At 61.0% G+C, this 115,343-nt stretch carries 104 protein-coding genes and 6 tRNA genes (2 of these 110 cut by a window edge); 34 read left to right on the top strand and 76 right to left on the bottom strand.

The window, feature by feature from the left end:
* Window positions 1-490: the beginning of a cytochrome ubiquinol oxidase subunit I gene (locus R5R73_RS09300; RefSeq protein WP_322529488.1), read on the bottom strand. It extends 923 nt beyond the left edge of the window; only the first 490 of its 1,413 coding nucleotides appear in the window; it begins with the start codon at window positions 488-490; its stop codon lies off the left edge, out of view.
* Window positions 491-1,062: 572 nt separating this feature from the next.
* On the opposite strand from R5R73_RS09300, the gene R5R73_RS09295 reads away from it, so the two are divergent.
* The 4 genes from R5R73_RS09295 to R5R73_RS09280 all read left to right on the top strand — a co-directional run bounded on the left by R5R73_RS09295 (window position 1,063) and on the right by R5R73_RS09280 (window position 5,500).
* Window positions 1,063-2,292 carry a multidrug effflux MFS transporter gene (locus R5R73_RS09295; protein ID WP_322529487.1) on the top strand — a complete coding sequence of 410 codons (1,230 nt, stop codon included), beginning with the start codon at window positions 1,063-1,065 and terminating at the stop codon, window positions 2,290-2,292.
* A 168-nt stretch (window positions 2,293-2,460) separates the two neighbouring features.
* Window positions 2,461-4,218, top strand: coding sequence for a carbon starvation protein A (locus tag R5R73_RS09290; RefSeq protein ID WP_322529486.1), 1,758 nt, complete (start codon window positions 2,461-2,463; stop codon window positions 4,216-4,218).
* Window positions 4,205-4,501, top strand: coding sequence for a cory-CC-star protein (locus R5R73_RS09285; protein WP_071230213.1), 297 nt, complete (start codon window positions 4,205-4,207; stop codon window positions 4,499-4,501). The genes R5R73_RS09290 and R5R73_RS09285 overlap by 14 nt, the downstream gene beginning before the upstream one ends.
* A gap of 57 nt (window positions 4,502-4,558) precedes the next feature.
* Window positions 4,559-5,500 carry an ArsA family ATPase gene (locus R5R73_RS09280; protein ID WP_322529485.1) on the top strand — a complete coding sequence of 314 codons (942 nt, stop codon included), beginning with the start codon at window positions 4,559-4,561 and terminating at the stop codon, window positions 5,498-5,500.
* A 26-nt stretch (window positions 5,501-5,526) separates the two neighbouring features.
* Here R5R73_RS09280 and R5R73_RS09275 read toward each other — a convergent pair whose 3' ends face one another.
* The gene (locus R5R73_RS09275; RefSeq protein WP_322529576.1) at window positions 5,527-6,495 is read right to left on the bottom strand and encodes a calcium/sodium antiporter; all 969 of its coding nucleotides are present in this window, start codon (window positions 6,493-6,495) and stop codon (window positions 5,527-5,529) included.
* A gap of 396 nt (window positions 6,496-6,891) precedes the next feature.
* On the opposite strand from R5R73_RS09275, the gene R5R73_RS09270 reads away from it, so the two are divergent.
* Genes R5R73_RS09270 through R5R73_RS09260 form a run of 3 tightly spaced genes read left to right on the top strand, consistent with a single transcriptional unit; the run spans window position 6,892 to window position 10,530 of the window.
* Window positions 6,892-8,259 (top strand): PqiA/YebS family transporter subunit, encoded by a 1,368-nt coding sequence (locus R5R73_RS09270; protein ID WP_416221226.1) that lies wholly within the window; start codon window positions 6,892-6,894, stop codon window positions 8,257-8,259.
* Window positions 8,252-9,904, top strand: coding sequence for an intermembrane transport protein PqiB (gene pqiB / locus R5R73_RS09265; protein WP_322529484.1), 1,653 nt, complete (start codon window positions 8,252-8,254; stop codon window positions 9,902-9,904). Before R5R73_RS09270 ends, pqiB begins: the two co-directional genes overlap by 8 nt.
* Window positions 9,901-10,530 (top strand): PqiC family protein, encoded by a 630-nt coding sequence (locus R5R73_RS09260; protein ID WP_322529483.1) that lies wholly within the window; start codon window positions 9,901-9,903, stop codon window positions 10,528-10,530. Before pqiB ends, R5R73_RS09260 begins: the two co-directional genes overlap by 4 nt.
* A 174-nt stretch (window positions 10,531-10,704) precedes the next feature.
* On the opposite strand, the gene R5R73_RS09255 is transcribed toward R5R73_RS09260, so the two are convergent.
* From R5R73_RS09255 to fliD, 22 genes are all read right to left on the bottom strand, one after another.
* Window positions 10,705-11,403, bottom strand: a complete 699-nt coding sequence (locus tag R5R73_RS09255) for an RNA polymerase sigma factor FliA (RefSeq protein WP_110632983.1) — start codon at window positions 11,401-11,403, stop codon at window positions 10,705-10,707.
* A gap of 129 nt (window positions 11,404-11,532) precedes the next feature.
* A complete protein-coding gene (locus tag R5R73_RS09250; RefSeq protein WP_322529482.1) occupies window positions 11,533-11,943 on the bottom strand; it encodes a flagellar protein FlhE in 411 nt (136 codons plus the stop codon).
* 110 nt (window positions 11,944-12,053) lie between these two features.
* On the bottom strand, window positions 12,054-14,138 hold the full coding sequence (flhA, locus tag R5R73_RS09245; protein WP_322529481.1) for a flagellar biosynthesis protein FlhA: 2,085 nt from the start codon (window positions 14,136-14,138) through the stop codon (window positions 12,054-12,056).
* The gene (gene flhB / locus R5R73_RS09240; RefSeq protein WP_110632991.1) at window positions 14,135-15,298 is read right to left on the bottom strand and encodes a flagellar biosynthesis protein FlhB; all 1,164 of its coding nucleotides are present in this window, start codon (window positions 15,296-15,298) and stop codon (window positions 14,135-14,137) included. The genes flhA and flhB overlap by 4 nt, the downstream gene beginning before the upstream one ends.
* A 152-nt stretch (window positions 15,299-15,450) precedes the next feature.
* Window positions 15,451-16,119, bottom strand: coding sequence for a protein phosphatase CheZ (cheZ, locus tag R5R73_RS09235; protein ID WP_322529480.1), 669 nt, complete (start codon window positions 16,117-16,119; stop codon window positions 15,451-15,453).
* 19 nt (window positions 16,120-16,138) lie between these two features.
* On the bottom strand, window positions 16,139-16,528 hold the full coding sequence (gene cheY, locus R5R73_RS09230; protein WP_071230202.1) for a chemotaxis response regulator CheY: 390 nt from the start codon (window positions 16,526-16,528) through the stop codon (window positions 16,139-16,141).
* Window positions 16,529-16,615: 87 nt separating this feature from the next.
* Window positions 16,616-18,328, bottom strand: a complete 1,713-nt coding sequence (locus R5R73_RS09225) for a methyl-accepting chemotaxis protein (RefSeq protein WP_322529479.1) — start codon at window positions 18,326-18,328, stop codon at window positions 16,616-16,618.
* A gap of 89 nt (window positions 18,329-18,417) precedes the next feature.
* Window positions 18,418-19,482, bottom strand: coding sequence for a chemotaxis response regulator protein-glutamate methylesterase (locus R5R73_RS09220; RefSeq protein WP_322529478.1), 1,065 nt, complete (start codon window positions 19,480-19,482; stop codon window positions 18,418-18,420).
* An 11-nt stretch (window positions 19,483-19,493) separates the two neighbouring features.
* The gene (locus tag R5R73_RS09215) at window positions 19,494-20,390 is read right to left on the bottom strand and encodes a CheR family methyltransferase (RefSeq protein ID WP_071230201.1); all 897 of its coding nucleotides are present in this window, start codon (window positions 20,388-20,390) and stop codon (window positions 19,494-19,496) included.
* A 14-nt stretch (window positions 20,391-20,404) separates the two neighbouring features.
* Window positions 20,405-22,579, bottom strand: a complete 2,175-nt coding sequence (locus R5R73_RS09210) for a methyl-accepting chemotaxis protein (RefSeq protein ID WP_322529477.1) — start codon at window positions 22,577-22,579, stop codon at window positions 20,405-20,407.
* A gap of 127 nt (window positions 22,580-22,706) precedes the next feature.
* The gene (locus tag R5R73_RS09205; protein ID WP_322529476.1) at window positions 22,707-24,317 is read right to left on the bottom strand and encodes a methyl-accepting chemotaxis protein; all 1,611 of its coding nucleotides are present in this window, start codon (window positions 24,315-24,317) and stop codon (window positions 22,707-22,709) included.
* 232 nt (window positions 24,318-24,549) lie between these two features.
* A complete protein-coding gene (locus R5R73_RS09200; RefSeq protein WP_276231354.1) occupies window positions 24,550-25,050 on the bottom strand; it encodes a chemotaxis protein CheW in 501 nt (166 codons plus the stop codon).
* The gene (gene cheA / locus R5R73_RS09195; RefSeq protein WP_322529475.1) at window positions 25,047-27,200 is read right to left on the bottom strand and encodes a chemotaxis protein CheA; all 2,154 of its coding nucleotides are present in this window, start codon (window positions 27,198-27,200) and stop codon (window positions 25,047-25,049) included. The genes R5R73_RS09200 and cheA overlap by 4 nt, the downstream gene beginning before the upstream one ends.
* 48 nt (window positions 27,201-27,248) lie before the next feature.
* Entirely contained in the window at window positions 27,249-28,163 is a 915-nt protein-coding gene (gene motB, locus R5R73_RS09190) for a flagellar motor protein MotB (RefSeq protein WP_322529474.1), read from the bottom strand.
* The gene (gene motA, locus R5R73_RS09185; RefSeq protein ID WP_322529473.1) at window positions 28,160-29,047 is read right to left on the bottom strand and encodes a flagellar motor stator protein MotA; all 888 of its coding nucleotides are present in this window, start codon (window positions 29,045-29,047) and stop codon (window positions 28,160-28,162) included. The genes motB and motA overlap by 4 nt, the downstream gene beginning before the upstream one ends.
* 207 nt (window positions 29,048-29,254) lie before the next feature.
* Window positions 29,255-29,845 carry a flagellar transcriptional regulator FlhC gene (gene flhC, locus R5R73_RS09180; RefSeq protein ID WP_322529472.1) on the bottom strand — a complete coding sequence of 197 codons (591 nt, stop codon included), beginning with the start codon at window positions 29,843-29,845 and terminating at the stop codon, window positions 29,255-29,257.
* Window positions 29,846-29,848: 3 nt separating this feature from the next.
* Window positions 29,849-30,181 carry a flagellar transcriptional regulator FlhD gene (gene flhD, locus R5R73_RS09175; protein ID WP_322529471.1) on the bottom strand — a complete coding sequence of 111 codons (333 nt, stop codon included), beginning with the start codon at window positions 30,179-30,181 and terminating at the stop codon, window positions 29,849-29,851.
* Between the two features lie 314 nt (window positions 30,182-30,495).
* Window positions 30,496-30,801 (bottom strand): EscU/YscU/HrcU family type III secretion system export apparatus switch protein, encoded by a 306-nt coding sequence (locus R5R73_RS09170; protein WP_071230192.1) that lies wholly within the window; start codon window positions 30,799-30,801, stop codon window positions 30,496-30,498.
* Window positions 30,794-32,023, bottom strand: a complete 1,230-nt coding sequence (locus R5R73_RS09165) for a hypothetical protein (RefSeq protein ID WP_276231350.1) — start codon at window positions 32,021-32,023, stop codon at window positions 30,794-30,796. Before R5R73_RS09165 ends, R5R73_RS09170 begins: the two co-directional genes overlap by 8 nt.
* Window positions 32,020-32,400 (bottom strand): flagellar protein FliT, encoded by a 381-nt coding sequence (gene fliT / locus R5R73_RS09160; RefSeq protein ID WP_071230189.1) that lies wholly within the window; start codon window positions 32,398-32,400, stop codon window positions 32,020-32,022. The genes R5R73_RS09165 and fliT overlap by 4 nt, the downstream gene beginning before the upstream one ends.
* A 4-nt stretch (window positions 32,401-32,404) precedes the next feature.
* Entirely contained in the window at window positions 32,405-32,815 is a 411-nt protein-coding gene (gene fliS, locus R5R73_RS09155) for a flagellar export chaperone FliS (protein ID WP_322529470.1), read from the bottom strand.
* A gap of 15 nt (window positions 32,816-32,830) precedes the next feature.
* Window positions 32,831-34,246, bottom strand: a complete 1,416-nt coding sequence (gene fliD, locus R5R73_RS09150) for a flagellar filament capping protein FliD (RefSeq protein ID WP_322529469.1) — start codon at window positions 34,244-34,246, stop codon at window positions 32,831-32,833.
* Between the two features lie 236 nt (window positions 34,247-34,482).
* Here fliD and R5R73_RS09145 point away from each other — a divergent pair, with 236 nt between their 5' ends.
* From R5R73_RS09145 to R5R73_RS09115, 7 genes are all read left to right on the top strand, one after another.
* Window positions 34,483-34,983 (top strand): hypothetical protein, encoded by a 501-nt coding sequence (locus R5R73_RS09145; protein ID WP_071230186.1) that lies wholly within the window; start codon window positions 34,483-34,485, stop codon window positions 34,981-34,983.
* Between the two features lie 71 nt (window positions 34,984-35,054).
* Window positions 35,055-35,678, top strand: coding sequence for a CBS domain-containing protein (locus tag R5R73_RS09140; RefSeq protein WP_071230185.1), 624 nt, complete (start codon window positions 35,055-35,057; stop codon window positions 35,676-35,678).
* A 6-nt stretch (window positions 35,679-35,684) separates the two neighbouring features.
* The gene (locus R5R73_RS09135) at window positions 35,685-36,743 is read left to right on the top strand and encodes an asparaginase (RefSeq protein ID WP_087718839.1); all 1,059 of its coding nucleotides are present in this window, start codon (window positions 35,685-35,687) and stop codon (window positions 36,741-36,743) included.
* Window positions 36,744-36,813: 70 nt separating this feature from the next.
* The gene (queC, locus tag R5R73_RS09130) at window positions 36,814-37,503 is read left to right on the top strand and encodes a 7-cyano-7-deazaguanine synthase QueC (protein WP_071230183.1); all 690 of its coding nucleotides are present in this window, start codon (window positions 36,814-36,816) and stop codon (window positions 37,501-37,503) included.
* Between the two features lie 126 nt (window positions 37,504-37,629).
* Entirely contained in the window at window positions 37,630-38,283 is a 654-nt protein-coding gene (gene queE, locus R5R73_RS09125; RefSeq protein ID WP_322529468.1) for a 7-carboxy-7-deazaguanine synthase, read from the top strand.
* Window positions 38,283-39,137: a 6-carboxytetrahydropterin synthase gene (locus R5R73_RS09120; protein ID WP_322529467.1), complete on the top strand. Its 855-nt coding sequence runs from the start codon at window positions 38,283-38,285 to the stop codon at window positions 39,135-39,137. Before queE ends, R5R73_RS09120 begins: the two co-directional genes overlap by 1 nt.
* A gap of 9 nt (window positions 39,138-39,146) precedes the next feature.
* A complete protein-coding gene (locus R5R73_RS09115; protein ID WP_322529466.1) occupies window positions 39,147-39,398 on the top strand; it encodes a YkgJ family cysteine cluster protein in 252 nt (83 codons plus the stop codon).
* Window positions 39,399-39,428: 30 nt separating this feature from the next.
* On the opposite strand, the gene R5R73_RS09110 is transcribed toward R5R73_RS09115, so the two are convergent.
* From R5R73_RS09110 to R5R73_RS09060, 11 genes are all read right to left on the bottom strand, one after another.
* Window positions 39,429-40,433, bottom strand: coding sequence for an NADP-dependent oxidoreductase (locus tag R5R73_RS09110; RefSeq protein ID WP_322529465.1), 1,005 nt, complete (start codon window positions 40,431-40,433; stop codon window positions 39,429-39,431).
* Between the two features lie 120 nt (window positions 40,434-40,553).
* A complete protein-coding gene (locus R5R73_RS09105) occupies window positions 40,554-42,377 on the bottom strand; it encodes a SurA N-terminal domain-containing protein (RefSeq protein ID WP_322529464.1) in 1,824 nt (607 codons plus the stop codon).
* 238 nt (window positions 42,378-42,615) lie between these two features.
* Window positions 42,616-42,888: a nucleoid-associated protein HU-beta gene (gene hupB, locus R5R73_RS09100; protein WP_071230177.1), complete on the bottom strand. Its 273-nt coding sequence runs from the start codon at window positions 42,886-42,888 to the stop codon at window positions 42,616-42,618.
* Between the two features lie 177 nt (window positions 42,889-43,065).
* A complete protein-coding gene (gene lon / locus R5R73_RS09095; RefSeq protein ID WP_110633059.1) occupies window positions 43,066-45,468 on the bottom strand; it encodes an endopeptidase La in 2,403 nt (800 codons plus the stop codon).
* A 197-nt stretch (window positions 45,469-45,665) separates the two neighbouring features.
* The gene (gene clpX / locus R5R73_RS09090) at window positions 45,666-46,946 is read right to left on the bottom strand and encodes an ATP-dependent Clp protease ATP-binding subunit ClpX (RefSeq protein ID WP_110633061.1); all 1,281 of its coding nucleotides are present in this window, start codon (window positions 46,944-46,946) and stop codon (window positions 45,666-45,668) included.
* A gap of 63 nt (window positions 46,947-47,009) precedes the next feature.
* Complete coding sequence (gene clpP, locus R5R73_RS09085) at window positions 47,010-47,630, bottom strand: ATP-dependent Clp endopeptidase proteolytic subunit ClpP (RefSeq protein WP_071230174.1); 621 nt, start codon at window positions 47,628-47,630, stop codon at window positions 47,010-47,012.
* Window positions 47,631-47,714: 84 nt separating this feature from the next.
* A complete protein-coding gene (gene tig / locus R5R73_RS09080; RefSeq protein ID WP_322529463.1) occupies window positions 47,715-49,079 on the bottom strand; it encodes a trigger factor in 1,365 nt (454 codons plus the stop codon).
* 306 nt (window positions 49,080-49,385) lie between these two features.
* A tRNA-His gene (locus R5R73_RS09075) sits at window positions 49,386-49,460 on the bottom strand.
* 22 nt (window positions 49,461-49,482) lie between these two features.
* Window positions 49,483-49,557 (bottom strand) — tRNA-His (locus tag R5R73_RS09070).
* Between the two features lie 46 nt (window positions 49,558-49,603).
* Window positions 49,604-49,680 (bottom strand) — tRNA-Arg (locus R5R73_RS09065).
* 45 nt (window positions 49,681-49,725) lie between these two features.
* Window positions 49,726-49,802 (bottom strand) — tRNA-Pro (locus R5R73_RS09060).
* Between the two features lie 247 nt (window positions 49,803-50,049).
* Between R5R73_RS09060 and folD the strand changes: the two genes are divergently transcribed.
* Window positions 50,050-50,907: a bifunctional methylenetetrahydrofolate dehydrogenase/methenyltetrahydrofolate cyclohydrolase FolD gene (gene folD, locus R5R73_RS09055; protein ID WP_322529462.1), complete on the top strand. Its 858-nt coding sequence runs from the start codon at window positions 50,050-50,052 to the stop codon at window positions 50,905-50,907.
* 57 nt (window positions 50,908-50,964) lie between these two features.
* Window positions 50,965-51,669, top strand: coding sequence for a 5'-methylthioadenosine/S-adenosylhomocysteine nucleosidase (gene mtnN / locus R5R73_RS09050; protein ID WP_276231338.1), 705 nt, complete (start codon window positions 50,965-50,967; stop codon window positions 51,667-51,669).
* A gap of 82 nt (window positions 51,670-51,751) precedes the next feature.
* Here the strand turns inward: mtnN and cysS are convergent, their stop codons facing one another.
* Together cysS and R5R73_RS09040 are read right to left on the bottom strand one after the other, a co-directional pair.
* The gene (gene cysS / locus R5R73_RS09045) at window positions 51,752-53,143 is read right to left on the bottom strand and encodes a cysteine--tRNA ligase (RefSeq protein ID WP_170835837.1); all 1,392 of its coding nucleotides are present in this window, start codon (window positions 53,141-53,143) and stop codon (window positions 51,752-51,754) included.
* Window positions 53,144-53,164: 21 nt separating this feature from the next.
* Complete coding sequence (locus R5R73_RS09040; RefSeq protein WP_322529461.1) at window positions 53,165-54,904, bottom strand: glutamine--tRNA ligase/YqeY domain fusion protein; 1,740 nt, start codon at window positions 54,902-54,904, stop codon at window positions 53,165-53,167.
* Window positions 54,905-55,088: 184 nt separating this feature from the next.
* Between R5R73_RS09040 and R5R73_RS09035 the strand changes: the two genes are divergently transcribed.
* Both R5R73_RS09035 and R5R73_RS09030 read left to right on the top strand, forming a co-directional pair.
* On the top strand, window positions 55,089-55,583 hold the full coding sequence (locus R5R73_RS09035; RefSeq protein ID WP_071230169.1) for a peptidylprolyl isomerase: 495 nt from the start codon (window positions 55,089-55,091) through the stop codon (window positions 55,581-55,583).
* Between the two features lie 46 nt (window positions 55,584-55,629).
* Complete coding sequence (locus R5R73_RS09030) at window positions 55,630-56,352, top strand: UDP-2,3-diacylglucosamine diphosphatase (RefSeq protein WP_071230168.1); 723 nt, start codon at window positions 55,630-55,632, stop codon at window positions 56,350-56,352.
* Between the two features lie 111 nt (window positions 56,353-56,463).
* On the opposite strand, the gene R5R73_RS09025 is transcribed toward R5R73_RS09030, so the two are convergent.
* Window positions 56,464-60,363 (bottom strand): AAA family ATPase, encoded by a 3,900-nt coding sequence (locus R5R73_RS09025; RefSeq protein ID WP_322529460.1) that lies wholly within the window; start codon window positions 60,361-60,363, stop codon window positions 56,464-56,466.
* A 101-nt stretch (window positions 60,364-60,464) separates the two neighbouring features.
* Entirely contained in the window at window positions 60,465-61,127 is a 663-nt protein-coding gene (locus R5R73_RS09020) for a tRNA-(ms[2]io[6]A)-hydroxylase (RefSeq protein ID WP_322529459.1), read from the bottom strand.
* 480 nt (window positions 61,128-61,607) lie between these two features.
* Here R5R73_RS09020 and acnB point away from each other — a divergent pair, with 480 nt between their 5' ends.
* Window positions 61,608-64,211 carry a bifunctional aconitate hydratase 2/2-methylisocitrate dehydratase gene (gene acnB / locus R5R73_RS09015; protein ID WP_322529458.1) on the top strand — a complete coding sequence of 868 codons (2,604 nt, stop codon included), beginning with the start codon at window positions 61,608-61,610 and terminating at the stop codon, window positions 64,209-64,211.
* Window positions 64,212-64,370: 159 nt separating this feature from the next.
* Here acnB and R5R73_RS09010 read toward each other — a convergent pair whose 3' ends face one another.
* A complete protein-coding gene (locus R5R73_RS09010; protein WP_322529457.1) occupies window positions 64,371-64,643 on the bottom strand; it encodes a hypothetical protein in 273 nt (90 codons plus the stop codon).
* Window positions 64,644-65,059: 416 nt separating this feature from the next.
* Here R5R73_RS09010 and R5R73_RS09005 point away from each other — a divergent pair, with 416 nt between their 5' ends.
* Both R5R73_RS09005 and R5R73_RS09000 read left to right on the top strand, forming a co-directional pair.
* Window positions 65,060-65,659, top strand: a complete 600-nt coding sequence (locus tag R5R73_RS09005; RefSeq protein WP_322529456.1) for a porin family protein — start codon at window positions 65,060-65,062, stop codon at window positions 65,657-65,659.
* A gap of 177 nt (window positions 65,660-65,836) precedes the next feature.
* Window positions 65,837-67,651: a glycerophosphodiester phosphodiesterase gene (locus tag R5R73_RS09000; protein WP_322529455.1), complete on the top strand. Its 1,815-nt coding sequence runs from the start codon at window positions 65,837-65,839 to the stop codon at window positions 67,649-67,651.
* A gap of 112 nt (window positions 67,652-67,763) precedes the next feature.
* On the opposite strand, the gene ppsA is transcribed toward R5R73_RS09000, so the two are convergent.
* On the bottom strand, window positions 67,764-70,136 hold the full coding sequence (gene ppsA / locus R5R73_RS08995) for a phosphoenolpyruvate synthase (RefSeq protein WP_322529454.1): 2,373 nt from the start codon (window positions 70,134-70,136) through the stop codon (window positions 67,764-67,766).
* 277 nt (window positions 70,137-70,413) lie between these two features.
* Here ppsA and R5R73_RS08990 point away from each other — a divergent pair, with 277 nt between their 5' ends.
* Complete coding sequence (locus R5R73_RS08990) at window positions 70,414-71,247, top strand: pyruvate, water dikinase regulatory protein (RefSeq protein ID WP_071230228.1); 834 nt, start codon at window positions 70,414-70,416, stop codon at window positions 71,245-71,247.
* Between the two features lie 88 nt (window positions 71,248-71,335).
* Here the strand turns inward: R5R73_RS08990 and R5R73_RS08985 are convergent, their stop codons facing one another.
* The 3 genes from R5R73_RS08985 to R5R73_RS08975 all read right to left on the bottom strand — a co-directional run bounded on the left by R5R73_RS08985 (window position 71,336) and on the right by R5R73_RS08975 (window position 73,756).
* Window positions 71,336-71,908 (bottom strand): hypoxanthine-guanine phosphoribosyltransferase, encoded by a 573-nt coding sequence (locus tag R5R73_RS08985; RefSeq protein ID WP_071230163.1) that lies wholly within the window; start codon window positions 71,906-71,908, stop codon window positions 71,336-71,338.
* A 75-nt stretch (window positions 71,909-71,983) separates the two neighbouring features.
* Complete coding sequence (gene nagZ / locus R5R73_RS08980; RefSeq protein WP_322529453.1) at window positions 71,984-73,000, bottom strand: beta-N-acetylhexosaminidase; 1,017 nt, start codon at window positions 72,998-73,000, stop codon at window positions 71,984-71,986.
* An 87-nt stretch (window positions 73,001-73,087) separates the two neighbouring features.
* Window positions 73,088-73,756: a TetR/AcrR family transcriptional regulator gene (locus tag R5R73_RS08975; protein ID WP_071230161.1), complete on the bottom strand. Its 669-nt coding sequence runs from the start codon at window positions 73,754-73,756 to the stop codon at window positions 73,088-73,090.
* 237 nt (window positions 73,757-73,993) lie between these two features.
* Between R5R73_RS08975 and lexA the strand changes: the two genes are divergently transcribed.
* Window positions 73,994-74,647, top strand: coding sequence for a transcriptional repressor LexA (lexA, locus tag R5R73_RS08970; RefSeq protein ID WP_322529452.1), 654 nt, complete (start codon window positions 73,994-73,996; stop codon window positions 74,645-74,647).
* Window positions 74,648-74,666: 19 nt separating this feature from the next.
* A complete protein-coding gene (dinB, locus tag R5R73_RS08965) occupies window positions 74,667-75,740 on the top strand; it encodes a DNA polymerase IV (RefSeq protein WP_322529451.1) in 1,074 nt (357 codons plus the stop codon).
* 17 nt (window positions 75,741-75,757) lie between these two features.
* Here the strand turns inward: dinB and purU are convergent, their stop codons facing one another.
* Window positions 75,758-76,606, bottom strand: coding sequence for a formyltetrahydrofolate deformylase (gene purU / locus R5R73_RS08960; RefSeq protein ID WP_322529450.1), 849 nt, complete (start codon window positions 76,604-76,606; stop codon window positions 75,758-75,760).
* A 273-nt stretch (window positions 76,607-76,879) separates the two neighbouring features.
* On the opposite strand from purU, the gene R5R73_RS08955 reads away from it, so the two are divergent.
* Window positions 76,880-78,568: a ribonuclease J gene (locus tag R5R73_RS08955; RefSeq protein ID WP_322529449.1), complete on the top strand. Its 1,689-nt coding sequence runs from the start codon at window positions 76,880-76,882 to the stop codon at window positions 78,566-78,568.
* 368 nt (window positions 78,569-78,936) lie between these two features.
* Here R5R73_RS08955 and R5R73_RS08950 read toward each other — a convergent pair whose 3' ends face one another.
* The 17 genes from R5R73_RS08950 to rutA form a co-directional block, all read right to left on the bottom strand.
* On the bottom strand, window positions 78,937-79,227 hold the full coding sequence (locus R5R73_RS08950; protein ID WP_276231323.1) for an H-NS family nucleoid-associated regulatory protein: 291 nt from the start codon (window positions 79,225-79,227) through the stop codon (window positions 78,937-78,939).
* Between the two features lie 160 nt (window positions 79,228-79,387).
* Window positions 79,388-80,377, bottom strand: a complete 990-nt coding sequence (moaA, locus tag R5R73_RS08945; RefSeq protein ID WP_110633099.1) for a GTP 3',8-cyclase MoaA — start codon at window positions 80,375-80,377, stop codon at window positions 79,388-79,390.
* Window positions 80,374-80,835, bottom strand: a complete 462-nt coding sequence (gene moaE / locus R5R73_RS08940) for a molybdopterin synthase catalytic subunit MoaE (protein ID WP_071230155.1) — start codon at window positions 80,833-80,835, stop codon at window positions 80,374-80,376. Before moaE ends, moaA begins: the two co-directional genes overlap by 4 nt.
* A 16-nt stretch (window positions 80,836-80,851) precedes the next feature.
* The gene (moaC, locus tag R5R73_RS08935; RefSeq protein ID WP_110633105.1) at window positions 80,852-81,673 is read right to left on the bottom strand and encodes a cyclic pyranopterin monophosphate synthase MoaC; all 822 of its coding nucleotides are present in this window, start codon (window positions 81,671-81,673) and stop codon (window positions 80,852-80,854) included.
* Window positions 81,674-81,804: 131 nt separating this feature from the next.
* Window positions 81,805-82,383 carry a molybdopterin-guanine dinucleotide biosynthesis protein B gene (gene mobB / locus R5R73_RS08930; protein WP_110633108.1) on the bottom strand — a complete coding sequence of 193 codons (579 nt, stop codon included), beginning with the start codon at window positions 82,381-82,383 and terminating at the stop codon, window positions 81,805-81,807.
* Window positions 82,373-82,993 carry a molybdenum cofactor guanylyltransferase MobA gene (gene mobA / locus R5R73_RS08925; protein ID WP_244179856.1) on the bottom strand — a complete coding sequence of 207 codons (621 nt, stop codon included), beginning with the start codon at window positions 82,991-82,993 and terminating at the stop codon, window positions 82,373-82,375. Before mobA ends, mobB begins: the two co-directional genes overlap by 11 nt.
* A complete protein-coding gene (upp, locus tag R5R73_RS08920) occupies window positions 82,990-83,619 on the bottom strand; it encodes a uracil phosphoribosyltransferase (protein ID WP_071230152.1) in 630 nt (209 codons plus the stop codon). The genes mobA and upp overlap by 4 nt, the downstream gene beginning before the upstream one ends.
* Window positions 83,620-83,676: 57 nt before the next feature.
* Entirely contained in the window at window positions 83,677-84,366 is a 690-nt protein-coding gene (gene ung, locus R5R73_RS08915) for a uracil-DNA glycosylase (protein ID WP_110633111.1), read from the bottom strand.
* Window positions 84,367-84,384: 18 nt separating this feature from the next.
* Window positions 84,385-84,873: a xanthine phosphoribosyltransferase gene (gpt, locus tag R5R73_RS08910; RefSeq protein ID WP_110633114.1), complete on the bottom strand. Its 489-nt coding sequence runs from the start codon at window positions 84,871-84,873 to the stop codon at window positions 84,385-84,387.
* 67 nt (window positions 84,874-84,940) lie between these two features.
* Window positions 84,941-85,492, bottom strand: a complete 552-nt coding sequence (locus tag R5R73_RS08905) for an adenine phosphoribosyltransferase (RefSeq protein WP_071230149.1) — start codon at window positions 85,490-85,492, stop codon at window positions 84,941-84,943.
* A gap of 133 nt (window positions 85,493-85,625) precedes the next feature.
* Window positions 85,626-86,252: a riboflavin synthase subunit alpha gene (locus R5R73_RS08900; protein ID WP_110633117.1), complete on the bottom strand. Its 627-nt coding sequence runs from the start codon at window positions 86,250-86,252 to the stop codon at window positions 85,626-85,628.
* 554 nt (window positions 86,253-86,806) lie between these two features.
* Window positions 86,807-88,321 carry an NCS1 family nucleobase:cation symporter-1 gene (locus R5R73_RS08895; RefSeq protein WP_110633120.1) on the bottom strand — a complete coding sequence of 505 codons (1,515 nt, stop codon included), beginning with the start codon at window positions 88,319-88,321 and terminating at the stop codon, window positions 86,807-86,809.
* Between the two features lie 69 nt (window positions 88,322-88,390).
* Window positions 88,391-88,900, bottom strand: coding sequence for a flavin reductase (locus R5R73_RS08890; protein ID WP_208625339.1), 510 nt, complete (start codon window positions 88,898-88,900; stop codon window positions 88,391-88,393).
* 70 nt (window positions 88,901-88,970) lie between these two features.
* Window positions 88,971-89,759 carry a pyrimidine utilization protein D gene (gene rutD, locus R5R73_RS08885; protein ID WP_071230145.1) on the bottom strand — a complete coding sequence of 263 codons (789 nt, stop codon included), beginning with the start codon at window positions 89,757-89,759 and terminating at the stop codon, window positions 88,971-88,973.
* 36 nt (window positions 89,760-89,795) lie between these two features.
* The gene (rutC, locus tag R5R73_RS08880; RefSeq protein WP_071230144.1) at window positions 89,796-90,182 is read right to left on the bottom strand and encodes a pyrimidine utilization protein C; all 387 of its coding nucleotides are present in this window, start codon (window positions 90,180-90,182) and stop codon (window positions 89,796-89,798) included.
* Window positions 90,183-90,184: 2 nt separating this feature from the next.
* Window positions 90,185-90,970: a pyrimidine utilization protein B gene (gene rutB / locus R5R73_RS08875; RefSeq protein WP_110633123.1), complete on the bottom strand. Its 786-nt coding sequence runs from the start codon at window positions 90,968-90,970 to the stop codon at window positions 90,185-90,187.
* Window positions 90,967-92,070, bottom strand: coding sequence for a pyrimidine utilization protein A (gene rutA / locus R5R73_RS08870; RefSeq protein WP_110633126.1), 1,104 nt, complete (start codon window positions 92,068-92,070; stop codon window positions 90,967-90,969). Before rutA ends, rutB begins: the two co-directional genes overlap by 4 nt.
* A gap of 405 nt (window positions 92,071-92,475) precedes the next feature.
* Here rutA and rutR point away from each other — a divergent pair, with 405 nt between their 5' ends.
* Entirely contained in the window at window positions 92,476-93,132 is a 657-nt protein-coding gene (gene rutR, locus R5R73_RS08865; RefSeq protein WP_110633129.1) for an HTH-type transcriptional regulator RutR, read from the top strand.
* A 102-nt stretch (window positions 93,133-93,234) separates the two neighbouring features.
* Here the strand turns inward: rutR and R5R73_RS08860 are convergent, their stop codons facing one another.
* Entirely contained in the window at window positions 93,235-93,825 is a 591-nt protein-coding gene (locus R5R73_RS08860) for a malonic semialdehyde reductase (RefSeq protein WP_071230140.1), read from the bottom strand.
* 277 nt (window positions 93,826-94,102) lie between these two features.
* On the opposite strand from R5R73_RS08860, the gene R5R73_RS08855 reads away from it, so the two are divergent.
* The 4 genes from R5R73_RS08855 (at window position 94,103) to R5R73_RS08840 (ending at window position 97,337) form a co-directional block, all read left to right on the top strand.
* The gene (locus R5R73_RS08855) at window positions 94,103-95,146 is read left to right on the top strand and encodes a methionine ABC transporter ATP-binding protein (RefSeq protein WP_071230139.1); all 1,044 of its coding nucleotides are present in this window, start codon (window positions 94,103-94,105) and stop codon (window positions 95,144-95,146) included.
* Entirely contained in the window at window positions 95,127-95,780 is a 654-nt protein-coding gene (locus R5R73_RS08850; RefSeq protein WP_071230138.1) for a methionine ABC transporter permease, read from the top strand. Before R5R73_RS08855 ends, R5R73_RS08850 begins: the two co-directional genes overlap by 20 nt.
* Before the next feature lie 150 nt (window positions 95,781-95,930).
* Entirely contained in the window at window positions 95,931-96,731 is an 801-nt protein-coding gene (locus tag R5R73_RS08845) for a MetQ/NlpA family ABC transporter substrate-binding protein (protein ID WP_110633132.1), read from the top strand.
* A gap of 132 nt (window positions 96,732-96,863) precedes the next feature.
* Complete coding sequence (locus R5R73_RS08840; protein ID WP_071230136.1) at window positions 96,864-97,337, top strand: GAF domain-containing protein; 474 nt, start codon at window positions 96,864-96,866, stop codon at window positions 97,335-97,337.
* A 36-nt stretch (window positions 97,338-97,373) separates the two neighbouring features.
* On the opposite strand, the gene R5R73_RS08835 is transcribed toward R5R73_RS08840, so the two are convergent.
* The 9 genes from R5R73_RS08835 to R5R73_RS08795 form a co-directional block, all read right to left on the bottom strand.
* The gene (locus tag R5R73_RS08835) at window positions 97,374-98,207 is read right to left on the bottom strand and encodes an HDOD domain-containing protein (RefSeq protein WP_071230135.1); all 834 of its coding nucleotides are present in this window, start codon (window positions 98,205-98,207) and stop codon (window positions 97,374-97,376) included.
* A gap of 181 nt (window positions 98,208-98,388) precedes the next feature.
* Window positions 98,389-100,065: an ABC transporter substrate-binding protein gene (locus tag R5R73_RS08830; protein ID WP_208625347.1), complete on the bottom strand. Its 1,677-nt coding sequence runs from the start codon at window positions 100,063-100,065 to the stop codon at window positions 98,389-98,391.
* Window positions 100,066-100,222: 157 nt separating this feature from the next.
* Complete coding sequence (locus R5R73_RS08825; RefSeq protein WP_110633135.1) at window positions 100,223-100,495, bottom strand: DUF2160 domain-containing protein; 273 nt, start codon at window positions 100,493-100,495, stop codon at window positions 100,223-100,225.
* Window positions 100,496-100,524: 29 nt separating this feature from the next.
* Window positions 100,525-101,325, bottom strand: a complete 801-nt coding sequence (locus tag R5R73_RS08820) for a carbohydrate ABC transporter permease (RefSeq protein ID WP_110633138.1) — start codon at window positions 101,323-101,325, stop codon at window positions 100,525-100,527.
* Between the two features lie 7 nt (window positions 101,326-101,332).
* Window positions 101,333-102,196, bottom strand: a complete 864-nt coding sequence (locus R5R73_RS08815) for a carbohydrate ABC transporter permease (RefSeq protein WP_110633141.1) — start codon at window positions 102,194-102,196, stop codon at window positions 101,333-101,335.
* Window positions 102,193-103,296, bottom strand: a complete 1,104-nt coding sequence (locus tag R5R73_RS08810) for an ABC transporter ATP-binding protein (RefSeq protein WP_110633144.1) — start codon at window positions 103,294-103,296, stop codon at window positions 102,193-102,195. Before R5R73_RS08810 ends, R5R73_RS08815 begins: the two co-directional genes overlap by 4 nt.
* A 12-nt stretch (window positions 103,297-103,308) precedes the next feature.
* Window positions 103,309-104,406, bottom strand: coding sequence for an ABC transporter ATP-binding protein (locus R5R73_RS08805; protein ID WP_110633147.1), 1,098 nt, complete (start codon window positions 104,404-104,406; stop codon window positions 103,309-103,311).
* 390 nt (window positions 104,407-104,796) lie between these two features.
* Window positions 104,797-104,873, bottom strand: a tRNA-Val gene (locus R5R73_RS08800).
* Window positions 104,874-104,903: 30 nt separating this feature from the next.
* A tRNA-Val gene (locus R5R73_RS08795) sits at window positions 104,904-104,980 on the bottom strand.
* A gap of 377 nt (window positions 104,981-105,357) precedes the next feature.
* Here R5R73_RS08795 and R5R73_RS08790 point away from each other — a divergent pair.
* The 3 genes from R5R73_RS08790 (at window position 105,358) to R5R73_RS08780 (ending at window position 109,068) form a co-directional block, all read left to right on the top strand.
* On the top strand, window positions 105,358-106,164 hold the full coding sequence (locus R5R73_RS08790) for a DeoR/GlpR family transcriptional regulator (RefSeq protein WP_110633149.1): 807 nt from the start codon (window positions 105,358-105,360) through the stop codon (window positions 106,162-106,164).
* A 190-nt stretch (window positions 106,165-106,354) separates the two neighbouring features.
* Complete coding sequence (gene glpD / locus R5R73_RS08785; protein WP_322529448.1) at window positions 106,355-107,881, top strand: glycerol-3-phosphate dehydrogenase; 1,527 nt, start codon at window positions 106,355-106,357, stop codon at window positions 107,879-107,881.
* 110 nt (window positions 107,882-107,991) lie between these two features.
* Window positions 107,992-109,068, top strand: a complete 1,077-nt coding sequence (locus R5R73_RS08780) for an endonuclease/exonuclease/phosphatase family protein (RefSeq protein WP_110633155.1) — start codon at window positions 107,992-107,994, stop codon at window positions 109,066-109,068.
* 136 nt (window positions 109,069-109,204) lie between these two features.
* Here the strand turns inward: R5R73_RS08780 and R5R73_RS08775 are convergent, their stop codons facing one another.
* Window positions 109,205-110,584 carry a class II fumarate hydratase gene (locus tag R5R73_RS08775; protein WP_110633158.1) on the bottom strand — a complete coding sequence of 460 codons (1,380 nt, stop codon included), beginning with the start codon at window positions 110,582-110,584 and terminating at the stop codon, window positions 109,205-109,207.
* Window positions 110,585-110,696: 112 nt separating this feature from the next.
* Window positions 110,697-111,824, bottom strand: a complete 1,128-nt coding sequence (locus R5R73_RS08770) for a zinc-dependent alcohol dehydrogenase family protein (RefSeq protein WP_110633162.1) — start codon at window positions 111,822-111,824, stop codon at window positions 110,697-110,699.
* Window positions 111,825-112,027: 203 nt separating this feature from the next.
* Between R5R73_RS08770 and R5R73_RS08765 the strand changes: the two genes are divergently transcribed.
* Window positions 112,028-112,447, top strand: coding sequence for a secondary thiamine-phosphate synthase enzyme YjbQ (locus R5R73_RS08765; protein ID WP_322529447.1), 420 nt, complete (start codon window positions 112,028-112,030; stop codon window positions 112,445-112,447).
* A 56-nt stretch (window positions 112,448-112,503) separates the two neighbouring features.
* Here the strand turns inward: R5R73_RS08765 and R5R73_RS08760 are convergent, their stop codons facing one another.
* Both R5R73_RS08760 and R5R73_RS08755 read right to left on the bottom strand, forming a co-directional pair.
* On the bottom strand, window positions 112,504-114,288 hold the full coding sequence (locus R5R73_RS08760; protein WP_110633167.1) for an IlvD/Edd family dehydratase: 1,785 nt from the start codon (window positions 114,286-114,288) through the stop codon (window positions 112,504-112,506).
* Window positions 114,289-114,382: 94 nt separating this feature from the next.
* On the bottom strand, window positions 114,383-115,343 hold the 3' portion of the coding sequence (locus R5R73_RS08755; RefSeq protein ID WP_071230422.1) for a GntP family permease. 440 nt of this gene lie beyond the right edge of the window; 961 of the gene's 1,401 nt are visible here — the last part of the coding sequence; the start codon falls outside the window, past its right edge; its stop codon occupies window positions 114,383-114,385.

Below are 115,343 nucleotides of genomic sequence, written 5' to 3'. Positions count from 1 at the left end.
TGCCCTCGCGAATCTCGTAGCCCTGCGGCGTCTGCATCCAACTGTTGGTCGCCAGAATCCAGAATGCCGAGATGAAGGTACCGACCGCGACCATCAAGGCGGCGAAGAAATGCACCGATGGCGAGACGCGGTGACGCCCGAACAGCAGCACCCCGAGGAACCCCGCTTCCAGGAAGAACGCAGTGATGACCTCGTAGCTCAGCATCGGGCCGATGAAATTCGAAGCGAACTGGGAAAAGTTGCTCCAGTTGGTACCGAACTGAAACGCCATAACGATGCCGGAAACCACGCCCATGCCGAAGACGACGGCAAAGATCTTGGTCCAGAACAAACCCAGACGATCCCAGACCGTGTTGCCTGTCGCGACGAAGAGACCTTGCAACACCGCCACGTAGGAAGCGAGACCGATCGTGAAGACCGGAAAGATCGCGTGAAAAGAAACCACGAAAGCGAACTGCAATCGTGAAAGCAAGATAGGATCTAACGCCATGGCTGACTCCTCACGAGCGTTCAGGGCAGCGGTTCCCTCATGCCCCGACGGAAGGTGTTTCTTCGTTCTGTTTGCCCGTCGAACGGCCATTGCAGCCGTCGATGCTTAACATCGCTTTACATCATAAGGAAAGTGCTCCAGTCGGCCGCCGTGTCCCGATGTCGCATGCCAGCGTCGACCTTTCCCTTTTGCTCGCTAGACAACCTAGGCAATAGTGCCGGAAGGCGCCAGTGGCGAGGGCTTGCGGCCGGCCTTGAGGCTTGTCGAGTGCGACGTTCTGACCCTGGTGGAATTCATCTCTGCGACAATCTGTCAGCCTGACAGGACTGAATCGGCTTATCCGACCCGGTCCTCGCCCGCCTCGCTGGCCCACGCGGACTCCCTTATTCGTCGCGGCGTTCGCGAACCGGGCTCTTTCCGACGATAAGCAAACGTTTCGACGATGTGCGGGCGCTCCAGTCAGACGCAAAGGCTTTGGTCAAATAGTCATACAAAGCCGAATCGAGTAAGGTCCTAATGGCTACTGCGCTATTCGATTGCTCGCCAACCACCGTCACTTCACGAGGCGCTTCGTGACCGACCCCGCCACATCGACATCTTCCTCCGCTACGCAAGCCACGCCGGCACGCGCGGTGCCAGCACTATGGATGCTGGTCCTCATCACGCTGGCGGGTACGCTGGCCATGCATATCTTCGTGCCGGCACTGCCCATTGCCGGCGAGGCGCTGAGCGCCGACAACGCTCAGATGCAATTGACCATCAGTCTCTACATTCTGGGGCTGGCGATCGGCCAACTCTTCTACGGACCGCTGTCCGACGCCCTGGGTCGAAGACCGGCCCTGATGCTGGGCATGCTGATCTACAGCGTGGCGGGGATCGTTGCCTGGCAGGCGCAAAGCGTCGAGACGCTGATTACGGCGCGGTTCTTTCAGGCCTTCGGCGGCTGCGCCGGGCTGGCGCTGGGGCGCGCCATGATCCGCGATACCGCTGCGCCGGACCGTGCGGTACAGCGGCTGGCAGTGCTCAATCTGGTCGTGGCCATCGGACCGGCCATGGCGCCGCTCATCGGCAGCCTGCTGACTACCACACTGGGTTGGCGTACCGTGCTGCTGGCGCTCTGCCTGATGGGCGTGGGCAATCTGCTGTTCGTCTGGCGGCTGATGCCGGAGACGGCGAAGCCCAGCGGCCGGGTCGACCTGCCCAACCTGGCGCATGAGTACCGAACGCTGATCCGCTCGCCGGCTTTCATCGGTTACGCCATCGGCGGCGGCTGTGTCACCACCGCGATGTTTGCCTTCGTTGCCTCGGCGCCGTTCATCTTCGTCGAACAACTGGGCAAGCCGGCAAGCCACGTGGCGTACTATCTTTCGCTGCTGATCCTGAGCATTTCGCTGGGCAATTTCATCACCAACCGCACCATCCAGCGTGTCGGGCTGGTTCGACTGATGCTGTCGGCCAGCTTTCTGAGCCTGGCCGGCGGACTATCGATGCTGACCGTCGTGCTCGCCGGCTGGACTTCGGTCGTCACCCTCGAAGCCTCGATGCTGCTGTTCACCTTCGGCGTAGGCATGACCGGGCCGACGGCGTTGACGCTGGCCGTCGGCGTCAATCCTCGGGTCGTGGGCTCGGCGGCCGGTCTCTACGGATTCGCGCAGATGGGTATCGGCGCGCTCTGCACCGGGCTTGCCGGGCTGGGAGACAACCCGGCGCAGGCGGCAGCCGTGGTGCTCGCCACCGCTGCCATCATCGGCCAGATCGCGCTGAGGAGCGCCTTGCGGTTCGATCGCCAGCCGCATCATTGATCGCTTGCCTACCGCGCCGGCGGGACGCCTCGAATACCACCACACCCTTCGCGCCTGATGCGTTCGTCTAACGGAGCGCGCCACTCTTCTTCGGTAGGGTAGACGTACCACAACAACGCACGTGGGCGTGGTCCGTTCCACGCTCGCCATAACAATCAAGGAACGCGCATGAACGCTATCTGGATCGCCCTGTTTGGCGCCGTGTGTTTCGCGATGGGCTACCGTTTCTATTCGAAGTTCATCGCCGAACGCATCTACCGACTCGACGCCGATTTCCAAACCCCGGCGCACACCTATCGTGACGGCGTCGACTACGTCCCCACCAACAAGTGGATTCTCTGGGGCCACCATTTCACCTCGGTAGCTGGTGCAGCGCCCATCGTGGGGCCGGCCATCGCGATCTATTGGGGCTGGTTGCCGGCCATCCTGTGGGTCGTGCTGGGCACCGTATTCGCCGCCGGGGTGCATGACTTCGGGGCGGTAGTGCTTTCCAACCGCCACAAGGGCCACTCGATCGGCACGCTGGCCAACCGGCTGATCGGACAGCGTGCCAAGCTGCTGTTTTTGTTCATCATCTTGATCCTGGTGTTGATGGTCAACGCGGTCTTCGCCTGGGTCATCGCCAAGCTGTTCATTACCTTTCCGGCCAGCGTGCTGTCGGTCTTCATCCAGATTCCGCTCGCCGTGTGGATCGGCTATCGCGTCTATCGTCATTCGGGCTCGATGCTGCTGCCGTCGGTGATCGCTCTGGCCGTGATGTACGGTGCGGTGCTGCTGGCCAGCGAAGTGCCCTGGCTGCAGTTCGACCTCGTGAGCTGGTTCGGTGGCCCTGACGCGCCGGTCGTCGGTGGCTTCAACGGCACCTCGATGGCCTTTCTGGTGTGGATCGTGGTGTTGATGGTCTACGTCTACATCGCCTCGACGCTCCCCGTCTGGAAGCTGCTGCAACCGCGCGATTACATCAATTCGCACCAGCTGGTGGTCGGCCTGGCGCTGCTGTATCTGGGGCTGCTCTTCGGCGCGCCGGAAATGACCGCACCCAGCGTCAACAGCGAAGCGGACATCAGTTGGTACCCGCTGCTGTTCATCACCATCGCCTGCGGGGCGATCTCCGGCTTCCATGGCCTGGTCGCCTCGGGCACCACGTCCAAGCAGCTCGACAAGGAGACCGACGCCCGCATGATCGGCTATGGCGGCGCCCTGGGCGAAGGCATGCTGGCAATGATCGCGATCATTGCAGTGGGCACTCTGTTCGCCTCCGGCGCCGACTTCACCGCGACCTACTCGAGCTTTTCCGCGGCCGGCTCCAACGGCCTGGGCTCGTTCGTGCGGGGCGCCGGGCAGCTCGCCGGCAATCTCGGTATCCCCGAGCACATGGGGTCGACCCTGATCGCGGTGATCGTGGTGAGCTTCGCCGCTACCACGCTGGATACCGCCGTACGCCTGATGCGCTACATCATCGCCGAGCTGGGCAACGAGTACGGCATGCCGGTGATCGCTCGCAAGCACGTCGCGACCAGCATCGCCGTCGTCACCAGCGCCGCGCTGGTCATCCTGCCGGAAGGCCCCAACGGCTTCGGCTCGGGTGGCTACCTGCTATGGCCGTTGTTCGGCACCAGCAACCAGTTGCTGGCCGGCATTACGCTGATGCTGGTCTCGGTATGGCTCAAGCGCCAGGGCCGCCCGGTGGTATTCACCCTGGCCCCCATGCTGTTCCTGCTGGTCATGACCTTATGGGCCATGGGACAACAGGTGATTTTCACCTGGTCGGGCTTCGGCGATGCCGACCGCAACCTGCTGCTGTTCACCTTCGGCAGCCTGATCATGGTATTCACGCTGTGGATTCTGCTCGAAGCGTCGCGCAGCTTCCGCCAGGGTGACGTGGCTGCGCAGCAGCAACCGCTGAGTTCCGATGAGTCACGCTGACGACAAAGGTTCCGTGATCGCCCTGTGGCGATCACGGTTACACCGCGCGATCCAGGGTTACGATGCGGTCCTGAGCTTGCCGCATCGCCGCGAAATCGCCCGGGAGCTGCAGGATGAGGAGGATCTCTTCATGCTGCTGTGCTTCTGCGACATGATGGGCATCCCCAATCCCGCCAGCGACATGACCCTGGAGCTCTACCCGCACATGCTCGACCGCTTCCACGAGTGGCACACACGCCAGGGCATGCCGCGTTCGCCCCTGGCGGGCTTCCGCTGCTGTTAGCTGTTAGCCGTTAGCCGTTAGCCGTTAGCTAGAAGCATGTCCAACGAGGAGTTTTCCATGGCCAAGAGCCTCTTCTTCGGCGGCAAGGGCGGTGTCGGCAAGACCAGCTGTGCCACCGCCTATGCGCTGAGCTGCGCGGCGGCTGGCTGGCGGACCTTATTGGTCTCCACCGACCCGGCGCACAACCTGGCCGATCTGTTCGGACGCGCGCCGGGGCCGACGCCAACGCGCATGCAGGCCGATCTCGATGTCGTCGAACTCGACCCCGACCATGAAACGCAGCGCTACCTGGAACAGGTCAAGGCCACGCTGCGACCTCTGGTCAGCGGCGAGCGTAGCGCGGCGGTGTTTCGCCAGCTCGACCTGGCACGACACGCTCCCGGCACCGAGGAAGCCGCCCTGTTCGACGCCCTGGTCGGCCTGTTGCTGGATACCGGCGATAAGTACGATCGGCTGATCTTCGACACCGCGCCCGGCGGGCACACGGTACGCTTGCTGGCGCTCCCCGAGATCATGGGCGCCTGGGTGGAAGGGTTGATGCAACGCCGGCGCAAGGTGCGCAGCGACTACAAGGCGTGGCTCGGCGACGGCGAGGTCGTCGACGATCCTATTCAGGAAACGCTGATGCGACGCCGCGGGCGCCTCGCCGCTGCCCGCGAGCACCTGACCTGCCCAGCGCATTCGGCGGTGATCCTGGTCGCCAATCCGGAACGCTTGCCGGCGCTGGAAACCGCACGCACCCGCGAGCTGCTGGAAAGCCATGGCCTGCACGTCGGTGCCGTGGTGATCAACAAGTGCCTGCCCGCCGAGGTCGACAGTCAATGGCTCGCCAACTGGCGCGAGGAACAACGCCCCTGGATCGAACATCTCGAGACGTCGTTCCCCGACCGCGAGCGCATACGCATCGACCACCAGCCTCATGCGCCCGCTTCCTGCGGCGACCTGGCGCCTCTCCAGGAGGCGCTGGGCGGGCTGGCCCCCTGGCATGCTCACGCCTGAAAGACAGGCCGCTAGTGCCGATCCATCTACCGTGCGCCGACCACGCTGTAGACCAGCCATGCGGTGTAGGCGACGAAACTGGCAAGCAGCAGAGCACCCTCCAGTCGATTGATCCGCCCCTGCCCCTTGATCCCGATGCCGAATACCAGCAGAGCCAGGGTCAGCGCGGCCATCACGGGCCAGTCCCGAACCAGCACTTCCGGATCGACGCCGATGGGTTGGATCACGCCGGCCAGCCCGACCACCGCCAGCGTATTGAACAGGTTGGATCCGACCACGTTGCCGATCACCAGATCGTGCTCGTTCTTGCGCACCGCGCTGATGGAAGAGGCAAGCTCCGGCAACGACGTGCCGATGGCGACCACAGTCAGGCCGATGACCAGATCGCTGACGCCGAACGCCTCGGCGATCGATACCGCGCCCCACACCAGAAAACGCGAACTGATGATCAGCAGTACCAGCCCGACCAGCGTCCAGGTCACGCTGCGCTTGAGCGACATGTTCTGCCCTGCGGCATCGGCCTCGACGTCGGTCTGCAAGGCATCCGTCCCCGGGCGGCGCGAGCGCCAGATGCTGTAGCCCAGGAAGCCACCCAGCAGCAACAGCAGGATGACGGCATCGATGCGTGAGATCACGCCATCGAAGAGACACCAAAGCGAAATCAACGTCATCACGCCGAGCACCGGCAGCTCCTGGCGAATGACCTGGGAATGCACGGTCAATGGGCTGATCAACGCCACCAGCCCCGCGATCAGGGCGATGTTGGTGATGTTGGAACCATAGGCATTACCCAAGGCCAGGCCGGGGTTCCCCTGGACAGCCGCCAGCGCCGAGACCATCAGTTCGGGCGCGGAGGTGCCGAAGCCGATCACCACCATGCCAATCAACAGCGGCGGCAGCCCGAGATGGCGAGCGGTGGCAGCCGCCCCATCCACGAAGCGATCCGCGCTCCATACCAGTACGACAAGACCGGCCACAATGGCCCCAAGCGCCATCCACACGTCGAGCTCCCCCTTTGACTATCAGTCGTCTTTATCAGTCGTCTCTATCAGACCCGGTCGACCTGACGGCCGAGCCTGTTCGTTTTGGTGCGTTCATCGCTTGGCGTCACCCCCGCCGATTCGCGGACGAACGAGCCAACGTTCGATTTTCTCGCCTCCTATTCTGCCGGACAAACACGGCAGAGAAACGAAATGGTGATTGTACTTCTTCGGCAAAGCCCTCATCACCTACTATAGTGTCCAAACGACTGAACTATCGGGTATTTTTTGGCGACGGCATTGCCGTCGAAACGGCCGCCGATAAACATGCATGCGCGTATGTATTCGAGTAAGATGGCCGTTTACGCAGCGCGACGCTTCCTCAATTCTGCTTCCGTGTTAGGTACTGCTTTGGCATCAGGCATCAACGACAACGGCACCGAAAAGGCGACTTTCCTGACGCCCCGGCGTACACGACGCCGTCTTCGCGCTTGTCACGAATGTGACTTGCTGGTCGCGTTGCCGCCGTTGCAACCCGGCCAGCGAGCCAGTTGCCCGCGCTGTGACCATACCTTGAGCCATCGCCATTTTCGTCCGGCCGAACGCAGCCTCGCGTTTGCCATCAGCGCCTTGATCGCGCTCGTGGCCGCGCTCTGCTTTCCATTCATCAGTTTCGAGGCACGCGGCGTCAGCAACGCCATCCAGCTCACCGACACCTCGGCAAGCCTGGTATCGTTGCACGAACCGTTCGTCGGCATTCTCGTACTGCTGACCATCGTCGTGCTGCCTGCCTTCTATCTGCTCGCCGTCATCTGGCTGCATCTCGGCTTGCTGCAACGTCGGCCGCTCCCGCGTAGCCACCGCATCGCGCGCGCGCTTTCGCACCTGGGGCCGTGGATGATGGCCGATGTCTTCGTGATCGGCACGCTGGTCAGCCTGATCAAGATCGCCGGCATGGCGTCGATCGATCTAGGACTGTCGTTCTGGTCATTCTGTGTCTACGCCCTGCTGCTGCTGCTGACCGCTCGCTCGATCGACACCGATTGGATGTGGTTTTCGCTGGCTGGAGAGCCGCTGGCGCCGGAGGGCTGTCGCCCCGGCCAGTCGGCGGCCGAGCAGGATCTCACCGGCTGCCCGACCTGCGGGCTGGTCACCCGGCTCAGCCACTTCGGCCGTGGCCGCTGTGCACGTTGTGGCGAGCCGTTGCGGTTTCGGAGCCCGCACAGCCTGCAGAAGACCTGGGCCCTGCTGATTGCGGCAACGCTGTGTTATATCCCGGCCAATCTCTATCCGATCATGACCACGACGTCGCTAGGCGACTCGACTCCCTCGACCATCATCGGCGGCGTGCTGATCTTTCTCGGCCATGGCGACTGGCCCATTGCCCTGATCATCTTTACCGCCAGCGTGGTGGTGCCGATCGGCAAGGTGTTCGCGCTGGCCTGGCTTTGTGTCACGGTCCGGCGCAGCGGGGAATCCCGCTTCAAGCACAAGCGCCAGACGCTCTACCGCATCACCGAGCTGATCGGCCGCTGGTCGATGATCGATGTCTTCGTGGTCGCCATTCTGGTCTCGCTGGTACACGCCGGATCACTGCTGTCGATCACGCCCGGGCCCGCGGCGCTGGCCTTTTCCGCCGTGGTCATCCTTACCATGCTGGCCGCCATCAGTTTCGATCCGCGTCTGATCTGGGACGCGCGCAACATGCAGCCTCCCATGCCGGCCGCGCTCAAGCGGCAATCTCCCTATTCGCCTGTCAAGGAAGTCGACGATGCCTGATTCGATGCAACGCGCCAAACGGGTGTCGCAGTCGCGGCTCTCCCCGATCTGGATAGTGCCGCTGCTGGCCGCCCTGATTGGCGCCTGGATGGTCTGGGACAATTTCTCCAGCCGCGGGCCGCTGATCACCTTGAACATGAAGAATGCCGAGGGCATCGAGGCCGGCAAGACACAGATCAAGACGCGCAATGTCCAGGTCGGACACGTGGAGGCCGTGCGGCTGTCGGATGATCTGTCGCATACCGTCATCACTGCGCGCATGTCCAACGATGCGGCACGCATGCTCAACAGCGATACGCGCTTCTGGGTGGTCAAGCCGCGTATCGGGCGCGAAGGCATCAGCGGTCTGAACACCGTGCTCTCAGGGGCGTACATCCAGCTCGCGCCGGGCAAGAGCGAAGAATCCCAGGACAGCTTCGACGTTCTCGAACAGCCGCCGGTCGCGCCGCCCGACGCCCCGGGCCTACGCATCAATCTGGTGAGTCAGGTGGGCAACTCGCTCAGCGCCGGGGATCCCATCACCTATCAGGGCTATACCGTCGGTCGCGTCGAGAGTACCGATTTCGATCCTGACAAGCGGGAGATGCGCCACCGCATCTTCATTCAGGCGCCTTACGACAGTCTGGTTACCGATACCACGCGGTTCTGGAGCTCGTCAGGCATCGACGTGCAGCTCGATTCCGAGGGCGTCAACGTCAACCTGGACTCCTTCGAGACGCTGATCAGCGGTGGCGTGACCTTTGGCGTGCCGGAAGACATCACGCGTGGCAATCCCGCCAAGCAGGATGCGACCTATACGCTCTACAACAGCGAAGAGAGCGCGCGCGAAGGCACTTACGATCAGTACATCGAATACGTGCTGCTGGTCGACGATACCGTTCGTGGGCTCAGCCGCGGCGCGCCCGTCGAATATCGTGGTGTCCGGGTGGGTACCGTGGTCAGTGTTCCCTGGCACTTCACCGCGCCCCAACCCGATTCGTTGACCCAGTTCGCGATTCCGGTATTGGTTCGTATCGAACCGCAGCGCCTGGAAAGCAACGAGGATATCAATACGGATATCGACGACCAGGAGGTTCGGAACCGCTTCGAGACCATGTTCAAGGAGTACGGCCTGCGAGCCACGCTCAAGGCGGGCAACCTGCTGACGGGCGCGCTGTTCGTGGATCTCAACTTCAGCGACGACGCGCCTCCCTACGAGGCGATGACGTTCGACGGCAAGCCGGTGTTCCCGACCATTTCCGGCGGCTTCGCGCAGATCGAGCAGAAGGTTTCCAACCTGCTCGACAAGCTCAACGAACTGCAGGTCGAACCGATTCTCGATCGCCTGGACGAGACCATGCAGACCTCCCAGCAGACGCTCGAACAGGTGCGCCAGATCGCCGAGTCGGTCAATTCCATCGTCTCCGACCCCGCGACTCAGCAGTTGCCGGGCAACCTCAATGACACGTTGCAGGAACTGCAGAACACGCTGAATGGGTTCTCTGCCGGTTCTTCGGGGTATCGTCAGTTGAATGACACGCTCAAGCAGCTGGAGATGCTGACGCGGGATCTGCAGCCAGTCGCCAAGACCTTGAGCGAAAAACCCAACGCGCTGATTTTCGACCGTGAAGTTAAAACCGATCCCGTGCCGAGGGCTCCCCAATGATGAAGTCGTCCCTGCCCCGTTGGCGCCGAGTTGGCGCCACCGTCCTGCTGGCGATCGCCGCCGCGGCGTTTGCCGGCTGCGCCTCCCAGTCGACGCCGACCAACCGGTATACCTTGCCGAAGGCCGACAGTCCGCAGCAGGCGAGCGAACCTTCTCCGCAAGCGGCCACGCTGGCGGTCGGTCCTGTCGAGGTGGCCAGCTACCTCGACCAGGAAGGGATCGTCATGCAGACCAGCGATATCGAACTCAACGCGGCCAACCAGAACCTGTGGGCCGAGTCGCTGGGGCAGCAATTGACACGCCGTCTGCGGCAATCGCTGGCAGCGGATTTGCCGAATGTCGTGGTGCTGAATACCAGTCGCAGCGAAGCGGGCGCGCAACGACTGACGCTCAGTGTCGACCAGTTCCAGGGTCGTTATGACGGCCAGGCCGTGGCATCGGGGGAATGGCAGCTCCACGAGGGCAACGACCTGGTGGCACAGCGCCACTTCGCGGTCACGCAACCCTTGAGCGACGACGGCTATCCTGCCCTGGTGCGCACTCTCGGTGCCGTGTGGGACGACGTGGCGCGTCAGATCGCCGACGATATCCGCGCTGTCTCGACAACGTCGCCCGTCGCCGATTGAGCAACGCCAACGTCAAAGCGCCTATCGAACCTGCATGGCAACGTAGTCAGACATGTAGTCAGACAACGTCTGCCATGCCGGGCTCGATAGACGCTCGGGAGCCGCCGGGTGTTTCTGGCGTGGGCAGAGAGCCCGATCTCGATCGGGAGCCCAGAGGATGAGTGATTCAGGCGATCAGTGATTCAGACGGCTGCGCAGACGCGCTACCGCCTGGCTGTGCAACTGACAGACGCGGGATTCGCTGACGCCGAGCACGGCACCGATTTCCTTCAGATTGAGCTCTTCCTGGTAATAGAGCCCAAGCAACAGCTTTTCCCGCTCCGGCAAGGCATCGATCGCCGCCATCACGTTGGTACGGTTGTCCGCATCGAGCAGTGCCTCCAGCGGCGATGGCAGACTGCCTTCCGCAACCGTGGCGACGCCATTTTCGGTGTCGCTCTCGTCGTACGTCAGCAGAAAGCCATTGTTGGCATCGATCAGCAATTGATGGTAGTCGTCCCGGGATATGCCCATCTCCTGGGCGATCTCGCGTTCGTCCGGCGCCCGCCCCAACTGCTGCTCCAGCCGGCGCACGGCCTGATCCAGTGCCCGGGCGTTTCGCCGCACGCTGCGCGGCATCCAGTCACGACTACGCAGCTCATCGATCATCGCGCCGCGAATGCGCTGGTTGGCATAAGTCGAAAAGCTCGCGCCGTGCGAATTGTCGTAGCGCCCCATGGCGTCCAGTAGGCCGAGCATACCGGCCTGAACGAGATCATCGAGTTCCACGCTGGCGGGTAGGCGCACCTGAAGGGAGAGCGCGTGGCGTCTCACCATCGGCATGTACTGCTCAATCAATGCGTGCTGATCGATTTTGCCCTGTGCGGTATACATCGAATGGCCTCGTGCAAAACACCTTACGGTCATGGGACGCATGACCTATATCCCATTATGCCGCGCGGCCGCCGAGCCAAGACGGCAAACTGCCAGTTTTCCAGCGGCTATTTCGGCTGTTTGTCAGCGTCACTGACGGTAGTCGACGATCAGCTGGCCGCTGGAGATTACCCGGTTGCCATTGGCATGCTCTCCCGGTGGCAACAGGAAGCGCAGCCGGAATGGAAGGGACGCGGCCCGCCCCGCAAAGCGCTGCGTTTCCCCCCGCGCTCGAACCAGCGGTAGACAGAGCTGTCCATGGCAGAGCCAGGTCTTCAATGTCGGCGCTGGCGTATCGGTCTGGAAAACCCAGCGAACGTTCGTGATCTCGCCCTGTTCCGCTGACGGCGGCAGCGTGATCGGCGCACTTTCCAGGGGGCGCTCCGACACGACGATCGTCTGGCGCGGCAGCTGGCCTACCCAAGTGCTCTGGGCCGCCGAAGCCGGCGCGATCGCCCCCATGAAGACCATCACCCCGGTGGCGATCGCACCGACTAGCATGCAGGTGGCCTTTGAGCGCGCGCTCGGCGCCAGGGAAAACGCTCTTGATAAAGACGACGCCCTCGGCATCGCCGACAAGGCTCCCGTTCTCACCGACCGAAGATCGGCAGTCATGACGATGCCCCGATGGTCGTGGTAACACGCAAGGTGCGATCGTCGGGAATCTCAGCCTGGGAAAGCACGACCAGAGACTTGATCTGGCGGCGCAGGAAACGCGCCAGCAGCGCCCGCAGGCCGTGTTGAACGACCAATACGGTCGGCTCGTCCCGGCTCTGCTGCCGCTCCACCGCGGCGGCGGTCTGCTGCATCAGCGTTTCGGCCAGCCCCGGTTCGAGCGCGCCGCCGTTGTTGAGCGCTTGCGCCAGGACCTGCTCCAGGCGGGGCTCCAGCCCCATCACATGCATCGACTCTCGTCCCGGGAACCACTGTTGGGTGATTGCCCGGCCCAGCGCAACACGCACCAGCGCGGTCAACTCGTTGGCATCCGACTGCTGCGGCGCGTACTCCGCCAGCACGTCGAGAATCGTGTGCATGTCGCGGATCGGGACGTCTTCGGCAAGCAGGTTCTGCAGGATGCGTTGCAACGTCGTCAGCGCCAGCAGCTTGGGCACGACGTCTTCCACCAGCGATTTCTGCTGCTCCGCGACCTTGTCCAGCAGCTGCTGAACCTCGGCGCGTCCCAGCATGTCGCCGGCGTTTTCATGCAGCAGATGATTGAGATGCGTGGCGATCACGGTACTCGCGTCCACCACGGTATAGCCGTAGATCTGGGCTCGTTCCCGTTGCGCCGTATCGATCCAGTAGGCGGTCAGGCCAAATGCAGGATCCTGGGTGCGGGTGCCATCCAGCGTTCCGGAAACCTGGCCCGGGTCGATTGCCAGCCATTTGCCCGGGAATGCCTCTGCGCGACCGACTTCCACGCCTTTCAGGGTGATCACGTAGGTGTTGGGGCTGAGTTCGAGATTGTCGCGAATATGGACGACCGACGGCAGGAATCCGACATCCTGGGCGAACTTCTTGCGCACACTCTTGATGCGTCCCAGCAGCTCTCCCTGCTGGCGCTGGTCTACCAGCGGGATCAGGCGGTGCCCCACTTCCAGTCCCAGGGTATCGACCAGTTGCACGTCGTCCCAGCTCGCCTCCGGCGTTTCCTGTACCGCTGGGGGTGCCTTTTCTTCCACCGCGCGCACGGCCTTGACCTGCTCGCGCCGGGACATCCACCAGCCCAGCGATCCCAGGATCACGGCAAACAGCAGAAAGACGACGTTCGGCATGCCGGGGATCAGACCGAGCAACCCCATGACGCCAGCCGCGAGGAACATGACCCGCGGGTTATTGAAAAGCTGACTCAACAGCTGCTGACCGACGTCCTGGTCGGTATTGACGCGAGACACCGTGACGCCCGCCGCCGTCGAGATCACCAGCGCCGGAATCTGGGCGACCAGGCCGTCGCCCACGGTCAGCAATGTATAGGTCTTCACGGCTTCACCGAATGGCAGGCCATGCTGCGCCACACCGATCATCAACCCGCCGATCAGGTTGATCACCATGATCAGCAGGCCCGCCATGGCATCGCCGCGGACGAACTTGCTGGCACCGTCCATGGAGCCGTAGAACTCCGACTCCTGATTGATCTCGGTTCGCCGCCTGCGGGCCTCTTCCTCGCCGATCAGACCGGCGTTGAGGTCGGCATCGATCGCCATCTGCTTGCCGGGCATGGAGTCCAGGGTAAAACGCGCGCCCACTTCGGCGATTCGCCCGGCGCCCTTGGTGATGACCATGAAGTTGATCACCACCAGAATCAAAAATACCACCAGACCAACGGCGAAGTTGCCGCCGATCAGGAACTCGCCGAAGGCCTCGATCACCTTGCCCGCGGCATCGCCCCCTTCGTGGCCTTCCATCAGCACCACACGGGTGGATGCCACGTTCAGCGACAGTCGCAGCAGCGTCGAGAACAGCAGGACCGCCGGGAACGCCGCGAAGTCCAGCGGCTTTTCCGTGAACATGCTGACCAGCAGCACCATGATCGACAGCGCGATATTGAAGGTGAAAAAGAGATCGAGCGCGAATGGCGGTAACGGCAGGATCATCATGCTCAAGATCATGATGATCAGCACAGGGCCGGCCAGGATCTTGAACTGTGTGTCAGCCGGCCACTTGCGCTGACCGAACCACTGGGTGAGCGCGTTCATTCACTCTCCTTGGAAGAATCTGACGCCGCTTCATCTAGCGCTGGCGGCACGGGCAGGTCGCGAGGCGTTGGCGGCACATCGCCGCCGTCGGTTTCGACCTGTTTGAGACGGAAGGCCCAGGCCAGGACCTCGGCGACCGCCGTGTAGAGATCGCCAGGTATTTCCTGTTCCAGATCGACATGGTGATACAGCGCACGCGCCAGCGGCGGCGCTTCCAGTCGCGGTATGCGATTTTCGTCGCCCAGTTCCCTGATCTTGGCAGCGACGTGATCGGCCCCCTTGGCAACGACCCGAGGAGCGGACATGGAATCCTGCTGGTAGCTCAGCGCCACGGCATAGTGCGTCGGGTTGGTCACGATCACGTCGGCGGTCGGCACCTTGCTCATCATCCGACGCCTCGCCATGGCCTGCTGCTGAGAACGTATGCGACCCTTGACGTGCGGGTCGCCTTCGCTCTCCTTGTGTTCCTGGCGAATGTCCTCGCGGCTCATGCGCAGCTTCTTGTTGTGGCTCCATATCTGATAGGGAACGTCGATCAGGATGACCAGTATCAAAGAGGCCACGATGAGCGCACAGCCCACGGCCGCCAAGCGCATCGCCGTGGCCAGCGCCTGCTGGATCGGCATCTCCATGAGACCAAGCAGCGTACCGTGCTGCGACCAAAGATACGCCACGCCGACGCCACCAACCAGCACCGACTTGGCGATGGCCTTTGCCAGTTCCGCCAACGCCTGGGTCGAGAACATGCGCTTTAAACCCTTGAACGGGTTCAGCTTACCCAACTGCGGCTTGAGCGATTTCGCCGAGACCAGCCAGCCACCCAGCATCGTCGGCCCCAGGATCGCCGCGGTCGTGAACAACAGGAACAGGGGCAGCAACGCCAATAGCGTATGCTGCCCCAGCACCCAGACGTGGCTCAGCATCCGAGCGCTGTCGAATGCCAGCCCGTGATCGAAAAGGAAGGACTGCTCCATGACGAGGCTCAGCTCGTCATAGAGATTGTTGCCCATGACCCACAGGCCCAGTACACCGCTGACCAGCAACAGGAAGGTGGCGAGTTCACGTGACCTTGCGACCTGCCCCTCTTCTCGCGCTTTCTCGATTCGTCTGGGCGTCGCCGGTTCGGTCTTTTCCTGATCGCTGTCGTTCTGCTCGGCCAAGCGCGCACTCCGCCACGAAAGGGGATGGATACCTGGACGCTATTCTGCTTGGAGAGAAGGAATATCAAACGAAGAAATAGCAGGATGTACACCCTGCTATTTCGAGAGGCTAGCCATTTGCGAAGGCCGGGCAAGGTTCTGGTTGGCCGGGGTCAGAACCCGAGACTGTCCAGCAGGTCGTCGACCTGATCCTGGCTGCTGACGACATCGGGTGCCTGCGGGTTGACCTGAGGGCCGTTGAGCAGCGAATCGGGTTGATCGGCCACGCGATTGGTACGCTCACGACGCTCGGTTCCCTCGGGCGCATTATCGATCAGCACCTGGAGCAGCTGTTGCTCGATCTCGTGGATCACGTCCATCATCTTCTTGATGACCTGGCCGGTGAGATCCTGAAAATCCTGCGCCATCATGATCTCGAGCAGTTGGGCGTTGGTGGCGCTGGTCTGCTTTGGCACGTTCTGCAGATAGGAACGGGTGTCCTTGACCAGCGCCTTGGCCTCGTCGAGCGCCTTGGGTTCGGCAAACCACTCGTCCCAACGCTTGTCGAGCGCGATCGCTTCGCTCTCGAGCGCATTCTGCAGAGGCTGGGCATGATCAATGGCATTGAGTGCGCGTTCCGCCGCCTGTTCGGTCATCGAAGCGACGTAGCTGAGCCGGTCACGGGCATCGGGAATCGCCTGTGCCGCTTTTTCCACCTCTTTGTCGAGCCCCAGCTCTCGCATGTTCTCACGCAGCATACGAGTCAGGTGACCGATACGGCGAATCAAATCGTCGGGAGCCACGCCGTCCGCGCTACTGCCTTGAGGGTTGACACCACTCATGATCTAGCCTCCGTAAGCGTCACTTACCCAGTTTTTCGAAAATTTTGTTGAGCTTCTCCTCGAGCGTCGCTGCGGTAAACGGTTTGACAACGTAACCGTTGGCACCAGCCTGAGCAGCCGCAATGATGTTTTCCTTCTTGGCCTCGGCTGTCACCATCAGCACCGGCAATGAAGAAAGTTTGGGATCCTGACGGATCTCCTTGAGCATCTCCAGCCCATCGAGGTTGGGCATGTTCCAGTCAGAAACCACGAATTCGAATCCACCGGCTCGCAGCTTGGTCAATGCCTCCTGACCATCTTCGGCCTCCTCCACGTTTTCGAAGCCGAGTTCCTTAAGCAAGCTGCGCACGATACGTCGCATGGTCGGGAAGTCGTCCACGACCAGAATGCTCATGTTCTTGTCAGCCATATACCCTCCGGTTAATTCAATCTGGCTATTCGATTCACTTCGAAGCTTGATGCTTAAGAGCGTGCCGACGCACGCTCCCGAGGCTGTCTAGAACTCTTCCCACTCGTCCTGCTGCACCGTCATGGCGCTCTTTGAAGGTTTCCGCTCACTCGACTGTTGTGTCGTGGCTTGCGATGTCAAAGTCGCTGAACCGACGACCATCGTCCTGGCCGCTGAACCATGTGTTGGGGCTTGCGAACGATGGGACGTGTTCCCAGGCAAGCGGAAAGTCGCGACGACATCTTCCAGCCGCTGCGCCTGCTCTTCCAACGACGCGGAGGCACTCGAAGCCTCCTGGACCAGGGAGGCATTCTGCTGAGTAACCTGATCCATCTGCGTCACGGCCTGGCTAACCTGTTCGATGCCGTCGCTCTGCTCCTGCGACGCCGCGGAAATCTCGTCCATGATGTCGCTGACGCTCTTCACGGCCTGAACCACATCACGCATGGTGGTTTCGGCATTTCCGACCAGCTCGGAACCCTGCTCGATCTGCATGGTCGATGTGTGGATCAGCCCCTTGATTTCCTTGGCAGCCTCGGCGCTACGGCTGGCCAGGTTACGCACTTCACTGGCGACCACGGCGAAGCCGCGTCCCTGTTCGCCCGCACGCGCCGCTTCGACCGAGGCGTTCAAGGCCAAGATATTGGTCTGGAAGGCGATCGAATCGATCATGCCGATGATATCGGAGATTTGCTTGGAGCTTTCGGTGATGCCCTGCATGGTCTTGGAAACCTCCTTCATGACATCGCCGCCGCGTCCGGCCGTGGCCGAAGCATCGCTGGCCAGAGAGCTCGCTTGGCGCGCATTGTCGGCGTTCTGACGCACGGTGGAGGTCAACTCTTCCATGCTCGACGCGGTTTCCTCGAGCGAGGCGGCCTGTTGCTCGGTACGCGAGGACAGGTCGGCGTTCCCCGAGGCAATCTCGCGGGCTCCGCCATGAATCGAAGCGCTGGCGTCACGCACGGAAGTGACCGTACCCACCAGGCCGTGCTGCATGTCGCGCATGGCGTGAAACAAACGCCCGATTTCGTTCTTGCCACGCTCGGCGATATTATGCGAAAGATCTCCTTTGGCGATGTGCTCAAAGTGTTCGACCGCTTCATTGAGCGGCTTGACCACTGCGCGCACCAGCCCCATCCGCACGGCAATAGCCACGACAACGGCCAGTACCAGCAATATACTGGATAGAATTTCCATCAACTGACTGTTGTCGGCATCCGCCACGATGGCATTGTCGACACGCGCCTCGGCATATTGAATGAAGTCGCGCACGCTATCATCGAGATTATTCATCAACGGATTGATGCGCTGATCGTCTTCGGCGCGCACCGCATCCTTGCCTTCATTCATCTGGCGCTCGACCTCGTCGTGAAAGGCGACAAAGGCAGCATTGATACGTGTCGCATATTCTTCGCCGGTATCGGTCTTGGCCACCTCTTCGAACTGGTTGATACGTTCACCGGCCCTTTCAAGTGCGGACTCGATCTCGTTTTGAAGTTGTTGGGAGCGCTCGCCATCCCCGGCTTCCACCGCATTGCGATAGCTGGCCAGCAGCGCACGTGCACGCACCAGGTTGAGCGAGGCCCGGTTGACGGTATTGCTCTGCTCGAAGCCGATGGTACCGATGGTATCCAATGCCTCGGCGCTTTTTTGGTTGGAGTAGAACCCCAATGCGCTGATGATCGCGCACATGACGACCATGACGGTCAATGCGATCGTCAAGCTGGCCCTGACCGAAAGGTCGTTCAGCATTTTTCCCATGTCATCTCCTGATGAGTTCCCTGGCGTCGGTTGCGGTGGTTGAGTCGGTAATGAATATGGGTGGCCCGGATTTGTTGTCTAGGTCGAGGTCATACCCGCTGCGCGCGTCCGGCCAAGTGCATCTGCTGAACCAGGTGTCCTGCAATGTCATTCAGTGCAATGACCTCTGTGGCTCCGCCAAGCGCGATCGCTTCCTTGGGCATGCCGAATACCACGCAGCTCGCCTCGTCCTGCGCCACGGTATGGGCGCCGGCCTCGCGCATCTGGAGAAGCCCGGCGGCACCGTCACGCCCCATCCCGGTCAGGATGACACCCAGCGCGTTACGACCAGCGCAGGCGGCGGCGGACTGGAACAACACATCGACCGAGGGCCGGTGGCGGTTGACGGGAGGTCCGTCATCGAGCGCAATCACGTAGTTCGCTCCCGAGCGAGTCAGGCGCATGTGCCAGTCCCCCGGCGCGATATAGACATGCCCGGGCAGAACACGCTCACGGTCTTCGGCCTCCTTGACGGTGACCCGGCAAAGGCGATCGAGCCGCTCGGCGAAGGAGCGCGTGAAGCCTCCCGGCATATGTTGCGTAATCAACACCGCGGGACTGTTCGCCGGCAATGGCTCGATAACCTGGCGAATGGCTTCGGTCCCCCCCGTCGAGGCGCCGATAATGATGATCTTTTCGCTCGAGAGCATCGGAGCCTTCAACACCTCACGCGGTGCCGCCGGCTTGGCCAGAGCTCCTTGCCGACTTGGCCGGGCTTGCGCGGCAGCCCGGATCTTCTCGGCAATCATGCCGGCATATTCCAGCATGCCATCGCGGATCCCGACTTCCGGCTTGGCGACGAAATCGACGGCACCCAACTCCAACGCCCTCAGCGTGATTTCGGAACCCCGTTGCGTCAGCGAGGAAACCATCAGCACCGGCATCGGACGCAAACGCATCAGACGCTCGAGAAAATCCAGCCCGTCCATGCGCGGCATTTCGACATCCAGAGTCAGGACGTCGGGATTGTGCTTCTTGATCAGGTCCCGCGCTACCAGCGGATCCGGCGCCGTGGCAACCACGGTCATGTCCGGCTGGGCATCGATGATCTTGGTCATCAAGTCGCGAATGAGCGCCGAATCATCGACACAAAGTACTTTGATCTTCGGATTCACCGTTTCACTCCCTAGCGCGAGACGTCCGGCGTCGTTCGCGCCGACGGCGATGCCAACGTATAGATGGTCTGGCCTCTCAAGCGAAAAGCCTGACTCAGGAAGGAGAAATTCTCGGAGTGACCGGCAAACAGCAAGCCATCCGGTTTCATTTGGGATGCAAAGCGACGCAGGATATTCGTCTGTGTCTCTCTATCGAAATAAATCATGACGTTGCGGCAAAAAATGATGTCGAACGGGCCATTGATGGACCATGTTCCCGTGACCAGATTGAGCGGACGGTAATCGATCATGGCCGCCAGCTCGGGGCGCACCCGCGCCTTGCCGGCGCGGGCCCCGCTACCACGCTGAAAAAATTGCCGGCAACGGGCCTCACCGAGCTTCTCTACCACTTCCAGCGGATAGATACCGGCGCGAGCGACATTCAGCGCTTCGGTATCGATGTCCGTCGCCAGGATCTTGACCTGGGAGGCTGCAGCTCCCAGCGTCTCCCTCACCGTCATGGCCAGGGAATAAGGCTCTTCCCCGGTAGACGCACCGGCACACCAGATTTTGATGCCGGGCCCGCGCCGACGAACCTCTTCGGCCAACGCCGGGAAGTGATGGGCTTCACGGAAGAAAGCTGTCAGGTTCGTGGTCAAGGCGTTGGTAAAGGCTTCCCACTCCTTGGAATCTGACCGACGCTCGAGCCTGTCCAGATAATCGCTGAAACGATTCATGCCGTGCAGCCGCAGCCGTTTGGCCAGGCGGCTGTAGACCATTTCGCGCTTATTGTCCGCCATGACGATACCGGCACGGCGGTAGATCAGGTCTCGAACCCGCTCGAAATCGCGCGAAGTGAAATCGAGGTCTCGCGTGAAACCTGTGCCATTGTCACCGTTGCCACCCTGGGATCCGGGGCTCGAAAACATGGCTGCCTCGGTTTTCAAAATGCCTCCCACTCCTCATTGTCATCCGTCACCGCGCGACGACCGACCTCTGGTTGCTTGGCCAGGGGTTTTGCCGGCTTGGCTTTATGCTGCCTGTCGTCTGCATGCGCATCGGAGGCAGAGTTTCCGATTCGAATCACGCGCTCGTCACCGCTACCCGCCAGACGGAATACGGCAATGGACGAGGTCAGATGTTCGACGCTGGCCCGCAATTCGGCAGCCGTGGTTGCCGTGATTTGCACACGTTCGGCGTTCTGCTGGGTCACCTGATCCATTTGCGTGACCGCCTGGCTGATCTGCTGAATCCCGCTGGTCTGCTCTTCGGAGGCTGCGGAAATCTCGCTGATGATATCGTTGACGCGCGTCACGGCACTGATCACTTCCTCGATCGATCCTTCGGCCTGACGTACCAGGTCGGCACCGCGCCCCACTTCCTGGGTCGAACTATCGATGAGATTGCGAATTTCCTTCGCGGCATCGGCGCTGCGGCTGGCAAGGTTGCGCACTTCGCCGGCCACCACGGCAAAACCACGCCCCTGTTCGCCGGCTCTCGCCGCCTCGACGGAGGCATTGAGTGCCAGGATATTGGTCTGGAACGCGATCGAGTCGATCACGCCGATAATATCGGCGACCTTGCGCGAGCTATCGGTAATACGATCCATGGTGCCAACGACCTGCCCCATCACCTCGCCGCTTCGGCGTACGGTGTCGGTCGCGCCATCAGCCAGCTGACTGGCTTGGCGAGCATTGTCGGCATTCTGTTTCACGGTCGCCGTCATCTGCTCCATGCTGGTCGCGGTCTCCGCCAGTGAAGCAGCCTGCTGTTCGGTGCGTGAGGAGAGGTCTTCGTTACCGCTGGCGATATCCCGCGTGGCCGGGACCACAACCGCCACGTTCGAATTGACGTCGCCCACGATCGTGCCCAGGCTCTGGCGCATGCGATTGAGTGCGCCGACCAGACGCCCCACCTCATCATCACCGCGTTGCTTCAACGTGGCACCCAGATTGCCCGAAGCGATCTGCAGTGAAAATTCCAGGGCTTCGCGAACCGGCTTCAGTGTCGCGCGTATCGTCGTCCACCCCACCGCAATCAGCAGGATGGCGCCTACTGCCAGCAACGAGATAAATATAAGCATCGTGGTGCGCTGGGATTCGGCAGCGCTGATTGCCATCTCCGCCCCGCTCGCACGCTTCGCTTCCACCAGGACATTCAGATCACTGCTGATCTTATCGCTATTGGCCTCCAGCACGTCGTTGTATGCCACGTAGGATTGATAGAAATCGCCCCCGTTGAGCGCCGCCATGACGCCCTTCAGACCATCGTCCCGGTAGCTCTGGAGATCGGCGGCAAAGGTTTCCGCCGCCGCCGTCTGGTTGGCGGGGCGATCCTGATAGTAGGCATCCCAGGTATTGTTGAGCTCGGCGATGAGTGCATCGACCTGCTTGTTGACCGGCGCCAGGTCAGCCGCCATCGGATTGCTGACCGGCTTGTCGACCAGATCTCGCCCTTTCGACATCAACTGATCGATCTTCTGTAGTCGTGCCAGATCCTCCAGCCCGTCGCTGGTCAACTGCTGCAATCGCTGGCCACTTTCATGCAGCGCATACAGCGAAACGCCACCGCTACCCGCCAGCACGACCAACGCCAGCACCGTCATCGAAACCAGCCGCCCTTTCAGCGAACGCAAGTTGAGACGCCGGATCGCCGGGAGCACTCCTCGCGGCTTCAATTCGCCATGGTCGAGCTTGACGCCCCGTTTGCGCCCCGCCAGCAGCTGTGGATAGTGCTTTTCCGCCAGACGGCGCGATTTATCGGTGACCTTGACCCGCACCGAGGTGTAGCCCACGACCTTGCCCCCTTCGACGATGGGAGTAACGGTCGATTGAACCCAGTAATGCGACCCGTCCTTGCGACGATTCTTGATGACCCCAGACCAGTTCTCGCCCTTCTGCAGCGTTTTCCAGAGATTCTCGAAAGCCGCCGGAGGCATGTCCGGGTGGCGAACGATGTTATGAGGTGCACCGATCAGCTCTTCGCGGCTGAAGCCGCTGATCCGGACGAAAGCCGGATTGGCGTAGGTGATCCTGCCTTTCAGATCGGTTCGCGAGATCAGGTAATCCGATTCGCTTATCACGAATTCCTGGTCGGTGACAGGCTGATTGTTTCGCATCACAGCATTCCTGGTGTTGTTATGCCCACTCGCGATCTGCCGAAAGACAAGGGCAGATCAAACGTTGTCGTCGCGGATTGTTATCGGCCGATTGGAAATACTCTTGAGCCTTCCGCGGCAATACGGCTCACACGAGCTGTTTAGCGTCATGACGCTCTGGGTGAGCGTTCGGTTGCCACTGCGCCAGCTCTGTATTGCGATCAATGTCGGTTGCTGCGACGCGATACTGCTCCAGCGTCGATTCGAGCTTTTGCGATTGACTCAACAATGACTGCGAGGCATTGGCCGTCTGCTGTACCAGAGCGGCATTCTGGCTGGTGACCTGATCGAGTTCCGTGATCGCCTGGTTGACCTGTTCGATCCCACTGTGCTGTTCGCGCGAGGCATTGGCGATCTCGTCCATCAGACCGCTGACGCTGGTCACCGAGGAGACGATCTCCTCCATGGTGCGTGCCGCCTGCTCGATCAGCGTGGCACCGCTGTCCACCTGCTCGCTCGAGCCAGTAATCAACGTCCGTATATCTCGCGAAGCTTCTGCGCTGCGGCTGGCCAGGTTGCGAACCTCTTCGGCAACGACGGCGAATCCGCGCCCGGCGGAGCCGGCACGCGCAGCCTCCACGGAGGCGTTCAGTGCCAAGATGTTCGTCTGGAACGCAATGTTGTCGATCATGTCGACGATTTCCGCCATCTGACGCGAGCCATCCTGGATGTGCGACATCGTGGTTTCGATATCTCGCATCATGTCGCCGCCCTGTTGTGCGCGCTGACGTGTCTGCGCTGCGGCTCGGGTCACCGCTTCGGCGTTATCGGCGTTATGACGAACCGTCTGGGTCAGTTGCTCCATGCTGGAGGCCGTCTCGACGATGGCCGCGGATTGCTGGTCGGTGCGTACTGCCAGGTCCTGATTGCCGCTCGCGATCTGTCCGGCACCGACGTTGACCCATTCAGCGCTGGCGCGAATATCGGCAAAGGTTCTCGAGAGTCGCTGGCGCATGCTTTCTATCGCGAACAGCAGGCTGTCGGTGTCCTTCGGCTTGAGCACCAATGCCTGGGAAAAATCCCCCGCGGCAATCTTCTGGATGCTGTTGCGCGCATGCCCGGGATCGCCCCCCAGCCGGCCAAGCACGTTGCGGATGATCCAGGCGACGATAAGAGAGAGCAGACCACCAACCACCGCGATGAGTGCCAGATAGACCACGGCTCCATCAATCAGCATGGCATCGATGTCGTCGATGTAGACGCCCGTGGCAATCTGCCAGTCCCATTGCGGCACGCGCATGGCATAGCTGAGCTTGTCGTACATGGCATCGCCGTCGCTGCGACGCGAGGCGTAAGAGACGAGCCCGCCATCAGGTTGCTGGGCGGCAGCGAGCATGTCCCGATAGAGATAGACACCATTGGGATCCTGATAATCCCGCATGCTATCACCGACTGCGCGTCTCGGATGCTGGACGATTTCCAGGTTGGAATCGAAAACGAAAATGTAGCCATCGGCGCCAAAACTGAGATGCGCCAGGGCATTGCGTGCAAGCTGCTTGGCATCCGCTTCGCTCAACGCACCATTTTCAGCTTGATCAACGTAATTATCGACCAGTTGCTTTGCGCTACCGATGAAGTACTGCAGGCTTTGAACACGCTGCTCCAGCAGGTTTTCCCGCATGGAATAGAGCGACCAACCCGCCACCATGATCAAGCCAACCCACATTAGCCCTAACGTGGTCCATAACTTCCGACGCATCGTCCACTCACGAAAACTTAGCATGACATCTCACCCGGATTGCTCGAAATATTCACTAGATAGGTGCCACGCTCGCTTCCATGAAGCCGATTTTTCAGCGCGGCAGAGGTTTCATCGGCCCGCCGATAGATCACCTTTACCTTTATTAGACCAAAGCCTAAAAACCGACGAATTTACCCTGGATACAACCGCAGCCGAGACCGCGGTTGATAACGAGCTTTCTTGGCGGCAGTCAGACGCTTTCTGCCGTACGCTCGACCAGCTGCATTTCTTCGTGGGTCAGCAGCTTTTCGATATCGACCAATACCAGCATGCGGTCCTCCAGGCTGCCGATTCCGCTGAGATAATCCGACGATAGCGTGACACCGAACTCCGGTGCCGGCTTGATCTGATCCGGTGCTAAGCTCATTACATCCGAGACGCCATCCACGACAATGCCGACGATGCGATCGTCGACATTGACCACGATCACTACCGTCTGTCCGCCGTATTCGACCTTGTCGAGATGGAACTTCAGTCGCAGATCGATGATGGGTACGATGACGCCACGCAGATTGGTCACCCCCTTGATGAACTCGGGCACGTTGGCAATCCGGGTAACATTTTCGTAGCCGCGGATCTCCTGTACCTTGAGAATATCGACGGCATACTCCTCATCGCCGAGGGAGAAGACCAGATATTCACTGCTCACTGCGTCAGCGATGTGGGCATCCATGTTCGCTTGCGGGCTCATACTCGCGCTACCTCATGTAAGTGTTGGCGTTTCGCTTCATGTCGCTGTTGCGATTTGCGACGATCGAGGCGATGGAGATCGGCAATATCGAGAATCAGCGCAACGCTACCATCGCCTAGAATGGTAGCGGCGGAAATCCCCGGCACCTTGCGATAGTTGGTTTCGAGGTTCTTGACCACGACCTGCTGCTGACCGATCAGGTCATCGACCAGCAAGGCATAGCGGCGGCCCTCGCCCTGCACGATGACAGCGATGGCCTCGGTCAGTTCGGTCTTGGCGCCGACCACGTCCAGGGCATGGTGTAGCGCGATGATCGGCAGATACTCGTCGCGGACCTTGAGGAGCTGGTCGTCGCCAGCCATTGAATAGACATCTTCAGTCTGCGGCTGCAGGGACTCGAGAACGGCATTCAGTGGCAGCAGGAAAGTTTCCGCGCCGCAACGAATGGACATGCCGTCCAGAATCGCCAGCGTCAGCGGCAGCACGATCCGTGTCGTGGTGCCTTGGCCGGGTTTGCTCAGGATTTCGACGTGCCCGCCCATCTCCTGGATGTTACGTTTGACGACATCCATCCCGACGCCACGGCCGGAAACGTCACTGACCTGCTCGGCTGTGGAGAAGCCTGGGGCAAAGATCAACTGCCAGACCTCGTCTTCACTCATGGTATCGCTGATCACCAAGCCGTTGGATCTGGCCTTGGCCAGGATCTTGTCCCGGTTGAGCCCGGCACCATCGTCGATCACTTCGATCAGGATATTGCCGCCTTGATGCTGGGCAGACAGGGTGAGACGTCCGGTCGGTGACTTGCCGGCGGCTTCCCGCTTCTCCCGCGACTCCAGCCCGTGATCCAGGCTGTTGCGTACCAGGTGAGTCAAGGGGTCGATGATGCGTTCGATCAGACTCTTGTCGAGCTCGGTGGACTTGCCTTCCGTCACCAGTTCGACATCCTTGTCCAGTTTGGCGGCCAGATCCCGAACCAGGCGAGGAAATCGACTGAAAACATAGTCCATCGGCATCATGCGAATCGACATTACCGCTTCCTGCAGATCCCGCGCGTTGCGCTGCAACAGGTTCATCCCGTTAACCAATGGACCGTGGGAAACGATGTCCATGTCGGTCGCCGTCTGCTCCAGCATCGACTGGGTGATGATCAGCTCACCGACCAGATTGATGATCTGGTCTACTTTATCGACCGGTACCCGTATGGTGCTGGACTCGCTTCCTTTGACACTCTTGCCGCCAGACTTTCCGGTAGCACGAGCCGGAGCGGCTTGGCTCCTGGCTGGCTCAGGGCTGGTGGTCTGTTCGGGAATCGCTGGTGCTGGCGGTTCGCTTACCGGTGCTGACGCTTCCTCGGCTGGTTCGCGCTCTGCTGGCGCCGCCGGGGCTTCCGTACCAGCGCCGGGAGAGGCGCTGCCGTCGACTTCGATCGACAGCTGTTCCGGCTCGATGATGAAGCAGAGAACGGCTTCGATATCGTCCTGGGATTCGGCACTGTCCAGAGACACTTGGTATCGCTGCGCATCCCCCGACTGCGAAACGATCGTGCCGAAATGCTGCAACTCTTCGACCAACAGGACACGATCCTTGTCGCTGACCCCCGCCAACGCGATCGAGAGCCGTCGCTTTGCGTTCTCTGCGCCATTTCGAGACGCCTGATCATCGACGGACGACTGGGCTTTCTCGCCCCCCGGCGTCTGCGCCGGCGGTATCGGTTCGGCGACCGGTGTCGCTGATGCTTTGGTTTCCATTTGCTGCTGGCCCAACTCATCCAGCGCTATCTGCTGCAGGACACGTGAAATCCTTTCGAACGCCTCGGCATCAGGTTCACCGCCATTACGGTAGGCATCCAATTGATCATGAAGCATATCTTTGGTTTCCAGAAACGTGTCGACGATATCGCGCCGCAGACTGAGTTCGCCACGCCGGGTATGGTCCAACAGGTTCTCGAGTAGGTGAGTAGTCTCCTGCAGGACGGTGAAGCCGAAGGTGCCCGCACCGCCCTTGATGGAGTGTGCCGCTCGGAAGATCGCGTTGAGATCCTCGACATCCGGATCGTCGACATCCAGATCCAGCAACAGGCGCTCCATATCCGCCAGCAGCTCTTCGGCTTCTTCAAAGAAAGTCTCGTAAAAATCTGAAATATCCATGAACACCTGCCATAGAAGCCCGCAAATAAGGGCGTAAACGCGTTTGCGTCAGTTCGCTGAATTCTGATCGGCCGCTGTCACCCCGCTCCCCTCGGCGGGCACCGGCACGCTATCGGAAAGCGGCGCTTGTTCCTGCTGTTCGATTGCCTTGGCCGCCCGGTTATCCAGCACCACGATGCTGATACGTCGATTGACATCATCGCTCGGGCGGGTGTTGGGGAGTGTGACGCGCGACCCCATGCCTGCCACTCTCAACAACTTGTCGGGAGAAAGTCCTGCGGCCACCAGCTCACGTCTCGAGGCATTGGCACGATCGGCGGAAAGCTCCCAATTGCTGTATCCCTTCTCCCCCCCGGCATAAGGGAGGTTATCGGTGTGACCACTGATACTGATCGGGTTGGGCATTTCGTTGAGCACCGGCGCGATCCGCTGGAGTATCTTCTGCATGTAGGGCTCCAGCCGATCACTACCGAGTTCGAACATTGGACGCTTGTCGCTATCCACGATTTGCACTCGCAGTCCTTCCGGCGAGAAATCCATACGCAGCTGCGAGCGCAGCTCGCGAAGCTGCGGATCATTCTGGATTACGCGTTCCAGACGATCGCGCAGGAAGCGCAAGTTACGCTGCTCATCGCTAGGGCGTGTCTGCTCATGAGGGCTCACACGGCGCACTTCACCCTCGGTCTTGGTCGGGTCTTCACCGCCACCAGGGATGGCACTGGTGCTCGCTGTCGTTTTGTCCCCACCCGTCAAGGCGACGGCCAACGGGGTACGAAAGTATTCGGCGATACTTTCGAGTTCGTGATCGCTGACCGTTGACAGTATCCACAGCACCAGGAACAGAGCCATTAGCGCCGTCATGAAATCCGCGTACGCAATCTTCCAAGAACCGCCATGATGCCCGGCCGCCCGAACGCGCTTGCGCTTGATGATTAGCGGACGCTGCTGATCACCACCCTTCATGAGCCACCCGCCCCCGTACCGCGCAATGTCTGCCCACTGGAGCGAACGTGTTCTTCTAGCTCGCTGAATGAGGGACGCACAGCGGTAAACAACGCTTTACGCCCGAATTCGACTGCCAATTGCGGCGCCATGCCGTTGAGGCTGGCCATCAGCGTCACGCGAATACACTGCAGCATCTTGGTCGCTTCACCCACCTGCAGATTGATGTGGTGAGCGACAGGCGTCACGAAACCGTAAGCCAGCAGAATACCGGCGAAGGTTCCTACGAGCGCCTGAGCGATCATCTGCCCCATGATGGCTGCCCCCTGGTCGGCGGACCCTAGTGCATGAACGACACCCATGACCGCTGCAACGATCCCGAAGGCCGGCAGGCCGTCTCCAACGGCAGAGAGTGAGTGTGCCGGCAATTCTGCCTCATGTTGAAAGGTCTCGATCTCATGCTCCATCAGCGCATCGATTTCGAACGGATCCATGTTGCCGCTGACCATCAGGCGCAGATAATCGGTCAGGAATGCCATGATCATGGGATCCGACAGGATCTTGGGATAATCCGCAAAAATAACGCTGTCCTGCGGCGAATCGATATCTCGCTCGATCGCCAGCATGCCATCGCGACGCGCTTTGGTCAGAAGCCGGTACTGAAGCGCCATCAGCTCCATGTACATCATCTTGTTGTAGCGCTTGGTGCGCTTGAGCTTCGAGAACGAACGCAACGTTGCCTTGATCGCCTTACCATTGTTGGCGCATACGAAAGCCCCAAGTGCAGCGCCGATGATCATGACGAACTCGGCAGGCTGCACCAAGGCACCAAGGTGCCCGCCGATGGCGACATAGCCACCGAACACACTACCCAAAACGATGATGTAGCCCAATAGAATCAGCACGGAAATGCTCCCGAATACAGTGCGTGGCAAACCTGATAACTGTATCGGCAGCGGGGCCTCTGCTCTTGAGGGTGGAAATATCAGAAAAGCGTGATTCGTCGACAATAGTGCGACGAATCCATAGACATCAGGCTCATGCCTGGAATGGAAACCGCAAAGGCAAAAAAGGCGGGCCATGATGGCCCGCCTTGGGAAGACGTTGCTTGACTAGACCGCCAGGCGACGAGCCAGCGGCATCTCCACAGGAATGAAGGTACGCCCTGCCGATTTAGCCACTTCTTTGGCCTTGCGCGTCTTGCCTGCGCGAGACGGCGGCTGACAAATACCACAGACATAATCTTGCATGGGACTATGCGCGTGTGCCACGAAGTCGCCGTGACACCCCTTGCATCGAGATAACTGCAGCAGATCGCTCTCGAAAAAAAGTACCAGCGTCCAGGCACGCGTCAGACCCAGAGTCGGCTCTACACCATCGAGTTCGACCTGTTCGAGATAAAGGCGGTAAGCCTTGACGAAGGCCGGCATCCGCTCGCACCCCAACTCTTCATTGAGACGACGATAGATATTGTAAAACAGCGACGAATGGATATTCGGCAACCAGGTGATGAACCAGTCAGCAGAGAACGGCAACATTCCCTTGGGCGGTGACATCCCCTTGACTTCCTTGTACAGCTTGATCAAACGGCCGCGACTCAGGTCGGTTTCTGTCTCGAGAACCTGCAAGCGGGCACCCAACTCAATCAATTCAATTGCCAGCTGGACCTGGAGCATTTCCGCAACAAGACTTTTATCTGCCATGACTCAGTTCCTCTGCTGAACAGAAGACCGGGCATGGCTCGCGCCCGCCATCAATAGCGAGGCATGAGTCTGCTCGAGCCCTTGCGCACGCGGATTGTGAATCAACAGATTCAGCTGGTCCGCATCGCTGAAGCGCAAGTTGCAAAGCAACTGGTTGCTACGCGACAGCTGAGTCAACTGCTTGATCGACAGCCTGCCGATGACATCCGCCAGATCCGCATTCAGATCCAGTCGAAACATGGCCGTCTCGCGATCTTCGTTCAGCAGGCGCTGAACCAGCAGAAGATAGGAAAGATTGAGATCCTGGATGTCATCCAGAAGACTATTCGAGTGCATGCTTGGATTCCCTGCGTATCGTCTTATTGGCACCCGTTGACCGGATGCTTCATCTGCCTGCAGCCATTGGCCACATCAGCTCTTTATGATGGAGCTAGTTTGCGACTTTTTGATGAAAAAAATCAAGCTCCGTAACCAAATTTGTATCGAAGTAACGGATTGATCTCGCACCGCAGAACCTTTGTTTATATAAGTTATTGTTATTATTGGATAATATAAAAATCGCACCACATGTAAGAACATGTACGTTACACAAGGCTTTGAAGCGAAGTGATACACTAGGATACTTCAGCGTTGAACCTTGCAGCCAGAAATCAACGTTCTTCGTCTGTTCTGGATACTATCGAGCGGTCGATCTGCCCGATCCACACCAGCAACTCTGCTATCACCTGATAGAGCGACTCGGGGATACGGGCGTCCAGGTCGACCTGCATCAGGAGAGCGACCAGTTCAGGAGACTCATGGACGAAGACCCCTTCCTGATTGGCGAGCTCGAGAATACGATCAGCCAGATTCCCGTAGCCTTTGGCAACCACCCGTGGCGCATCCGTGCGTTCGCCGCTATAAGCCAGAGCGACCGCACGTCGCCGAGAGTCGGACACACTATCGTCGTCACTCATGCTCCGATTCTCCTACTATCAGCTCCACGCTCATTCCCAGTGACGCCAACCGTTCACGCATGGGTATCAACTCCTGACGGAGCTGAACCCGGGTTGTCTCCTCGGCAGGCTTGACCTCTACCTGCAGCGCGGCATTGCGACGCGTCACAAAGATGATATCGATAACGCCCAGCGACGGCAGACGAACCTGAACTTCGGCACGCCAGTCGCTGGCGCCCTCCTCTTGCTCCGACCGACCGGCAGAGTCGCCGGCGTCGTCAGGAATGCTCTCGCGCGGCAGCTCGGTCAGCATCATCGTCATGGACACGCCGGGCCAAAGCTGCCCTTCCCAGCGCAGATTGGGTGCCGCGATCAGTTCCAGCTGCTGCCGAACCAGTGCTTGCAGCGCATCCGATGAGGACTGCGATAACTGGTGGGCGCGCGTCATCGAAAGCGACGATGGATCCTCCGCCATGCCCTTCCCCGAGGACGCCCACTCCCCGGCAGTACCGCTCCGCGCGGCAGACGGCAAGCTTCGGTCGGAAACCATGGAAGCTGCGGGAACATCGCCCCCACGGCCCACGCTCGATGACGAGGCGGACTGGGTGCTCGAATTCGCCCCGGTCATCGTCCCGGAAGAAGCGCCGGGCCGAGGCGCTGCTCGACCATCGCTTGCGGCAAAGGGGAAGCCGTAACTTGTCAGCAAAGACGTTGGCGTGAACGGTCGAAAGGTCAGACTCAGCCAGGCCTGGGGCTCACGCATCAATGATGCACGAGGGTATTGACCGGACATCCAGCGCAACAGATGCGACTCATAGAAAACGCCGCTTTCCCGCACGCTCTGTGAAAGCGCCGCCGCCAGCACGTCGGGCTTCTCTATCGGATGAGCCATGAGCGCCAATAATGGCCGAATCGAGGGGGATTGAGTCGCAGGAAAGCGCGAGAGGATATCGGCAATCTCGGTCGCGGTATGGCTCAAGTGCAACTGCGCCGAGGGGACTTTCGCCAGCCCAGGGGCTACTGGTAGCTGAGAGACACCTTCACGCCCTGCGCCAGAGGGCATGGCGGAAACTCTTTCCCCGCCCTGCTGATGCAATCTCGAGTCGCTACGCGCCGGCTGGATGGCATCCGTCGATGCCGTCGCTGAAACCGGCAATGGCTGATCCTTGACAACCGGCGTATCGACCCGTCTGCCGAGAACTTGATGCAGCAGGGTGTCGATTAGCGGCGTGATGCCGCTCACGGCCGTTCATCGGTTGGCACCGCGCGCAGGCGCGAAGCAATGCTGCCTCGTCCCGCCTGATACGCCTGCCCTAGCGCCTGCTGCCGCCGCGAGCTGCCGATAAGATGGCTCAGCTCTTCCCGGCGGGACTCCAGCATGCGACGAGTCTCGGCATCCTGCTCCAGAATCCGCTCGAGCAGATCGCGCTTCTGCTCACGCTCCGAGCCATTCAACGACTGCTCGCGATCCAGAGATTTCACACGCTGCAAAGACACCAGATAGCCCGCCTCGCATTGAACGAGCGCGTCCCATTGCTGCTCCCGCGCCAGACCCAGCATCTGGGTCGACACTTCCAGCAACTGATGATACTGGTCGATCACCGGCGAGCCTGATGTCATGTGATCATGCTCCTCCAGCCAGCTCGGCCGACGAATGCCGAAGCTCGCGCCAGCCGGAACCGAGATCGTCGAGCAGTGCCGCCGCCTGGTCCAGCTTGGCGACATCGTCACGCAGATTGGCCTGTAACAGCAGTCGTGCAATGTAATCGTAAAGTTGCCCAAGGTTAGCAGCGATATCTCCGCCACGCTCATGGTCCAACGCTGCCGCCAGGCCGCTATTGACGATATCTATCGCCTTGGAGATAGCCGCTCCCTTGGCTGCACGATTGCCATCCTGCATATGCAAACGAGCGCTGTTGATAGCCGCTTGCGCACCATCGAAGAGCATGACGATCAACTGGTGAGGATCTGCGGACATGACCGCCGACTCGACCCCGACCCTGGCATACGCACCGGCACCACGCCTGATATTCATCATTTTATCGCCCTATCACTGATTGGTTTGTGCGCTAAGGGCATCGAATTGCTGAGTCAAGTAACTGCTGGTCGAATTCATCTGTGCCACCAGCGAATCCAGGCTGGCAAATTGCGTTCGGTAACGTTCGACCGTGGCGTCAATCGACTCCTGCATCCGCGTATATCGATCATCCAGACGACTGAGCGTGGTATCGATACCGTCGGTGGCAGTCTGCAGCAGGCCCCCGTCATCGAGAATCGAGCCCATTGTCTCGTCGATATTGGCGACCAGACCATTCTTACCATCGGCACCGGAGAAAAACTGGCTGACGGCATCACTATCGCTCGTAATGGCGTCGCTGAGCTTGTCGTCGTCGACTTTCAGCGTGCCGTCCAACTGACGCTCGATCCCGAGATCCGACAGCATCGAGAACGTACCCTCGCTATCGCTATAGCTGAGAACGCTGCGCAACCGGGATTCGATACTGCGCATGGTCGAGTTGCCCAGCAGTGTCCCTGCGGTATCCGACTCGGAATCGTAGGAGGTCAGATTGTCGGCGGTGCTCTGAAAACTGTTGTAAGCATCGACGAAGGCTTTGACGGCCTTCGTCATCGATTCCGTGTCCTTGGATACGCTGAGTGTCTCGCCATCGGTAACCGAGGCTAGATTGAACGTCACGCCCTGAAGGGCATCTTCGACCGTATTGGACTGACTGGTGATATCGATACCGTTGACCGTCAATTCAGCATTCTGCGATTTAACGGCCTCTTCCATAGTACCACCGGAAGCAGCGGTAAAAGTCGTCGTCTTTTCGCCCGTCGCCTCGTCAGTCGAGACAGCCGTTGTAAACCCAAAGGCCTGATCTAACGCATCCCCGTCGGCTGCCGACTTAACCGACATCACCGAGTCAGTTCCCGTTTCGGTTGACGAAAGCACTAAGCGAGAAGCCGTTCCGTCGTTGATGATCGTGGCGCTCACCCCACCCTTTTTAGCATTGATCGCATCGCGGAGATCCGCCAGGGTGTCGCCATCCGCCACTTCTACGTTGAAGGTATCTTCTCCAACGCTAAAAGTCAGCGTGCCAGACATTTCCAGAGAGTCTTCGAGCCCGTAGCCCTTCGATACTACCGACTGGGACTGCGCTAGCTGCGAAACACTGACCTGATAGCGACCCGCGACCGCATCACCGGTAGTACTGGCCGTCACGGCATCGCCGGTCATCGAATTCTTGACCGCGGTAAACGTCTCGGGATCGCTCAACTTGGTTGCCGCGTCGCGCAACGCGGTCAACGAGCTTTCTAGCGTACCGAAGGCCGACAGTTTGGTCTTGTAACTCTGCTGCTGCGAGACGATCGGCGTGAGCTTTTCCTGCTCTGCGCTTTCCAGGTCATCGAGCAACCCGCTCAGATCCAGACCGGAACCGATACCTAGTGACGATATGGAAGCCATATAACCTCTCTTTGTCTGGCGCAATTTGTAACACGCCGATCACGACAGCAGGCGCCGATTTAGGCGCACTTTAGTATGTTGATTTCCTGATCGGCCGATGATCCGTAAACTTTAGCGCTGGCTGATCTTCTTTTTTCGCTTCGCCGGCGTGGGGAAAGGCGAACCGTGGGTGGTCAGGTAGCCGCCATTTAAGCGATCATAGGCCACCGACCTATTCGCCACTATCCGGAGACAACATGGACGCGAACTCCCTGCATGCCAATTATCGCCTATGGCAGCGTTTTCAGCGCCAGGAACAACTGGGGCGCGAACACCAGGCGGCACTGCGCAAGCTGGCGGATACCGGTGCGATGGCGTCTCGCGTTACCGAAGCCTATCGCAGCATGGCGGATCGCGCCGCGAAAGAGGGAGCGAGCTATCGCACGGTGTTCCAGCGTCAACGTGACAACGGCGACAATTTCGCCTGCGAAGGCTGGTTGTTCGTGCGTCGCGTGCTGGCCGAAGGTGGCACGACGCGAGTTCGCGCCACACTTTTCGAAACCTTCACCCTGGAAGACGGCGATATCACGCCATCCGCGGAGAGCCCCAAAAAGGTCACGCTGGACATTTACGACGAACTCCTGGTCCAGAAGACCATGAAACTGGGTTGCCGTATCGATCGTCAGGACGACGAACGCGATACTCGTTTCATCACTTTCCTGGACAGCGTGCGCGGCGATCTACGTCAGTATCTGTAACGCTTCAATCCAGTTTCGGACCTGACCTCCCAATCTCGATTTCAACATTTTGGCTTGCTGGAGATTTCTCGATGGCCAACACACTTCACCCTTCAAAGGTCCATTTTTCGGCGCTGACCCTGGAAAACCTGGATGGTGTCAGCGGCATTGTACAGCCGGCAACCCAGACGCAATCCGTGACGCTGGAAAGCTCCGCCACCATGCTGGTCACAGATTTCAGCGTCAGTCATCCGTATACCCTGCCTACCGGGAGCTCTATTGCGCAAGCGCTGGAAACGATGAAGCAGGCCGGCGTACGCCTGCTGATGCTGGTCAATGCCAGCGGCAATTTCACCGGCGTGGTCAATGCCCGCGAACTGATTGGCGGGCGTCGCATCACATTGGCGATGCAGAAACACCAGATCGGCCGGGACGAAGTCACCGCAGAGATGATCCAGACCCCTCGCAGCGAGCTGCATTCGCTCTCGTATGCCAAGATCTCCCACGCCAGCGTCGGCGATCTGGTCGAAACGCTGAAGTCTTCGGGTGATCAGCACGTGTTGATTACCGAGCCGGACGGCAGCGGCGGCAGCAGAATTCGCGGCATCATCTCGGCCTCCAATATCAGCCGGGCATTGGGCGTCGACCTTAACCACCCGCCGGAAGCACGTACCTTCTCGTCGATCTGTCAGGTCATCCTGGGCCACGATCTCTAGACAGCCATGTGCCTCACAGCTAACGACCAAGCCCCTCTCCCTATTCTGGTGATTTACACCGGCGGCACCATCGGCATGCGCGACAGCGACCGCGGCCTGGTGGCCGCCGGTAACTTCGGTTCCCGCATGGCGGCAGCGCTGTCGACACTGCCGCCCGACCGACAGGGCAAGCTGCCCCGGTATGCAGTCTGGGAAACACCACGCCCGATCGACTCCAGCAGTGCCACGCCAGCCGACTGGGCTGCGCTGGCACTGCTGATCACCGAGCGATATCAGGATTATGCCGGGTTCGTGGTGCTTCACGGCACCGATACCCTCGCCTGGTGTGCGTCCAGTCTGGCATTTCAGCTTCAAGGCTTGTCCAAACCGGTCATCGTCACGGGTTCGCAGAAGCCACTGGGTATCGAGGGCAGCGACGCACTCGACAATCTGGAAGCCTCGTTGATGTTCGCGACACAAACCGACTTGCGAGAAGTCTGCGTGAGTTTCGCAAATCGCCTGATGCGAGGGTGCCGGACACGAAAATGGTACACTCAGGACGCTCAGGGCTTCGAAAGCCCCAATTGGCCGCTATTGGGCGAAATAGTGGATCACGCCCCGGTCATTTACGCTGCACGCTGCAGTGGCATTCAGGGTGCTCCTCGTTTCGAACTGGCCACCGGCCCGACGCCGGTGGTCGTTCGCCTGACCTTGTGGCCGGGCATTCGTGCTCAGGACGTGGATCGATGGCTGGATGACGACCGCATCCGGGGCGTCGTGATCGAGTGCTGGGGCAGCGGCAATCTGCCGGAAGACGAAGCACTACTCGGTGTTCTGGCCCGCGCCAGCGCGGAAGGCAAGGTGCTGGTCGCCATCAGCCAATGCCCCTTCGGCGGCGTCCATCTCGGCACCTACGCCGCTGGTCGAATACTCGAGGAAATCGGCATTCTGTCCGGCGATGACATGACGCCGGAAGCAGCCCACTGCAAGCTCATTCATCTGCTCGCCCAGGGATCGTCACAAGAGACGCTGAGACAACGCTTTCTAACCCCCCTGGTCGGCGAAAGAGGCGCCTTCGCGACGTGATCGTACGCCGCGTCGGCCGTCCTTCCATCACTTCAAGTTCCAGACAGCTTGCTTGTTATAGGTTGACAGCATGACATCCTCGACTTCCCAGACTACGTCCAGACCGGCCGTCGTGATCTATTCCGGCGGCATGGACTCCTACACGGTCTTGCATAGAGCGTTGCGCGAGGGCCATGACGTCCATGCGCTATCGTTTCACTATGGTCAGCGCCATGCTCGCGAGCTCGATGTCGCTCGCCAGGTATGCAGCGATTTGGGTGTCTCGCACCGAATCGTCGATATCCGTGCCATTCATCAGTTGATCGGCAATTCGGCGCTGACCGACAGCGATCGAGCCATGCCCAAGGCGGACTACGCCGAGGACAATCTGGCCGATACCGTGGTCCCCAATCGCAACATGATTCTGTTGTCTCTGGCGATCGGTCATGCCGTCAATATCGGGGCACCGATCTGTTTCTATGGCGCCCATGGCGGCGATCACGTCCTTTATCCCGACTGTCGCCCGGCTTTCGTCGAACGCATGAACGATGTGGCCGCCATCGCCAACTTCGAGGCCGTCAGGATTGAAGCCCCATATTTGCATAGCGATAAAGCGCAGATTCTTGCCGACGGGATCGAAATGGGCCTGGATTACGCCCAGACCTGGACCTGCTACCTGGGCGAAGCCACCGCTTGCGGCGAATGCGGCAGCTGTCGAGAGCGGCTCGCTGCGTTTGCCAGCCAGGGAAAGACGGACCCACTGCCCTATGCCAAACGCTGATATCCGAATCTCACGACAATCTCGCGACGAGACCTGATGCCAGGCAGGACCTGGCGCCAAAGGTAACGCGTAGAATGTCGTCGACATCCAGTGCGTCGAGTCTGACAGCCCAGAACGGAAACTTGCATGTATAGCGTCAAAGAAGCCTTCTACACCCTGCAGGGGGAAGGCGCCCAAGCCGGTCGCGCCAGTGTTTTCTGCCGTTTTGCCGGTTGCAATCTCTGGTCGGGTCGGGAACGGGACCGTGCCGCCAGCCAGTGCACTTTCTGTGATACCGACTTCGTCGGCACCGATGGCCAGAATGGCGGCCAATTCAACGATGCCGACGGCCTGGCTTCACATCTCGAACAACTCTGGCCGACGCCTGCTCGAGGCGACTTCACGCGTTATGTGGTCTTCACCGGTGGCGAACCTCTGCTGCAACTGGACCCGGCGCTGATCGCTGCCATGCATGCCAGAGGGTTCGAGATCGCCGTCGAGACCAATGGCACGATCCAGGCACCCGAAGGCATCGACTGGATCTGCGTCAGCCCGAAAGGCGACACGGCATTGCGCCAGACCCGAGGCAACGAGCTCAAGCTGGTCTATCCCCAGGCCGGCGTCGATCCCGAAACGTTCTCTGGGCTGAATTTCACTCATTTCTTTCTGCAGCCGATGGATCTTGCGCCAGGCGCCATCGTTACCGATGGCAGCCCGATGGAGGCGACGGTCGAGTACTGCATGCGCCATCCTCAATGGCGACTGTCGCTGCAGACCCACAAGATTGCAGGAATCGATTGATGACCCTGTTCGTGAACAACCTGACCAATATCGACGCCTCGATCTGGTCACCTCAACGCGGCCTGAGCGGCGCCAGCTGGCACGTCGATGTCGAGCTCGACGGCGAACTGGGGGAAGACGGCATGCTGTTCGATTTCGGCGAGGTCAAACCCTGGATCAAGTCACGTCTCGACGCCGGCCTGGACCACACCTTGCTCGTGCCGACCCAGGCGGCGGGCGTCAGGATCGAGGAGTGCAGCGAAGGGCTGCACATGGCGGCGGAACTCCCCTTCCCCTTCGAGGTGCGCGCTCCGCGCCAAGGCTTCACGCTGTTCCCGTGGGGAGAAATCACTGCGGAGCGGCTGGGAGCACATCTCAGTAACGAGCTCAGCAAAAGACCGCCACCTCGCGTCGAGGCGATCCGCATTCGTCTGCGGGAGGAACTGGCCGATGGCGCGATCTATAGCTACAGCCATGGCCTCAAGCACCACAAGGGGAACTGCCAGCGCATCGCCCATGGTCACCGCTCGCACCTGAGAATCTGGCGCAACGGTCAACGTGATCCGGAGCTAGAAGCGTTCTGGGCGCAACGTCTGGACAACGGGTATCTCGTCGACGATGCCGATATCGTCGATCCTCGCCGCAACGATGAGATCATGCGCGTTCGCTACCGCTCCGGCCAAGGGCAGTTTCAGCTCCAGTTGCCGAAAGAGCGCTGTCACATCTTGCCCGCGCCCACGACCGTCGAAAACATCGCGGCCTGGTTGGCCCATCAGATTGCGCAATCCACCGGCGCGCATATCCGGGTGCAGGCATTCGAAGGGATCGACAAGGGTGCGCTCGCCGAGAGCCGCGGTACGACGACGCTGAATTAGGAAGACACGATGAGCTGTCGAGCCGGCTGCGGCGCGTGCTGCATCGCGCCTTCGATCACCTCGCCCATCCCCGGCATGCCCAATGGCAAACCCGCCGGGGAGCGCTGCGTGCAGCTGGACGAAAACAATCTGTGCCGGTTGTTTGGCGATCCTCGGCGTCCGGCCGTCTGCCATCAATTCGAATATGACAGACAGCTATGCAGCGATGATCGCGAACAGGCGCTCAGCATTTTGGCAGAATGGGAGCGCACCACTCGGTAGGCGCCCTCCCCATCGCTGACGTCGTCGGGTTCAGGGGAGGCGGACCAGCATCTTGCCCTCGTTCTCTCCCGAAAAAAGCTTCAGAAAGGCGTCAGGCATCTGCTCCAGGCCCTCGACGACAGTTTCGCGGTAACGGATCGCCTCGCGCTCGACTTCAGGGGCCACCTGCTCCAGGAACGTCTGATAGTGACTCCAATGTTCGCCGACGATGAACCCTTCCATGCGCGCCTTGCGAAACAGCAGCTGGTTGAGATTGCCGGGACCACCCGACGGCCCTGTCGCGTTGTAACGGTCGATCATCCCGCAGATCGCAATGCGGGCATGATCGCGAAGATTGGCGAGCGCCGCCTCCAGCAGAGGGCCTCCCACGTTTTCGTAGTAGATGTCATATCCTTCGGGAGAGGCTTCATGAAGCGCCTGTGACAGCGCGTCGACATCCTTGCCCCGGTAGTTGACTGCCGTGGCGCCCATCGATTCCAGCCACTCGCACTTGGCCGGACTGCCAGCAACGCCGACGACATGGCAATCCGCCGCCTTGGCTAGCTGCACGGCCAACGAGCCCACGGCGCCCGAAGCCGCGCTCACGAGGACACGTTGCCGTGACTGTAACCCGGCAATGAGGTTGAGGCCGGTCCACGCCGTCATGCCCGGCATCCCCAACACGCCGAGGTAAGCCTGTTCCGGCACGTCGAACTTCGGCAGCGGCTCGACCTCTTCTCCGGGCAATTGAGCGACATCCCGCCAACCGGCCATATGTCGAACCCGGTCCCCCTGCTGAAAGTGCGGATGACGGGAGGCGATGACTTCTCCCACGGCGCCACCGGACATAGGCTCGCCAAGCGCATAGGGTTCGACATAAGTCGCAACACCGCTCATCCGGCCACGCATGTAGGGATCCACTGATAGCCAGCGATTGCGGATTCGGACTTCGTTCGGCGCCAGATCCGACAACGCCTCTTCTTTGATGGCGAATTGATTCGGCTGCGGCAATCCATGGGGGATCTCGAGCAGTACGAAGTATCGAGTGACGGTCATGAAAAACCCTCCTGGCCAACGGTAGACATACCGTTCAGCCTAGGAGGGCAACAAAAGTCGGGCAAGGTCGCAGTAACGGTCCGGTGAACCCAGACTAACGCCCTGCTTTGTCTCGATGCGTCAGTGACGCTCGACGTCGGCTTCTTCCTCCAGCGTCTGGCTCAAGCCTTGAATGGCGATCTGGGCTTGCAGCCGCTGCGCCAGGCGTGTCACGAAATCCGCATCGTCCGAACTGGCATCACCCGCCGTGACCGACTCGAGGCCAACGATGGCAACACCGTTCTGGCTTTCAGTCTGCCCCCAGGTAACGGCATCCGCCTGCGGGCGGGAAAGACGGAAAGCTTCCTGCAGAATCGGCGCCGGCACGCTATCGGCATCGCGAGTCACGCTATCGGCCTGCTGCCAGTCGAGCCCCGACACGACATCCCCGTTGCGTAGCGTCGCCAATACCTCTTCCGCTCGCTTCTGCAACTGCTGCCGAGTCTGCTCGGTCTTGACCGCCGCCAGGACCTGGTCGCGAACCTCGTCGAGCGGTAGCGTGCTTGCCTCACGATGGTCCACGACGCGCAGCACGACACGTTGCTGGTCGTCTGTCTCGATGACGTCACTGTTATAGCCATCTTCGAGCACATCCGAGGAAAACGCAGCAGCGGCAGCATCAGGATTGGAAAGCACGCCTTCACCACCGACATCCTGAGAAAACCAGTCGCTGGTCTGAACCGTCAGTCCCATCTCACCGGCAACCGTTGCAAGATCATCTGCCTCATACGCGTCATCGGTCAGCTTCTGCACTCGCTCGTTGAACAGCGACTCGGACTGCTCGAGCTTCACCTGCCGGGTAAGCGCCTCGCGATCCTCCTCGAAAGAAGGAATGTCGATGCCCGTCACCTTGATGAGATGAAGGCCATACTGAGTCTGCACGACCTGGGACACCTGCCCCGGATCGAGCGAGAACGCGGCGTCATCGAAGCTGTCGCCAAAGAATCCTTTCTGGATCGCGCCAAGATCGCCCCCGTCGCCGGCAGACGAGGAATCGTCAGAATACTCACGCGCCAGAGCAGTGAAATCCGCTCCCTGCTCGAGTTGCTGCTGCACTTCGGCAATGCGGTCGCGGGCTTCCTGTTCGGTCCGGTCGTCGCCGAACGTCACCAGAATATGGGAAACCTCACGCGGGGCCCCGGCCTTGGCCTGTTCATAGGCCTGGCGCAGCTGCTCGTCGGTGATCTCGACATCCTTGGCCACGTCCTCCTGGTTCAATACCAGATAGTTGACCTTGACCTGCTCCGGACGAAGAAAATCATCCTGATGCTGGTCATAGTACTGCTGGAGATCGGCATCGCTCGGGGTGACGGGCTGTTCGAGATCCGCGGCGGTCAATGCCGCATAGCGGAACGTCCGCTGCTGCTGCTGCAACGATGCCAATCGCGCCTTTTCCGATGGCAACAGGAAGGCTGACGCCGCGAGCCCCTGCTGGACCTGCCGGCGCAGCGTGTCTGCGCGCAGTTCGCGACGGAAGGAGGCAGGCGTGTAACCGGCCTGCGCCAGTCGATTGGTGAATAGTTCGTCGGAGAAGCGACCATCCTGATCCTGGAATTCGGGCAGCGAGACGATCAATCGATCCAGCTGACTATCCGAGATATGAAGCCCGCCCTCGCTCGCGTATTGGTCCAGCGTACGCTGACGAATCAGCTGATCGAGCACCTGACCGCGAAACTGCCGCTCCTGTTCGGGCGGCACTTGCCCCGAACGAATGCCGCGCTGCACTTGCGTTTCGACCGCTTGACGACTGATGGATTCACCATTGACCGTCGCCGCATCGTTGCTACCTGCCGAGAAGTAACTGACCAGGGATTCCGCGCCGAAAAGCGCGAACGTCACAATGATGGCCCCCACGATGACTTTTGCCACCCACCCTTGGGAGCCCTCACGAATTCGTTGCAGCATGCTGTCCTCGCATGTCGATTACCCATGTGTCGCGCGCGTATCGTACACCGCCATGCCACCACGGCGCATCCGTGCACGAACACTGGCTATCCTTTCTGCAAAAGGTTCGCTCTTGCAGCACGACAATAAAAAAGCGCATCGCTGAGGCGATGCGCTTATGTTTTGCGGACTCTCACCGACTGGAAAACCTAAGTCTTCCATGGACGCCGGAACATCGGCCCGCGCGACGGAGCGAAACTCAGTTCACCGCGTCTTTGAGCGCCTTGCCTGCCTTGAAGCTCGGCACCTTGGCAGCGCTAATCTCGATCGGCTTGCCAGTCTGCGGGTTACGGCCAGTACGCGCTGCGCGCTCTTTCACCGCAAAAGTCCCGAACCCTACCAGTGCTACAGAGTCACCCTTCTTCAGGCTGTCTGACACGGACTCGATCATCGCGTCGAGAGCGCGTGTTGCAGCCGCCTTGGGAATATCGGCAGACGCAGCAATGGCTTCAATCAGCTCGGATTTATTCACACTTCACCCCTTGACTGTATACGAAATTAACAGGACATCGATGCGCAATCAGAGACGCGATCACGATTTCAACAAGTGGGCATTTTATAGCAATGCCGAGTTTCTGCTGTCAATCGAGATCATCAGAAAAACCGCGTCATATCGGGCTTGGCGCACGAAATTTACGCATCGATGAGATCAATGTGTGCTGACATTGGTTTGCGAAGAAGCTACATCTTCGGCGAGCTTGTCATCGTCGTCGACATGGTTCGTCAATGCCGTTGACAACACGTCATCAATCCACTTCACCGAACGAATGTCCAATGCATTCTTGATGTTCTCGGGCACCTCTTTGAGGTCCCGACGATTCTCTTCCGGTATGAGTACGGTCTTTATACCACCGCGCCGTGCAGCCAGCAATTTCTCCTTGAGCCCGCCGATCGGCATGACTTCGCCACGCAGATTGACTTCGCCGGTCATTGCCACGTCACAGCGTACGGGCCGCCCGGTATAGGCCGACACCATGGCCGTTACCATGCCGATGCCTGCGCTCGGGCCATCCTTCGGCGTGGCGCCCTCGGGAACATGGATATGCAGGTCTTCCTTTTCGAAGCGCTCGGGGTCGATACCGAACTGGCGCGCTCTCGCCCGCACCACGGTGTGAGCGGCACTGACGGACTCCTTCATGACGTCGCCCAGTGAGCCAGTCTTGTTGACCCGCCCCTTGCCCGGCGTCACGACAGACTCGATGTACAGCAGTTCGCCGCCGACCGAAGTCCAGGCCAGCCCGGTGACACGGCCGACCTGATGCTCCTGATCCGCCAGGCCATAGCTATAGCGGCGCACGCCAGCGTAGCGTTCGATATCATCCGCCGACAGAGTCTGCCCGGCCTGGGCGCCCTGGCCTTTTTCCGTTTCCAGACGTTCACGAAGCACCTTGCGGCAGACCTTGGCGACCTGGCGCTCGAGTTCACGCACCCCGGCTTCGCGGGAGTAATAGCGGATCAGCTCGAGCACGGACTCGTCGCTGAACGTCAGTTCGCCTTCCTTGAGCCCGTTCGCCTTGAGCTGCTTGGGAACCAGGTAGCGCTTGGCGATGGCGAGCTTCTCGTCCTCGGTATACCCCGGCAGACGAATGACTTCCATACGGTCCAGCAACGGACCGGGAATGTTCATCGAATTGGCCGTACAGAGGAACATCACGTCCGACAGATCGTAATCGAGCTCGAGATAATGATCGTTGAACTTGTCGTTCTGCTCGGGATCCAGCACTTCCAGCAGCGCAGAGGAAGGATCTCCACGATGATCCATGCCGATCTTGTCGACTTCATCGAGCAGGAACAGCGGATTGCGTACTCCCGCCTTGCTCATGCGCTGAATCAGCTTACCCGGCAGCGAGCCGATGTAAGTGCGCCGGTGACCGCGGATCTCGGATTCATCACGCACGCCACCCAATGCCAGGCGTACGTAGCGCCGGTTGGTGGCGCGCGCAATCGACTGGCCCAGTGATGTCTTGCCTACGCCGGGCGGGCCGACAAGACACAGCACCGGCCCCTTGAGCTTCTTGACCCGCTTTTGTACGGCAAGATACTCAAGAATGCGTTCCTTGACTTCTTCCAGGCCATAATGATCCTCGTCCAGCACCTTGGCAGCGTGCGGCAGGTCATGCTTCACCCGAGTCCGCTTTTTCCATGGCACGGACAGGACCCAATCCAGATACGAGCGGACGACGGTCGCCTCGGCAGAGGTGGGCGACATCATCTTGAGTTTGCCGAGCTCCTGAGTAGCCTTGTCGACGGCTTCCTGGGGCATCCCGGCTTCCTTGATGCGCTGCTCGTACTTTTCCGCCTCGTTGGGCACGTTCTCGAGCTCGCCCATCTCTTTCTGGATGGCCTTCATCTGCTCATTGAGATAGTACTCGCGCTGAGACTTCTCCATCTGGTCCTTGACCCGCGACCGGATGCGTTTCTCGACCTGCAGCAGATCGATCTCGGACTCGATCAGCGCCATCAGGTGTTCGACCCGATCGCGCACACGATCCATCTCGAGCAGCTCCTGCTTGTCATCGATCTTCAATGACAGGTGCGCACAGATCGTGTCGACGAGCCGGCTGGGATCTTCGATCTCCTGCAGCGAAGAGAGAACCTCGCCAGGCACCTTCTTGGACAGCTTGACGTACTGCTCGAACTGATTGAGCAGCACGCGAACCAGAGACTCCTGCTCACGTTCGCTCAGCGGCTCACTATCCCGCGCCACTGCCTGCGCGCTGATGAAGCCGTCCTCGTCCTGCGAAACCTCCTGGATATCGGCCCGGAAGCTCCCTTCGATAAGCACCTTGACCGTACCGTCGGGAAGCTTGAGCAGCTGCATGATATCGGCCACCGTGCCGATACTGAAAAGATCGTCGACACCGGGGTCGTCATGAGCCGCCTCACGCTGCGCGACCAATAGCACGCGCTTGTCGTGCTCCATCGCGGTTTCCAGCGCCCGGATCGATTTTTCCCGCCCCACGAACAGTGGTATGACCATCTGCGGATAGACTACCACGTCACGTAGCGGCAAGAGCGGAAGCGTCAATGTCTGGTCAGAGCTCTGCGCCATTACAGCATTTCCTCGACAAACTTTCGGATGGGTGAGCCACCAGAGCGGCAATATCAATATGAAAGGTACGTGGGGGCGTCATCAGCCAGATACAAGTAGCATCCGATAGACTAGCGAATCCCTGAAAGACCGAATCCATAAAAAAGGGGGCCATCAGGCCCCCTCGCTAGATAGCTGAACGGAACGACACGTCCCGATCACCCGTCTTTATTGACGACACGACTCTCTTCCTGCTTGGAGTAGATCAGCAGCGGTTCGCTATCACCGGTAATGACTGAGCTGTCGATCACGACCTTGGTGACGCCGTCGAGCGACGGCACGTCGTACATCGTCTCCAGCAGTACCGATTCCAGAATCGAACGTAGCCCACGCGCGCCCGTCTTGCGTTCCATGGCCTTGTGCGCCACGGCCCGCAAGGCATCTTCACGGAAGTCCAGCTCCACCCCTTCCATCTCGAACAGGTGCGCATACTGCTTGACCAGCGAGTTCTTGGGCTCGGTCAGGATCTGGACCAGCGCATCTTCGGTCAGTTCGGTCAACGTCGCGATCACCGGCAAGCGTCCGACGAACTCGGGAATCAGCCCGAACTTGACGAGATCCTCGGGCTCGACGTCGGCAAGGACATCACCGACACCCTTGTTGCTTTCCTTGCTCTTCACCGCAGCATTGAAACCAATTCCGCCCTTCTCGGCACGGTCACGAATCACCTTGTCCAGGCCAGCGAAGGCGCCGCCGACGATGAACAGGATATTGCCGGTGTCGACTTGCAGGAATTCCTGCTGCGGATGCTTGCGGCCGCCCTGCGGTGGAACGGAAGCCGTCGTCCCTTCGATCAGCTTGAGCAGCGCCTGCTGCACGCCTTCACCGGATACGTCACGCGTGATGGAGGGATTGTCCGACTTGCGCGAAATCTTGTCGATCTCGTCGATGTAGACGATGCCGCGCTGGGCCTTCTCGACGTCGTAGTCACATTTCTGCAGCAACTTCTGGATGATGTTTTCGACATCCTCGCCCACGTAGCCCGCTTCGGTGAGCGTCGTGGCGTCTGCGATCGTGAACGGCACATTGAGCAGGCGCGCCAGCGTTTCCGCCAGCAGCGTCTTGCCGCTGCCCGTCGGGCCAATCAGCAGGATGTTGGACTTGCCCAGCTCGATGCCGTCGCTCTTGCCACCACTGCGTAGACGCTTGTAGTGATTGTAGACCGCAACGGACAACACCATCTTGGCGCGATCCTGGCCAATCACATAGTCGTCGAGCGTATTACGAATCTCTCGGGGTACGGGAAGACGGTCTTCATCGCTCTCGGCGTCGGCTTCCAGAACCTCCTCGCGAATGATGTCATTGCAGAGATCGACACACTCGTCACAGATGTAGACAGACGGGCCTGCGATGAGCTTGCGCACTTCGTTCTGGTTCTTGCCGCAGAACGAGCAGTACAGCAGCTTGCCGTTGTCGTCTTTGCCTTTACCGTCGGCCATTCGTGTACCTCGTCAGGACGACGGCGCAGCACGCCGTCGTGTGAAACCTTGACTCAAACGCTATCAGGATACCGGACGCTTATCCAGCACGGCGTCGATCAGGCCGTATTCGACGGCCTGACTACCATCCATGAAGTTGTCACGGTCGGTGTCCTGAGCGATCTTGTCGATATCCTGACCCGTGTGGTTCGCCAGGATGCGATTCAGCTTCTGGCGAATGGTCAGGATTTCACGGGTGTGGATCTCGATGTCCGCTGCCTGCCCCTGATAACCCCCAAGCGGCTGGTGGATCATCATGCGCGAATGCGGCAGGCAGAAGCGCTTGTCCTTCGCGCCGCCAGCCAGCAACAGCGCGCCCATGCTGGCCGCCTGGCCGATACAGACCGTCGAGACATCCGGCTTGATGAACTGCATGGTGTCATAAATGGACATGCCCGCCGTCACTGAACCACCCGGCGAGTTGATATAGAGATGAATATCCTTGTCAGGATTTTCGGACTCCAGGAACAGCAGCTGTGCCACGACCAGGTTGGCCATGTAGTCCTCGACCGGGCCGACCAGGAAGATGACACGCTCTTTGAGCAGACGAGAGTAGATATCGTACGACCGCTCGCCGCGCGCACTCTGCTCCACCACCATCGGGACCAGGCCGCCAGCATTACTGATGTCGAACTCGTTACGCATCGCGATTTCCTTACAGCTGGTGATTGTCAGGCCCATCGACTAGCGGCCCGGCTTCGGCCGGGCCGCTCGCTTACCAAGCACCCATCATGCTTTGGAATCGCTTTCCTCGGCCTCGTCTTCTTCAGCTTCTTCAGCCGATTGCTCGGCCTGTTGAGCCGCCTGAAGCACTTGCTCGTAGCTCATGCTGACGTCGTTAACCTGGGCCTGCTCGAGAAGCTTGTCAACGGCCTTGTCTTCCAGCACCGCCGACTTGATCTGCCCTTTGAGCTCGTCGTTCTGCATGTACTGCTCGACGGCCTGCTCGGGCTGCTGATACTGAGATGCCAACTCTTCGGCGCGAGCACGGATCTCGTCGTCGCTGGCGTCCAGCTCGTGTTGCTTGATGACTTCCGCCAGCAGCAGACCGACCTTGACGCGAGTACGGGCCTGGTCGGCGAACAGCTCGTTGGGCAACTGGCTGACATCGAAGTCTTCGCCAAGACCGAACTGCTGAGCCGCCTGACGCTTGAGCCCCTCGGTCTCCTGGTCGACCAGTGACTGGGGCACGGTGACGTCATTGGCTTTCTGCAGCGCATCGAGAGCCTGCTGCTTGACGCGATTCTGCGCGGCCTGCTTGACCTCGCGCTCCATGTTGCTCTTGATCTCGGCACGGAACTTTTCGGCATCGCCGTCTTCCACACCGAATTCCTTGATGAAGTCGGCATCGACTTCCGGCAGCGCCTTGGCGGAGACTTCATGAACCGTCACCTTGAAGGTCGCTTCCTGACCCGCCAGATGTTCGGCCTGGTAATCTTCCGGGAAGGTCACGCTGATGCGCTTCTCTTCACCAGCCTTGGCACCGATCAGCTGTTCTTCGAAGCCGGGGATGAAACGGTTGGACCCCAGCTCGAGCTCATGCCCTTCGGCGGCGCCACCTTCGAACGGCTCGTCGCCCAGGAATCCCTGGAAATCGATCTTGACCTGATCGCCATTTTCCGCCGCGCGCTCAACCGGCTGGAACTTGGCCCGCTGACCGCGCAGCGTTTCGATCATGGTGTCGATATCGGCGTCCGTGATTTCTGTCTTGGGACGCTCCACGACCGTACCGTCGATGCTCTTCAGTTCGATCTCGGGATAGACTTCCAGCGTGGCAACGAACTCCAGATCCTTGCCGGTCTGATCGACCTTGGGCTCGATCGACGGATAGCCTGCAGGGTTCAGGCTCTGCTCGGTAATCGCCCGCACGTAGTGTTGACGCATGAGCTCACTGACGACTTCGTTGCGCACGTCTTGACCGTAGCGCTGACGCACGACCGCCATCGGGATCTTCCCTTGACGAAAGCCATTCAGACGAACGCGCTTGGCGGTGTCTTGCAGGCGAGCAGCAACGGCCTCGTCAACCTCGGCTGCCGGAACCTGAACAGTGATGCGACGTTCGATCTGGGATGTCGTCTCAACGGAAACTTGCATAGATGATCCTCTACCGACGGGGGCGTTCTGTGATTGCAACTCAAAAACCAGGCTTCAAAACTGTCATTTCAAAGCGCTCATTTCTAAACAGGGGGCGATTTTATGAATCCCCATGCCTACTGGCAAGCAGACTAGGGCGGTAAATGGTGCCAATCGGGACGAAATACAAGCCCGAAGCCATAAATATCGACTTAAGGCTAACCTGACACGCATCTCGAACATCGAACCACAACATTCGACAGAGATGGCGACGCGCAGTAAAAGAGAGGCAGTACCGAAAAGAAAGGACTATCACCGAGGAAGAAATGGGGTGGATGATGGGGATCGAACCCACGACCACCGGAGCCACAATCCGGGGCTCTACCACTGAGCTACACCCACCATTTCTCAAAGCTGATCGGCATGGGGTGGATGATGGGGATCGAACCCACGACCACCGGAGCCACAATCCGGGGCTCTACCACTGAGCTACACCCACCATACCGATTTTCGCATCGACCGGGACCACATCACCAGGTAACGAGTGGCGCGCCCAGCAGGACTCGAACCTGCAACCTACGGCTTAGAAGGCCGTTGCTCTATCCGGTTGAGCTATAGGCGCATTCCAACACCGGCTGCATTTTCACCGACACGAGCGGTATCATCATGGTCGGGGTAGAGGGATTTGAACCCCCGACATCCTGCTCCCAAAGCAGGCGCGCTACCAGACTGCGCTATACCCCGTTTGATGCCATTCGTGCCCGATGACTCTACGAGCCCCTCGATGCGCTGCGTATTCTACGGATCCTTTCTGTCGGGTCAAGCCCTTACGTGCACTTAACCTCGATTGCATCTCGCAGCGCAGCATCAAAAAAATGCCGCAAATGGCACTGACGCCCCGTCGCGCGTTGACTGCATCTCTGGGCGTGCGAAAATTGCCGCCCTCAGTCGGCCTTCCGCCGACCCCCTCAGCACTCAGAAAGGAAAGTCGATGACCGCTCAGTTGATCGATGGCAAGGCCATTGCCGGCTCAATCCGCAATCGAGTGAAAGTCGACGTGGAACATCGAACCCAGCGCGGGCTGCGTCGCCCGGGGTTGGCCGTCATACTGATCGGCCACGATCCGGCCTCGGAGGTCTACGTCAGCCACAAGCACCGAGCCTGCGAGAACGCCGGCATTCTCTCCTTCAGCCACCGGCTCGAGACCACCACGACGCAGCAGGACCTGGAAGCGCTGATCGATCGCCTGAACGCCGACCCTGCCGTCGACGGCATCCTTCTACAGCTTCCGCTACCCGCACATCTCGATGCCAACCCCTTGCTCGAGCGCATTCGTCCGGACAAGGATGTCGACGGCTTTCATCCGTACAACCTGGGCCGCCTGGCGCAGCGGTTGCCGCTGCTGCGCCCCTGCACGCCCAAGGGCATCATCACGCTGCTCGAACAGAGCGGGATCCCGCTCCGGGGGCTGGACGCCACCATCGTCGGCGCTTCCAATATCGTCGGCCGGCCGATGGCGCTGGAACTGCTGCTTGCCGGCTGTACCACCACGATCTGTCATCGATTCACTCAGGGGCTGGAAGACAAGGTCCGACAGGCCGATCTGCTGGTGGTTGCTACCGGCAAGCCCGGCCTGATCGATGGCAACTGGGTCAAGTCCGGCGCCATTGTCATCGATGTCGGCATCAACCGTCGGGAAGACGGCACCCTGGTGGGCGATGTCGATTTCGACACCGCAGCCGAGCGCGCCAGCTGGATCACCCCGGTGCCCGGCGGTGTCGGACCGATGACGGTTGCCACCTTGCTGCAGAACACCCTGCAAGCGGCCGAGCTTCACGATGCACAATGACGCACCGACGACACCTCAACTCTACGCACTGATCTGACGGACCAGGACGGATAACGCATGCAGACTATCGGTATCATTGGCGCCATGGAGCAGGAAGTCGCCCTGCTCGCCTCCCATCTGGACAACGCCCGCATCGAACATCATCCCGGCGGCACTTTTCACGTCGGTGAGCGCCACGGGCTTCGGGTCGTACTACTCCAGTCAGGCATCGGCAAAGTCAATGCCACGGTGGGCGCAACGCAGCTGATGACCCACTACCAGCCGGACGCCGTCATCAACACCGGCTCTGCCGGCGGCTTCGGTGCGGCCATGGAAGTCGGCGACGTGGTCATCTCCAGCGAGGTGCGCCATCACGATGTCGACGTCACCGCTTTCGGCTACGAAATGGGCCAGGTTCCCGGCATGCCGGCAGGCTTTGCCCCGGATCCCGGGCTGATCGAGACCGCGCGCGCCTGCATCGAAAGCCTCGGGGATCTACGCGTCCACGAAGGCCTGATCTGTACCGGCGACAGCTTCATGGCCGATCCGACACGGGTCGACACCGTGCGCGGACATTTCCCCCAGATGCTGGCAGTAGAGATGGAAGCCGCCGCGATTGCCCAGACCTGCCATCTGTTCGCGTGCCCGTTCGTGGTCATTCGGGCGCTGTCGGATATCGCCGGCAAGCAGTCCGAACTCTCCTTTGACGCCTTCCTGGAACGGGCCGCGACGCATTCCGCCAAGATGGTCGATGCGATCCTCGCTCGCCTGGCCGGGCAATGATCCCGTTTCCCGAATCATGACGCCCCCAAAACGACGAACCCCGCCGATTGGCGGGGTTCGTCGTTTCAAGGCCATGACAGCATCAGGCCGGAGGCGCCTCGAAACTCCAACGGGTACCTTCGCGAGAGTCCTTGAGCACGATACCCAATGCTGCCAGCTCGTCGCGGATCCGATCGGCCTCGGCGAAATCCCGATTGCCCTTGGCCGCGGCCCGCGCCTCGATACGCGTCTCGATCTCGGCTTCACTCAGCGGCAGACCGGCAGCCCCCGCCTTGAGGAATTCGGCCGGTTCGCGCCCAAGCAGCCCCAGCACACTGGCCAGTCGCTTGAGCTCCTGCCCCAGCGCCCCGGCATGGGCCGGCTCGGCATCGCGCAACCGGTTGATCTCCCGGGCCAGATCGAACAGTACCGATAGTGCTTCCGGCGTATTGAAATCATCGTTCATCGCCGCCGAAAATCGCTCGGCGTAGACTCCTTCGACATCGCCGTGGGCCAGCTCGACGCCATCGAGCGCATGATAGAAGCGCTCCAGCGACTTGCGCGCCTCGCTGAGCGACTCCGGCGCGTAGTTGATCGGGCTTCGATAGTGGCTCGCGACCAGCAGGTAGCGGACCACTTCCGGATCGTGCACTTCCAATACATCGCGAATGGTGAAGAAGTTGCCCAGCGACTTGGACATCTTCTCCTGATTGACGCGCACCGCGCCAGCGTGCATCCACACGTTGACGTAGGGCTTGCCCGTCGCCGCCTCGCTCTGAGCGATCTCGTTCTCGTGATGCGGGAAAGTCAGGTCCGGCCCGCCGCCATGAATATCGAAGGTATCGCCCAGGCAACAGGTCGACATCGCCGAACACTCGATATGCCAACCGGGCCGCCCGTCGCCCCATGGCGACGACCAGCTCGCTTCGCCTGGCTTGGCGGCTTTCCACAGCACGAAATCGAGCGGATCTTCCTTGTGCGCGTCGACATCGACCCTCGCGCCCGCTCTCATGTCGTCGAGGTTGCGATTGTTGAGCTTGCCGTAGTCGGCGAAGCGCCGGACACGATAGTAGACGTCACCATTGTCGGCCGCATAGGCATAACCGCCTTCGATCAGGCGCTCGATCATCGCCACGATCTCGGGAATGTGGCCGGTCGCACGCGGCTCCGCATCCGGGCGCAGCACGCCGAGCCGCGCCTCGTCCTCGTGCATCGCCGCGATCATGCGCTCGGTCAATGCCGATATCGACTCGCCATTCTCCTCCGCGCGCCTGAGGATCTTGTCGTCGATATCGGTGATATTGCGAACGTAGGTCACGTCCAGCCCGGTCTGACGCAGCCAGCGAGTGATCACGTCGAACGCCACCATGACGCGGGCATGGCCCAGATGGCAGTAGTCGTAGACCGTCATGCCGCAGACGTACATCCGCAGCTTGCCGGGCTCGATCGGTTCCAGCGCCGCCTTGCGTCGCGTCAGCGTGTTGTAGATCTCCAGCGCGCTCATGTTCTCGCTACCTTAGCTCTGCTTCTTCTGAATCTTGGCCCAGCTATCCTTGAGCCCCACGGTGCGGTTGAACACCAGCTTGCCATCGCGACAAGCGTGACGATCGGCACAGAAGTAGCCAACGCGTTCGAACTGGTAGCGCGCTTCGGGTTCCACCTTCGCCAGCGCCGGCTCGGCGATCCCTTCCACGACAATCAGCGACTCCGGGTTCAGGTGCTCGAGGAAATCGGCGTCCTTGTCACGGTCCGGCGCCTCGTCGAGGAACAGGTTGTCGTACAGACGGACCTCCACCGGCACGCCATGTTCCGCGCTGACCCAGTGGATGACGCCCTTGACCTTGCGCCCTTCCGGATTCTTGCCCAGCGTGTCGAAGTCGACGCTGCAGTGCAGTGCCTCGATCTCGCCGCCCCCGCCCTTGATCACCTCGTCGCAGCGAATGACATAGCCGTTGCGCAAGCGAACTTCCTTGCCGGGCGCCAGGCGGAAGAATTTCTTCGGCGGCTCTTCCATGAAGTCGTCGCGATCGATCCAGATCTCGCGGGTGAATGGCAGCCGGCGCATGCCCATGTCCTCGCGCGCCGGATGCCCGGGCACCTCGAAGGCCTCGTCGTGATCCGCCGGGACATTGGTCAACACCACCTTCAGCGGGTCGAGAACGCACATGGCGCGCGGCGCGTTGTCCTCGAGATCCGAACGAATGGCGAAATGCAGCATCGCGATATCGACCACGTTGGCGGCACGGCTGACCCCGGTCATGTCGCAGAACTTGCGCAGCGACGCCGGCGTATAGCCCCGGCGGCGCAGCCCGGAGATCGTCGGCATGCGCGGATCGTCCCAGCCATCGACCACGTTCCGGTCGACCAGCAGCTTGAGCTTGCGCTTGGACGTCACCGTATAGTTGACATTCATCCGCGCGAACTCGGTCTGCCGGGGTCTGGACGGCACCGGTAACTGGTCCAGGAACCATTCGTACAGCGGTCGATGGTCCTCGAACTCCAGCGTGCATAGCGAATGCGTGATGCCCTCGATGGCGTCGGACTGCCCATGGGTAAAGTCGTAGGAGGGATAGATCTTCCACGCATCGCCGGTCTGGTGGTGATGCGCGTGACGAATGCGGTAGAGGATCGGATCGCGCAGGTTGATGTTCGGCGCGGCCATGTCGATCCTGGCCCGAAGCACCTTCGCCCCTTCGTCGAACTCGCCCAGGCGCATGCGCTCGAGCAGGTCGAGATTTTCATCGACACTGCGATCGCGATACGGACTCGGGCGGCCCGGCTCGGTCAGCGTGCCCCGATATTCGCGAATCTCCTCCGGCGAAAGATCGTCGACGTACGCCTTGCCTTCCCGCACCAGGTGCTGGGCCCAGGCGTACAACTGATCGAAGTAGTCGGAAGCAAAGCGCACCGCCCCGCTCCATTCGTACCCGAGCCAGCGGATATCCTCCTGGATGGCATCGATATACGCCTGTTCTTCCTTGGCGGGATTGGTGTCGTCAAAGCGCAGATGGCATCGCCCACCGAACTGCTCCGCCAGGCCGAAATTGACCCAGATCGACTTGGCATGGCCGATGTGCAGAAACCCGTTCGGCTCCGGCGGGAAGCGAGTCACGATCGTCTTGGCCTGGCCCGACTCGATTTCGTCCCGAATCTGGTTACGCAAGAAGTTCGGCGCGCCCTGCTGGGTATCGGCACCGTGCTGGGTCTCGGCGTTGTCGTTGGGGCTCTCGGCGCTCGTGTTGCTTTCGACGCTCATGGAATGCAGGCAACCTCTGTAATTCGAATGATCGGCCAAAGATGCGGCCCGGATGACGGCAGGTTAACACGCAGGGACAGCGGTTTCTCCCGCCGGCCCAAAACCGCTATTATAGCGCGACGCCCGCGGCCGGCGCCAAGCCGGCCGCCACCTATCGACAGCCCAGAATCGCTCAGGATTTCCGATGATCGTCTTGCATACCAACCACGGTGTCATCAAACTCGAACTCGACCATGACAAGGCTCCGAAAACTGCCGCCAACTTCGAGCAGTACGTCAAGGACGGCCACTATGACGGCACGCTGTTCCATCGCGTGATCGACGGATTCATGGTCCAGGGCGGCGGCTTCGACACCGACTTCGAGCAGAAGTCCACGCGTGCGCCCATCGAGAACGAAGCCGACAACGGCCTGGCCAACCAGAAGGGCAGCGTTGCCATGGCACGCACCCAGGACCCGCACTCGGCCAGTGCGCAGTTCTTCATCAACGTCGGCGACAACGACTTCCTCAATCATCGCGACAAGAGCCTGCAGGGCTGGGGTTACTGCGTGTTCGGCCGCGTGGTCGAAGGCATGGACGTAGTCGACAGCATCCGCCAGGTCGCTACCGGGCGTCGTGGCATGCACAGCGACGTTCCCACGGAAGATGTCATCATCGAACGCGCCGAAGTCACGGCCTGATCTTCATCCCGATATTGGCCGACTATCGAAAGGAACGATCTCTCGCATGCAACTGCTGATTGCCGATCTCCATCTTCACCCCTCCCAGCCGGACATCGCCAAGGGGTTCATCGACTACCTTCGCGGTCCGGCCCGACAGGCATCCTCGCTGACCATCCTCGGCGATCTGTTCGAAGCCTGGATCGGCGATGACTACCGTGGCGAGTTCGAGCAGCAGATCATTGCCGAACTGAAGGCCTGCAGCGATGCCGGTACGCGGCTGGCGTTCATGCACGGCAACCGGGATTTTCTGATCGGCGAGTCATTCGCTGCGGATAGCGGTTGCGCCCTGCTCGACGACCCGACGGTGGTCGAACTTGCGGGTCAGCGCGTCCTGCTGATGCACGGCGACAGCCTGTGTACCCGAGACGAAGCCTATATGGCCTTCCGCCAGCAGGCGCGCAATCCGGCCTGGCAGGCGCAGATACTGGCGATGCCGGTCGAGGAGCGTCTGGCGCTGGCCAAGCAGCTACGGCAGCAGTCCGGCGAAGCCAATACCAACAAGGCCGAAGACATCATGGACGTCACTCCCGAAGCCGTCGTCGAGACCCTGCAGGCTCACGAGGTGAAGGTCATGATTCACGGCCATACCCACCGTCCGGCCGTCCACGATCTCACCGTCGGTGGCGAGCCGGCAAAACGCTACGTCATCGGCGACTGGCGTCCCGGCGTGGGCTGGCAGCTGAGAGTCGAAGACGACACGCTGACGCTCGAGTCGTTTGCGCTCTGACGAGTTCGATACAGATTTTCGACGGCAGCCCTGAAAGCGCCCGGTTCGAATGTCGAGCCGGGCGCTTTTTCCATGCACAGACCCAGGCAAGGAAGCTGTCGTGAGTCACGGCTAGAGCTGATAATCCGGCGCACGGGTCGGGGCGCTGACGTTGTCCAGAAGCGTCCGCCAGCGAGTCAGAACCGGCGCATCGGACAGCGCCACTTCTCCCAGTCGATAGCGCAGCGCTTGCTGCTTTTCCTTATCGCCGGAATCGACCAACGAGAGCCACATTTCCAGGCTCTTCAGCTCCATATGGGCGCTGCCCGCCTCGACCGCCCAGATTCTCGCCTCCTCGATCAGGGCCGCAACTGTCTGCATGTCGTCCCCCATGCGATGCCTGGCGCGAGCCATCTGCAGCGCAAGCTGCGGCATCATCAGCGAACGTCGGGTTCGCGCCTGGTCGAGGCAAGGCTCCAGATACGTCACAGCAAGCGCGACATCGTTGAGCGCCAGGCAGGCGTCGCCGTACCACAGCAAAGGCCGTTGATGCGGCTCCCGGCCGGTCAGCTCGCTCAACTGCGCGATGCAGGCCTCGATTCGTTTCAGGCCGCACGCCTCCCCCGCCAGCGACTGGCTCCAACCCAGTACGCAGTCGGCCTCCCAATGCCAGCGCTGGAGATCCTCGGTCCGGGTCATTTCGTGCGCTCGGCGACCGCGCTCAGTGGCCAGGTGAATATGTCCCAGTTGCCGGTAGAGCGAGGCGGCAAAAATCAGTGCCAGGGCCAGCGATCCCGGATGGCGAACCGACTCGGCCAAGCGAATGGCGGTCTCCATCTGCTGTTCCGCGCGCAGGTAGTCGCCGCGCAGGCAGAGCGCCCAGCTCTGGTAGCAGGCTGCCGCCACCTGCGGATGATCGGAGTACGGCAACCATTCCAGCACCATCGGCTGATTCAACGGGTCGATCTGGTCGAGATGTTCGTAGGCAAGCGATATCCTGCCGCTCCAGTACTCTCCGTGAGCCCGGGCATAGAGCGCCAGGCGCTGGTAACGGGGGTCGTCGATGCGCTGGGCCAGCTCGCGCAGCTGCATGGCCAGCAACTCCGCATCGCGGTTGGCGTGGCGTTGGCTGGCGCCGACCCAGAGCCCCCAGGTCACCAGAAACGCCTGGTCGTCGGCAGCCTCGTCATCCAGGTCTGCACCCTGCCAGAGCTCCTGAGCCTGAAGGAAACTCTCATGCGCCGCTCGCGATCCGTGGCCCTCCAGTGCATAACACGCCTGCCCCTTGACGGTCAGCAGACTGATCTGACGCTCGGCGCCGCCGGCGGACACCTGGTTCAGGCAGGCCAGGCCGGACTCCGCCAGCCTCAGCGCCGTGCGATTGGCACTCACCTTGAGCCCGCTCCGGGCGGCCATTTCGAAATAGCGCGCGGCACGGGCCGGGTCACCGCTTCGCCTCAGGTGCTCGGCGAAGTCGCCGGGGTGACGGCTGATCCAGGCGGGATAGCGTGATTCGATCACTTCGACCACCCGCTGGTGCAGGGCGATACGCACGTCCTGCGGGCAGGAAAGATAGGCTGCCTCCTGCAGCAACGGATGCGTGAACTGGAAATCGTAAGGGCAGGTTTCGCAGGGTTCGATGATCTCCAGCCGCCGCATCTGCTCCAGCGCAGCCTTGAGCGCATCGTCACCGACTTCCAGGCAATCGCGCAGCATGCCGGCTTCGAACTGACGGCCAAAGATGGCTGCCATGTGGGCGACCTGGCGATCACCTTGCAACTGATCGATACGGCTGGCCAGCAATCCCAGCAACCCGCTCGGCAGACTGTCGACATTTAGCCGTCGACCTTCGCGCCGATCGATCTCCAACCGGCGGCAAATCTCCTGCAGGTAGAGCGGAACGCCTTCGCAGCGCTGGATCAACTGATCGCGCAGCCGGGGTCCGAGCTTGAGACGATGGCGACGTGCCAGATACTCCAGCATATCCGCTGATTGGCGACCATCGAGACGCCCCAAAATTACCTGCTGATCCCAGTTCAACCTGATCGGAGGGACTTCACGATTCTGATGCGAGGCTATCAGCAACGAAGCGGTATGAATCGGCAGTCTGGCCTGCAGATTCAGCAATACCTTGAGAGAGGGCTCATCCAGCCACTGCAGGTCATCGACGATGATCACCAGCGGACGACGGAAGGCCATCTCGAGAATCAATGCCTGGACCAGTTGGGTGACCAGCTCCACTGCCTCGTCGGCATCTTCACGCGCCAGAGGTTCGCGCCCCAGCACATCGATCAGCAGACGCCGGCGCTCGCTGCCGATCTTCTGCAGTACGGCCGTGCGATCGATCAGTTGGCCGAGCGCTTCACCATCCGGCTCCCGTTCCAGATACCACCCGAGCAGCGACTGGATCAGCCCGTACGAGGTCTGGCTGGAAAGCCGAGTCGTGGGCCGCCAGAACACCGCGACATCCTCGTGCTGAAGATATTCACGAAAATGGATCATCAAGGCGGACTTGCCGATGCCGGTATCCCCCAGCACCAGCAGACTCTGGCGTAGCCCCAGGGAAACCCGTGCCAGCGCATCACGCAACTGGCGCAGCTCCGCTTCTCGCCCCATCAGGCTGGGTGGCAGTGCCTCGCGCCTGGAAGATTCCACGCCCAGCACCAGCCCACGTCGCTGGACACGACCGTCACTGCTGATCAGACGCGGCGTCAGGCGAGATTGCAGATCGAACGCGGGCGGCAGATGCTGGCTGGCATTGAGCGATATCACCAGTTCGCGGCTCTGCGCTGCCACCATCATCGCCAACGCCACCTGCGTCACGTCGCCGAACGGATCGATCGATTGCCGCTCCGGCAACCAGATCACTCGCCCGCTATCCAGTCCGGCCGTCAGCATGAATCGCGGGGGCGAATCATCACCTTCCCAAACGCTGTCGAGCTCGCGGGCCAAGCCTTGTCGGCAGTGTTCGAACAGCGCCACCAGTTCGGCCAGCTGATGCGTCGGCCCATGAGTACCAAAACACGCCAGGCCGATCCCGCTGCCCACGGCGGTCTGCCAGAAACCGCCCAGATGCCGGCACTGGGTTTCCAGCCACTGAAACAGTCGCCCCTGCGCTTTCAGGCATGCCAGCGCCCGGCCGAGATCGTTGCCGGCATCCACCGGCCTGAGAGCGATCGCCATCACCGTAATCTGGCGGTAATCGATGTCTTGGGCGACGTAACCCAAAGCACCCGGCTGCGCCGCTTGAGCGGCGGGCGAGCCCGCCTGACTCAGCCAGTCGGCGCTGGCCACTCCCTGCGCTGGCACTTCCGACCAGAATCGCGCCAACTGCAAAAAGCCGGGCTCCGGCTGCTGTCCCGAAAGCGCCAGGTGCTGCAGGAAGGCGTTGAACTGTTCCCGAGCAGCAGCAAACTGTCCATGCTCGGCGAGCTGTCGTACGAGACGCTCATGAAAGGGGCCGTAGTCGGGAATACGATGAATCAGGGTGCGTAGCAACGCCTCCGGTAGCGCCGAGGCAGCCTCCAGAACCCGCTCCGCATATTCGATCAGACGCTGGCGCCACTCGCCTCGCGTGCGCACCAGCCACTGCTGGAAGGCGACACACTGCCCCAAGTGAAGCTCCGCCAGCAGATCGCCCCGGTAGTACTCGAGCAACCGCTCCAGAGTCGCCACACTGGGTGTCTGCTGAAGCAGGTCGTCCGCCGCACGGAGATCCCAGACGACGGAAGCCGGCAGATCGAAGGCGATCGTCTGCCGAGTGACGGACAGCGATGCCTCGGCAAGATCACCGAGGCTGTGCCGCAGACAGTGCAAGGCATGGCGAAGGTTGGTTCGGCCGGACTTGACGCCCTGATCCGGCCACAGCATTTCAGCCAGAGCGGCACGACTGACCGGTGTTTCCTGCATCAGGAGATAGACCAGCAGCGCCTTCACCTTGTCATAGCTGAACTGCGTCAGAGTCCGCTCGCCCTGCTGATAACCGAAGTGTCCGAAGAGCGAAATTGTTGTTGTAGCTGGACCTGGGTTCATTGCTTTCCATTCATCCGGTGAGAGGTACGGCCGCCCGGTGGTCACGAACGGGACAGCCGTCGGCGTGCCATGGCTCGAGAGCCATGGTTCCAAAGCGGTGATCAGGAGGCACGAGCTGCCGGCACGCCGCTGTGAAAGCGAAACATGGCGTCTTCACCTTCGATCAGGGCCTGTTCGTGACTCGCGAAACGGGCCACCCGTTCAGCGACGACCTCCTTTCCTGCATAGCGCTCGGCAAGTCCCAGGTAATCTTCGAAATGGCGCCCTTCCGACCGCACCAGCGAGCGATAGAACTTGGCAAGCGTCTCGTCGAGGTGGGGAATCAATCTGGCGAAACGCTCACAGGAGCGCGCTTCGATAAAGGCCCCGACGATCAGGATGTCGATCAGGCGGTGCGGCTCATCACGCGCCACGTGCTCACGCAGGCCCTCGGCATAGCGCGAAGCCTGAATGTGGGAATAATCGACGCCCCGCTCCTGCATCAGCCCTACCACCTGCTCGAAGTGCAAAAGCTCCTCGCGGGCGAGCTGGGACATCTTGGTCAGGAGTTCGGGACGATCCACGTAGCGAAACATCAGACTCATGGCAGTCGACGCCGCTTTCTTTTCGCACTGTGCGTGGTCGATCAGCAACAGTGCGGGGTTCTCCAGCGCGGCCTCTATCCAGCGTCTCGGGGTTTCACATGGCAGAAAATCGAGCAGCTCGGCAGGCAGCAGGTCGTCAGTAGTGCAATCGGTATGGGCAGTCATTCGTTCGGTAGTCATTGACGTTCGTCGAGCACTCGACAGGCAATGCCGAGTACATGAATAAAAGCGGCGCACACGGGTAACGACGATTCGAACCGCGTGTCGGATACGGCGCGATTCGCCGAAAAACGGGACAGAACCGCGGCGAGCGATATCCGTCACCGGATCGTTGATTGGAGCCTGATGAGACACTCAGGTTCCGGTGCGTTGAATCAAAGTGGATTCGATGAAATTTCGCTCTATGGTAGCGCCTGGCCAGCCAGACTTCGACACCCGCCTGCTCGACCATGGTGACATTGACTTTCCACGCGGCTTTCTCCCCTTTCCCCCTGTTCTGTTCAGCACGAACAACGGCGGTTCCTTAACATTGTCGACAGTTTCACGTAGACTTCGCTGCGCCCACCGCAGCCGATCTATTGCCGACCGAAACGTACCCACGTAGCGGTTACGAATACACATCGCTCATGCGGGCTCTAACACTAGATGAGGCTCTCCACCGTGCTTGAAGCTTACCGCCAACATGTCGAGGAGCGCGCCGCCGAAGGCGTGCCGCCGAAGCCGTTGAACGCCGAAATGACCGCCCAACTGGTCGAGCTGCTGAAGCAGCCGCCGGCTGGTGAAGAGGCATTTCTCCTCGAACTGATCACCGATCGCGTACCACCGGGCGTCGATGAAGCCGCTTACGTCAAGGCAGGCTTCCTCACCGCTATTGCCAAGGGTGAAGCGACCTCGCCACTGATCGACAAGATCCACGCGGTCAAGCTTCTCGGCACCATGCAGGGCGGATACAACATTGCCACGCTGGTCGAACTGCTCGACGACAGCGAGCTTGCCCAGGAAGCCGGCGAACAGCTGAAGCACACGCTACTGATGTTCGACGCCTTCCATGATGTCGCCGAACGTGCCAAGACCGGCAACGCCATTGCGCAAGGCGTGCTCGAATCATGGGCCGAAGCCGAATGGTTCCTCGCCAAGCCGGCCCTGCCCGAGAAAATCAGCATCGCCGTGTTCAAGGTACCGGGCGAGACCAATACCGACGATCTCTCTCCCGCCCCGGATGCCTGGTCACGCCCGGACATTCCGCTGCATGCCAACGCCATGCTCAAGAACCCGCGCGACGGCATCGAGCCGGAAGTCGCCGGTACCAAGGGCCCGATGTCGCAGATCGAAGCGGTCAAGGCCAAAGGCTTCCCGGTCGCCTATGTCGGTGACGTGGTCGGTACCGGCTCCTCGCGCAAGTCCGCCACCAACTCGGTGCTGTGGTTCTTCGGCGACGACATTCCCCACGTGCCCAACAAGCGCGCCGGCGGTTTCTGCTTCGGCGGCAAGATCGCTCCTATCTTCTTCAACACCATGGAAGATGCAGGCGCCCTGCCGATCGAAATGGACGTCGACAAGCTCGAGATGGGCGATGTCGTCGACGTCTATCCCTACGAAGGCAAGGTGACCCGGCACGATAGCGACGAAGTCGTCTCTACCTTCCAGCTCAAGACCCAGGTCATCCTCGACGAAGTCCGTGCCGGCGGCCGTATTCCGCTGATCATCGGTCGCGGCCTGACCGAGAAGGCCCGCAACGAACTCGGGCTGCCGGGCTCCGACATCTTCCGCAAGCCGGAGCAGCCGGTCGACACCGGCAAGGGCTTCACCCTGGCACAGAAGATGGTCGGCAAGGCCTGCGGCATGGACGGCGTGCGTCCGGGCATGTACTGCGAACCGAAGATGACCACCGTCGGTTCCCAGGACACCACCGGCCCGATGACGCGGGACGAGCTCAAGGACCTGGCCTGCCTCGGCTTCCAGGCCGACCTGGTGATGCAGTCCTTCTGCCACACGGCGGCCTACCCGAAGCCGGTGGACGTCGAGACGCATCACACCCTGCCCGACTTCATCATGAACCGTGGCGGTGTCTCGCTGCGTCCCGGCGACGGCATCATCCATTCCTGGCTCAACCGCATGTTGCTGCCGGACACGGTCGGCACCGGCGGCGACTCCCACACCCGCTTCCCGATGGGCATCTCCTTCCCGGCGGGCTCGGGCCTGGTCGCTTTTGCCGCCGCAACGGGCGTGATGCCGCTGGACATGCCGGAATCGGTACTGGTGCGCTTCAAGGGCGAGCGCCAGCCGGGCATCACCCTGCGTGACCTGGTCCATGCGATTCCCTACTATGCCATCCAGCAGGGCCATCTGACCGTGGCCAAGTCCGGCAAGAAGAACATCTTCTCCGGCCGTATTCTGGAAATCGAAGGTCTGGAAGATCTCACCGCCGAGCAGGCGTTCGAGCTTTCCGACGCGTCCGCCGAGCGTAGCGCAGCGGGCTGTACCATTACGCTGGGTGAAGAGAGCGTTACCGAGTACCTGAACTCCAACGTCACGCTGCTGAAGTGGATGATCAGCGCAGGCTACGGCGATCGCCGCACGCTGGAGCGCCGCATCGAGGCGATGGAAGCCTGGCTGGCCGACCCGAGCCTGATGCGCGCCGATGCCGACGCTGAATACGCCGCAGTCATCGAGATCGACCTGGCCGAGATCGACCAGCCGGTGCTGTGCGCGCCTAACGACCCGGACGACGCGCGACTGCTTTCCGAAGTGGCCGGCACGCAGATCGATGAAGTGTTCATCGGTTCGTGCATGACCAACATCGGTCACTTCCGTGCCGCTGGCAAACTGCTCGAAAAGCAGCCCGCCGGTAGCCTGAAGACACGACTATGGCTTGCGCCGCCGACCAAGATGGACCAACATCAACTGACCGAGGAAGGTTACTACGGTATTTACGGCAAGGCTGGCGCGCGCATGGAAATGCCGGGCTGTTCGCTGTGCATGGGTAACCAGGCACGCGTGGCGCCGAAATCCACCGTCGTATCCACCTCTACCCGTAACTTCCCCAACCGTCTGGGCGACGGCGCTGATGTCTATCTGGCATCGGCAGAGCTCGCGGCGATCGCTGCCGTCGAAGGCCGCCTGCCAACGGTCGAGGAGTACAAGGCTACCATGGGCGAGTTCAATGCCATGGCGGGAGAGATCTACCGCTACTTGAACTTCCATGAGATAGAGGATTTCCAGAAAGCGGCCGCTACTGTCATTCCGGTCGCCCAGGAAGCCTGACACGTCTCTTCCGATGCTCGCAGCTTCAAGAAGAGGTCACCGAAACGCCCCGCCATGCGGGGCGTTTTTTTGTCTCTTCCTCCGTCATCTCCTCATCTCGCCCCCTCACCAGACGCCCGGTTTCGTCTTGCAGGTAGCGAGCAGACCGCGAGCCGGGAACTAACGCCGCCTGCCTCCGGCATCGAGTTCTTCCAGTAGCGACTCGCCGACACGCCATTGGGGCTGCCAATGCGCATCGTCGGCAGTGGCACGCTCTATTTCCAGGCGATCGTCTTCCGTGGCAATGACCAGGCAGTCGATGGATAGACGACGGTAGAGAGATGGCACTTCGCTGGGATAGCGAAGCGGCACGTCATCGAGACGAATATTGTGCTGCCAGGGCTCGGTGGTGACGAGCGCGAGGACATCGCAATGAGAGCGAAGTCGTTGCAACAGCCCATAGTGCGCGCTGTCACTGCCACAGATGATGATGCGCTTTCTGCTATGCGCCCGGACAGCTGGCAACCATCGTTTGATAGTAGAGAACATGGCATTCGACCTGATGGGAAACTTGATACAAGTGACTGTCGGCCATGGGAAAGCTTCTGGCAAGCACAAGCAAGGCGTGATGATTATCCTGCTCTCCAGCGGCTGTCGTTTCGATTTCGATGTCTGCCCGGGCCATTCCCGTCATCACGGGGAGTACGTAAGGCTATGCGTATCATCGCTGTTCTGACAATATGCGCCACGGTCTGGTCAAATCGTGATTTGCATACCTTCTCATGATTGGCCGAGCAGACCATTCATGTTAAAGGCTTGATATCGCTATAGACACACGGACCGCGACAGTTTCCACAAGGAGTTACAACGTGAAATTCAAGGCTTTGTTCGCTCTCCCTCTGGCTTCCGTATCGTTGATTGCCCTGGCCCCGCCAGCCCAGGCCGCCAACGCCGACGGCCTCTATCTCGGCGTGGGGACCGGTTTCAGCTCGCTGAAGAACGACGACAGCGATGTCGGCGACTTCATCGAATCCGGCAGCGACGATTTCGATGTCGATGACGACGACAACGTCTACAAGGCGTTCGTCGGCTACGAATACAACCGCTATTTCGCCACCGAGGCCTTTTACGCCGATCTCGGCAAGGTCGAGCTGAAGGGAAATGGTGTATCGAACACGGATCTCGAGAGCAAGGCCTATGGCCTCAGCCTGGTCGGGAAATTGCCGATTACCGACTGGTTCGAGCTTTTCGTCAAGGCGGGCATGGCGAAGTGGGAAACCGATGTCGATGGTCACCTTGGTAACGCCTCGGTCGATCTGGACGACAACGACGGCATCGATCCCGTCTACGGCGCCGGCGCTCAGCTCAACTTCCATCCGCTGCTGTTGCGCGCGGAATACGAACGCTACGACTTCGACAGCGATTACGAAGTGGATTCGTTCACCGCCTCGGTAGGCTGGCAATTCTAGGCAGTGCTTGCCCCGGAACCGTCTCAAGCCGTCCGCCAAGGGCGGCTTTTTCGTTCGATGCCAGACAAGCCTGGACTTGCGCGGATGACGGTTTGACGACAACACTGACAATCCATTCATCCTTGCGGTCATTCCGCCGCGCTCACTCGATTCAGGAAGGAACGCCGCCTCCAAGCCATGCTAGCCCCTCGATCACTGATTCAGGACATCGCCCGACAGATTCGCGCCCATCTACGTTCGCTGGTCGCTTTCCATCTCTTCTTCACGCTGCTGGCATCGGCCGTCTGGGTGCCGTTGTCGGCCAACACCCTCTCCGGCCTGCTTCACCGCATCGGCCGCCCGGTGCTCAGCAACGGTCAGATCATGGACGTTGCGCTTTCGCCCTGGGGATTACTCTGGCTGCTCACGGCGACTGGGCTCAGCTTTCTGGTGATCTTCCTTCAACAGGCCGGGATGATGCTCGTCGTCTCGAACCCGGCCGGCAACCGCTATCGGGCGGCCATGGGCTCGCTATGGCACTTGCTGCGCCGATTCCCGGCGCTGGTGACGCTCACCTTTCTTCAGGTAGGCAGCCATCTGCTGCTGGCCGCGCCGTTTGCCGTAGGTCTGGCTCATCTCTACGATGCCATGCTCGGCGATATCGAACCCTACATCCTGATTCATCTCAAACCGCCGGTCCTGTGGGAGTTCCTGGCCGTCGCCACACCCATCGTCCTGATCCTCGTCCTGCTGAGCGCCGCTCTCTATTTTCGCTGGTTCCTGGCGCTGCCGGCGATGATGCTCGACGACCTCAAGCCCGTTGCCGCACTGAAGCGCAGCCGCGAACTGACCCAGGGGCGACGTCTCCCCATGGCACTGCTGGTGGTCGGCATCGCGCTGCTCGTGGCAGCCATACCGATCGTTTTCTCCTTGAGCTTCAATGCTCTGGGCGGCGTACTGCTCGGCCATCTACCGGAACGCAACAGCGTGCTGGTACCTGCCATGCTGACCTATCTGGCGCTGTATATCGTCGCCACCATCGCGCTCACGTTCCTGGGTATCGCGGCCAACAGCATGCTGGTGATCACGCTCTATCACCGCGCCGTGGGACGCGCCACCGTGTTTCGCCCCGCCGCGACGCCCCACCGTTCCGGTGTCATCGCCTGGGGCGCAGAGATCCTGCTGCTGATCTTTGCGCTCGGCCAGGCGGGCTGGATACTGCACGGCTTCGAGATCAACGACCATGTCACCATCACCGCCCACCGCGGCAGTTCGCTGGTGGCGCCGGAGAATACGCTGGCATCGATGAACCAGGCCATTGCCGACGGTGCCGACTATCTGGAGCTGGACGTGCGTCTGAGCGGTGACGGCCGGATCGTCGTGTCCCACGACGACAATCTGAGCCGACTGACCGGCGTCGACCGCCGGATCAGCGACATGACGCTGGCGGAGATCGAGCAGGTCGACGTGGGCTCCTACTTCGGCGATGCCTTCGTCGGCGAACGCATCCCGACCTTTCAGCAGATTCTCGACAACGCGCGGGGCCGTATCGGGCTCTACGTCGAGCTCAAGCCCGCCCCCGGCACGGCCGAGGAACTGACCCGCAAGGTGATCGCGCAGTTGAACGCCGCCGACATGACAGACCGGGCCGTTCTCGCCTCGCTGTCGCCGGAGGTCATCGAACGGGTCAAGACGATCGACGACGACATCCGCACCACGCTCTTTATGCAGTTCGTGCTGCCCGGCGCGCTCAATACCACCGATGCCGACATCATCGGATTGCGCCACACTCAGGCCACACCGAGCTTGCTGAGAACCATCCACGACACGGGCCGTGAAGTCGCGGTATGGACCGTCAACGGTATTGGCGACATGTCGCGCTATATCGACATGGGCGTCGACAACATCATTACCGACCGCCCTGACGCGTTGACCGACATTCTGGAAGCGCGCCGCGAGATGTCCGACGGAGAACTGCTGCTGGTGAAGTTGCGCAACTGGATTCGCACCTGAGGCAACGCGGCCCGCGGCACCGACACCAACGCCAACGGCCCGAACGATATGTCTGCGCAGGAAAAAGCCGGCACGATATCCTCGCGCCGGCTCGATGGTTCTGCCGTCGGGCTCAGCCCAGTGTTTCGCCCGCCAGCATGAACCAGGTCTCCAGCACCGCGTCCGGATTCAACGACACGGAATCGATCCCCTGCTCCATCAGCCACTTGGCGAGTTCCGGGTGATCCGACGGGCCCTGACCGCAGATCCCCACATACTTGCCCTGCGCCTTGCAGGCCTGGATCGCCATCGACAGCAGCTTCTTGACCGCCGGATCCCGTTCGTCGAACAGATGCGCGATGATGGCGGAATCGCGATCCAGTCCCAGCGTCAGCTGTGTCAGGTCGTTGGAGCCAATGGAGAAGCCGTCGAAGTGCTCGAGGAACTCGTCGGCCAGCAGCGCGTTGGACGGCAGCTCGCACATCATGATGATCTTGAGAGCGTTCTCTCCACGCTTGAGACCATTGGCTTCGAGCAGATCGACGACGGCCTTGCCTTCGGCGGGCGTGCGCACGAACGGCACCATGATCTCGACGTTGTTCAGCCCCATCTCGTCGCGAACGCGCTTCAAGGCCCGGCACTCCAGCTCGAAACAGGCGCGGAAATCGTCGGAGATGTAGCGCGAGGCGCCACGGAAGCCGAGCATCGGATTCTCTTCGCCCGGCTCGTAGAGTTTGCCGCCGATCAGATTCTCGTATTCGTTGGACTTGAAGTCCGACAGCCGCACGATCACGCGCTTGGGATAGAACGCCGCCGCCAGGGTGGAGATCCCCTCGACGAGCCGGTCGACATAGAAGCTGACCGGATCGGCATAGCCTGCCGTGCGGAGATCGATGGTCTGCTGCAGGTCAGGCGAGAGCTCGTCGTAGTCCATCAACGCCCGCGGGTGCACCCCGATCATGCGATTGATGATGAACTCCAGCCGCGCCAGCCCGATACCTTCGTTGGGCAGCCCCGCGAAGGCGAAGGCCCGGTCCGGATTGCCGACGTTCATCATGATCTTGAACGGAATTTCCGGCATGGCGTCGACGCTGGTGGTCTGGCAGTCGAATTCGAGCTTGCCCTGATAGACATGGCCGGTGTCGCCCTCGGCGCAGGAGACCGTCACCTCGATGTCGTCTTCCAGCAGTTCGGTGGCATCGCCGCAGCCGACTACCGCCGGGATGCCCAGTTCGCGGGCGATGATCGCCGCGTGACAGGTTCGACCACCGCGATTGGTGACGATGGCAGAGGCCCGCTTCATGATCGGCTCCCAGTCAGGATCGGTCATGTCGGTCACCAGCACGTCGCCGGTCTGCACCTTGTGCATGTCTTCCGGCGATTCCACTAGCTTGACCTTGCCTTGGCCAATGCGCTGACCGATGGCGCGGCCATCGACCAGCACGCGGCTCTTGCTCTTGAGCGTGAACCGCTCCAGCGTGCCGCCCTCGAGATTCGACACCACCGTTTCCGGGCGGGCCTGGACGATGTAGAGCTTGCCGTCGTCGCCGTCACGCGCCCATTCGATATCCATCGGCCGACCATAGTGCTGTTCGATGGTCACGGCCTGGCGCGCCAGCTCCATCACGTCTTCATCGCTCAGGCAGAACCGCTGACGGTCCGCATGGGCGACATCGACGGTCTTGACCGACCGCCCCGCCGCGGCGTCATCGGTGTAGACCATCTTGATCCGCTTGGAACCCAGCGTACGGCGCAGCACGGCAGGCCTGCCGGCGGCCAGTGTCGGCTTGTGAACGTAGAACTCGTCAGGGTTGACCGCACCCTGCACGACCGTCTCGCCCAGCCCCCAGGCGCCAGTGACGAAGACCGCGTCCCGATAGCCGGATTCGGTGTCAAGCGTGAACATCACGCCGGACGCTGCCGTCTCGGAGCGCACCATTTTCTGCACGCCGGCGGAAAGCGCCACGTTCTCGTGAGCGTAGCCGCGGTGGACACGATAGGAGATGGCGCGGTCGTTGAACAGCGAGGCAAAGACCTCGTGGACCGCCCGCTTGACGTTGTCGAAGCCGTCGATATTGAGAAAGGTTTCCTGCTGCCCGGCGAACGAGGCATCGGGCAGATCCTCTGCCGTCGCCGAAGAGCGCACCGCCACCTTGAGATTAGGGTGCTTCGCCTGCAGCGTCTGATAGGCATCGGCCAGCGCACTTTCGAAGGCGGGCGGCAACGGCGTGTCGATCACCCACTGCCGGACTTTCTCACCCACTTTGGCCAGCATTTCGGTGTCGTCGACGTCGAGCCTGGCAAGCTCTGCGTTGATTCGATCGTTCAAGCCGTCATGGGCCAGAAATTCGCGATAGGCATGCGCCGTGGTCGCGAACCCGCCCGGCACGGTGACGCCAGCGTCCGCCAGGTTGGAGATCATCTCTCCCAGCGACGCATTCTTGCCACCAACGCGCTCGACGTCGGACATTCCCAATTGCTCGAAAGTGATGATGAACGGTTCCAAAGTCATCTCCTGGTCGTCTCGTCCGGCCATGGTCCACGGACCCTCTTCAACGGTATATGGCGCGTTCCGCTGCACCTCGATGGGCCAGAAGCTAACAGGCGATTTTCGGCTTAGCCAGAAGTTTAAGGGCGTAGAGTTTGGAGTATTTCTACAAGAATCCCGAGGTTTTCAGGATTCCTGTAGTCAGCCACGGCAAGCCGCGCCCAGAATGCCAGCGAGTTGCCCGAACAGGGAATTTCGGCCGACAATGAGCCTTCGACACACACGGATGAACGCCATGCCTCGCACTGCTTTCTTCATCTCCGACGGTACCGGCATTACCGCGGAAACGCTCGGTCGCAGCCTGCTCTCGCAATTCGAGAATACGGATTTCATCCAGGTCACCAAGCCCTACATCGACACCCTCGACAAGGCACGTTCGCTGGTCAGCATCATCGAAGCGACCGGCGAACGCGACGGCATGCGCCCCATCGTCATCGATACCATCGTCGACCAGGCGATTCGTGACATCGTCTCCCAGGCATCGGCATTCAAGGTCGATATCTTCTCCACCTTTCTCGCCCCGCTGGAAGAAGAACTGGAGACTCATTCGACCTATACCGTTGGTCGTACGCATGCGATCGGCCGCGACGATGTCTACATGCATCGGATCGAGGCGGTGAATTTCGCGCTGGACAACGACGACGGCGCGCGCACGCACCAGTACCAGGAGGCGGACGTAATCCTGATCGGCGTCTCCCGATGCGGCAAGACGCCGACCTCGCTCTATCTGGCACTGCAGTTCGGCATCCGTGCAGCCAACTATCCATTGACGGAAGACGACCTGGACGACAACGGCATCCTCAACCTGCCGCCATCGCTGGCCAAGCATCGCCATAAGCTGTTCGGGCTGACCATCGATGCTCGTCGGCTATCGGCCATTCGTACCGAACGTCGGCCCGACAGCCGTTACTGCTCGATGGACCAATGCATGCAGGAGATCGGCCAGGCCGAAGCGCTCTACCGGCGTCACAACATTCCCTACATCGATACCACCCGCTTTTCGATCGAGGAGATCTCGACGCGGATGATGAACGAGACCGGACTGCAGAGACGATTCAGCCCGCGCTGAGCGGGCCGAATCGGAGCAGGAGAAAATTGGGAAATGGCAGCCCCCGAGCACGCCGGGCTGGCGATTCGCCAACGGGTCGGGCGTGCCGTCACATCCCCTTGGGCGCGAAGATCCCCGGCGCGTTACGCCAGTACCCCTTGTAGTCCATGCCGAAGCCGAAGACATAGCGGTCGACGACTTCCAGCCCGCAATAGTCGGCCTTGAGATCGGGGGATGCCTTGCGATCGTGACGCTTGTCGACCAGCACCGCTGTCGAAATGCTCGCCGCGCCGGCTTGCCGACAGTAATCCAGGATCGCCGCCAGTGTCGCGCCCTCGTCGAGGATGTCATCGACGATCACCACGTGACGACCGGCCATGGGCACTTCCGGCGACACCCGCCAGAACAGCTCGCCGCCTCGCATCCCGCCGCGATAGCGCGTGGCGTGGAGGTAATCGACTTCCAGGGGAAACCCGAGCCGCGTCAGCAAATGCCCGGTGGTGATCAGACCGCCGTTCATGACGCAGTAGAAAACCGGCAGCTTGTCTCCCAGTTCGCGCGTGATATCGGCCGCCATGCGGTCCAGCGCTCGCTCGACCTGTGCCTGATCGATCAGACAGTCCGCACTGTCCATGACTTCCTGCATCGAGCTCAGGGCATCGATCGGTGGGGATTGAGTCATCGTTTACGATTCACCATGCAATGAGCGGCGGCAGACCATCGGATACTGCCGTCGAAGAACGAAAAACGGTGCACGTCATTCGGATTCGCTGAGCGCTTCCAGACGTACGTGGGTGCGCCGCCACCGGGAGATGGCGGCCAGCGATTCGAGGCTGGGACGCGCGCGTGCATAGCGAAGCTTGGCGATACGCTGGGCCTGTCGGCCTTCGCAGGCGGCGACGACTTCGCGCGCCGCATCGGGCGCGTTGCAGATCACGGCCATGTCGCAGCCGGCGCTCCAGGCAGCCTCGGCCCGCTCGCGGGGCGATCCGGCGGCGTGCGCCGCGGCCATGGTCAGGTCATCCGAAAAGATGGTGCCCTTGAAACCCAGCTCTTCTCGCAGCATGCCGAGCCAACTGGGCGAGAATCCGGCCGGCCGATCATCGAAGGCCGAATAGATGACATGCGCCGGCATGATGCCATCCAGCTTGCCGGCCAGCCGGGCGAAAGGAATCAGATCGTGCTCGCGCAGCTCCGCCAGCGAGCGAGGATCTTCCGCGACATCGAAGTGGGAATCCTGGCGCACTCCGCCATGGCCGGGAAAATGCTTGCCGATCGCCACCATTCCCGCCTCGTGGAGCCCCTCGATGAACGCGCCAGCCAAGGCTGTCACCACCTCGGGATCCGGCGAAAAACTCCGCGAACCGATGGCCGGCGACTGGTCGTCGTCGAGATCCAGAACCGGGGCAAAGGTCACATCGAAGCCGCAGGCCGCCATCTCCATGCCCAGCAGCCAGCCAGTGTCCTGCGTCAGCGTCAGCGCCGCTTCGGGAGACTCGACGAATTGCCGCCCCAGCGTGGCCATGGACGGAATTTGTGTCACTCCTTCCTTCAATCGCTGCACCCGACCACCTTCCTGATCGATGGCGACCAGGATATCGGGACGACATTCGCGGATCTGGCCGATCAGCCGTTGGGTAGTGGCAACGTCCGGTGTATTTCGAGCAAACAACAGTACGCCGCCAACCTCTGCACGAGAGATCAACTGCCGCTCTTCATCACGTAGCCGAGTGCCTTCGACATCCAGCATGACCGGACCGAGAGGTTGAGTCATAGCAAACACCTGAGACCATTGAGCGCCCGATTCTAGACGACACGGGGGATGCATGACAGAGGCAGCCCGCTACCGGGGCCCATTGGTCTACTCGGCGGCCGAGCCGAGCTTCTCCAACGACTCGGGTAGCGGCGCCTGCATGCCGGCGACCACCACGGGACGGAGATGCCGAATCAGCTCCCGTATCGACATGTGCTCCTGGTATTCGCTGTCGGCGATATCCCGCAAGGCATCCAGGCCGGACAAGGTAAAGACCACGGTGCCCAGCATGAAATGCAGACGCCAGAATCGCTCGGCGTCGGGAAGATCCGGCGTTGCCAGACGCAGGCACCCCACGAAGCGGCGAAACGTGTCGCCATAGTGTTCCTGGATATAGCGCCGCAGATGGCCCTGGGCCTGCGCATAAGCCAGGCCCAGCAGCTTCATGAATACCTTGAGGCTGTTGCGCTCGGCGGGGACTTCCAGAACCGTGGTGGCGAGCTGTTCCAGCAGGACTTCCAGCGGCACCTGCTTGCCCTGATAGCGGGCTTCCAGGTCATCGAGCGCCGCATTCAAACGTTCCGAGAACGGATCGAGATAACGGGCAAACACCGCCTGAATGAGCGACTTCTTGGATCCGAAATGGTAATTCACCGCAGCCAGATTGACCTTGGCCCGCGTGGTGATGTTGCGCAGCGAGGTTTCAGCGAAACCCTTCTCGGCAAAAAGGACCTCCGCCGTATCGAGAATACGCGTGACGGTATCGGGTTGGGCCATGTCATACCTCGCGCCAGAAAACGGCAACCAGAGAACAGCGACTTAGAACGATTATGATTCTAATCATTCCGCAACGGGCGGCACAATCCAGCATTTGATCGGGCCAGGGCCACGCGGCTGCCAACGCGAGACGCGAAGGACTTCCCACGCCGGCAATGACTGGATACAATTCCAGGCTGTATACATGAACACGCCTGATCGACGACCATAACGATGGCACAGGCCCGGGAGAAACCAATGGCGAGACCGCTCACCGCACGGCAGCAAAACGTCTATGACTTCATCGTCAAGACAATGAGCGAATTCGGCTACCCCCCGACGCGGGCCGAAATCGCTCGGGCCCTGGGCTTTCGCTCTCCCAACGCTGCCGAGGAACACCTGCGGGCGCTGGATCGAAAAGGCGTCATCCGCATGATCCCCGGGACTTCCCGCGGTATCCGGCTACCGGCCAATGGCAACGAAATCGAGCCCGCGGAGTCCCAGTCCCAGTCTCCCGGCTTGCCGATCATCGGCAGCGTCGCCGCCGGTAGCCCGATTCTCGCCACCGAGCATATCGATCGTTACTGCCCATTGCCGGCCGACTACTTTTCACCCAGTGCCGACTACCTTCTTCGCGTGCGCGGCCTCTCGATGAAGGATGCCGGCATCTTCGACGGCGACCTGCTCGCCGTGCACCGCACCCAGCAGATACGCAACGGCCAGATCGTCGTCGCCCGGATAGACGACGAAGTCACCGTCAAGCGCTTCCAGCGCGAGGGCAGTCGCGTCACGTTGAGCGCCGAGAATGCCGACTTCGCGCCGATCGTGGTCGATCTCGAACACCAGCATCTGGAGATCGAGGGGCTGGGGGTCGGCGTCATCCGCGGCGGCAACGGCTCCGGCCTGCATTGAGGCGCCCGCCTCCAGTTCCATGCGCAAGATTCTGCATGCCGACTGCGACTGCTTCTATGCTGCCGTGGAAATGCGTGACAATCCTGCCCTGAAAGATATTCCCCTGGCGATCGGCGGTAGCGCCGATCGACGCGGCGTCGTCGCTACCTGCAACTACCCGGCCAGAAAGTACGGCATACACTCCGCGATGCCCACGGCGCGAGCGGTGCGTCTCTGCCCGCAATTGAAAGTGCTGTCGCCGGACTTCAACAAGTATCGCGAAGTCTCGCGACAGATTCAGGCCATCTTTCACGAGTTGACGCCGCTGGTCGAGCCGCTTTCGCTCGACGAGGCCTATCTCGACGTCACGGCGGTCACCCAGTTCCAAGGCAGCGCTACCTGGATGGCCCGCTGGCTCAAGCAAGAGGCGCTCGCGCGAACGGGAATCGTCGTCTCGGTCGGCGCCGCACCCAACAAGTTTCTGGCCAAGATCGCCAGCGACTGGGACAAGCCCGACGGCCTGTTCGTGATCCCGCCGGAGGAAACGGAGTCTTTCATCACCGACCTCCCCGTCAAGAAGCTTCACGGTGTCGGTCCGGCGACGGCCGCCAAACTCGATGCCATGGGAATCGCCAGTTGCCACGACCTGCGAACCCAGCCACTGGACCGGCTACTGGATCAGTTCGGCAAGTTCGGCCGGAGACTGTACGAGCTGGCTCACGGTATCGACGAGCGGCCGGTCAACGTCTCCCGCGAACGCAAATCAGTCAGCGTCGAAACCACCTACGACCACGATCTTCCCGGTCTCGCCGATTGCCACCTGGCGCTGGAGCCTCTGATCGAGAAGCTCCACGACCGCCTGGCACGGCACGGCGACCCGGCCATTGCCAAGCAGTTCGTCAAGGTACGTTTCAATGACTTTGCCAGCACGACGCAGGAGACAGGCGCTCGCGGTATCGTCCACGCACGGTTCCATGAACTGCTGAAGAGCGCCTGGCGTCGGGGAGAGCGGCCGGTTCGGTTGCTGGGCGTGGGGGTACGCCTGATGCCGGAACCGGACCAGCGCCAGCTCGGGCTGTTCGACGACACCGATCCAAGCTCGGTGTCGCCATGAGCCTCAAGCAATAGGCATCACGAGAACACCACGGTCTTGTTGCCATGGATGAGTACTCGATCCTGCAGGTGCCAGCGCAATCCCCGCGAGAGCACCGATTTTTCCACGTCACGACCCAGACGCACCAGGTCCTGCGGCGTATGGCAGTGCGATACGCGCTGGATGTCCTGTTCGATGATCGGCCCTGCATCGAGCTCTTCGGTGACATAGTGGCAGGTCGCGCCGATCAGCTTGACGCCACGTTCGAACGCCTGATGGTAGGGTTTGGCGCCGGCGAAAGACGGCAGAAAGCTGTGATGGATATTGATCACGCGGCCGGCATAGCGCTGGCAGATATCCGGCGGCAGGATCTGCATGTAGCGGGCAAGGACCACACTGTCGGCTTCGGCCTCCTCGATCAGGCGTTCGGTACGGGCGAAGGCGGGAGCCTTGTCCCGAGGGTCGACCGGCACATGATGGAACGGGATGCCGTGCCACGCCACCAAAGGCCGCAGGTCCTCGTGATTGGATATCACGCAAGGAATATCACAGTCGAGCTCCCCGGCCGACCAGCGGTAGAGCAGATCGACCAGACAGTGGGATTCCCGCGACACCATGATCACCACCCGCGGGCGATGGGCGGAATCGCTCAGCCGCCAGTCCATCTCGAACTCGCAGGCAATGGGCGCGAATGAAGCCCGGAAAGCGTCGGCGCTCAAGGCGTTGGACTGGATATCGTAACGCATGAAAAAGCGCCCCGTATCCAGATCGGAGTGCTGATTGGCTTCGATGATCGAGCCGTTCTGGGCAGCGATGAAACCCGATACACGCGAAACGATACCCACGCGATCGGGGCAGGAAACGATCAAACGGTAATTGTGCGGCATGGCTCTCGGAAATACTCTTTGCAAATACGCTTTGAATCGAAAATATGCGTTGGCTCGAAAACAAGCCTTGATTCGAAAATACGCGTTGACTCGAAAACACGCCCTGGTTCGGAAACACCCTGAAACCCCGTTCAGCGCCCCGACATGGCCTGCCACGTCAATGAGAGCGGCATTGTACCCCAATGCCGAGCGCCAGCCAGCGCCGCGATGGGTTTGAGCGGGTCGAGACGCATGACTTATAGTGAAGCCAGATTTCACCCTTTAAGGATGACGATGTTCCGTCCGCGCGCACAGATCCGCCCCCGCACTTACCCACCGCTGCTGTTCCATCCCTTGGGTGGCTGCGGTGAGATCGGCATGAATCTGTCGCTCTATGGTTACGAAAACGACTGGATAGCCGTCGACTGCGGCATGATGATTCGTCAGGATCTGCCGGATCAACCCCTCCAGATTCCCGATGTCGAGCATCTGGCAGCCCACGCGATGGTGCCTTCTGCCGTCTACATCACCCACGGCCATGAGGATCACCTTGGCGCCCTTGCCTGGATCTGGCCACGCTGGAACTGCCCCGTCTACGCCACCCCGCTGGCCATCGAGCTGCTACGAGCCAAGTTCATCGAACAGGGGTTGAAGACCGACGCGCTCAAGCCCGTCCAGCCCGGTGCCAGCGTGACGACCGGCCCTTTCGAAGTCACCTTTTTACCGGTGACGCATTCGATACCGGAAAGCTGCGCCCTTTCGATCATCACGCCTCGCCATCGCATTCTGCATACCGGCGACTGGAAACGGGACGAGCGCCCGCTCATCGGCCCACCGTTATCCGCGGCCCAATTCCAGGCACTGGCCCCGGTGGATCTCGTGGTGGCGGATTCCACCAACGCCGATGTGGAAGGCCACTCGCGCAGTGAAGCGGAAGCCGCCAGTGCGCTGGAGGCAGTGATCCGGAACTGCCGGGGTCGTGTCGTCGTCAGCTGCTTCGCCAGCAATATCGCGCGGATCAAGGCGCTGGGCGATATTGCAGAACGCAGCGGACGCCGAGTCGCACTGCTGGGCCGTTCGATGGAGCGCATGGTGTCGATTGCCCTGCAACTCGGATACCTGGATGACTTCCCGCCCCGAGTGCCGGCTCACGATCTCGGCTATCTCCACCCAGAGGAAGTCCTGATCATCGCCACCGGCAGCCAGGGGGAACCCCGTTCGGCATTGTCACGCATGGCTCAGGGGAGACACTCTGCCCTGGACCTGCAACCGGACGACGACGTCATATTCTCGGCCCGGGCCATCCCCGGCAACGAGCGCCCCATCGAACGGCTCAAGGCCGGCTTCAAGCGGCTCGGCGTCAACGTACATGACGAACATACCGACCCCGCCCTTCATGCCTCTGGGCATCCGGCGCGAGAAGAGTTGCGTCAGCTCTACCGCTGGATACAGCCAAAACTGCTGCTGCCGGTACATGGGGAAGCCTCGCACCAGGAAGCCCATCGCGAACTGGCGTCCGAGCTCGGCATCGATGTCCCCCAATTGGTCAAGAACGGCGCCGTTCTTGCCCTGGAAGCGGAAGCGTTGGTACCCAGAGCTCAGCACCACCTACGACCGCAACTGATTGCCTCGCGCGCCCGTCCCGGTGAGCGCACGCATCCGGTTTCCGCTCGTCAGCATGCGCATTCGCTGTCGATTGCGCTGAATGTACTGCCGACCGCAACGGGCTGGACCCGAATCGGCCGGCTGCTGTGGGATAGCGAGATATCACTGCCTCTGGACGAGGATGCCCTGGCAGACTGGCTGGATGAACGAATAGACGCGATCAGAGCGGATACGCTGCTGCAACTTCGACAGCAACTCTTCGGCCCGCTGCGCGACTGGCTACACGAGCGTCTTCCCGCCTTGCCGGAAATTCATCTTCAACTGATGCCAGCCGACCCCCAGCCGGAGCATGAAGTTCGCACGGCCTCCTCACGCTAACGCGGTAGACGCCATAATCATGAAAACGGGCATGAGCCGAACTCTACATATCCGTGCGACATCTCCGCGAGAACACGAGCGCGTTTCGAAATAGCGAGATCAGACGCCTCGGAAAACGAAAACAATCTGGTTGATGCCATGCAGATGTGCATCAGGTGGGCCTCAATAAAAACGCGTCTGCTTTATAGCAGACGCGTTTTCTATAAGGCGAATACATGGCGGCTCGATGCGTTCACTTAGCCGACAGCCATGTCGCGTGTATCCATCCAGGCAATATACCAATCCAAGCAATATACCAATCCAGGCGTTACACCATTCAGGCGTTACACCATTCAGGCAAATCCATGCGACGTGACATTACGCGCGGATCAGCCCTTGCTGGCATTCTTGGGCGGGCGGCCCCGACGCTTGCGCGGCTGCTCTCCGACCAGATCATCCATCGATAATCCGGCATTGTTCATCGCCTCGCGAATCTCGGCCAGTTTCTGCTGCTTGTCGGCTTCTTCTTTCAGGCGTTCCTTATCTTCCTGCTGCTTCTGCTCGATCACTTCCCCGATGACTTCGGAAAGCTTGTGCAATTGCTCCATGCTCAGCTGACGCGCTGCAGCTCGAGCAACATTCTTATTACGAGCAATGCGTTCCAATGATTCGGTGGACATCGTCCTCTCCTTGCTAGATTCCGACACGGCATTACACCGGCTGTTTTGATGAAAGTATATTCTTGCTGCCCTTTTTGGCAAGAAATTAAATCAAAAAAGGCACGCGTAATTCGCGTGCCTTTTGTCGAACAAATGTCTTGGGCATCCGGAAAAAAGCGCATTAACCTCCGGTCATATTCATGAACCGGACGACTTGTACATCACCGTCGGTCGAGAAATGATGGCGCTCCGGCTTCAAATCCATGGCTGTGACAATCTGTTCCTTCAAGGGTTCCAGCTCTCCTGGATACTGACGCAAGGTGGCACGCAGATCCACCGAATGCTCGTTGCCCAGGCAGAGCAGCAATCGGCCTTCGACCGTCACACGAACCCGATTGCAGGTACTGCAGAAGTTATGACTATGAGGCGAGATGAAGCCCACCCGGCTGTCACTATCGGGCATCCGGAAATAACGCGAGGGACCCAATGTCGTTTCCGGCGATGGGATCAGAGCGTAACGAGACTCGATCGAGGCTTGAACATCGTCGCTGGAATAGAACGTCTCGCCACGGGAATGATCCGAGACATCACCCAGTGGCATCTCCTCGATGAAACTGATATCCAGTTGCTCTTCGCGGGCGAAGTCCACCAGATCGAGAACCTCGTCATCATTGCGACCGCGCAATATGACCGCATTGAGCTTGATACGCTCGAAACCGGCATCCTGCGCCGCATGAATACCGTCGATGACCTTGGCTAAATCCCCGGTTCTTGTCAGCCGCTTGAAGCGTTCCGGATCCAGCGAATCCAGACTGACGTTGAGACGTGTCATGCCACCTTCACGCAATGCTCGGGCGTGACGACGCAGCCCGGCACCATTGGTCGTCATGGCGAAGTCTTTCAATCCCGGCAATGCGCCAATGTCCGTTACCAGCTCATCGATTCCCTTGCGTACCAGAGGCTCGCCACCGGTCAGGCGAATCTTTTCCACGCCCAGCTCCGTGAAGGCACGCGCCACCTGCGACAGCTCTTCCAGCGACAGAACCTGTGTCCGAGGCAGGAAGGTCATCTCTTCGCTCATGCAGTAGACGCAGCGAAAATCACACCGATCCGTCACCGAGATCCGGACATAGCGAACCTGGCGCGAGAACTTGTCTATCAAAACGGTCATGAATGCTCCCAGCGACTCGCGGCTTCGCGGTCGCTTTGCCGTTCGGACACCCAATAAGAGCCGCTATCGGTATGCTCCTTTTTCCAGAAAGGGGCCCGTGTTTTCAGATAATCCATGATGAAATCACACGCCTCGAACGCCGCTCGGCGGTGCGCACTGGCGGTCATGACCAGCACGATGGCATCCCCTGGCTCGAGACGTCCGACACGATGAATGATGGTGGCGCCCTGGAGCGCCCAGCGTTCGCCAGCTTCGCGGGCAATCACGTGCAGCGCCTTTTCCGTCATGCCGGGAAAATGCTCCAGCGTCAGCGCGGAGACATCCGGTCGTTCGTTAAAGTCCCTGACCCACCCGGTAAAGCTGACGATGGCACCGATATCGGAACGCCCTTCCGTCAGGCGCGCTTGTTCCACCTCGGTGTTGAAAGCGTCTTCCTGTACGTTGATGACAATCTTCATGGCGATTCCTTCTCGCTCAGCCGCCGGTAACCGGTGGAAAGAACGCGATCTCGTCACCCGGCGCAACCGCGGCTTCGTTCTGGCTCATGGCTTCGTTGCGCGCGCACAGGACACGCTGATTCAGCAACGCCTTGTACTTCGGATCCTGATTGATCAATGCCAGCTTGACGCCGGCAATATCACGGGAAGGAAGCCGGGCCCATTCCAGCACACACTCCGCAGTCTCGAAGCGCTCGCGCAGTTCCGCCAGAAACTGAATCTTCACTCCGCTCGTCGGCGATATCGCGGCCGATTTTTCCGCTTCCGCCGGCTTTTCCGCTTCCGCCGACGGATCACGACTTGTCGCCGCCGCCGGCTCGGGCATCGGCTCCCGCGACCAGTCTCCCGAACGTCCGCCGCGCTTTTCTTCCAGACGTACGCCATCGATGGTCATGCCCTTGTCGACTGCCTTGCACATATCATAGAGCGTCAGGCACGCCACCGAGACCGCCGTCAATGCTTCCATCTCGACGCCAGTGCGCCCATTGAGCCGACAGAATGCCTCGACATGGACGCAGCTCTCGGCCTCATCCAGCGTGAATTCGATGGTGACCTTCGACAGGGCCAAGGCGTGACAGAGCGGTATCAGTTCGTGGGTCCGCTTGGCCGCCTGGATGCCGGCGATTCTCGCCGTAGCCAGGACATCGCCCTTGGGCAACCCGCCTTCGGACAATAGCGCCAGCGTCGCTGCCTGCATATGAACGCTGCCACGGGCTCGGGCCTCCCGCCGCGTCTCCTGCTTGTCGGCGACATCGACCATGTGCGCTTCACCACGCGCGTTGAGATGCGTGAGCGTCATGCTGAATTCGCCTCGCTTTCCAGTCATTGGGTCAAACGTTGAGTGTAGTGTGGATGGCGTAACGACGCCTGTCATTCATCGGGCAAGATTCGGGGACATTCCATGGTTTCAGCCATTTGCACCGCTGCCATTCAGCGCTTTGTGATGCGCTGTCCCGCTGCCCAATCGACGATCCAGTCAAGAATGCCGTCGAGATCATCCAGATCCAGACGTGCCAGTCCCGCCGGCAACCGATCGAGAATCTCGGCAGGCATCTCTTCGGGCTTGCAGGCCAATGCCTGAACCCAGGGGTCGATACCGGCGGCCAGCGGCTGGCCGTGGTCACCGCGATACAGCTCCAGCTTGGGGATAGGCCAGGTCTTGAAGCCTTCGACCAGAATCAGTGCGGGTTTCAGGGCCGCAACCTGCGCTATCAACAGCGGCAGATCGGGTTCTTGCCGATCGGGCGTTTCCATCATCAGCGCAAAACGGCGGCCGGATGCCACCACCATCGGCGCGGCTCCCGCTTCGCGCAGGCGATGGCTGTCCTTGCCGGGCTTATCGACATCGAATTCATGGTGGGCATGCTTGATCACGGCAGTCGGCCAGCCTCGTTCGCGCAGGCGCGGCAGCAAGGCTTCCAGCAGTGTCGTCTTGCCGGTGCCGCTCCAGGCGGCGATACCCAGCAAGGGGATATCGCATTCGAGCGCTTCGGCGCGGCTATTCGTCATGGTTGCCCTGCGACGCGTTCACGTCGACTTCATGCCGTTCCGCCCAGGCATGCTGCTGCGGCGTGTTGAGATTGGACAACCGTGCGCGGTGGGCCGAAAAGTCGACCTGACACCAGCGATGCCGATCATACCAGGCGACGACCTTGCCGCCGCCCGCCGCCAGCCATGGCGACAGATCCTCTCGTAGCGAGCTGCGCACCAGCGCGATCAGAGGCTGCAGCCGCTCGCCATCATGAGCGACCGCGATATCCGCTTCACCGATCCCGTTCGCCAGGCGGCTCAGCATGTCGGCCGGTAGCCAGGGCATATCCACGGGCGCCAGCAGTACCCAGGGCGTGGAAACCGTCTGCAGGGCACCCAGCACGCCGGCCAAGGGCCCCGGATAGTCGGGCATCGGATCGGAAACCACGGGGTAGCCCAGATGCCGATAGCGATCCACGTGACGGTTGGCACTGATGACGACCTGACCGACCTGCGGCGAGAGGCGCTGTAACGCATGCTGAACCAGTGGAATGCCTCCGAGGCTCAGCCAGCCCTTGTCGACACCTCCCATGCGCTGCCCGCGCCCTCCCGCGAGCAGCACCCCCGTGACCTCGGCACGCTCGATCACCGCGTGCCGAAGATCTTGTCGCCGGCATCACCCAGCCCAGGGACGATATAGCCATTCTCGTCGAGACGCTCGTCGACGGAGGCGGTATAGATCTCGACATCGGGGTAGGCCTTCTGCACCCGCTCGATCCCCTCCGGGGCGGCGACCAGCACGATCACCTTGATCTGCTGACAGCCGCGTTGCTTGAGCATGTCCAGCGTCGCCACCATCGACCCACCGGTGGCCAGCATCGGGTCGATCACGATCGCCAGACGTTCGTCCAGGTCGCTCACGAACTTCTCGAAATAGGGAACCGGTTCCAGCGTCTCTTCGTTGCGATAGAGCCCCACGACGCTGATACGCGCGCTGGGAATGAGATCGGTCACGCCATCGAGCATCCCCAGTCCGGCACGCAGAATGGGGACGATGGTGACCTTCTTGCCCTTGATCTGTTCGACATCGATCGGAGAGCCATTCCAGCCTTCGATGGTCGCCGGCTCTATCTCCAGGTTCTGGGTCGCCTCGTAGGTCAGCAACTTCGCCACTTCGCAAGCCAGCTCACGGAAGCTCTTGGTGCTGATGTCGGCCGCCCGCATCAGTCCAAGCTTGTGTTTGACCAGCGGATGGGAGATGGGATGCACACTCATGATGGCGCCTTCGTCTAAATGGAGGAAACGCCGGTATTGTACGCGACGAGCCGGGGGTCAGGCGACGCTGACGGGCAATTGCCAGTCGACGGGCGTCGCGCCGCGCGCCTGGAGAAAGGCGTTGGCTTGCGAGAAGTGACGCGTGCCGAAGAACCCGCGATGCGCCGATAGCGGCGAAGGGTGCGGGGCATGCAGCACCAGATGCTTGCCGCGATCGACGAAGCTCGCCTTCTTCTGGGCGTAACTGCCCCAAAGCAGGAACACCACGCCGTTGCAGTGTTCGTTGATGACCTGAATGGCGCGATCCGTGAAGGTCTCCCAGCCGCGATTGCGATGGGAGCCGGCATTGCCCTGCTCCACCGTCAACACGCTGTTCAGCAGCATCACGCCCTGGCGAGCCCAGCTTTCGAGGAAGCCGTGATTGACCGGACTCGTGCCGACATCCGTTGCCAATTCCTTGTAGATGTTCTGCAGCGAGGGCGGCGTCGGCACGCCCGGGCGTACCGAAAAGCAGAGCCCATGAGCCTGGTTGGGTCCGTGGTAGGGATCCTGTCCCAGTATCACCACCTTGACCTGCTCCAGCGGCGTCAGCTCGAAAGCGCGAAACCAGTGGGACGAGTGAGGATAGATGACCTTGTGGGCCGCCTTTTCCTCGGCGAGAAAGGCGCGCAGCGCCTGCATGTAAGGCGCACCGAATTCCTCGCCGAGGTAGGCGCTCCAGCTATCGGGTAACGGGGATTGAGGCATCGACTCGCTCCGCATCGGTCAGGGTTTTGGCGAACGCACCTGGTCTACCAGCGGCTCGACGTAGGCATGCCCCAGATCCCAGGGGAACTGAATCCAGCAGTCCTGGGCCACCTCGGTCAGATACTGGTCGACCAGCGGTCGCCCTTCCGGCTTGGCGTAGACGGTAACGAAATGCGCCTTGGGCAGCATCTCGCGCACGGCCCGGGCGGTCTTGCCGGTGTCCACCAGGTCATCGACCAGAAGCCAGCCGTCGCCATCGTGGTCGACGCCTTTCATGACATCCAGCTGGCCCTGGGACTGTTCGTCGTAGCTCTTGATGCAGACGGTATCGATGAGACGGATGTTGAGTTCGCGGGCGATCAATGCCGCCGGAATCAAACCGCCGCGCGTGATCGCGACGATACCCTGGAAATCCCGCTCGACGAGCTGATGACAGAGCGCCCGGACATCGCGATGAATCTGATCCCAGGAAACGGTGAAATGGTGCTGATAACGATTGGCGGTCATGGCGGGTCCAACCTGTTGATCGGGCCACCATCGTAGCGATGGCGGCGGCGGGCCTTTTGTTTCGTTCCTACTCGTCTTCGGTAAAGCTGCAAACCGCGAAGACGCTATAGCCGGCCTCACGAATCTTGGCCGAGCCGCCCAGTTCCGGCAGATCGAGGATGGTTGCCGTCTCGACGACATGGCCACCGCTGCGCTGGATCAGCGACGCGGCTGCCAGCATGGTGCCGCCAGTGGCGATGATGTCGTCGATCAGTACGATACGGTCGCGCTCGCGGAACGCATCGGCATGGAGCTCGACCGTCGATTCGCCGTACTCCAGCGTGTAGGTCTCGCTGATGGTTCGAAACGGCAGCTTGCCCTTCTTGCGCACCGGCACGAAGCTGCAGCCCAGCTCGTAGGCCAGCGGCGCGCCGACGATGAACCCGCGCGCGTCGATCGCCGCGATGGCATCGACCTCGAGCTCCTGATAGCGATGCACGAAGCTGTCGATCAGCTTGCGAAACGCGGCACTGTTCTGAAGCAGCGGCGTGATGTCACGAAAATTGACGCCGGGCTGAGGCCAATCGGGCACTGTGCGGATGACCGACTTGATATAGTCGCCGTAGATACTGCTGCTCATCGAAGAAACTCCATTGACCGAACACGGCGCACCGAAGAACGATAAATCGCAAACGATTGATCCTGGCGCAAAGGCGTCTATGTTACCCAAGCCAACGCCACGGCGCGACCTGTCGCGACGACCGCTCTCATCGTCACGCCCCGCCAGCCGAATGATCGCGCGAAGCCAGCACGCGCTCCACCGTTTCGACGATGGCCTGGGTCTGCGGGTCGATCTCGATGTTGACCCGATCCCCTGGCAAGCGCTCACCGATCGTCGTCCTGGCCAGCGTTTCGGGAATCAGGTTGACGCAGAAACGCTCGGCCTCCACCGCACCGATCGTCAGGCTGATGCCATCGATGCCGATGTAGCCCTTGTCGAACACGAAGCGCGCCAGCGCCGCTGGCAGCTCGAACCACAACCGGCGATTGTTGGGCGCCTCGTCGATCTCCACCAGCCTGGCCATTCCCATGATATGGCCGGACATGGAATGACCGCCGATCTCGTCGCCGAAACGTGCCGCCCGTTCGAGATTGACCCGGTCTCCCGCGGCGAGATCGCCCAGGTTGGTCAGGCGCAGGGTTTCCCGCATCAGATCGAAACTGACATTGTCGCCATCGATGGATGTCACCGTCAGGCAGCAACCGTTGTGGGATATCGATGCGCCCAGCGTCAGACCTTCGCGCATCGCCGGCGCCATCGATACCACGTGTGTGCGCAACTGCTCACGTTCCTCGATCGCCACCACGGTCCCCACATCCTGCACGATCCCGGTAAACATGAACCTCTCCCTCGCCTGAAGCGGATGACGAGCCGCCGACGACAGACGCCCTCGACGACCCACAAGAGCGGGAATTCTAGCACGCCACCGCTGCCCGCCAGGAAATTGACGCCCTCGCCGACTGACTCTAAGATTGCCCGCAATTCATCGCGCCGATTTGTTCCCGATTGCAGGCGCGCCGGTCTCCGGGCAATCTCGCTAAAAGGGTGTGTCCAGCGTTGATGGCCACCCGAACGGGTGGCCTTTTTTCGTTTCGACCAGCCAGCACATTCAACTGGTCAGCCTATCTAGGGTCTGTTGACGTTTCATGCACGGCCGCGCCGGAGCCAGTTTTTGTGCGGGGCAAGGCGTGAGGAGCGTAGTTTGGTCATTCCAAATGAACGACGAATAACGCAGCACCGTGCAAAAACTGGCCCGGCCCTTCGGGTTGCGCGGCAAATGGCGCCATGCGGCGTTGCGGGATTGGAAAAGGGAACCACCCTTCTCTGCATCCCGCGCCTGGCCTGGCGCCATTTGGCGCAGCAACGCGGTTCGCGCTGAAACGTCAACAGACCCTAACCAACCGTGGCAGAGTCCGCCGTGTGAATGTCATAAGGCGCATCGCGTGAATGATCCAGCGTCTTGCCGGCGACGTAGTAGACCACTGCGCCCAGCAGCGAGCCGGTAAACCAGCCATAGTCGTAGAACCACTGCCACAGCCCCGTGGTCAACGACATCAGCGTCAACGCCACCGGTACGCCGAAGGCGATGAAGCCGGCCACGTTGATTGCCGGGTAGCGTCCGTCATCGCGGTAGAGCGCGGCCACGTCCAGACGCTGACGCTTGATCAGAAAGTAGTCCACCGCCATGATCCCGGCGATCGGCCCCAGCAGGCTCGAGTAGCCCAGCAGCCAGTTGGAATAGAGACTCTCAAGCGTCACGTCGGAGACGATCACCCCCGCCTTCTGCAGCAGGTCATATCCCATCAGCAAGGTACCGACCAATCCGGTCAACAGCACGCCGCCCGTGCGATTGATCAACTTGGGGGCGAGGTTCTGGAAATCATTGGTCGGCGAAACGATATTACCCGCCGTATTGGTCGAGATCGTGGCGATCACGATCAATACCATGGCGACCGATACCCAGACGGGGCTATCGATGTGACCAATCAACGTGACTGGATCGGAGACGGTCTCACCTACCAGCGAAGCCGACGCCGCCGTCATCACCACCCCCAACGCGGCGAAGAAGAACATGGTCAGCGGAAGCCCGATGATCTGCCCGACGATCTGATCTTTCTGGCTCCTGGCGAAGCGGCTGAAATCCGGAATGTTCAGCGACAGAGTTGCCCAGAATCCGACCATCGCCGTGAGTCCCGAGAGAAAGTAGGTCGTTACCGACGCACTTTCCGGGCGCGACGGCGGCTGCGTCATCAACTCGCTCAGCGAAACGTGCGGCAGCGCCCATACCATCAACCCAATGGCGACGAGCAACAGCAACGGCGCCGACAGCGTCTCGAGCCACTTGATCGACTCCGCACCGCGAATCACCACCCAGAGATTCATCGCCGCGAAAATGAAGAAGCCGAGAACTTGTCCCCAGCCGTCCAGCGATTGCCACGGTGGCATGATCGCGGATAGCAGCAGATGAATCGCCAGGCCGCCGAACATCGTCTGGATGCCGAACCAGCCGCAACCGACCAGCGCGCGGATCAGGCAAGGAACGTTCGAACCGCGAATGCCGAATGACGAGCGCAGCACGACCGGGAACGGAATGCCGTAGCGGGTCCCGGGAAAGGCGTTCAACGTCAGCGGAATCAACAGAATCACGTTGGCCAGCAGAATCGCGACCAAGGCCTCGCCCACACTCAGCCCGAAATAGGCGGTGAGCACCCCACCCAAGGTGTAGGTCGGCACGCAGATCGAAAGTCCGACCCAGAGCGCGGCGATGTTCCATTTCGACCAGGTTCGCTCGCTGGCTGTCGTCGGCGCGATGTCTTGGTTAAAACAGGCGCTGTCGCGGACGTCGTCGCCGAGCGCAAGTTCGACCTTGCCGTCACGCTCGACCATGCGGGATGTAGAGATTGTCATTGTTTTACCCCCCACTCTTGTTTATTACGATGCGAGAAAAGACTCCCGCAGCCCGTGGCGCGGCGGCTTTCAACCGTTGGCGACCAGCCTGGGAAGTTGGTGATAGCGGCGGTCGAAGTAGAGCAGACACTGGCTCTCGTCACAGGTCGCCATCGACACGATCTCGCAGAACATCACCTCATGCGTGCCGACCCGCACACGCTGACTGATCCGACATTCGAAATGCGCCAACGCATCCGCCAGCACCGGCGCGCCGGTCTCTCGCGTCGTCCACTCGGCGTGGGCGAAGCGTTCCGCCATCGGCGTCTTGCCGCCGAAGGCGTTGGAGACATCCTGATGATCGGCGCTCAGGACGTTGACGCAGAGCGTTGAATTGTCCGCGAAGGCGAGATAGGCCGAAGCATTGCGATTGATGCAGACCAGCAGCGTCGGCGGCTCGTCGGTCACGCTGCACACGGCAGACGCCGTGAAGCCGGCGCGCCCACCGGGGCCATCGGTGGTTACCACGTTGACCGCGGCAGCCAGATGCGACATTGCCTCGCGAAACTCCGATGGCGAAACCGTACTTGGTGCTTCCATGGCATATTCAGGTTTTCGTAACGACGTCATCATGGAACCTTCCTCCTGTCTCTCAACGGTGACGATCACATCATCGGAGTGGTGATCGGATTGTCAGGAATCGCTCTACCGAAGCGTTGAACGCCGCCGGAACGGTCACCGTCAGGCCGTGCCCGCCATAGTCGAACATTTCCAGCCGTGCGTTGGGCAATGCCTCGGCAAGGTGCCGGGATTGCGTGTACGGGACCAGCAGATCGTCCCGCGAGGCAATCACCAGCGTGGGCGTATCGATCTCTCCTAGCCGAGCATCGACATCGAAGGCCGACAGTGCGCCGATTCTGGCCAGCACGTTCTGCTTTTCCGGGAAATGTTCGAGGGCATGGGCTTCTTCGATCAGTAGCCTGTCGTGATTGGCGGACAGCCAGTCGGCGGGATACAGGAACAGCGGCTGCGCGTGCAGATACGCTTCGACGCCGCTGTCCTGGAGCAGCGCCAGGCGTACCCGAAAACAGCGCTCGCTCTGGACGTCGACACGGCTCCAGGCGTTGATCACGACCAATCGATCGAGCCGGGCCGGCGCCAGCAGCGCCATCTGCAGCCCGACCAGCCCGCCAAGGGCATGCCCCATGAAATCGACGCGCTCGATGTCCAATCGGTCGAGCAGGGCCAGCGCCTCCTGCGCCATGTCATCGATCGCGTAACCGATCGGTAGCTCGGCCGGGCTCTTGCCTGTGCCGAGGTGGTCATAGATCACCACCCGGTGTGTCGTCTCCAGCGAAGCCAGCTGCGGCTCCCAGAAACGACCGGCGCCACCCAATCCCGCGGAGAGCAGAATCGTCGGGGCGTCGGGATCCGTGCGTCCCAGTATTTCGTAGTGCATTGACGAGATCCTCCCGGCAAAGCGTCAATCAACGACTCAGTGAGGCAAATGCGCGATCGAGGCGATCTCGATCAGCGCATCCGGCTTCACCAGCCCGCACTGGATGCAGTAACGGGCAGGCTTCTCGCCGGGAAAGAATTCCGCATAGACGGCGTTGATCGCCGCGTAGTCTTCCCAGTTGCGCAGGAAGATCGAGTTGAAGGTGACGTCATTCATGCTGCCACCAGCGGTCTCGACCACGCTCTGGATGATTTCCAGCACGTGGCGGGTCTGGGCGGCAGCGTCACCGACGTGAACCACGTTATTTTCCTTGTCGAACGGCAGCGTGCCGGAAACGTAAAGGATATTGTCGGCCTGGCTACCCGGGACGAACGGGGCCAGAGGCGCACCGGAACCGGCGGGGATCACACTTGTCTTGGGCATGATCACTCTCCTGCTGCTGATGAAGTCATGGATGAAGCGTGTGGCTGCCGGGCGTCGGTTCGAGCCGCGCAGGCATCCTCGAAAGCCTCGACGCTCGACACCCAGCCAAAGAAGGTTTCGATATTGAAGATGGCGCTGCTCTGCGCCGACGGCGGACCGGCTTGATAGGTCGCGTCCTCCAGCACGGTGCCGAAATACTCCAGGAAGAAGCCATCACGCAGCGTCGACTCGACGCACACGTTGGTGGCAATACCGGTGAACAGCAGGTGGTGGATACCCCGCGAACGCAGGATGCTGTCCAGCGCCGTGTTGAAGAACCCGCTATAGCGCGGCTTCGGCAGCACGATATCGTCAGGCTGAGGCTTCAAATCGTCGACCAGTGCGTAGTCCCAGGTCCCCTTGGCCAGTAGTTGCCCATGCAGTTCGGGGCGCTGACGCATGGTTTTGAGCGCGTTGGATTTATGCCAATTGGGAGACCCCGGGCCGCCGGCCTCGACGTACTCGGCATCCCAGCCATTCTGGAAGAAGATCACCTGGATACCCGCCGCGCGCGCCAGCTTGATCGCCTTGGCAATTCGCTCGATGATGGGCCCGGTGGTGGTGACATCGAAACCGGCCAGATCGAGATAGCCGCCCAGGGTGGCGTAGGCGTTCTGCATGTCGACGACGATCAATGCCGTCTCGGAGCACGGCATCGCGATCGCTTCCGGCCGACCGGCCAGCACGATCTCGTCGTTGGCGGAGACATCATCACGGCGGACCACCGGCGTCTGCTTGAGCCCGCTCATTCTGCCACCTCCGCCGTCTCGGCTGGTGCGTCGACAACCTCGACCCGGGTCTTCATCAGAGGCTGCACGCGCTCGCCGAAGATATCCAGTCCTGCCAGAAAGTCATCGAACGTCAGCATCACGCCGCCGATGCCCTCGACGGTATCGATCTCGTCGAGCATCCGCGCGACGTTGGCGTAGGAGCCGACCAGAGTCCCCATGTTGAAGTTGACCGCCGATGTCGGGTCGGTCATCTGGCGCACATTGGTATCCTTGCCCGAGCTCTTGTCCTGGCTGCCCTGGTCGGCCATCCAGTCGAGCGCCTCCTGATCGGCGCCGGCCTTGTAGTGTTCCCAGCGCGCCATCGCGGCTTCGTCGGTCTCGTCGGCGACCACCATGAATAGCACGTAGCAAGCGATATCGCGTCCGGATTCCCTGCCCGCCGCGTTGAGACGCTCGGCGGTATCGGCAAACGCCGTCGGCGTATTCAGCCCCTTGCCGAAGCAGAAGCTGTAGTCGGCGTGCTTGGCGGTGAAGGCCATGCCGGCACTCGACTGGCCGGCGCAGACGATCTTGACGCCCTGTTCGGGGCGCGGACTCAGGCGACAGTCGTCCATCTGGAAAAAGTCGCCCTTCAGATCGCTGCGCCCCGTCTCCAGCAGATCCCGCAGCACTGTGGTGTACTCATCGAGGTAGGCGTAGCGCTTGGCAAAGTACTCGTCTCCCGGCCACATCCCCATCTGGCTGTATTCCGGTTTCTGCCAGCCGGTCACCAGATTGATGCCAAAACGCCCCGGCGCAATCGAGTCGATGGTCGCCGCCATGCGCGCGGTAATCGCCGGCGGCATCACCAACGTCGCCGCGGTAGCGTAGAGATTGATCTTCGAGGTCACGGCCGCCAGCCCTGCCATCAGAGTGAAGGACTCCAGCGCGTGCTCCCAGAACTCGGTCTTGCCGCCGAAGCCGCGCAACTTGATCATCGACAGCACGAACTCGAAGCCGTAGCTTTCGGCCTTCTGGGTCACAGCCTTGTTGAGTTCGAAGGTCGGCATGTACTGCGGCGCGTTTTCGGAAATCAGCCAGCCGTTGTTACCGATAGGGATAAAGACACCTAGTTGCATGAGTCACCTCGTCATTCGGCTCTCATTATCGAGATTTGCCGCCGGCCTCTGTCGGCCCCGACACCTGACAATCCCTTTACAACAGACGTGCCAACGCGTCGTACCGTATCCGTTTTCAATGACTTGGGACGCGACGCAACCAGACTGTCAGACCATTTGGTCCAACCAGAAAGAAAAGTCGCTCAGCAATGACGCAAGGAATGGCACGTTCGCGCAATTTCGGTGCGCAGCGAGGCTCGTCGCTGACCGAGTCGTTGACCGAGTCGTTGACCGAGGTCGATGGCGCCAGGCCCGAACCGACGTGGTAAAGTGCCAGCGAATGTTATCGACCTGTAATGGCCACGGCTCGATGCCTTTGGGTAGAGAATTGGCACGCCATTCAGGTCTTTACCAACCAGGATGTCCATGACGCCACTCACGCCTAGCGCCGCCGTCTCCCCTGGCCGCGCCGCTGCCAGTGAAGCCCGCAAGCAACGTATTCGAGATGCGGCGCTATCGCTGTTTTCCCAGTTCGGTCTGCGCGGGGCCAGCCTGGACGCCATCGCTAATCAGGCGGGCGTCTCCAAGACCAATCTGCTCTATTACTTTCCTTCCAAGGAAAAGCTCTACATCTCGGTCTTGCAGCAAATCCTGAATACCTGGCTGGAACCGATACGCGCCATCGATGCCGACCAGTCCCCGGAAGCGGCCATCAATCACTACATTCGTATCAAGGTCGAGCTGTCGAGGGATCATGTGCAGGCGTCGCGGCTCTTCTGCCTGGAGATGATCCAGGGCGCGCCACTGCTGAAGGAAGAACTACATAGTGATCTGCGCGCGCTGGTAGAGGAAAAATCGAAAGTCATCGAAGGCTGGATAGCGCACGGCAGCTTACTGCCGGTCGACCCGCATCATCTGATCTATCTGCTCTGGGGCACCACGCAGCATTACGCCGATTTTGCCGTACAGATCGAAGCGATCTCCGGCAAGACGCTGGCTGATCCCGAGTTCTTCGAAGCCACGGTCGACAATATTCAGCGCATCGTGCTGGGCGGCTTGCTGCCGCGGCCGAAGGAGTCCTGAAGCGGCTTCGGCGGCACTTTGGTGGCTGCGATAAAACCCGCCCGACGGAACTGACCGAGCGGGGGGTTCTACACGGCAAAGTCGATCGTTTGGTCCGTTGGCTCAAGCCAGTTGGCAAGCTTCTTCGAATGCCAGGCGCGGCAGACGCGGCTTGACGCCGGAAACGTCACCATAACCCAGATTGACCAGCAGGTTGGTCGTCCAATCGGTACCGGCGAAAAACGCTTCATCCAGTGCCTTGGCATCGAAGCCGGACATCGGCCCGGTATCCAGCCCCATTGCCCGCGCCGCCAGGATCAGATAGCCGGCCTGCATCGAACTGTTGCGTAGCGCCGTCTGCTCGGCGAAGGCTTCGCTCCCGGTGAACCAGCTGCGCGCATCGGTGTGCGGGAACAGCGTCGGCAACTGATCATAGAAGCGCTTGTCGTAGGCCACGATAACCGTGCAGGGAGCCGTCGCCGTCTTTTCGGCGTTACCGGAAGAGACGCACGGCAGCAATTTGTCCTTTCCCGCCGCCGAGCGAACGAAAACGAAGCGCGCCGGGCAGCAGTTGGCCGAGGTCGGTCCCATCTTGACCAGCTCGTAGAGCTTGCGCAGAGTCTCCTCGCTAATTTCCCGCGATTGCCAGGCATTATGGGTATGCGCTTCCAGAAAGAGCTGGTTCAGGGCCTGATCATCGAGTGACGGCAGCATCGACTTTCTCCTTGTTGTCTTTCAAAAGTGTCTTGAAACAGAGTCTTGAGCCTTTGAGGCAGAGAGTTGTCACTGAGAGCGAAAACTGTGTGGCGGCAAGCCGGCCGCCGTCGCTTACGGTATCTCGCGACCGATGCCGACGCCAGCGGTCGCTCTGGTCCGGCGAGATCCGTATACTAGCGCCCTCATCGAAGCGGGGCTGGCGCCGGCAGTCCCTATGGCGCGAGACACCCTACCCGCTCTCCCGATTCCCAGACAGACGCTTTCGACACGCCTAATGATCACTCTGGACAACGTCTCCAAAACCTACGGCAGCGGGCCCGGTGCCGTGCAGGCGCTGAAAGATATCGACCTGCAGGTGCCCAAAGGCACGATTCACGGCGTCATCGGCCTCTCCGGCGCTGGCAAGTCGACGCTCATTCGCTGCGTCAACCTGCTCGAGCGCCCGAGCGCCGGCCGGGTTCTCATCGATGGAGAGGATCTGACCGCGATGGATGCCGCCGCGCTGCGCCAGGCACGCCATCAATGCGGCATGATCTTTCAGCACTTCAATCTGCTGACCAACCGCACCGTCTACGACAATGTCGCCCTGCCGCTCGAACTGATGGGCCAGTCGCGCCAGACCATTCGCGAGCGCGTCCTTCCGCTGCTGGAGATGACCGGGCTCGCGGACAAGACGAAACAGTATCCGGCCCAGCTTTCCGGCGGGCAGAAGCAGCGCGTGGCGATCGCCCGCGCGCTGGCCAGCCGCCCCAAGGTGCTGCTGTGCGACGAAGCCACATCGGCACTCGACCCGCAGACGACCGCCTCGATCCTGACGCTGCTGCAGGAGATCAACCGGCAGCTGGGGCTGACCATCCTGCTGATCACCCACGAAATGGAGGTGGTGAAGACCATCTGCCATCGCGTGGGGCTGATTTCCGATGGCCGCCTAGTCGAAGACGCCGATGTCGGCGACTTCTTCACGGCGCCGGGTACGCAACTGGGACGGGAGTTTCTGAACGACTTCCTCAAGCTGGAAGCGCCCCAGGCGCTGATCGAGCGGCTCGAACCCGAGCCCAGCGAAACCACCCATCCCGTGGTGCGGCTGACCTTCTCCGGCGACAGCGTGTCCACTCCGCTGATCTCGCGCCTGGCCCGGGAACACGGCATTGATGTCAGCATCCTCCAGGCCAAGGTCGAATCCATTCAGGGGCGTACGCTCGGCCTGATGATCGCCGAACTGATGGGCAGTGCTTCGCAGACACGGCAGGCACTGACGACGCTCGAATCCTTTGATCTGCAAGTGGAGGTAATGGGTCATGTCCAGCGCACTGATTGATCTCGTCTGGCAGTCCACGCTGGAAACGCTCTACATGGTCGCCGTCGCCGGCATTCTGTCGGCGCTGGCAGGCGTCCCCCTCGGCGTGCTGCTGTATGTGACCCGGCCGCGCCAGATCCTCGCTCAGCCGGCCGTCAACACGATACTCGGCATCGTCACCAACGTCGGGCGCTCGGTGCCGTTCATCATCCTGCTGGTGGCGATCATTCCGTTCACCCGCATGATCGTCGGCAGTTCCATCGGAACCAATGCCGCCGCCGTGCCGCTGACGATCGCCGCGATTCCGTTCGTCGCCCGGCTGGTCGAAGGCGCGCTTAACGAAGTCTCTCCCGGCCTGGTCGAAGCCGCCCAGTCGATGGGCGCGACGCCGATGCAGATCATCATGAAGGTCCTGCTGCCGGAGGCGCGTGGCGGCATCATCAACGGCCTGACGATCACCATCGTCGCCCTGGTCAGCTACTCCGCCATGGCGGGCGCCGTGGGCGGTGGCGGGCTCGGCGACCTGGGCATCCGCTACGGCTACAACCGCTTCAACCCGACCGTGATGCTGATCACCGTGGTGGTGCTGGTCGTGATGGTGCAGTTGTTTCAGAGCCTGGGTGACTATCTGGTGCGCAAGAGCGATCACAAGTGAAGGGCTTGCGCAGAGCGGATTAGACTAATAACCAGAATGAATTACCGTGATCGCCGTTATTCCGTTATATTTCGGCGGTCATGAGGCGCCACAAGAGCGCCATCGTCGTTTCCGATTGCATTGCCACATCTTTCAGGGAGAATCTCGCCAATGCCGATTTCACTGACACGTACACTGAGTGCCGCCGCGCTGAGCCTGGGGCTGGCCGTCGGCACTGCGCACGCCGCCGACGATACCATCAAGGTCGGCACCATGGCCGGTCCGGAGACCGATGTCATGCAGGTGGCCAAGCAGGTCGCCAAGGAAAAGTACGGCCTCGATGTCGAGATCGTCGAGTTCACCGACTACGTCACGCCCAATGCGGCGCTCGCCGATGGCAGCCTGGACGCCAATGCCTATCAGCACGAGCCCTACATGCGCTCGATGGTCAACGACCGCGGCTATGATTTCGCCATTGCCGGCAAGACGTTCGTCTATCCGATCGGCGCCTATTCCGCCAAGTACGACAGCATCGACGATCTGCCCGACGGTGCGACCATCGCCGTACCCAACGATCCGACCAACGAAGGTCGCGCGCTGATCCTGTTGGACAACCTCGGACTGATCACGCTCGACGATCCGAAAAACCTGGAAGCGACGCCGATCAACATCACCGAGAATCCGCACGATTATTCGTTCAAGGAGATCGAGGCCGCCCAGATGCCGCGCGTGCTACAGGACGTCGACCTGGCCTTCATCAACAGCACCTTCACGCAGCCCGCCGGTCTGACGCTGGATGATGCGCTGATCAAGGAAGGCCCGGACTCCCCCTACGTCAACCTGATCGTGGTGCGTGGCGGCGACCAGGACCGCGAAGCGATTCAGGAACTGGTCAAGGCCTACCAGTCGGACGCCGTCGCCGACAAGGCCAAAGCGCTGTTCGAAGGTGGCGCCGTTCCCGGCTGGAAGTAAGCCGGTCGCCAGACACCGGTCGGCGAATCCGCTGGCCGGTTCTCGCCAGCCACCGTAGCGAATCGGAAACCAGCGCCCCAGGGCGCTGGTTTCTGGTTTCGACACCCTGTTCACGTGACAAGGAAACCCGTGATGACCGACTACGATTCCCTCGAACGCCAGTTGAAAGCCCTGCTCGATACTCGCGACTGGTTGACCAACGCCGCCCAGACCAGCGCCTTTTTGACGCAGACGCTAGGCGAGTTGAACTGGGTCGGCTTCTATCTCCAGCGCCAACCCGAGACACTGGTTCTCGGCCCATTCCAGGGCTTGCCGGCCTGCAATCCGATTCCGTTTTCCAAGGGCGTCTGCGGCGCCGCGGCCCGCTCGCGCCAGACCCAGCGCGTCGACGACGTCCATGCGGTGCCGGATCATATCGCCTGCGATGCGGCGTCGCGTTCCGAACTGGTCGTGCCGATCGTCGTCGGTGACAAGGTATGGGGCGTGCTGGACATCGACAGCCCCGTTCCTGCACGTTTCAGCGCCGAGGATCAGGCCGGTATCGAACGCCTGTGCCGCGTATTCACCGAGGCCAGCGATCTGAACGCCAATGCCTCGATCGTCTGATCGCCCCTCCACGGGGCGCGTACGGCGACTCAGGGCTCAATCCAGGAAAACGTCCAGTTCGTTATCCGTGCGCATGACCTGCAGGATCTCCTCGTAAAGCGAAAGCAGATCCAGTGCGAGCGGCCGACGAACGTCCCGCGGCATCTCGCCCAGGGCATGCTCTTCACGCCGTCCATTGGCGATATTGTGATAGAGGCCGATGGCCAGATGAACGACGGCGGCGTACGCCGAGAACGGCACGGATTCCAGCGGCTTGCCCTGATAGGTCAGCGCGTTGCAGATGGCCTCGGGAAAGCGCCACCGACGCCCCAGTTCGGCCCCTACCTCGCAGAAGGTATAACCGAACTGATCGGCCTCCAGTTCGGCTCGCGGCGCGCCCTCTGCGACCAGCGCGTCGATCCGCCGCATGGTTTCGGGGTGGCCGATGTGCATCAACGCCGACCCCACATGATGCAGAATGCCACAGGTGAAAGCGGTCTCCGGCACCAGGTCTTGCAACTGGCTATGCCGCACGATCGTACGGCTGAGATTGGCAACCATGAACGACTCGTGCCAGAACGCCTGACGGTCGAGACCGGGCACTTCCTTGAGCAAACCGACCATGCCAGAGGCGATGACCAGCATGCGCACGCGATCGAAGCCCAGCAACAACAAGGCATCGTCGATCGTCGCCACGTTTCGTCCCATGCCGTATCGCACGGAATTGGCGGAGCGCAACAACTTCAGACTCAGGTTGGGGTCTTTATGAATCGTGGTCGAGACGCGGTGAATACTGATCTTGTCGTTATCCAGACTGGCGATCAACTCGGTGACCACGGCGGGCACGCTGGGTAACTGATGAATATGCTCGAACAACGAATTCAGTGACATGTTCTACTCCTGCTGTCCCTCCATGGTATCTATCACCCGGTCAAAAGTCGTGAGGTCAGGCGCACAATAGCGCCGCTGCGGGCGAAAGCGGAGCAAAAGAATCCCGCCGGACAACCGGCGGGAAGGTCATCGCCCAGGCGACGCGAACATCTCGAGTTGCAGCCTCGGGCCGAGGAATCGCTCAGCTTTCCTGCCAGGACTTCACCATCTCGTCATACGGAACGGTCTTGCCCTGCGGCTTTTCGTTATCGAGCTTGGGCTTGGGCGCGCCGGGCTGGTCCAGCCAGTACTGGGCATCACGTGGCTCGTTGAGTTTCGGCCCGCACTGCGGCTGGACGTTGGCGCGCTCCAGGCGCTCCATGATTCGATCCTGCGCATCCGCCAGACCGTCCAGCGCTTCCTGGGCACTGGTCTCGCCGCTGACAGCGCGGGAGATGAACTGCCACCACAGCTGCGCCAGCTTGGGATAGTCCGGCACGTTGGTTCCGGTCGGCGACCACTGCAGCCGCGCCGGGCTACGATAGAACTCGACCAGCCCGCCCAGCTTGGGCGCGGCTTCGGTCATCGCGTCGGACTGGATGTCGGACTCGCGAATCGGCGTCAGCCCCACCAGCGTCTTCTGAAGAGAAACCGTCTTCGACGTCACGAACTGCGCGTAGAGCCAGGCGGCGAGACGGTTCTTCTCGGGCGTCGACTCCATGAAGGTCCAGGACCCCACGTCCTGATAGCCCTTCTTCATGCCGTCTTCCCAGTAAGGGCCCACCGGTGACGGCGCCATGCGCCATTTGGGCGTGCCGTCTTCGTTGACCACCGGCAGGCCTGGCTGTGTCATGTCGGCGGTGAAGCCGGTGTACCAGAAGATCTGCTGCGCGACATTGCCCTGCGCCGGCACCGGCCCCGCTTCGGAGAACGTCATGCCCTGCGCTTCCGGCGGCGCATAGGCGTGCAGCCAGTCGATGTACTTCTGGGTCGCGAAGACCGCTGCCGGGCCGTTGGTCGCGCCGCCACGAGTAACGTTCGAGCCCACCGGATGGCACTGCTCGACGCGAATCCCCCATTCGTCGACCGGCAGACCGTTGGGAATGCCCTTGTCGCCCGCTCCCGCCATCGAGAACCAGGCATCGGTGAAGCGCCAGCCCAGCGAGGGATCCTTCTTGCCGTAGTCCATGTGGCCGTAGACGCGTACGCCGTCGATATCGTGGACATCGTTGGTGAAGAAGTCGGCGATATCCTCGTAGGCAGACCAGTTCACCGGCACGCCCAGCTCGTAGCCGTACTTCTCCTTGAATTGCTGCTTGATCTCCGGATCATCGAACCAGTCGGCGCGGAACCAGTAGAGATTGGCGAACTGCTGATCGGGAAGCTGGTAGACCTTGCCGTCAGGCCCCGTGGTGAACGAGAGCCCGATGAAGTCGTCGAGATCCAGCGTCGGCGACGTGACCTCGGCCCCGTCGCCCTCGATCATGTCGGAGATTGGCACCACCTTGCCGTAGCGCGCGTGGGTGCCGATCAGGTCCGAATCGTTGACATAGGCATCGTAGATATTGCGGCCGGACTGCATCTGCGTCTGCAGCTTCTCGATCACGTCCCCTTCCTGAACCAGATCGTGGGTCAGTTGGATACCGGTAATCTCGCTGAACGCCCGGGCCAGCACTTCGGATTCGTATTTATGGGTCGTGAGCGTTTCCGAAACCACATTGATCTGCATGCCGCGATACGGCTTGGCGGCATCGATGAACCACTGCATTTCAGCCATCTGCTGCTCGGGCGTGAGCGTCGAGGTCTCGAACTCGTCGTCCAGCCAGCGTTTGGCGGCGTCCTGGTACTGATCGGCAACCGCGACTCCCGATACGGCCATCAGCCCCGCGAGACAGACCCCGACGCCAATGCCCAGCGGCATTCGGCGAAACGATTTGGCGTGCTTGATATCGAACATAGCGTTAACCCCCGTTTGTTATCCTTCGCTTTTCCTGCCGTGGCGCTATCCGATGCAGATAATGGTTCCGGTCGGTGCGTTACCCCCATTTCATGATGATTGCCATTCCTGCCACGCAGATCGCCGTCGCGATCCAGAGCGGCCAGTCGGTCAATGCCAACACCAGCAGATGCACGTATGCCGATGCCAGCAGGCCGATGAACAGCCGGTCGCCGCGCGATGTGGCCAACGGCAGGAACCCTTTGCGCTCGCGCCCGGGCGATACGGTCTGCCAGACCGTCATCGCCACCAGCATCAGCGCGATCGCCGAAAAGAACAGTGCCGTCGGTAGTGTCCAGGCCATCCAGCCCATGATGATCTCCTCCCTTTCCGGCAAGCCGATCAGACGCGGCCCAGGGCAAAGCCCTTGGCGACGTGATTGCGCACGAAATAGATCACGGCGATGCCGGGCAGCAGTGCCACCACCCCGGCTGCCGCCAGCACGCCCCAGTCGATGCCGGATGCCGATACCGTGCGGGTCATCTGCGACACGATCGGCTTGGCGTCGACCGAAGTCAGGGTCCGCGCCAGCAGCAGCTCCACCCACGAGAACATGAAGCAGAAAAATGCGGTGACACCGATGCCGGGCCGAATCATCGGCAAGAAGATGCGGACGAAGAACTTGGGAAAGGTATAGCCGTCGATATAAGCCGTTTCGTCGATCTCCTTGGGCACCGACGACATGAAGCCCTCGAGAATCCACACCGCTAGCGGCACGTTGAACAGGCAGTGCGCCAGCGCCACGGCGATCGGCGTATCGAACAGCCCCACCGCCGAATAGAGCTGGAAGAACGGCAGCAGGAACACCGCCGGCGGCGCCATCCGGTTGGTCAACAGCCAGAAGAACATGTGCTTGTCGCCAAGAAAGCGGTAGCGCGAGAACGCATAGGCGGCCGGCAGCGCCACCAGCAGCGAAATCAGCATGTTCATCGACACGTAGCTGAGGGAATTGAGATAGCTCGCGTACCAGGTCGGCTCGGTGAAGATGACTCGGTAATTGTCCAGAGTCGGCGCCGCCGGCCACAGGGTGAGGCCGCCGAGAATTTCCCGGTTCGACTTCAACGACATGTTGACGAGCCAGTAGATCGGCACCAGCACGAACAGCAGATAGACCAGCATCACCAGGCTTTTACGCAATCTCATGGCGGCGTCATCCCTTATTGTCGTTATGCGTCATGGCGGTATAGAACACCCAGGTCACCAGCAAGATGATCAGGAAATAGATCAGCGAAAACGCCGCGGCCCGGCCCAGGTCGAACTGGCCCAGCGCCATCTGGGTCAGGGTCTGGCTCAGGAACGTCGTCGCCGTGCCCGGCCCGCCGCCGGTGAGCACGAACGGCTCGGTGTAGATCATGAAGCTGTCCATGAAGCGCAGCATCACCGCGATCAGCAGCACGTTCTTGAGCTTCGGCAGCTGGATGTAGCGGAACACCGCCCAGGACGAGGCGCGATCGATCCGCGCCGCCTGGTAGTAGACGTCCGGAATCGAACGCAGCCCGGAGTAGCACAGCAGCGCGACCAGCGACGTCCAGTGCCAGACATCCATCACCAGCACCGTCGCCCAGGCATCCCGCGGGTTGGAGGCGTAGTTGTAGTCGAGCCCGAGGCTGTTGAGGATCCAGCCATAGAGGCCGATATCCTCCCGGCCGATGATCTGCCAGATCGTCCCCACCACGTTCCACGGCACCAGCAGCGGCAGTGACAGCAGGATCAGGCTGACCGGCACGCCCAGCCCCCGCCTCGGCATGGACAGCGCGACGATGATGCCCAGCGGCACCTCGATGGCCAGCACGCAGAACGAGTAGACGAACTGTCGCATCAGCGAATCGTGCAGCCTCGGATCCGCCAGAATCTCCCGATACCACTCCGTCCCCACGAAATAGCGCGTGCTCGGGTCGAAGATGTCCTGCACGGAGTAGTTGACCACCGTCATCATCGGAATGATGGCGCTGAACGCCACCAGCACGAAGACGGGCAGCACCAGCCACCAGGCCTTGTTGTTGTAGGGTTTCATGGCGCGATCTCCACCAGCCGGTCATCACGATAGAAGCGCTGCCAGGCCGCCGGAAATGCCAGCCCGACACGCCCTTCCGGTACGGGCTCCTCTTCCCCCAGCCGCGCCTTGATCACGGGCGCCGACGGCGTGTCGAGACGCACATCGACGATCTTGAAGGTGCCCTGGTCCTGGACCAGATCCACCTGGCCGTGCAGCGTCGACGCCTCGGGAGCGACGAGCTGCACGAACTCCGGCCGGATGCCAAGCTGCAGACGCCCTTCGCCCCCTCGGCGCAGCTGCGCGACGACCGATTCATCCACCGGCAGCGTTCGCCTCTCGAGCTCGACCCCTGACGAGCCCAGCACGATGTCGAGCAGGTTCATGCCGGGGCTGCCGATGAAGTAGCCGACAAAGGTATGTTGCGGATTCTCGAACAGCTCCCGCGGGGTGCCGAACTGGACGATCTGGCCCTGATACATCACCGCGATCTTGTCGGCGAAGGTGGAAGCCTCAAGTTGATCGTGGGTGACGTAGACCATCGTCACGTTGAAACGCTGATGGATCTCCTTGAGCTTGCGCCGCAGCCGCCACTTCAGCTGCGGATCGATCACCGTCAGCGGTTCGTCGAACAGGATCGCCGCCACGTCGTCGCGCACCAGACCGCGCCCCATCGACACCTTCTGCTTCTCGTCGGCGGTCAGATTGTGCGCCTTGCGGCTCAACAGCGGCTCGATCTCCAGCGCCTCGGCCACCTCGCGCACACGCAGGTCGATGCGGTCACGGGAAAGGCCCTGGTTGCGTAGCGGAAACGCCAGGTTGTCGAACACCGTCATGGTGTCGTAGACCACCGGGAACTGGAAAACCTGGGCAATGTTGCGCTGCTGCGGGCTGAGGTCGTTGACCGACTTGCCGTCGTAGAGCACCCGCCCCTCGGATGGCACCAACAGCCCGGAGATGATGTTGAGCAGCGTGCTCTTGCCGCAGCCCGAAGGGCCCAGCAAGGCATAGGCCCCGCCCTGCTCCCAGACGTGATCCATCTGCCTCAGCGCGTAATCGGCCGGCTTCGAAGGGGTGCCGTGATAGCTGTGCGCCAATTGCTCCAAGCGAATTTCCGCCATCTCCGACTCTCCTTACACGCTGGCAAGCGTTGGTCGCGGCGAGGAGGGCGACAGCACCAGATCCCCGTCCGGCTCGAACACGAACAGCTGGCGACAGGCCACCTGCATCTCCAGAGCCTGGTCGACGCCGAACTCGTGAATGCCGATCAAATGCGCCACCAGGTCGATCCGGTCATGCGATAGATGCAGGAACGTCTCGGAGCCGCTGATCTCCGCCACACGAACGACGACCGGCAGGCGAAACGCAGGCTCCTCGAGCGGCTGCAGCGACCAGTGGTGCGGCCGGATACCGACCTGGTACTCGCCGGCCGGCAGCGAACGCCACACGTCCGGCCGCGGCTGACGCAAGTCGGCGATACGACACTCGTCGCCCTGTATCGTCATCGGCATCAGGTTGATGGGCGGCTCGCCGAACAGGCTCGCCGCTTCCCGGTTGCAAGGGTGGCGATAGACCTCGTCGCTGGGGCCGCTCTGGACGATCCGGCCCTGGTGCAGCAGCGTGGTCGTGCCGCCCAGCGCCAGCGCCTCCGCGGGTTCGGTGGTGGCGTAGACAGCGATGGTATGACGCGACTCGAACAGCTTGCGCATTTCCACCCGCAGCGCCTCGCGCAGCTTGTAGTCGAGGTTGACCAGTGGCTCGTCGAACAGTACCAGGTCGGCATCCTTGACCAGCGCGCGAGCCATCGCCGTACGCTGCTGCTGGCCGCCGGAGAGTTCCTGCGGGTAACGCCCCAGCAGGTGCTGGATGCCCAGCATCTCGGCGGTCTCCTCGACCCGCCGGGCAATCTCCTGGCGCGATACCTTGGCCTGCTTGAGCGGTGAGGCGATATTGTCGAAAACCGTCAACGTGGGATAGTTGATGAACTGCTGATAGACCATCGAGACGTTGCGCTGGCGCACCGGCACATGAGTCATGTCCCGCCCGCCGAGACGCACCGTTCCCCGGTCCGGCATATCCAGGCCGGCCATCAGCCGCATCAACGTCGTCTTTCCCGCCAGCGTATGCCCCAGCAGCACATTGAACGATCCTGGCTCCAGCATCAGGCAGGCATTGTCGATATAGGTCTCGCCCCGCACCGACAGTGTCACATTGTCGAGTTGTAATGACATGAGTGGCGCCGTTCCCTGTTCTCTTTCGAGCATCCTAGAACAGCCGTTTCATAAAGCTATACGACCAAAAAAGAAACCAGCACCGTCACCGGGAAAAGAAGTTTATCGCTTTGATTTATAACCCATTAAAATATTTAACACCTTAGTCTTAAACACCAATGTCCAATCTCTGGCAACCGATGCATGACAGGTGTGATAGGGAAAAGTGCCGAGTTTCCAACATCGCTTGTTCGGAAACCAACACGACTGGCGGGAGCGGATGGCGGATGGCGGATGGTGGATGGCGGATGGCGGGTGGCGGGTGGCGGGTGGCGGGTGGCGGGTGGCGGATAGCAAGAATGGAATAACGGACACAAAAAACCCCGAGCCGGAGCTCGGGGTTTCGAAATCTGGTAGGACCAAGCGGATTTGAACCGCTGACCTCCACGATGTCAACGTGGCGCTCTAACCAACTGAGCTATGGTCCTGTAGGTCGTCGTCACAAGCCCAAACTGCATTGGTAGGACCGAGCGGATTTGAACCGCTGACCTCCACGATGTCAACGTGGCGCTCTAACCAACTGAGCTACGGTCCTACTTCGGGTTGCGGCGGGCTCGCCGTGACAACGGATGCGAATTTTACCCGGGCAGCCGCGGAATGCAACCCTCTACGCATAAAAAATTTTCGCCAACTGCCTGTCATGCCGAGACAATTCGTTTTCAGCCGGTGAGCGACGCGCCCTGTATCACAAGAATCGTCCGTATTCATGATCATGAGATAGGCAACAATATGGAGTCGTTTTTCAAAACCTAGACCATGGTCGAACTTACTAGGAACGCTGCGACCTCAACCGAAACCACGGCAATGCGGCTGGCTTTGGTAAACTGGCGTCAACCAACGCTTCCTAGAAACGTTTTCTAGAGCCAACCAACCCTTTCAAGAATAGCCATCGGGCCGCGGCAGGAAATCAACATGACACAGCAAGAACGTCACGCAGCCATTGTCGAGCTGGTCAAGCGTCAGGGCTATGCGTCGATCGAACAACTCGCGAGAGACTTCGATGTCACGCCTCAGACGGTGCGCCGGGACCTCAATCAACTGGCCGAAGAAGGTGTCGTCAAGCGCGTTCACGGCGGCGCCGGACTCGAGTCGAGCACGGTCAACACCGCCTATCACACACGCAAGACATTGAATCTGGACGCCAAGCGCCGCATCGCCGAGATGCTCGCCAGACATATTCCGGACTCTTCGTCACTGTTCATCAACATCGGGACCAGCAACGAGTTCATCGCCGAGGCGCTATGCCAGCACAGCGGGCTCGAAGTCATCACCAACAACCTCAACGTGGCCGCCATTCTGCAGCACAAGACCGACTTCAACGTCATCGTCGCCGGCGGCCAGGTTCGCTCTCGCGATGGTGGCATCATCGGCGAGGCCACCATCGATTTCATCAACCAGTTCAAGGTGGATTACGGCATCATCGGGATCAGCGGCATCGATGGCGATGGCTCACTGCTGGAGTTCGATTATCAGGAAGTGCGCGTGGCGCAGGCCATTCTGCGCAATTCCCGCCAGGTCTTCCTGGCAGCGGATCACTCGAAGTTCCATCGCAACGCCGTGGTGCGTCAGGGCAATCTCAGTCAGATCAATGCCTTCTTCACTGACCGCCAGCCCCCAGACACGCTGTGTCGCCTGATGCGTGAACACGACGTCGCACTTTACGTCGCCGACCCGTCGGTCCCTGACGACAGAGAAACCGTGACTGCCTACGCAGGCTGAACTCGCCACCTTCTCCTTCCGACAACGCCGGCTTCAATGCCGGCTTTGTCGTTTCGCCATATGGCCACGCCTATACTCTTCCCCTCCCCGATTGGCCTATGAAAATACCTTGCCGCTATTGATGTTCGGAAGTGATTAAACTATTTTCGAAACCGAACATAACCACTCCATCACCTTTTCGGAGGACGGCATGGCCTCAACGACAGAGCACCACATTTACGATCTCATCGTCGTCGGAGGTGGCATCAACGGTACCGGCATTGCCAACGATGCCGCCGGACGAGGCCTTTCCGTGCTCCTGTGCGAACAGGCCGATCTGGCCAGCGCGACCTCCTCGGCCAGCAGCAAGCTGATCCATGGCGGCCTGCGCTATCTGGAGCACCGGGAATTCCGCCTGGTCCGCGAGGCACTGAGAGAACGTGAAGTCATGCTGCGCAAGGCGCCTCACATCGTCTGGCCGCTACGCTTCATTCTTCCGCATCAGCCCCACCTGCGTCCGGGCTGGATGATTCGTACCGGGCTGTTCCTCTACGACCATCTGAGCCACCGGGACAGCCTGCCCAACGCCAAGAGCCTGCGCTTCGGCAGCGAGAGCCCGCTGGTGCCGACGATCAAGCGCGGGTTCGAATATTCCGACTGCTGGGTGGACGACGCCCGGCTGGTGATCCTGAACGCGCTGCAGGCGCAGGAAAAAGGCGCGGACATTCGGGTTCGCACCCGCTGCACCGAGGCTCGAGAGGAAGCGGGACACTGGGTGATCAGCCTCGAAGATCGCGACACCGGCGAACGCCGCGAACATCGCTGCAAAGTGCTGGTCAACGCCGCCGGCCCCTGGGTCGAATCCTTCGTCAAAGGCAATGCCAGGCGTGACTCGCGCTACGGCATCCGCATGATCCAGGGCAGTCATCTTATCGTGCCGCGACTCAACGACGACGAGCGCGCCTACATTCTTCAGAACCAGGACGGCCGTATCGTGTTCGTGCTGCCCTACCAGCAGCGCTTCAGCCTCATCGGCACGACCGATCGCCGCTATCAGGGCGACCCGGCCAAGGTCAGCATCAACGACGAGGAAATCGACTATCTGCTCGACGTACTCAACGCGCACTTCGTCAGGAAGCTGAGCCGAGCGGATGTCATTTCGACCTATGCCGGCGTCCGCCCGCTGTGCGATGACGAATCGGAAAATCCCTCCGCCATGACGCGTGATTACACGCTCGATCTCGACAAGCACGGCGCCCCGATGCTGTCGATCTTCGGCGGCAAGATCACCACCTATCGCAAGCTTGCCGAAGCGGCCATGCACAAACTGCAACCGCTGCTGCCGCACATGAGGCAAGCCTGGACGGCCGACGCTCGGCTCCCCGGCGGGGATATCGAGTCGCGCCACACATTCGTCGCACAGTTGCTGCGCGAATATCCGTTTCTTGGCCGGGAGCGGGCCGAGCGCTTCGCCTCCAGTTACGGCACGCTCTGCTTGAAGTTCCTGGCAGGAAAGCAGAGCCAGGAAGATCTCGGCCAGCATTTCGGCAGTGGCCTGACCCGTGCAGAAGTCGATTACCTGATCGAGCACGAATGGGCACGCACCAGTGACGATATTCTGTGGCGACGCAGCAAGCTGGGGCTGCGCCTGACGCTCGAAGAGCAGCAAGCGCTGGTGGAACATCTCGGCCGGCATCCCCTCATTGCGACCCTCGGACCGCTATCCCAGGCATCTTGAATGACAGCTTTTGGTGAGTCGTCGAAGCGCCATATCGGCGTGGGCGCCTGTCACGTTTCTGCTACCCTTGGCCAGGTACGGTGCTTTAACCTGATATAAGGAATGACCAGTTGCTGCAATTCCTGTTTACCTGCCTTGGCTGCCTCGTCTTGTTGGTCACGCTCGCGCCTTATCTGAGGATCCGCCACTGGAGCGTTCGCAGCTTCGATTTCCCGCTACTCCAGATTGCCATCATCGCCACCATTCTGGCACTCGCTCAGGCTGCCTTAAGCCCGACCGCCTGGTGGCACTGGGCTGGCGTCGTTGCCAGCACCGTTGCCGCCATCATCCAGTGGGCGCGAGTCTATCCCTGGACGTCATTGGCAAGCTGTCTCGTCGTAGAGGCCGAATCTCACGAGCCGGATCACGAGCTCAAGCTGCTCGTCTCCAACGTGCTGACACCCAATCGTCAGGCCGACAAACTGATCGCTCTCGTCGAGAAACACCAACCGGACATCCTGCTGACGCTGGAATCCGACCAATGGTGGGGCGATCAACTGGACGCCGCCATTGGCGAGGAGATGCCGGAAGCCGTGCGCATTCCTCTCGACAATCTTTACGGCATGCATCTTTATTCCCGGTTGCCGCTGGAAGACGTCGAGGTCAAGTGGCTGATTCAGGATGACATCCCGTCGATTCATGCCTGGGTCAAACTCAAAAGCGGTAAGCGCATTCGCTTCCACGCGCTGCACCCGAGACCGCCCGCGCCGTCGGAAAGCGACGAATCGCTGTGGCGAGACGCGGAACTGCTGCTGGTCGGCCAGACGATTGCCGAGAACGACGATCCGACCATCGTCGCCGGAGATCTCAATGACGTGGCATGGTCGCCGACGACCAAGCTCTTCTGTCGGGTCAGCGGCATGCTGGATCCCCGACGCGGCCGCGGCCAGTACAGCACCTTTCATGCCAAATATCCGATGCTGCGCTGGCCGCTGGATCACGTATTCGTCACTGAGCACTTCACGCTCGTCGATATGCAACGGTTGCCCGAGATCGGGTCGGATCATTTCCCGATTCTGGTCACGCTATGTCACAACCCTTCTCGCGCCGACGAGAACGAGCCCGAAAAGGCCGACACGGAGGAGCGCGAAGACGCCGAGGACACCATCGAAGAGGCGCAGGACCGGCATGGCGAAACGCCGGTTTGAGGCCGTCTTCGCAGCGATAGTGTCCCAGTCGACAACGCCACCCGATCGGGTGGCGTTGTCGTATTGGTGTCGACCATGCATGGATGAATGGCGACGTTCGAGGCAGGCAAGCAAGCAGCCAATCAGACCGGAGCCGTCACTCCGGGATTCCCCCTTCGGTCAGCCTGGCGGGATCGAGCAGACGCTCCAGCTCCTCGCGGGAGAGATCGGTTTCCTCTTCGGCGACATCGATGATCGGCCGCCCTGCCTGATAGGCTTTCTTGGCCACCGCCGCCGCCGCGTTGTAACCGATCACCGAATTGAGCGCCGTCACCAGAATCGGGTTGCGGGAGAGCGGGCGCTCGATGTTGTCGCGCCGCACATTGAACGTGGCGATGGCTCGGTCGGCCAGCAGACGGCTGACATTGGTCAGCAGCGTGATCGAACCCAGCAGGTTGTGCGCGATCAGCGGCAACATGACGTTGAGCTGGAAATTGCCGCTCTGCCCGCCGATCGTGATCGCCGCATCGTTGCCGATCACCTGCGCCGCGACCTGGGCGGCGGATTCGGGAATCACCGGGTTGACCTTGCCCGGCATGATCGAACTGCCCGGCTGCAGCGCCTCCAGTTCGATCTCGCCCAGACCGGCCAGCGGGCCGGAATTCATCCAGCGCAGGTCGTTGGCGATCTTCATCACCGCGACGGCGTACGTCTTGAGATGCCCTGAAAGCTCCACCGCCGCGTCCTGCGACGCCAGGCTGGCAAAGAAGCTGTCGTTGGGGCGGAAATCGAGATGGGTATCGCTGGCCAGACGCTGCGCCACCTTGTCGGCGAACTCGGGATGCGCATTGACGCCGGTGCCGACCGCCGTACCGCCCAGGGCCAGGCAAGTGATGCGCTTCAACCCGTCTTCCAGTCGCGCGATCGCCTGACCGACCTGGCTGGACCAGCCACCCAGTTCCTGGCTCAAGCGCACTGGCATCGCGTCCATGAGATGCGTGCGGCCAGTCTTGACCACGTCGTCGACATCCTTCGCCTTGTCATCGATGACCGAGCGCAGGTAGCCGAGGGCCGGCAGCAGGCGCTCACGGACCTGGATCGCTGCCGCCAGATGGATGGCCGTGGGAATCACGTCATTGCTCGACTGCCCCATGTTGACATGATCGTTGGGGCCGACTTCGAGCCCGTCGCGACTCGCGAGATGCGAAATCACCTCGTTGACGTTCATGTTGGTCGAGGTGCCGGACCCCGTCTGGAACACATCGACCGGGAACTGGTCGGGATGCTTGCCGTCGATGATTTCGTCGGCTGCGGTCACGATAGCTCTGGCCCGGGCTTCGTCCAGCAGCCCCAGCTCCTGGTTGACCTGCGCCGCAGCACGCTTGATACGGGCCACCGCCGCGATGAATGCCGGTGGCAACGGCTGACCACTGACCGGAAAATTGTTCACCGCACGCTGCGTCTGAGCGCCGTAGAGCGCGCTCTCCGGGACTTCCAGTTCGCCCATGCTATCGCGCTCGACTCGTGTCTGAGCCATGACCTTCTCCTATCGATGACGGTTGAAATGCCAAGGCGCAGCCCGAACGTCGGGCTACGCCTTCGAGTCCTTCAAGACTAGCAGCCGGACCATGCTCCGTCCGGTTCGAGGCTCAATCGAAATCGATGATCTGCCGTATCGCCTCGCCACTCGCCAGACGGTCGAAACCGAGGTTGATCTCGTCGAGTTTCAATCGGTGCGTCAGCAGCCGATCTACCGGCAGGCGGCCGGACCGGTAGAGCGCGATATATTCGGGCACGTCCAGCGATGGCACGTGACCGCCCAGATAGGAGCCCTTGAGCGTGCGCTCTTCCGCGACCATGCGCGTCGGGCTGATGGCGAATCGCACGTCGGGATGCGGCAAGCCGGAAGTGACGGTCGTGCCGCCACGGGCCGTGGATTCATAGGCAAACTCCAGCGCCTTGGCCACACCCGCGAACTCGGCCGCGATGTCCACCCCGCCGCCGCTGATCTCGCGCACCTGCTGCACCGCATCCGGATCGGCGCTGTTGACGATATGCGTGGCGCCCATCGCCTTGGCGGTCTCCAGCTTGTCCGGCGCGATATCCGCCGCGATCACCTGCCGCGCGCCGCCACCGACGGCGCCCATGACCGCCGCCAGCCCGACGCCGCCCAGGCCGACGACCAGCACCGACTGGCCCAATCTCAGGCCCGCCGTATGCACCAGCGCACCGACGCCTGTCAGCACCGCGCATCCGAACAGCGCCGCGATATGAAAAGGCAGGTCCGGATCGATCCGGGTCAGGGAGCGGCGCGACGCCACCGTGTACTCGGCAAAGCCGGAAACGCCGATATGGTGATAGATCTTCTGGCCGTTCTTGTGCAGACGCATCCCGCCACCCAGCAGATGCCCGGCAGTGTTGGCTGCCGCACCGGGCTGACACAGCGCCGCCCGCCCGGAAAGACACGACGGACACGCACCGCAGCTGGGCGCAAAGGAGAACACCACATGGTCGCCGGGAGCGAGATCGGTCACGCCCTCGCCGACTTCGGCGACTTCGCCGGCCGCCTCGTGGCCCAGCACCATCGGCAAGGGGCGCGGCCGATCGCCATTGATCGTGGAAAGATCCGAATGACACAGACCGGCGGCACGCATCTTGACCAGCACTTCGCCCGGCCCCGGCCCGTCCAGCTCGACCTCCTCGACCGACATCGGCAGCGACTCCCGATACGGACGTGGCCTTTTCATTTCATGAATCACGGCGGCACGAATTTTCACGAACACCTCCTGGTTTCGAATCGCCTGGGGGCGACTACCGGTTCTCGGTAGTCGTTCAGACTAAGCGCAAACGTTAACGCGAGTATTGCGACTTTGGTCTTTCGGTGCCGCTGACGATTGCCAGCCGTCGACGTTGAAAGACAGGGCAAGCATCGCGATCTAGGATGAGGTGCTTTCTATCAATGACCGAAGGAACCAACCCCATGTGGCATCGTCAGCAGTTCTCGCTCAAACCCCGTTCGCGCGGCTTTCATCTGGTCACCGACGAGATTCTCGGCGCGCTTTCCGGCATGCACGGCATCCGCACCGGGCTTTTGCATCTGCAATTGATGCATACCTCCGCCTCGCTGACGCTCAACGAGAATGCCGACCCGGACGTGCGCCACGACATGGCGCTGTTCGCCAGCAAGCTGGCACCGGAAAACCTGTCCGGCATGCGGCATACGCTGGAGGGCCCGGACGACATGCCCGCTCACGTGCTGGCCAGCCTGTTCGGCACCGAACTGACCCTGGCGGTGGAAAACGGCCGCCTGCTAACCGGCACCTGGCAGGGCATCTGGTTGGGCGAACATCGCGAGCATGGCGGTGCCCGAAAGGTCACCGCCACATTGATGGGCGAATAACGAAAGCTTCTGCGCTCAACCTCGTGCTTTCTGGCTGAACACGATTCTCTGCCAGCTCAATGCGAGTGCCGTGGCACCTCGGCGCCCCGGCAACCGCGCAGGAAGTCGAAATCGCAGCCCTCGTCCGCCTGCAGCACCCGCTCGATATAGAGCTGGCGGTAACCGCCGGTCGTGGCGATCTGGTTCGACGCCGCCATCGGATCGGCTTCCGCCAGCCGCCGGGCGATTTCGGCGTCGTCGACTTCCAGATTCAGCGCGCCGCTGTCGCAATCCAGCGAGATCCAGTCGCCGTTGTGGACCGCCGCGAGCGGACCGCCAGCCGCGGCTTCCGGCGCCACATGCAAGACCACCGTGCCGTAGGCCGTGCCGCTCATGCGCGCGTCCGAGATGCGAACCATGTCGGTGATCCCCTGCTCCAGGATCTTGGGCGGCAGGCCCATGTTCCCGACTTCGGCCATGCCGTGGTAGCCGCGCGGGCCGCAGTGTTTCAGGACCAGAATGTCGTTGGCTTCGACTTCCAGGTCCGGATCGTTGATTCGCGCCTTGTAGTCGTCGAAATTCTCGAACACCACCGCCCGGCCGCGATGCTTCATCAGCTCGGGGCTGGCCGCCGAGGGCTTGAGCACCGCACCATTGGGTGCCAGATTGCCGCGCAGAATGCAGATGCCGCCATCTTCACGCAGCGGATTGTCCAGCGGCCGGATCACCTCATCGTTGTAGTGCGGCGCGTCCTGCACGTTTTCCCAGATCGTCTTGCCGTTGACCGTCAGCGCATCCTTGTGCGGCAGCCGGTCGGCTTCGCCCAGCCGACGCAGCACCGCGGGCAGACCGCCGGCATAATAGAACTCTTCCATCAGGAAGCGCCCGGAGGGCTGCAGGTCGACGATGGTCGGCGTACCGCGGCCGATACGCGTCCAGTCGTCCAGCGGCAGGTCGACACCGATACGACCGGCGATCGCCTTCAGGTGGATGACAGCGTTGGTCGAGCCGCCGATCGCCGCGTTGGTGCGAATCGCATTCTCGAACGCCTCGCGGGTCAGAACCTTCGACAGCTTCAGATCCTCGTCGACCATCTCGACGATGCGGTTGCCGGAAAGGTGCGCGAGTACGTAGCGACGGGAATCCACTGCCGGAATCGCCGCGTTGTGCGGCAGGGAAACGCCCAGCGATTCCGCCATGCAGGCCATGGTCGACGCGGTCCCCATGGTGTTGCAGGTGCCGGCGGAGCGCGACATGCCAGCCTCGGCGGCCATGAAGTCGTGGATCGAGATCTTGCCCGCCTTGACCTCTTCGGAAAGCTTCCAGACCACCGTGCCGGAACCGATATCCTTGCCTTCGTGCTTACCGTTGAGCATCGGCCCGCCGGTCACCACGATCGTCGGGATATCGCAGCTCGCCGCGCCCATGAGCAGCGCCGGCGTGGTCTTGTCACAGCCGACCAGCAGTACCACGGCATCCATCGGGTTGCCGCGAATCGCCTCCTCGACATCCATGCTGGCAAGGTTACGGGTGAACATCGCCGTCGGCCGCAGGTTGGACTCGCCATTGGAGAACACCGGAAACTCGACCGGGTAGCCACCGGCTTCGAGCACCCCTTTCTTGACGTGCTCGGCAAGCTTGCGGAAATGCGCATTGCACGGCGTCAGCTCGGACCAGGTATTGCAGATGCCGATGATCGGCTTGCCCTGGAATTCATGATCCGGAATGCCCTGGTTCTTCATCCAGCTGCGGTACATGAAGCCGTTCTTGTCGGCGCTACCGAACCATTGGGCAGAGCGCAGCTGGCGCTGGGACTCTGGCTTTTGGGACGGCTTTTGGGACTTGTCCGATGAATCGCTCATTCTTCTCTCCTCGAGCCATCGTCAGTGCGGTGGCGGTCAGGGCCATCATCAAAGGTGTTCGTCAACCGGTGCTGTCGATGCGTGTCATCAAGGATCACAGCAAGGAAAACACCAGCCACGCCAGGGCGAACGACATCAGCGAAATGCCGATGGAGATCACCGTCCATGTCTTCAACATCGTCTTGGTATCGACACCGAGGAAGCGTCCCACCAGCCAGAACCCGGAATCGTTGACGTGGGAGTAACCGATGGCGCCCGCGACGATCGCGACGGTAATGCAGGCTGCCGGCAATCCGGCAAGCGTGGGATCCCCCAGCACCACCGGCGCCATGATGCCGGCTGCCGTGGTGCCGGCCACCGTGGCCGAACCCTGAGCGATCCGGATCACCGATGCGATCACGTATCCGGCCAGGATCACCGGCAGCCCGAACGCCTGGAGACTGTCTGCCAGCGCGTCGCCGATGCCGCTGGCCGTCAGCACGCCACCGAACATGCCGCCGGCACCGGTGATCAGGATGATGCTGCAGACCGGGGAGAGCGCCTGCTCGACAATCTCGTTGATGGAATCCATCGCTCCGCGTTCACTGGCACGAATGACCAGCAGCCACATGGCGATACAGGTACTGATCAGCAGCGCGATCGGTGTCTCGCCGATCACCATCAGCGCGGAAACCAGCGGGTTGTCGCTATCGATCACGCCGCTCTGACCCAGCGTCGATAGCCCCGTGTTGAGGAAGATCAGCACCAGCGGCAGCAACAGTACCAGCAGCACCGTACCGAACGCCGGGCGCTTCTCGGGCGGGATCTCCTCGCTTTCCGCCCCCATGAAGTTCGGCACCGGCTGGAACGGCGTCCGCTTGGCCAGTATCAGCGACAGCCGGTAGCCCATCACGTACCAGGTCGGCAGCCCCACCAGCAGCGCGACGAACAGCACCTGGCCGATGTCGGCGTGCAGGAAGACCGCCGCCGCGACCGGGCCGGGATGTGGGGGCATCAAGGCGTGCATGACCAGAAACGCACCCGCCGCCGGCAGCCCATAAAGCAGCAACGAGGCC

The organism is Salinicola sp. LHM, assembly GCF_034479735.1.
Taxonomy (GTDB): domain Bacteria; phylum Pseudomonadota; class Gammaproteobacteria; order Pseudomonadales; family Halomonadaceae; genus Salinicola; species Salinicola salarius.
The sequence above is the reverse complement of the archived record's forward strand: the minus strand, read 5'-3'. Positions and strand labels throughout refer to the sequence as shown.

Bases quoted from the DNA above. Each gene is read 5' to 3' on its own strand.
- tig (WP_322529463.1), bottom strand. From the start codon at position 49,079: ATGCAAGTTTCCGTTGAGACGACATCCCAGATCGAACGTCGCATCACT.
- flhD (WP_322529471.1), bottom strand. From the start codon at position 30,181: ATGCACTCGAATAGTCTTCTGGATGACATCCAGGATCTCAATCTTTCC.
- R5R73_RS09215 (WP_071230201.1), bottom strand. From the start codon at position 20,390: ATGTTTTCGAGCCCCGGATCCCAGGGTGGCAACGGTGACAATGGCACA.
- R5R73_RS08835 (WP_071230135.1), bottom strand. From the start codon at position 98,207: ATGTCACTGAATTCGTTGTTCGAGCATATTCATCAGTTACCCAGCGTG.
- clpX (WP_110633061.1), bottom strand. From the start codon at position 46,946: ATGGCCGACGGTAAAGGCAAAGACGACAACGGCAAGCTGCTGTACTGC.
- R5R73_RS09170 (WP_071230192.1), bottom strand. From the start codon at position 30,801: ATGAGTGACGACGATAGTGTGTCCGACTCTCGGCGACGTGCGGTCGCT.
- R5R73_RS09275 (WP_322529576.1), bottom strand. From the start codon at position 6,495: ATGGCGCTTGGGGCCATTGTGGCCGGTCTTGTCGTACTGGTATGGAGC.
- R5R73_RS09260 (WP_322529483.1), top strand. From the start codon at position 9,901: ATGATGAAGTCGTCCCTGCCCCGTTGGCGCCGAGTTGGCGCCACCGTC.
- R5R73_RS09255 (WP_110632983.1), bottom strand. From the start codon at position 11,403: ATGTATACCGCACAGGGCAAAATCGATCAGCACGCATTGATTGAGCAG.
- R5R73_RS09280 (WP_322529485.1), top strand. From the start codon at position 4,559: ATGGCCAAGAGCCTCTTCTTCGGCGGCAAGGGCGGTGTCGGCAAGACC.
- R5R73_RS08775 (WP_110633158.1), bottom strand. From the start codon at position 110,584: ATGGCTCAGACACGAGTCGAGCGCGATAGCATGGGCGAACTGGAAGTC.
- pqiB (WP_322529484.1), top strand. From the start codon at position 8,252: ATGCCTGATTCGATGCAACGCGCCAAACGGGTGTCGCAGTCGCGGCTC.
- gpt (WP_110633114.1), bottom strand. From the start codon at position 84,873: ATGACCGCCAATCGTTATCAGCACCATTTCACCGTTTCCTGGGATCAG.
- R5R73_RS08825 (WP_110633135.1), bottom strand. From the start codon at position 100,495: ATGGGCTGGATGGCCTGGACACTACCGACGGCACTGTTCTTTTCGGCG.
- flhC (WP_322529472.1), bottom strand. From the start codon at position 29,845: ATGGCAGATAAAAGTCTTGTTGCGGAAATGCTCCAGGTCCAGCTGGCA.
- lexA (WP_322529452.1), top strand. From the start codon at position 73,994: ATGGCGAGACCGCTCACCGCACGGCAGCAAAACGTCTATGACTTCATC.
- R5R73_RS08765 (WP_322529447.1), top strand. From the start codon at position 112,028: ATGTGGCATCGTCAGCAGTTCTCGCTCAAACCCCGTTCGCGCGGCTTT.
- purU (WP_322529450.1), bottom strand. From the start codon at position 76,606: ATGCCGCACAATTACCGTTTGATCGTTTCCTGCCCCGATCGCGTGGGT.
- rutC (WP_071230144.1), bottom strand. From the start codon at position 90,182: ATGCCCAAGACAAGTGTGATCCCCGCCGGTTCCGGTGCGCCTCTGGCC.
- R5R73_RS09145 (WP_071230186.1), top strand. From the start codon at position 34,483: ATGGACGCGAACTCCCTGCATGCCAATTATCGCCTATGGCAGCGTTTT.
- R5R73_RS09225 (WP_322529479.1), bottom strand. From the start codon at position 18,328: ATGGGAAAAATGCTGAACGACCTTTCGGTCAGGGCCAGCTTGACGATC.
- ung (WP_110633111.1), bottom strand. From the start codon at position 84,366: ATGCCTCAATCCCCGTTACCCGATAGCTGGAGCGCCTACCTCGGCGAG.
- R5R73_RS09285 (WP_071230213.1), top strand. From the start codon at position 4,205: ATGAGTCACGCTGACGACAAAGGTTCCGTGATCGCCCTGTGGCGATCA.
- rutR (WP_110633129.1), top strand. From the start codon at position 92,476: ATGACGCCACTCACGCCTAGCGCCGCCGTCTCCCCTGGCCGCGCCGCT.
- R5R73_RS08955 (WP_322529449.1), top strand. From the start codon at position 76,880: ATGTTCCGTCCGCGCGCACAGATCCGCCCCCGCACTTACCCACCGCTG.
- fliD (WP_322529469.1), bottom strand. From the start codon at position 34,246: ATGGCTTCCATATCGTCACTAGGTATCGGTTCCGGTCTGGATCTGAGC.
- R5R73_RS09210 (WP_322529477.1), bottom strand. From the start codon at position 22,579: ATGCGAAACAATCAGCCTGTCACCGACCAGGAATTCGTGATAAGCGAA.
- queC (WP_071230183.1), top strand. From the start codon at position 36,814: ATGACATCCTCGACTTCCCAGACTACGTCCAGACCGGCCGTCGTGATC.
- R5R73_RS08815 (WP_110633141.1), bottom strand. From the start codon at position 102,196: ATGAAACCCTACAACAACAAGGCCTGGTGGCTGGTGCTGCCCGTCTTC.
- R5R73_RS08820 (WP_110633138.1), bottom strand. From the start codon at position 101,325: ATGAGATTGCGTAAAAGCCTGGTGATGCTGGTCTATCTGCTGTTCGTG.
- nagZ (WP_322529453.1), bottom strand. From the start codon at position 73,000: ATGACTCAACCTCTCGGTCCGGTCATGCTGGATGTCGAAGGCACTCGG.
- moaC (WP_110633105.1), bottom strand. From the start codon at position 81,673: ATGACGCTCACGCATCTCAACGCGCGTGGTGAAGCGCACATGGTCGAT.
- R5R73_RS09110 (WP_322529465.1), bottom strand. From the start codon at position 40,433: ATGACCGTCACTCGATACTTCGTACTGCTCGAGATCCCCCATGGATTG.
- upp (WP_071230152.1), bottom strand. From the start codon at position 83,619: ATGAGTGTGCATCCCATCTCCCATCCGCTGGTCAAACACAAGCTTGGA.
- mobB (WP_110633108.1), bottom strand. From the start codon at position 82,383: ATGACGAATAGCCGCGCCGAAGCGCTCGAATGCGATATCCCCTTGCTG.
- R5R73_RS08990 (WP_071230228.1), top strand. From the start codon at position 70,414: ATGCCTCGCACTGCTTTCTTCATCTCCGACGGTACCGGCATTACCGCG.
- fliS (WP_322529470.1), bottom strand. From the start codon at position 32,815: ATGAATATCAGGCGTGGTGCCGGTGCGTATGCCAGGGTCGGGGTCGAG.
- R5R73_RS09020 (WP_322529459.1), bottom strand. From the start codon at position 61,127: ATGACTACCGAACGAATGACTGCCCATACCGATTGCACTACTGACGAC.
- R5R73_RS08895 (WP_110633120.1), bottom strand. From the start codon at position 88,321: ATGACAATCTCTACATCCCGCATGGTCGAGCGTGACGGCAAGGTCGAA.
- lon (WP_110633059.1), bottom strand. From the start codon at position 45,468: ATGGCGCAGAGCTCTGACCAGACATTGACGCTTCCGCTCTTGCCGCTA.
- R5R73_RS09290 (WP_322529486.1), top strand. From the start codon at position 2,461: ATGAACGCTATCTGGATCGCCCTGTTTGGCGCCGTGTGTTTCGCGATG.
- R5R73_RS09140 (WP_071230185.1), top strand. From the start codon at position 35,055: ATGGCCAACACACTTCACCCTTCAAAGGTCCATTTTTCGGCGCTGACC.
- flhA (WP_322529481.1), bottom strand. From the start codon at position 14,138: ATGAACGCGCTCACCCAGTGGTTCGGTCAGCGCAAGTGGCCGGCTGAC.
- R5R73_RS09030 (WP_071230168.1), top strand. From the start codon at position 55,630: ATGCAACTGCTGATTGCCGATCTCCATCTTCACCCCTCCCAGCCGGAC.
- rutD (WP_071230145.1), bottom strand. From the start codon at position 89,759: ATGCACTACGAAATACTGGGACGCACGGATCCCGACGCCCCGACGATT.
- moaA (WP_110633099.1), bottom strand. From the start codon at position 80,377: ATGACCGTTTTGATAGACAAGTTCTCGCGCCAGGTTCGCTATGTCCGG.
- queE (WP_322529468.1), top strand. From the start codon at position 37,630: ATGTATAGCGTCAAAGAAGCCTTCTACACCCTGCAGGGGGAAGGCGCC.
- R5R73_RS09025 (WP_322529460.1), bottom strand. From the start codon at position 60,363: ATGAACCCAGGTCCAGCTACAACAACAATTTCGCTCTTCGGACACTTC.
- fliT (WP_071230189.1), bottom strand. From the start codon at position 32,400: ATGACATCAGGCTCGCCGGTGATCGACCAGTATCATCAGTTGCTGGAA.
- R5R73_RS08845 (WP_110633132.1), top strand. From the start codon at position 95,931: ATGCCGATTTCACTGACACGTACACTGAGTGCCGCCGCGCTGAGCCTG.
- R5R73_RS09135 (WP_087718839.1), top strand. From the start codon at position 35,685: ATGTGCCTCACAGCTAACGACCAAGCCCCTCTCCCTATTCTGGTGATT.
- glpD (WP_322529448.1), top strand. From the start codon at position 106,355: ATGGCCTCAACGACAGAGCACCACATTTACGATCTCATCGTCGTCGGA.
- R5R73_RS08840 (WP_071230136.1), top strand. From the start codon at position 96,864: ATGACCGACTACGATTCCCTCGAACGCCAGTTGAAAGCCCTGCTCGAT.
- dinB (WP_322529451.1), top strand. From the start codon at position 74,667: ATGCGCAAGATTCTGCATGCCGACTGCGACTGCTTCTATGCTGCCGTG.
- R5R73_RS08855 (WP_071230139.1), top strand. From the start codon at position 94,103: ATGATCACTCTGGACAACGTCTCCAAAACCTACGGCAGCGGGCCCGGT.
- R5R73_RS08860 (WP_071230140.1), bottom strand. From the start codon at position 93,825: ATGCTGCCGTCACTCGATGATCAGGCCCTGAACCAGCTCTTTCTGGAA.
- folD (WP_322529462.1), top strand. From the start codon at position 50,050: ATGACCGCTCAGTTGATCGATGGCAAGGCCATTGCCGGCTCAATCCGC.
- R5R73_RS08975 (WP_071230161.1), bottom strand. From the start codon at position 73,756: ATGGCCCAACCCGATACCGTCACGCGTATTCTCGATACGGCGGAGGTC.
- cheA (WP_322529475.1), bottom strand. From the start codon at position 27,200: ATGGATATTTCAGATTTTTACGAGACTTTCTTTGAAGAAGCCGAAGAG.
- R5R73_RS08830 (WP_208625347.1), bottom strand. From the start codon at position 100,065: ATGGCCGTATCGGGAGTCGCGGTTGCCGATCAGTACCAGGACGCCGCC.
- rutB (WP_110633123.1), bottom strand. From the start codon at position 90,970: ATGAGCGGGCTCAAGCAGACGCCGGTGGTCCGCCGTGATGATGTCTCC.
- motB (WP_322529474.1), bottom strand. From the start codon at position 28,163: ATGAAGGGTGGTGATCAGCAGCGTCCGCTAATCATCAAGCGCAAGCGC.
- rutA (WP_110633126.1), bottom strand. From the start codon at position 92,070: ATGCAACTAGGTGTCTTTATCCCTATCGGTAACAACGGCTGGCTGATT.
- cheZ (WP_322529480.1), bottom strand. From the start codon at position 16,119: ATGAGTGGTGTCAACCCTCAAGGCAGTAGCGCGGACGGCGTGGCTCCC.
- R5R73_RS08810 (WP_110633144.1), bottom strand. From the start codon at position 103,296: ATGGCGGAAATTCGCTTGGAGCAATTGGCGCACAGCTATCACGGCACC.
- R5R73_RS09115 (WP_322529466.1), top strand. From the start codon at position 39,147: ATGAGCTGTCGAGCCGGCTGCGGCGCGTGCTGCATCGCGCCTTCGATC.
- R5R73_RS08760 (WP_110633167.1), bottom strand. From the start codon at position 114,288: ATGAGCGATTCATCGGACAAGTCCCAAAAGCCGTCCCAAAAGCCAGAG.
- R5R73_RS08985 (WP_071230163.1), bottom strand. From the start codon at position 71,908: ATGACTCAATCCCCACCGATCGATGCCCTGAGCTCGATGCAGGAAGTC.
- cheY (WP_071230202.1), bottom strand. From the start codon at position 16,528: ATGGCTGACAAGAACATGAGCATTCTGGTCGTGGACGACTTCCCGACC.
- R5R73_RS09035 (WP_071230169.1), top strand. From the start codon at position 55,089: ATGATCGTCTTGCATACCAACCACGGTGTCATCAAACTCGAACTCGAC.
- R5R73_RS09200 (WP_276231354.1), bottom strand. From the start codon at position 25,050: ATGAGCCCGCAAGCGAACATGGATGCCCACATCGCTGACGCAGTGAGC.
- R5R73_RS09250 (WP_322529482.1), bottom strand. From the start codon at position 11,943: ATGCTAGTCGGTGCGATCGCCACCGGGGTGATGGTCTTCATGGGGGCG.
- R5R73_RS09120 (WP_322529467.1), top strand. From the start codon at position 38,283: ATGACCCTGTTCGTGAACAACCTGACCAATATCGACGCCTCGATCTGG.
- R5R73_RS08900 (WP_110633117.1), bottom strand. From the start codon at position 86,252: ATGTTTACCGGGATCGTGCAGGATGTGGGGACCGTGGTGGCGATCGAG.
- R5R73_RS09205 (WP_322529476.1), bottom strand. From the start codon at position 24,317: ATGCGTCGGAAGTTATGGACCACGTTAGGGCTAATGTGGGTTGGCTTG.
- R5R73_RS08905 (WP_071230149.1), bottom strand. From the start codon at position 85,492: ATGAGCAGCAGTATCTACGGCGACTATATCAAGTCGGTCATCCGCACA.
- R5R73_RS08950 (WP_276231323.1), bottom strand. From the start codon at position 79,227: ATGTCCACCGAATCATTGGAACGCATTGCTCGTAATAAGAATGTTGCT.
- moaE (WP_071230155.1), bottom strand. From the start codon at position 80,835: ATGAAGATTGTCATCAACGTACAGGAAGACGCTTTCAACACCGAGGTG.
- R5R73_RS08805 (WP_110633147.1), bottom strand. From the start codon at position 104,406: ATGTCATTACAACTCGACAATGTGACACTGTCGGTGCGGGGCGAGACC.
- R5R73_RS08890 (WP_208625339.1), bottom strand. From the start codon at position 88,900: ATGGAAGCACCAAGTACGGTTTCGCCATCGGAGTTTCGCGAGGCAATG.
- R5R73_RS08790 (WP_110633149.1), top strand. From the start codon at position 105,358: ATGACACAGCAAGAACGTCACGCAGCCATTGTCGAGCTGGTCAAGCGT.
- clpP (WP_071230174.1), bottom strand. From the start codon at position 47,630: ATGCGTAACGAGTTCGACATCAGTAATGCTGGCGGCCTGGTCCCGATG.
- R5R73_RS08850 (WP_071230138.1), top strand. From the start codon at position 95,127: ATGTCCAGCGCACTGATTGATCTCGTCTGGCAGTCCACGCTGGAAACG.
- mtnN (WP_276231338.1), top strand. From the start codon at position 50,965: ATGCAGACTATCGGTATCATTGGCGCCATGGAGCAGGAAGTCGCCCTG.
- R5R73_RS09000 (WP_322529455.1), top strand. From the start codon at position 65,837: ATGCTAGCCCCTCGATCACTGATTCAGGACATCGCCCGACAGATTCGC.
- R5R73_RS09040 (WP_322529461.1), bottom strand. From the start codon at position 54,904: ATGAGCGTCGAAAGCAACACGAGCGCCGAGAGCCCCAACGACAACGCC.
- R5R73_RS09105 (WP_322529464.1), bottom strand. From the start codon at position 42,377: ATGCTGCAACGAATTCGTGAGGGCTCCCAAGGGTGGGTGGCAAAAGTC.